General features: G+C 46.8%; 106 protein-coding genes, 16 pseudogenes and 1 riboswitch (2 of these 123 cut by a window edge). Of the genes and pseudogenes, 20 read left to right on the forward strand and 102 right to left on the reverse strand.

Going from position 1 to position 115,343, the window contains the following annotated elements:
- Positions 1–134, reverse strand: the beginning of a protein-coding gene (locus RE628_RS24385) for a nucleotidyltransferase-like protein (protein ID WP_309155727.1). Its footprint begins 697 nt before the window's first position; only the first 134 of its 831 coding nucleotides appear in the window; the start codon lies at positions 132–134; its stop codon lies beyond the left edge, outside the window.
- Positions 135–330: 196 nt separating this feature from the next.
- On the opposite strand from RE628_RS24385, the gene RE628_RS24390 reads away from it, so the two are divergent.
- On the forward strand, positions 331–708 hold the full coding sequence (locus RE628_RS24390) for a YgzB family protein (RefSeq protein ID WP_309155728.1): 378 nt from the start codon (positions 331–333) through the stop codon (positions 706–708).
- A 139-nt stretch (positions 709–847) separates the two neighbouring features.
- Here the strand turns inward: RE628_RS24390 and RE628_RS24395 are convergent, their stop codons facing one another.
- The 23 genes and pseudogenes from RE628_RS24395 to RE628_RS24505 form a co-directional block, all read right to left on the reverse strand.
- Positions 848–2,035: a glycosyl hydrolase family 18 protein gene (locus RE628_RS24395; RefSeq protein ID WP_309155730.1), complete on the reverse strand. Its 1,188-nt coding sequence runs from the start codon at positions 2,033–2,035 to the stop codon at positions 848–850.
- Positions 2,032–2,589: a copper amine oxidase N-terminal domain-containing protein gene (locus RE628_RS24400; protein ID WP_309155732.1), complete on the reverse strand. Its 558-nt coding sequence runs from the start codon at positions 2,587–2,589 to the stop codon at positions 2,032–2,034. Before RE628_RS24400 ends, RE628_RS24395 begins: the two co-directional genes overlap by 4 nt.
- Before the next feature lie 109 nt (positions 2,590–2,698).
- A complete protein-coding gene (gene perR, locus RE628_RS24405; protein WP_309155734.1) occupies positions 2,699–3,124 on the reverse strand; it encodes a peroxide-responsive transcriptional repressor PerR in 426 nt (141 codons plus the stop codon).
- Positions 3,125–3,487: 363 nt separating this feature from the next.
- Complete coding sequence (locus RE628_RS24410; protein ID WP_309155737.1) at positions 3,488–4,705, reverse strand: DUF4097 family beta strand repeat-containing protein; 1,218 nt, start codon at positions 4,703–4,705, stop codon at positions 3,488–3,490.
- The gene (locus tag RE628_RS24415; RefSeq protein WP_309155739.1) at positions 4,702–5,307 is read right to left on the reverse strand and encodes a hypothetical protein; all 606 of its coding nucleotides are present in this window, start codon (positions 5,305–5,307) and stop codon (positions 4,702–4,704) included. The genes RE628_RS24410 and RE628_RS24415 overlap by 4 nt, the downstream gene beginning before the upstream one ends.
- Positions 5,308–5,670: 363 nt before the next feature.
- Positions 5,671–6,150, reverse strand: a complete 480-nt coding sequence (locus tag RE628_RS24420; RefSeq protein WP_309155741.1) for a GNAT family N-acetyltransferase — start codon at positions 6,148–6,150, stop codon at positions 5,671–5,673.
- 54 nt (positions 6,151–6,204) lie between these two features.
- Positions 6,205–7,644: an Asp-tRNA(Asn)/Glu-tRNA(Gln) amidotransferase subunit GatB gene (gene gatB / locus RE628_RS24425; RefSeq protein ID WP_309155743.1), complete on the reverse strand. Its 1,440-nt coding sequence runs from the start codon at positions 7,642–7,644 to the stop codon at positions 6,205–6,207.
- Positions 7,645–7,762: 118 nt separating this feature from the next.
- Positions 7,763–9,217 (reverse strand): Asp-tRNA(Asn)/Glu-tRNA(Gln) amidotransferase subunit GatA, encoded by a 1,455-nt coding sequence (gene gatA / locus RE628_RS24430; protein ID WP_309155745.1) that lies wholly within the window; start codon positions 9,215–9,217, stop codon positions 7,763–7,765.
- A 94-nt stretch (positions 9,218–9,311) separates the two neighbouring features.
- Positions 9,312–9,599, reverse strand: a complete 288-nt coding sequence (gene gatC, locus RE628_RS24435) for an Asp-tRNA(Asn)/Glu-tRNA(Gln) amidotransferase subunit GatC (RefSeq protein ID WP_309155747.1) — start codon at positions 9,597–9,599, stop codon at positions 9,312–9,314.
- A gap of 167 nt (positions 9,600–9,766) precedes the next feature.
- Positions 9,767–10,150, reverse strand: a complete 384-nt coding sequence (locus RE628_RS24440) for an ATPase (RefSeq protein ID WP_309155749.1) — start codon at positions 10,148–10,150, stop codon at positions 9,767–9,769.
- Positions 10,151–10,278: 128 nt separating this feature from the next.
- Positions 10,279–10,944 (reverse strand): MgtC/SapB family protein, encoded by a 666-nt coding sequence (locus RE628_RS24445; RefSeq protein WP_375143003.1) that lies wholly within the window; start codon positions 10,942–10,944, stop codon positions 10,279–10,281.
- A 167-nt stretch (positions 10,945–11,111) separates the two neighbouring features.
- Positions 11,112–11,891, reverse strand: a complete 780-nt coding sequence (locus RE628_RS24450; protein WP_309155751.1) for an ABC transporter permease — start codon at positions 11,889–11,891, stop codon at positions 11,112–11,114.
- Positions 11,888–12,814, reverse strand: a complete 927-nt coding sequence (locus tag RE628_RS24455) for an ABC transporter ATP-binding protein (RefSeq protein ID WP_309155753.1) — start codon at positions 12,812–12,814, stop codon at positions 11,888–11,890. The genes RE628_RS24450 and RE628_RS24455 overlap by 4 nt, the downstream gene beginning before the upstream one ends.
- Positions 12,811–13,011, reverse strand: coding sequence for a PLDc N-terminal domain-containing protein (locus tag RE628_RS24460; RefSeq protein WP_309155755.1), 201 nt, complete (start codon positions 13,009–13,011; stop codon positions 12,811–12,813). The genes RE628_RS24455 and RE628_RS24460 overlap by 4 nt, the downstream gene beginning before the upstream one ends.
- A gap of 24 nt (positions 13,012–13,035) precedes the next feature.
- Positions 13,036–13,254, reverse strand: a complete 219-nt coding sequence (locus tag RE628_RS24465) for a hypothetical protein (RefSeq protein ID WP_309155757.1) — start codon at positions 13,252–13,254, stop codon at positions 13,036–13,038.
- Entirely contained in the window at positions 13,251–13,589 is a 339-nt protein-coding gene (locus RE628_RS24470; RefSeq protein ID WP_309155759.1) for a DUF5345 family protein, read from the reverse strand. Before RE628_RS24470 ends, RE628_RS24465 begins: the two co-directional genes overlap by 4 nt.
- The gene (sigY, locus tag RE628_RS24475; RefSeq protein WP_309155761.1) at positions 13,579–14,109 is read right to left on the reverse strand and encodes an RNA polymerase sigma factor SigY; all 531 of its coding nucleotides are present in this window, start codon (positions 14,107–14,109) and stop codon (positions 13,579–13,581) included. Before sigY ends, RE628_RS24470 begins: the two co-directional genes overlap by 11 nt.
- 362 nt (positions 14,110–14,471) lie before the next feature.
- The gene (locus RE628_RS24480) at positions 14,472–15,308 is read right to left on the reverse strand and encodes an IS3 family transposase (RefSeq protein ID WP_309159563.1); all 837 of its coding nucleotides are present in this window, start codon (positions 15,306–15,308) and stop codon (positions 14,472–14,474) included.
- A gap of 105 nt (positions 15,309–15,413) precedes the next feature.
- Positions 15,414–15,725 carry a transposase gene (locus tag RE628_RS24485; protein ID WP_309155764.1) on the reverse strand — a complete coding sequence of 104 codons (312 nt, stop codon included), beginning with the start codon at positions 15,723–15,725 and terminating at the stop codon, positions 15,414–15,416.
- Positions 15,726–16,030: 305 nt separating this feature from the next.
- On the reverse strand, positions 16,031–16,237 hold the full coding sequence (locus RE628_RS24490) for a hypothetical protein (RefSeq protein WP_309155765.1): 207 nt from the start codon (positions 16,235–16,237) through the stop codon (positions 16,031–16,033).
- 297 nt (positions 16,238–16,534) lie between these two features.
- Positions 16,535–17,160, reverse strand: a pseudogene (locus RE628_RS24495) (MBL fold metallo-hydrolase).
- Positions 17,154–17,677 (reverse strand): annotated as a pseudogene (locus RE628_RS24500) (thioredoxin family protein). The pseudogenes RE628_RS24495 and RE628_RS24500 overlap by 7 nt, the downstream one beginning before the upstream one ends.
- A 50-nt stretch (positions 17,678–17,727) precedes the next feature.
- Positions 17,728–18,345, reverse strand: coding sequence for an undecaprenyl phosphate transporter UptA (locus RE628_RS24505; protein ID WP_309155766.1), 618 nt, complete (start codon positions 18,343–18,345; stop codon positions 17,728–17,730).
- 138 nt (positions 18,346–18,483) lie between these two features.
- Here RE628_RS24505 and RE628_RS24510 point away from each other — a divergent pair, with 138 nt between their 5' ends.
- Positions 18,484–18,795: a dehydrogenase gene (locus RE628_RS24510; protein WP_309155768.1), complete on the forward strand. Its 312-nt coding sequence runs from the start codon at positions 18,484–18,486 to the stop codon at positions 18,793–18,795.
- Positions 18,796–18,872: 77 nt separating this feature from the next.
- On the opposite strand, the gene RE628_RS24515 is transcribed toward RE628_RS24510, so the two are convergent.
- From RE628_RS24515 to yyaC, 6 genes and pseudogenes are all read right to left on the reverse strand, one after another.
- Entirely contained in the window at positions 18,873–19,340 is a 468-nt protein-coding gene (locus RE628_RS24515) for a tetratricopeptide repeat protein (RefSeq protein WP_309155770.1), read from the reverse strand.
- 62 nt (positions 19,341–19,402) lie between these two features.
- Positions 19,403–21,220 carry an O-antigen ligase family protein gene (locus RE628_RS24520; RefSeq protein WP_309155772.1) on the reverse strand — a complete coding sequence of 606 codons (1,818 nt, stop codon included), beginning with the start codon at positions 21,218–21,220 and terminating at the stop codon, positions 19,403–19,405.
- Between the two features lie 198 nt (positions 21,221–21,418).
- Positions 21,419–22,611, reverse strand: a pseudogene (locus RE628_RS24525) (SAM-dependent methyltransferase).
- Between the two features lie 57 nt (positions 22,612–22,668).
- On the reverse strand, positions 22,669–23,313 hold the full coding sequence (locus RE628_RS24530) for a DUF6483 family protein (RefSeq protein ID WP_309155774.1): 645 nt from the start codon (positions 23,311–23,313) through the stop codon (positions 22,669–22,671).
- A 70-nt stretch (positions 23,314–23,383) separates the two neighbouring features.
- On the reverse strand, positions 23,384–24,172 hold the full coding sequence (locus RE628_RS24535; RefSeq protein ID WP_309155776.1) for an alpha/beta fold hydrolase: 789 nt from the start codon (positions 24,170–24,172) through the stop codon (positions 23,384–23,386).
- A 40-nt stretch (positions 24,173–24,212) separates the two neighbouring features.
- Positions 24,213–24,746 (reverse strand): spore protease YyaC, encoded by a 534-nt coding sequence (yyaC, locus tag RE628_RS24540; RefSeq protein ID WP_309155778.1) that lies wholly within the window; start codon positions 24,744–24,746, stop codon positions 24,213–24,215.
- A gap of 232 nt (positions 24,747–24,978) precedes the next feature.
- Here yyaC and RE628_RS24545 point away from each other — a divergent pair, with 232 nt between their 5' ends.
- Complete coding sequence (locus RE628_RS24545; RefSeq protein ID WP_309155780.1) at positions 24,979–25,203, forward strand: hypothetical protein; 225 nt, start codon at positions 24,979–24,981, stop codon at positions 25,201–25,203.
- 209 nt (positions 25,204–25,412) lie between these two features.
- On the opposite strand, the gene RE628_RS24550 is transcribed toward RE628_RS24545, so the two are convergent.
- The 4 genes from RE628_RS24550 to RE628_RS24565 all read right to left on the reverse strand — a co-directional run bounded on the left by RE628_RS24550 (position 25,413) and on the right by RE628_RS24565 (position 29,126).
- Positions 25,413–25,913, reverse strand: coding sequence for a DUF948 domain-containing protein (locus RE628_RS24550; protein ID WP_309155782.1), 501 nt, complete (start codon positions 25,911–25,913; stop codon positions 25,413–25,415).
- Between the two features lie 216 nt (positions 25,914–26,129).
- Positions 26,130–26,702: a hypothetical protein gene (locus RE628_RS24555; RefSeq protein WP_309155784.1), complete on the reverse strand. Its 573-nt coding sequence runs from the start codon at positions 26,700–26,702 to the stop codon at positions 26,130–26,132.
- A gap of 203 nt (positions 26,703–26,905) precedes the next feature.
- Positions 26,906–27,916, reverse strand: coding sequence for a C40 family peptidase (locus RE628_RS24560; RefSeq protein WP_309155785.1), 1,011 nt, complete (start codon positions 27,914–27,916; stop codon positions 26,906–26,908).
- Positions 27,917–28,223: 307 nt separating this feature from the next.
- Positions 28,224–29,126, reverse strand: coding sequence for a cation diffusion facilitator family transporter (locus RE628_RS24565; protein WP_309155786.1), 903 nt, complete (start codon positions 29,124–29,126; stop codon positions 28,224–28,226).
- A gap of 263 nt (positions 29,127–29,389) precedes the next feature.
- On the opposite strand from RE628_RS24565, the gene RE628_RS24570 reads away from it, so the two are divergent.
- Positions 29,390–29,575: a hypothetical protein gene (locus RE628_RS24570; RefSeq protein ID WP_309155787.1), complete on the forward strand. Its 186-nt coding sequence runs from the start codon at positions 29,390–29,392 to the stop codon at positions 29,573–29,575.
- A 124-nt stretch (positions 29,576–29,699) separates the two neighbouring features.
- On the opposite strand, the pseudogene RE628_RS24575 reads toward RE628_RS24570, so the two are convergent.
- A pseudogene (locus RE628_RS24575) lies at positions 29,700–31,324 on the reverse strand (ABC-F family ATP-binding cassette domain-containing protein).
- Between the two features lie 228 nt (positions 31,325–31,552).
- On the opposite strand from RE628_RS24575, the gene RE628_RS24580 reads away from it, so the two are divergent.
- Entirely contained in the window at positions 31,553–32,062 is a 510-nt protein-coding gene (locus RE628_RS24580; protein WP_309155788.1) for a hypothetical protein, read from the forward strand.
- Between the two features lie 7 nt (positions 32,063–32,069).
- On the opposite strand, the gene RE628_RS24585 is transcribed toward RE628_RS24580, so the two are convergent.
- The 8 genes and pseudogenes from RE628_RS24585 to RE628_RS24615 form a co-directional block, all read right to left on the reverse strand.
- Positions 32,070–33,020, reverse strand: coding sequence for an MBL fold metallo-hydrolase (locus tag RE628_RS24585; protein WP_309155789.1), 951 nt, complete (start codon positions 33,018–33,020; stop codon positions 32,070–32,072).
- A gap of 158 nt (positions 33,021–33,178) precedes the next feature.
- Positions 33,179–33,280, reverse strand: a complete 102-nt coding sequence (locus RE628_RS29855; protein ID WP_375143004.1) for a cytochrome bd oxidase small subunit CydS family protein — start codon at positions 33,278–33,280, stop codon at positions 33,179–33,181.
- Positions 33,281–33,286: 6 nt separating this feature from the next.
- Positions 33,287–34,318: a cytochrome d ubiquinol oxidase subunit II gene (locus RE628_RS24590; RefSeq protein ID WP_309155791.1), complete on the reverse strand. Its 1,032-nt coding sequence runs from the start codon at positions 34,316–34,318 to the stop codon at positions 33,287–33,289.
- Position 34,319: 1 nt separating this feature from the next.
- Positions 34,320–35,662: pseudogene (locus tag RE628_RS24595) on the reverse strand (cytochrome ubiquinol oxidase subunit I).
- Positions 35,663–36,069: 407 nt separating this feature from the next.
- Positions 36,070–37,023: an ABC transporter permease gene (locus tag RE628_RS24600; RefSeq protein WP_309155792.1), complete on the reverse strand. Its 954-nt coding sequence runs from the start codon at positions 37,021–37,023 to the stop codon at positions 36,070–36,072.
- Positions 37,007–38,083, reverse strand: coding sequence for an ABC transporter permease (locus RE628_RS24605; RefSeq protein ID WP_309155793.1), 1,077 nt, complete (start codon positions 38,081–38,083; stop codon positions 37,007–37,009). Before RE628_RS24605 ends, RE628_RS24600 begins: the two co-directional genes overlap by 17 nt.
- Entirely contained in the window at positions 38,076–39,608 is a 1,533-nt protein-coding gene (locus RE628_RS24610) for an ABC transporter ATP-binding protein (protein WP_309155794.1), read from the reverse strand. Before RE628_RS24610 ends, RE628_RS24605 begins: the two co-directional genes overlap by 8 nt.
- A gap of 439 nt (positions 39,609–40,047) precedes the next feature.
- A complete protein-coding gene (locus tag RE628_RS24615; RefSeq protein ID WP_309155796.1) occupies positions 40,048–41,151 on the reverse strand; it encodes a BMP family lipoprotein in 1,104 nt (367 codons plus the stop codon).
- A gap of 327 nt (positions 41,152–41,478) precedes the next feature.
- Here RE628_RS24615 and RE628_RS24620 point away from each other — a divergent pair, with 327 nt between their 5' ends.
- Positions 41,479–42,612 (forward strand): virulence factor, encoded by a 1,134-nt coding sequence (locus tag RE628_RS24620; RefSeq protein WP_309155798.1) that lies wholly within the window; start codon positions 41,479–41,481, stop codon positions 42,610–42,612.
- A gap of 281 nt (positions 42,613–42,893) precedes the next feature.
- A riboswitch (Lysine riboswitch) is annotated at positions 42,894–43,092 on the forward strand.
- 189 nt (positions 43,093–43,281) lie between these two features.
- Positions 43,282–44,754: an amino acid permease gene (locus RE628_RS24625; RefSeq protein ID WP_309155799.1), complete on the forward strand. Its 1,473-nt coding sequence runs from the start codon at positions 43,282–43,284 to the stop codon at positions 44,752–44,754.
- Between the two features lie 3 nt (positions 44,755–44,757).
- On the opposite strand, the gene RE628_RS24630 is transcribed toward RE628_RS24625, so the two are convergent.
- Together RE628_RS24630 and RE628_RS24635 are read right to left on the reverse strand one after the other, a co-directional pair.
- Positions 44,758–45,216 (reverse strand): hypothetical protein, encoded by a 459-nt coding sequence (locus tag RE628_RS24630; RefSeq protein WP_309155801.1) that lies wholly within the window; start codon positions 45,214–45,216, stop codon positions 44,758–44,760.
- Between the two features lie 5 nt (positions 45,217–45,221).
- Positions 45,222–45,878 carry a transglutaminase domain-containing protein gene (locus tag RE628_RS24635; protein ID WP_309155802.1) on the reverse strand — a complete coding sequence of 219 codons (657 nt, stop codon included), beginning with the start codon at positions 45,876–45,878 and terminating at the stop codon, positions 45,222–45,224.
- A gap of 283 nt (positions 45,879–46,161) precedes the next feature.
- Between RE628_RS24635 and RE628_RS24640 the strand changes: the two genes are divergently transcribed.
- Positions 46,162–46,359, forward strand: coding sequence for a hypothetical protein (locus RE628_RS24640; protein ID WP_309155803.1), 198 nt, complete (start codon positions 46,162–46,164; stop codon positions 46,357–46,359).
- A 266-nt stretch (positions 46,360–46,625) separates the two neighbouring features.
- On the opposite strand, the gene trxB is transcribed toward RE628_RS24640, so the two are convergent.
- The 25 genes and pseudogenes from trxB to RE628_RS24770 all read right to left on the reverse strand — a co-directional run bounded on the left by trxB (position 46,626) and on the right by RE628_RS24770 (position 67,941).
- A complete protein-coding gene (gene trxB, locus RE628_RS24645) occupies positions 46,626–47,576 on the reverse strand; it encodes a thioredoxin-disulfide reductase (protein WP_309155805.1) in 951 nt (316 codons plus the stop codon).
- A 196-nt stretch (positions 47,577–47,772) separates the two neighbouring features.
- Positions 47,773–49,709 (reverse strand): annotated as a pseudogene (locus RE628_RS24650) (heavy metal translocating P-type ATPase).
- Between the two features lie 334 nt (positions 49,710–50,043).
- Positions 50,044–50,808 carry an ABC transporter ATP-binding protein gene (locus tag RE628_RS24655; protein WP_309155806.1) on the reverse strand — a complete coding sequence of 255 codons (765 nt, stop codon included), beginning with the start codon at positions 50,806–50,808 and terminating at the stop codon, positions 50,044–50,046.
- Positions 50,809–50,810: 2 nt separating this feature from the next.
- Positions 50,811–52,231, reverse strand: a pseudogene (locus tag RE628_RS24665) (ATP-binding cassette domain-containing protein).
- Complete coding sequence (locus RE628_RS24670) at positions 52,137–53,300, reverse strand: ABC transporter permease (RefSeq protein ID WP_309155810.1); 1,164 nt, start codon at positions 53,298–53,300, stop codon at positions 52,137–52,139. Before RE628_RS24670 ends, RE628_RS24665 begins: the two are co-directional and overlap by 95 nt.
- 123 nt (positions 53,301–53,423) lie before the next feature.
- Positions 53,424–55,025, reverse strand: a complete 1,602-nt coding sequence (locus RE628_RS24675; RefSeq protein WP_309155811.1) for an ABC transporter substrate-binding protein — start codon at positions 55,023–55,025, stop codon at positions 53,424–53,426.
- Between the two features lie 66 nt (positions 55,026–55,091).
- A complete protein-coding gene (locus RE628_RS24680) occupies positions 55,092–55,697 on the reverse strand; it encodes a hypothetical protein (RefSeq protein WP_309155813.1) in 606 nt (201 codons plus the stop codon).
- Positions 55,694–56,347, reverse strand: a complete 654-nt coding sequence (locus tag RE628_RS24685) for a phosphate starvation-inducible protein PhoH (protein ID WP_309155814.1) — start codon at positions 56,345–56,347, stop codon at positions 55,694–55,696. Before RE628_RS24685 ends, RE628_RS24680 begins: the two co-directional genes overlap by 4 nt.
- A complete protein-coding gene (locus RE628_RS24690; protein WP_309155815.1) occupies positions 56,344–56,868 on the reverse strand; it encodes a hypothetical protein in 525 nt (174 codons plus the stop codon). Before RE628_RS24690 ends, RE628_RS24685 begins: the two co-directional genes overlap by 4 nt.
- 260 nt (positions 56,869–57,128) lie before the next feature.
- Positions 57,129–57,470 (reverse strand): cupin domain-containing protein, encoded by a 342-nt coding sequence (locus RE628_RS24695; RefSeq protein ID WP_309155817.1) that lies wholly within the window; start codon positions 57,468–57,470, stop codon positions 57,129–57,131.
- 220 nt (positions 57,471–57,690) lie between these two features.
- Entirely contained in the window at positions 57,691–58,983 is a 1,293-nt protein-coding gene (locus RE628_RS24700; RefSeq protein ID WP_309155818.1) for a homocysteine synthase, read from the reverse strand.
- Positions 58,984–59,165: 182 nt separating this feature from the next.
- Positions 59,166–59,378, reverse strand: a complete 213-nt coding sequence (locus RE628_RS24705) for a hypothetical protein (RefSeq protein ID WP_309155820.1) — start codon at positions 59,376–59,378, stop codon at positions 59,166–59,168.
- Complete coding sequence (locus RE628_RS24710; protein ID WP_309155822.1) at positions 59,368–59,898, reverse strand: ATP-binding cassette domain-containing protein; 531 nt, start codon at positions 59,896–59,898, stop codon at positions 59,368–59,370. The genes RE628_RS24705 and RE628_RS24710 overlap by 11 nt, the downstream gene beginning before the upstream one ends.
- Positions 59,899–59,910: 12 nt before the next feature.
- Positions 59,911–60,009 (reverse strand): annotated as a pseudogene (locus RE628_RS24715) (hypothetical protein); the annotation flags it as partial.
- A 3-nt stretch (positions 60,010–60,012) separates the two neighbouring features.
- Positions 60,013–60,252: a hypothetical protein gene (locus RE628_RS24720; protein WP_309155824.1), complete on the reverse strand. Its 240-nt coding sequence runs from the start codon at positions 60,250–60,252 to the stop codon at positions 60,013–60,015.
- 14 nt (positions 60,253–60,266) lie between these two features.
- Positions 60,267–60,875, reverse strand: coding sequence for a hypothetical protein (locus RE628_RS24725; protein ID WP_309155827.1), 609 nt, complete (start codon positions 60,873–60,875; stop codon positions 60,267–60,269).
- A complete protein-coding gene (locus RE628_RS24730; RefSeq protein WP_309155828.1) occupies positions 60,859–61,521 on the reverse strand; it encodes an RNA polymerase sigma factor in 663 nt (220 codons plus the stop codon). The genes RE628_RS24725 and RE628_RS24730 overlap by 17 nt, the downstream gene beginning before the upstream one ends.
- Complete coding sequence (locus RE628_RS24735) at positions 61,497–62,240, reverse strand: hypothetical protein (protein WP_309155829.1); 744 nt, start codon at positions 62,238–62,240, stop codon at positions 61,497–61,499. Before RE628_RS24735 ends, RE628_RS24730 begins: the two co-directional genes overlap by 25 nt.
- On the reverse strand, positions 62,216–64,363 hold the full coding sequence (locus tag RE628_RS24740) for an ABC transporter permease/M1 family aminopeptidase (protein ID WP_309155831.1): 2,148 nt from the start codon (positions 64,361–64,363) through the stop codon (positions 62,216–62,218). Before RE628_RS24740 ends, RE628_RS24735 begins: the two co-directional genes overlap by 25 nt.
- Positions 64,356–64,622 (reverse strand): hypothetical protein, encoded by a 267-nt coding sequence (locus RE628_RS24745; RefSeq protein WP_309155832.1) that lies wholly within the window; start codon positions 64,620–64,622, stop codon positions 64,356–64,358. Before RE628_RS24745 ends, RE628_RS24740 begins: the two co-directional genes overlap by 8 nt.
- Positions 64,589–65,308, reverse strand: coding sequence for an ABC transporter ATP-binding protein (locus RE628_RS24750; protein WP_309155834.1), 720 nt, complete (start codon positions 65,306–65,308; stop codon positions 64,589–64,591). Before RE628_RS24750 ends, RE628_RS24745 begins: the two co-directional genes overlap by 34 nt.
- Positions 65,309–65,604: 296 nt before the next feature.
- Complete coding sequence (gene def, locus RE628_RS24755) at positions 65,605–66,186, reverse strand: peptide deformylase (RefSeq protein WP_309155836.1); 582 nt, start codon at positions 66,184–66,186, stop codon at positions 65,605–65,607.
- Positions 66,187–66,309: 123 nt separating this feature from the next.
- Positions 66,310–66,471: a DUF3886 domain-containing protein gene (locus RE628_RS29860; protein WP_375143005.1), complete on the reverse strand. Its 162-nt coding sequence runs from the start codon at positions 66,469–66,471 to the stop codon at positions 66,310–66,312.
- 152 nt (positions 66,472–66,623) lie between these two features.
- The gene (locus tag RE628_RS24765) at positions 66,624–67,199 is read right to left on the reverse strand and encodes a TetR/AcrR family transcriptional regulator (RefSeq protein WP_309155838.1); all 576 of its coding nucleotides are present in this window, start codon (positions 67,197–67,199) and stop codon (positions 66,624–66,626) included.
- A gap of 1 nt (position 67,200) precedes the next feature.
- A complete protein-coding gene (locus RE628_RS24770) occupies positions 67,201–67,941 on the reverse strand; it encodes an MBL fold metallo-hydrolase (RefSeq protein ID WP_309155840.1) in 741 nt (246 codons plus the stop codon).
- A gap of 182 nt (positions 67,942–68,123) precedes the next feature.
- On the opposite strand from RE628_RS24770, the gene RE628_RS24775 reads away from it, so the two are divergent.
- From RE628_RS24775 to RE628_RS24785, 3 genes are all read left to right on the forward strand, one after another.
- Entirely contained in the window at positions 68,124–68,426 is a 303-nt protein-coding gene (locus RE628_RS24775; RefSeq protein ID WP_309155841.1) for a hypothetical protein, read from the forward strand.
- A 159-nt stretch (positions 68,427–68,585) separates the two neighbouring features.
- Entirely contained in the window at positions 68,586–69,713 is a 1,128-nt protein-coding gene (locus RE628_RS24780) for an MFS transporter (RefSeq protein ID WP_309155843.1), read from the forward strand.
- Positions 69,710–69,847, forward strand: coding sequence for a hypothetical protein (locus RE628_RS24785; RefSeq protein ID WP_309155845.1), 138 nt, complete (start codon positions 69,710–69,712; stop codon positions 69,845–69,847). The genes RE628_RS24780 and RE628_RS24785 overlap by 4 nt, the downstream gene beginning before the upstream one ends.
- 113 nt (positions 69,848–69,960) lie before the next feature.
- On the opposite strand, the gene RE628_RS24790 is transcribed toward RE628_RS24785, so the two are convergent.
- Positions 69,961–70,893 (reverse strand): manganese-dependent inorganic pyrophosphatase, encoded by a 933-nt coding sequence (locus tag RE628_RS24790; protein WP_309155847.1) that lies wholly within the window; start codon positions 70,891–70,893, stop codon positions 69,961–69,963.
- A gap of 309 nt (positions 70,894–71,202) precedes the next feature.
- On the opposite strand from RE628_RS24790, the gene RE628_RS24795 reads away from it, so the two are divergent.
- Together RE628_RS24795 and RE628_RS24800 are read left to right on the forward strand one after the other, a co-directional pair.
- Positions 71,203–71,889 (forward strand): response regulator transcription factor, encoded by a 687-nt coding sequence (locus RE628_RS24795; RefSeq protein WP_309155849.1) that lies wholly within the window; start codon positions 71,203–71,205, stop codon positions 71,887–71,889.
- Complete coding sequence (locus tag RE628_RS24800; RefSeq protein WP_309155851.1) at positions 71,873–73,441, forward strand: sensor histidine kinase; 1,569 nt, start codon at positions 71,873–71,875, stop codon at positions 73,439–73,441. The genes RE628_RS24795 and RE628_RS24800 overlap by 17 nt, the downstream gene beginning before the upstream one ends.
- A 71-nt stretch (positions 73,442–73,512) precedes the next feature.
- Here the strand turns inward: RE628_RS24800 and hflX are convergent, their stop codons facing one another.
- Positions 73,513–74,784, reverse strand: coding sequence for a GTPase HflX (hflX, locus tag RE628_RS24805; protein WP_375143135.1), 1,272 nt, complete (start codon positions 74,782–74,784; stop codon positions 73,513–73,515).
- A 461-nt stretch (positions 74,785–75,245) separates the two neighbouring features.
- On the opposite strand from hflX, the gene RE628_RS24810 reads away from it, so the two are divergent.
- Complete coding sequence (locus tag RE628_RS24810; protein ID WP_309155856.1) at positions 75,246–75,674, forward strand: DUF2500 domain-containing protein; 429 nt, start codon at positions 75,246–75,248, stop codon at positions 75,672–75,674.
- A gap of 120 nt (positions 75,675–75,794) precedes the next feature.
- Here the strand turns inward: RE628_RS24810 and RE628_RS24815 are convergent, their stop codons facing one another.
- The 6 genes from RE628_RS24815 to RE628_RS24840 form a co-directional block, all read right to left on the reverse strand.
- Positions 75,795–76,553, reverse strand: a complete 759-nt coding sequence (locus tag RE628_RS24815; RefSeq protein ID WP_309155858.1) for an SDR family oxidoreductase — start codon at positions 76,551–76,553, stop codon at positions 75,795–75,797.
- Between the two features lie 301 nt (positions 76,554–76,854).
- The gene (locus tag RE628_RS24820; protein ID WP_309155860.1) at positions 76,855–79,089 is read right to left on the reverse strand and encodes an ATP-dependent helicase; all 2,235 of its coding nucleotides are present in this window, start codon (positions 79,087–79,089) and stop codon (positions 76,855–76,857) included.
- Between the two features lie 17 nt (positions 79,090–79,106).
- Positions 79,107–79,511 carry a class I SAM-dependent methyltransferase gene (locus RE628_RS24825; RefSeq protein WP_309155861.1) on the reverse strand — a complete coding sequence of 135 codons (405 nt, stop codon included), beginning with the start codon at positions 79,509–79,511 and terminating at the stop codon, positions 79,107–79,109.
- A complete protein-coding gene (locus tag RE628_RS24830) occupies positions 79,493–79,987 on the reverse strand; it encodes a putative RNA methyltransferase (RefSeq protein WP_309155863.1) in 495 nt (164 codons plus the stop codon). The genes RE628_RS24825 and RE628_RS24830 overlap by 19 nt, the downstream gene beginning before the upstream one ends.
- 212 nt (positions 79,988–80,199) lie before the next feature.
- Positions 80,200–80,616, reverse strand: coding sequence for a rhodanese-like domain-containing protein (locus RE628_RS24835; RefSeq protein ID WP_309155864.1), 417 nt, complete (start codon positions 80,614–80,616; stop codon positions 80,200–80,202).
- A gap of 68 nt (positions 80,617–80,684) precedes the next feature.
- Positions 80,685–80,945: a rhodanese-like domain-containing protein gene (locus RE628_RS24840; RefSeq protein ID WP_375143006.1), complete on the reverse strand. Its 261-nt coding sequence runs from the start codon at positions 80,943–80,945 to the stop codon at positions 80,685–80,687.
- Between the two features lie 217 nt (positions 80,946–81,162).
- Between RE628_RS24840 and RE628_RS24845 the strand changes: the two are divergent.
- Positions 81,163–82,160, forward strand: a pseudogene (locus RE628_RS24845) (ketoacyl-ACP synthase III).
- 68 nt (positions 82,161–82,228) lie between these two features.
- Here RE628_RS24845 and RE628_RS24850 read toward each other — a convergent pair.
- Together RE628_RS24850 and RE628_RS24855 are read right to left on the reverse strand one after the other, a co-directional pair.
- Entirely contained in the window at positions 82,229–82,402 is a 174-nt protein-coding gene (locus RE628_RS24850) for a hypothetical protein (protein WP_309155867.1), read from the reverse strand.
- A 226-nt stretch (positions 82,403–82,628) separates the two neighbouring features.
- Complete coding sequence (locus tag RE628_RS24855) at positions 82,629–83,036, reverse strand: hypothetical protein (protein WP_309155868.1); 408 nt, start codon at positions 83,034–83,036, stop codon at positions 82,629–82,631.
- Positions 83,037–83,177: 141 nt separating this feature from the next.
- On the opposite strand from RE628_RS24855, the gene RE628_RS24860 reads away from it, so the two are divergent.
- On the forward strand, positions 83,178–83,654 hold the full coding sequence (locus tag RE628_RS24860) for a DsrE/DsrF/DrsH-like family protein (RefSeq protein ID WP_309155870.1): 477 nt from the start codon (positions 83,178–83,180) through the stop codon (positions 83,652–83,654).
- Positions 83,655–83,820: 166 nt separating this feature from the next.
- Positions 83,821–85,348: pseudogene (locus RE628_RS24865) on the forward strand (aminotransferase class V-fold PLP-dependent enzyme).
- 83 nt (positions 85,349–85,431) lie between these two features.
- Here the strand turns inward: RE628_RS24865 and RE628_RS24870 are convergent.
- The 3 genes and pseudogenes from RE628_RS24870 to RE628_RS24880 all read right to left on the reverse strand — a co-directional run bounded on the left by RE628_RS24870 (position 85,432) and on the right by RE628_RS24880 (position 88,032).
- Complete coding sequence (locus RE628_RS24870) at positions 85,432–86,265, reverse strand: class I SAM-dependent methyltransferase (protein ID WP_309155872.1); 834 nt, start codon at positions 86,263–86,265, stop codon at positions 85,432–85,434.
- 73 nt (positions 86,266–86,338) lie between these two features.
- Positions 86,339–87,260: pseudogene (locus RE628_RS24875) on the reverse strand (ketopantoate reductase family protein).
- Between the two features lie 352 nt (positions 87,261–87,612).
- On the reverse strand, positions 87,613–88,032 hold the full coding sequence (locus RE628_RS24880) for a MarR family winged helix-turn-helix transcriptional regulator (RefSeq protein ID WP_309155873.1): 420 nt from the start codon (positions 88,030–88,032) through the stop codon (positions 87,613–87,615).
- 156 nt (positions 88,033–88,188) lie between these two features.
- Between RE628_RS24880 and RE628_RS24885 the strand changes: the two genes are divergently transcribed.
- The gene (locus RE628_RS24885) at positions 88,189–89,667 is read left to right on the forward strand and encodes an MFS transporter (RefSeq protein WP_309155875.1); all 1,479 of its coding nucleotides are present in this window, start codon (positions 88,189–88,191) and stop codon (positions 89,665–89,667) included.
- 215 nt (positions 89,668–89,882) lie between these two features.
- Here RE628_RS24885 and RE628_RS24890 read toward each other — a convergent pair whose 3' ends face one another.
- The 4 genes from RE628_RS24890 to RE628_RS24900 form a co-directional block, all read right to left on the reverse strand.
- Positions 89,883–90,719 carry an IS3 family transposase gene (locus tag RE628_RS24890; protein ID WP_375143007.1) on the reverse strand — a complete coding sequence of 279 codons (837 nt, stop codon included), beginning with the start codon at positions 90,717–90,719 and terminating at the stop codon, positions 89,883–89,885.
- Positions 90,720–90,723: 4 nt separating this feature from the next.
- Positions 90,724–91,059, reverse strand: a complete 336-nt coding sequence (locus RE628_RS29865; RefSeq protein ID WP_375142944.1) for a transposase — start codon at positions 91,057–91,059, stop codon at positions 90,724–90,726.
- A 359-nt stretch (positions 91,060–91,418) separates the two neighbouring features.
- Entirely contained in the window at positions 91,419–93,194 is a 1,776-nt protein-coding gene (thrS, locus tag RE628_RS24895; protein ID WP_309155876.1) for a threonine--tRNA ligase, read from the reverse strand.
- Between the two features lie 979 nt (positions 93,195–94,173).
- Positions 94,174–94,488 carry a DUF3889 domain-containing protein gene (locus RE628_RS24900; protein WP_309159565.1) on the reverse strand — a complete coding sequence of 105 codons (315 nt, stop codon included), beginning with the start codon at positions 94,486–94,488 and terminating at the stop codon, positions 94,174–94,176.
- A 286-nt stretch (positions 94,489–94,774) separates the two neighbouring features.
- Here RE628_RS24900 and RE628_RS24905 point away from each other — a divergent pair, with 286 nt between their 5' ends.
- Together RE628_RS24905 and RE628_RS24910 are read left to right on the forward strand one after the other, a co-directional pair.
- Positions 94,775–95,422 carry a sigma-70 family RNA polymerase sigma factor gene (locus RE628_RS24905; protein ID WP_309155878.1) on the forward strand — a complete coding sequence of 216 codons (648 nt, stop codon included), beginning with the start codon at positions 94,775–94,777 and terminating at the stop codon, positions 95,420–95,422.
- Positions 95,415–96,704 carry a DUF4179 domain-containing protein gene (locus tag RE628_RS24910; protein ID WP_309155880.1) on the forward strand — a complete coding sequence of 430 codons (1,290 nt, stop codon included), beginning with the start codon at positions 95,415–95,417 and terminating at the stop codon, positions 96,702–96,704. Before RE628_RS24905 ends, RE628_RS24910 begins: the two co-directional genes overlap by 8 nt.
- Positions 96,705–96,713: 9 nt before the next feature.
- On the opposite strand, the pseudogene RE628_RS24920 reads toward RE628_RS24910, so the two are convergent.
- The 15 genes and pseudogenes from RE628_RS24920 to RE628_RS24990 form a co-directional block, all read right to left on the reverse strand.
- Positions 96,714–98,443: pseudogene (locus RE628_RS24920) on the reverse strand (ABC transporter ATP-binding protein).
- Positions 98,444–98,909: 466 nt separating this feature from the next.
- A pseudogene (locus RE628_RS24925) lies at positions 98,910–100,582 on the reverse strand (alpha-glucosidase).
- Between the two features lie 43 nt (positions 100,583–100,625).
- The gene (locus RE628_RS24930) at positions 100,626–101,453 is read right to left on the reverse strand and encodes a carbohydrate ABC transporter permease (protein ID WP_309155884.1); all 828 of its coding nucleotides are present in this window, start codon (positions 101,451–101,453) and stop codon (positions 100,626–100,628) included.
- Entirely contained in the window at positions 101,453–102,319 is an 867-nt protein-coding gene (locus tag RE628_RS24935; protein WP_309155886.1) for a carbohydrate ABC transporter permease, read from the reverse strand. Before RE628_RS24935 ends, RE628_RS24930 begins: the two co-directional genes overlap by 1 nt.
- 83 nt (positions 102,320–102,402) lie before the next feature.
- Entirely contained in the window at positions 102,403–103,659 is a 1,257-nt protein-coding gene (locus RE628_RS24940) for an ABC transporter substrate-binding protein (RefSeq protein ID WP_309155889.1), read from the reverse strand.
- Between the two features lie 229 nt (positions 103,660–103,888).
- Positions 103,889–104,089, reverse strand: a complete 201-nt coding sequence (locus tag RE628_RS24945; RefSeq protein WP_309155893.1) for a substrate-binding domain-containing protein — start codon at positions 104,087–104,089, stop codon at positions 103,889–103,891.
- Positions 104,080–104,895: a LacI family DNA-binding transcriptional regulator gene (locus tag RE628_RS24950; RefSeq protein ID WP_309155896.1), complete on the reverse strand. Its 816-nt coding sequence runs from the start codon at positions 104,893–104,895 to the stop codon at positions 104,080–104,082. The genes RE628_RS24945 and RE628_RS24950 overlap by 10 nt, the downstream gene beginning before the upstream one ends.
- Before the next feature lie 240 nt (positions 104,896–105,135).
- Positions 105,136–106,885: pseudogene (locus RE628_RS24955) on the reverse strand (fibronectin type III domain-containing protein).
- A gap of 899 nt (positions 106,886–107,784) precedes the next feature.
- Positions 107,785–109,532: pseudogene (locus RE628_RS24960) on the reverse strand (beta-galactosidase).
- 206 nt (positions 109,533–109,738) lie between these two features.
- Positions 109,739–111,013 (reverse strand): Gfo/Idh/MocA family protein, encoded by a 1,275-nt coding sequence (locus RE628_RS24965; RefSeq protein ID WP_309155899.1) that lies wholly within the window; start codon positions 111,011–111,013, stop codon positions 109,739–109,741.
- Between the two features lie 30 nt (positions 111,014–111,043).
- Positions 111,044–111,931 (reverse strand): annotated as a pseudogene (locus RE628_RS24970) (carbohydrate ABC transporter permease).
- Between the two features lie 16 nt (positions 111,932–111,947).
- Entirely contained in the window at positions 111,948–112,838 is an 891-nt protein-coding gene (locus RE628_RS24975) for an ABC transporter permease (RefSeq protein ID WP_309159568.1), read from the reverse strand.
- A gap of 81 nt (positions 112,839–112,919) precedes the next feature.
- Complete coding sequence (locus RE628_RS24980) at positions 112,920–113,783, reverse strand: type 2 periplasmic-binding domain-containing protein (protein WP_309155901.1); 864 nt, start codon at positions 113,781–113,783, stop codon at positions 112,920–112,922.
- Positions 113,784–113,794: 11 nt separating this feature from the next.
- On the reverse strand, positions 113,795–114,658 hold the full coding sequence (locus RE628_RS24985; protein ID WP_309155903.1) for an extracellular solute-binding protein: 864 nt from the start codon (positions 114,656–114,658) through the stop codon (positions 113,795–113,797).
- Between the two features lie 133 nt (positions 114,659–114,791).
- A protein-coding gene (locus tag RE628_RS24990; RefSeq protein ID WP_309155905.1) for a response regulator crosses the window boundary here: on the reverse strand, positions 114,792–115,343 show its final stretch. Its footprint extends 795 nt past the window's final position; only the last 552 of its 1,347 coding nucleotides appear in the window; the start codon falls outside the window, past its right edge; the stop codon is at positions 114,792–114,794.

Raw genomic sequence — 115,343 nt, forward strand, 5'->3', positions numbered from 1 at the left:
ATAAAATGCTCTATCCTGACGTCATCTTCCAGATCATTACAGACAGCTATGATTAACAAATCATAGTCATTAGGCAATGGAGAATGGCGTTCCCCGCTATGACGATAGCCTATAGCTCCGATTGCCCAGGGCAATGATCTGTATCCGGAAAAGAAAAAATAGTCGGCTCCACAGTATCCTCCTACCTTGGCGTATCCCTGCCAATTCGATATAATATAGTTCTACACCACATTCAAGTTTCCTTCTTGTGAGGTTGTTCAAAAAGTTCGCATCACTCAACTCTTTCATCTATATAATTCAAATTTAAAATAAGAATAGAGGTTGCTGCCTATGTTTTTCAAATCCAGTAAAATTAACGAATTCCGCTTATGGGGTCTACTTCTGACGATGATCGGAATGGGGCTTATGGTGCTAGGTACAGCTGGTATTGTCTTTTGGGGACAATCTGGCAAGATCATCGCTGGTATTGGCCTCGCCATCGGGCTGATCGCCATGCTGGCTAGTCTGGCGATTTATTTCTGGGCCGGAATGCTCTCAACCTCCGCTGTACAGTTAGAATGCCCAGAATGCCATAAATTAACGAAAATGCTTGGCAAGACTGACCGCTGCATGTTCTGCAAGACAATTCTAACCCGCGATCCTGAGCAGGCGACAATTACTGCTGAAGAACTGGAGCAGCAAGCAACCGTGTCCACCATGAATGAATAAGACACAACTAGAACATACATAATATTCACAAAAAAAGGACCATCATCTTCGCGCCTCAAGCGGAAGGGATGGTCCTTTTTCAATCTTGTTACATAACTTATGGCAGGAGTATTAGCCTTGGACTCGCCTCACTCCTGATTTATTTGGTCTGAGTTATTTCCTTCAACGCCTCCCAGGCCTTGTCCGATGCAAAGCTACGATTCCAGGAAGCAACTCCCCCCAGATTGAGAGACTGAATCAACTTCACCCTCGCCTGCAATGATACTTCATCCTCAAGCCATATCCGGTACCGTACTTGGTCTTCTGTATACTCTACATAGTTCTGTCCGGCTTCCTCCGAGAATACAGGCTTCAACTTCTTCTCCTCAATGATCTTCTGCGCCTTGGTCATGCCAATCGCCTTCGACTTCACTTCTACCTTGCCATCCTTTTCTGTCTCCGACCACACCCGAGTGTATAGTGGTACAGCAAGAATCAGCTTCTCAGGTGGCACATTATCCTCATCGAGAATCCGTCTAGCCGAAGACGCTGTCCACGATAACGAAGCCACAGAGCCTGCCACAGGACTGGCGGCCCAATGTTCGTCATATGCCATCAGAATCAGGTAATCTACAATCTCACCAAGCGATTTTCGATCCAGGAATGCGGACCACATCTCACTGTTCGATTTTGGTGTTACATCGATCGAGACAACAAGACCATATTCTTCGGCAAGAGGACGAAGTTCCCTCATAAATTGAGTCAGATTGTCCCCGTCCTTGGTATATACATTTTCATAATCAATGTTAATCCCATCAAGATCATACAATTTTGCATATTGCAGCATTTGCAGGATCGTCGTCATACGGTTCTCAAAGCTGGCTAGCGCCGCCGAGGTCACCTCGGGATCGAAGCTATTATTGAATAAGCCCCATACCTGCATGCCTCGCCCATGAGCCCATCTTACATAATTCATATCCGCCTTACTCTTTACATTGCCATCTCCATCGATCAGTGAGAACCATGTGGGGCTTACCACATTTACTCCTGGCATTTCTCCGATATTCGCCGGCTTAGGTGCAACTTCATATACCGCTTCCCAAGTCAGGTTCACCGGCTTAGATTTCCATTTCTGCTTGGCTGGCGACAGTTCTTCCACTACCTTCGGGATATCCACCGACTCACCAATCGCTACATGCTTGGCTTGTAAATAACCGGTATAGCCATTATCCAACTGTACATGATACCAGTTCTCCACGTCCTCCAATATACGAAATTTCGTACCTGGCTTCACGTCCGCCACGATCGGCTTATGAATGTTCGGTTCCTCACGCAGAGGGAATTTCAAGCTATCCTTTGACTTGGACGGGCCTGATACCTCACCCTTCTGGACATTCTCCCTGCTGTATACAGCAGGACGGCTCCGGAGGCCGCATCTTCATGAAGCTCTATGCCATACAGCTCCTTAAGCAAATGGACGGGCAAATACAACACTCCATCCTTCTCCACAGGTGAGAACTGCAATTTTATCGGTTTATTGTTGATCTTCGCCATCTTCTCGTCTGCCTTCAGAAAGACCAGCTTCTTAGGAGTCGTTAAAATAACTGATTTGCTCTCTTCCTCATAGCGAATATGTGGATCAACAATCTCTTGAATCACTGGTAAAGGAAGCATGAGTGCATCCTCTGAACCTAAAGCGGAATAATCCATAACTACTCCATCATAGAAGATAGGCTTTTCAAATTTCCCCTTCCAATCCAGGTCAACATGCTGACGATTCGGTAAAAATTGCGAAGAGACCAAATAAACGCCAACAACAATAAAAATGAGTCCAAATAGCCATTTTACGCCACGTCTTTTTCGCCTTCTACCTCCGTAATATGCGCTTCTTGTGCTCTTCAACTAATAGTACCTCCGTTAAGTTAATAGTACGTGTTCCAACCTCTAATAAAATAAAAACGTGGAGGATCCCCAAAGGAACCCTGCACGTTCTCTCAAACATCAGGTAAAATCAATGATTACGGCAATCCTTACATACGCCGTGTAGCTCCAATCGGTGCCCATGTACTTCAAAACCGGTCAATTCTTCGGCCTTACGCTCTACTTCTTCAAGCGAAGGGTAATTGAAGTCTTCGATTTTTCCACATTTCTCACAAACAATATGATAGTGATTCGAAACATCGGCATCAAAACGGCTTGAGCTATCGCCATACGTCAGCTCTCTGACCAAGCCAGCCTCAATGAACATTTTCAGGTTGTTATATACCGTCGCCACGCTCATATTCGGAAAACGCGGTTCCAGTGCTCGGTAAATCTCATCCGCGGTCGGATGTCCCATCGTATCGAGAAGATAACTAAGGATGGCATGACGTTGCGGCGTAATGCGGACACCGTTCAATTTCAGTTGTTCTAAAGCATGCTGAACGCGCGAAGCCATTATGTCCACCGCCTTTTTGATAGTGCAGAAGAACTAACCCTGCAATGTTATTGTACTTTTAGGTTAAAACGTTTGTCAACGCAACTTTAAGAGGTAGCTCAAAAAGTCCGCTTTTGATCACGAAGTAACACTGAGAGCTTATTCGGCATCGAACCTTGAATTCACCCGGACCTTCCGGTGCTCACGTACCAACTACGTACGCTCCGCTCCTCACGCCCTAGCTTCATCCAACCTTCTCGGTGCTGAAAACCGTACTTTTTGACCTTACAACTTTAAGAGGTAGCTCAAAAAGTCCGCTTTTGATCACGAAGTAAATCATGGAGCTTCTCGGCATCGAATGCAGATTATTGAAGACTTCCTAGTTTATCGTTTATTCACAATTAAATCACTGTTGCCTTCTACCTGGATCTCATGATCACCGCTGCCAGTAATGCCGTTAATCTCTTTACCATTTATAGTAAACGGCAGATTACTCGAAATATTCCCATATCCACTTGAACCCATGATCATATAATCTCCGGATTCAGGCAATGCGAGACTGATCTCTCCTACAGCGCTATATACATTCCAATCCCCGCCGACTACCGCCGAGGATATTTGAATTTTACCATTAAGCGATTCCGCTTTAAGTTCTTCCGGAACGGTATCAACCTGTAGATTCCCATTCTTGGTCGTAACATCAATATTCCCCTGCGAGTTCACAAGTGAAATATTGCCGACCAACGTAGATAACGCCACATCTCCGGCAATCCCTTTAGCTTTGATATTACCGCCTTGTGTATCCACGTGCGCGTTGCCGAATATCCGATACAACTCCGCACTGCCATTCAGGGTTCTGGCCGAAATATCGCCTACGACATCCCAGAACTTGAAGTTACCACCTCCGGTCTGCAGCTTGAATTGATTCATTGCCTGCAGACCGATTAATGTGATAGAGCCGCTGGTCGTACTGACATTGAGATCAAGGAAGCGGTTCTGCGGAACTACTAGTGTTATATTTACGCGTGGATGGCGTCTACCGCTCTCACCATAGGTATGATCCTTCACAGATAAATCTAAGGTCTTGCCTTCGCTGGCAACGACAGAAGTATCGTCAGCAATATCCCTCGCCTCTTCCTCAGAGATCTGATCGATCCATACCGTAGATTTAACGATGACTTCATTAATTTCCGCACTTTTGACATCGATATCTCCGTTCACACCGTTCACCACAATCTTGCTCGTGTCCAGGTCAATAGGAATCTCTACAGTCGGCTTATCTTTCCTATATCCTTCTTCCCTGCTGAACTCGGCGCCCGCCGAAGCAAGATCAAGACTAACCCGATTCCATAAATGCATATAATGATCCTGCTGCGTAATAGCGAAGATCGCGGCGCCAATGAACAACGACATGAACAGCCCTTTGAAGTCGACACGCAGTCTGCGGATGGGCTTGCACACCTTCCTCCGGTTCCAGAGCAATACCAGTATGAGCTCTATTCCGCCGAGCACAAGTAATAGAGGCCACCATGTAAGCAATAACAGCATATAATCTTGTCCACTTTTGACATCGATCCACATGAGAAGAGCAACAGCAATCAATAATGAAGAAGCTGTAACCGGCCTGCGCGAAATATATGGCGCCTTCCTTCCATAACAATCCAGCCAAGACCCGTTAGTATCATAGCTACCGATACTGCATAGCTGCCATAGTCCTGAATCAACCCCTCCAGCCAGAACGGCTTCATTCTCAAAATGAAGGCAACGATCCCGCCACTGATCAAAATGATTCCGGTTAATGCACCTACCTCTGAGCCCAATCCGTCCGTCGCCTCAACCTGCTCCGACGTTTCGCTCTCTTCGCCCCGCTTCAAGCTGGCATTCACATCATCCGTGGTCTGAAGAACATCATAAATGCTATAGAAATACACAACTGTTACTAACAAGCCGAGTACGAGTAACAGAGGTACATTAATCCTCATATGAGCCGATGAGAAGTACACGAGAAGAGCCAAATCAATCAGAAAAAAGTCTATAAATAGACTACCTTTTACGAATTTTCGCAAATATAAATGACCAAATCCTGGGAACAGCGCAGATAACAGACAAGCGATGAATTTTCTTTTGCGGCGCCTTGGCTTATAGCCTCTTGTCTGCGTCTGCTTAATCTCTTCCGGACTTATCAACGAATTTGAGGGTTCCATTTCCCCATCTCCTCCCCTCTAGGATTCATTGTAACCGATATACGTTCCCTTGTAATTTAGAATAATCTCTCTATATAAGAAATCCGCCTCATTTAAAAATAGCACCCCTATCCGCCTGACGGCGGACAAGTGTGCTATTTGCAGACTTTTTGACTACAGCTATAAGTGCGTGTTCAAAAAGTCCGATTTTCAGCACCGAGAAGGTTGAATGAAGCTAGGGACTGAGAAGCAGAGCGTAGGCAAAACCTACGTGAGCATCGGAAGGCCCCCGGCTGAATTCAAGATTCAATGTCGAATATGCTTTCAGTGTTACTTCGGGATCAAAAGCGGACTTTTTGAACTTCCTATATAAATCATCTGTAACTAGCGATTAAGATGGAATAGCGTCAGATCTACACCTGCCGTCGATCTTACCGTCTCTCCCGGCATGAAACCAAATTTACGGTACAACGCTACGGCCGGAGCATTGAGCGTTCCAGCCGTTACGGTGAAATGCCGAATATCATCGTAACGATCGAGAACATAACTAACCAAAGCAGCCCCGATGCCCTCACGCATATGCTCAGGATGTACCATTAACCGCGTGATGGACAGATGGACAGATGCTTCCGTTGAAATTGAGATCACTCCCAGCAGTTCCCTACCTTCAGCTTCTCCTCCCGACTCGTCCGATTTATACCCATAGAAATCTTCTCCGCTGCTTCTGATTGAATCGAACGTATCGCGCAGAGGCGGATACGTAGCAAGCCCTATCGCCAATGCCTCTAGACGGTAAGCCGTATGCTGCATGCTCCATATCTGCTCCACAACGTCCGGATCTTGAAGAGATAACAATCTGATCACACGGCTTCCCATCCTTTACGCAGCCCAAATCTAATAACTTCGACAGAGCCGAGTCTATTGCTTCAGCACTTCAACTAACAGCTTGTTCACAAGTCCCGGGTTAGCTTTACCCTTACTCTGTTTCATCACTTGTCCAACTAGGAAGCCTATCGCTTTGTCCTTGCCGGCTTGGTAATCCTGTACAGAAGCCGGATTATTTGCTACAACTTCCTGTACGATGGCCAGAATCGCGCCTTCATCGCTAATTTGTACAAGACCTTGCTCCTCAACAATTTGTTGTGGGAGCTTACCGCTCTGCAACATCTCTTTGAAGACCGTCTTGGCGATCTTGGAGCTGATTGTACCTTTCTCAATCAGGTTGACCATCTCGCCGAGCCCCTGACCAGTCAGCTTAACCTCCGCCAATTCCAGGCTATTGCTGTTCAAATAACCAAGCAACTCGCCCATTATCCAGTTGGATACCGATTTGGCATCAGAAGTATGCTCCAGACTGCTCTCGAACAGATCCGCGAGCGGTTTTGAAGACGTAATCACCCCGGCATCATAATCCGGCAAACCATAGTCCTTGGTATAACGCGCCTTGCGGGCATCTGGAAGCTCTGGAATCGACGAACGAATCCGCACCTTCCAGTCCTCATCGATATACAGTTTAACCAGGTCAGGGTCCGGGAAGTAGCGATAATCATGTGCTTCTTCCTTACCACGCATCGAGAATGTCTTACTCTGGGAATCATCCCAGCGGCGGGTCTCCTGTACAACTTCCCCACCCTCGTCCAAAATCTCAGCTTGACGATATTGCTCATATTCCAGACCGCGTTGAACACCGCGGAAGGAGTTCATATTCTTCAATTCGGCACGAGTCCCGAGTTCCTTCTGACCATGAGGACGAAGACTGATGTTCGCATCACAGCGCATCGAGCCTTCCTCCATTTTCACGTCGGAGACGTCGCAATACTGCATAATCGCCCGCATCTTCTCCAGATAAGCCTTCGCCTCTTCAGGTGTAGAAAGGTCCGGCTCGGATACGATTTCGACGAGTGGGGTACCGACACGGTTGAAGTCGACCAAGGAGGCATAACCGCCGTCCACATGCGTCAACTTACCTGCATCCTCTTCTAGATGCAGACGAGTAATGCCGATACGCTTCGTATATCCATCCACCTCAATGTCGATATAGCCGTTCAATCCGATCGGCTGGTCAAATTGAGAGATTTGATAAGCTTTTGGTGAGTCGGGATAGAAATAGTTCTTGCGATCAAACTTGCACACATCCCCGATCTCACAATTCAGCGCCATTGCCGCCTTCATGGCATAATCCACCGCCTGGCGGTTCAACACGGGCAACACTCCGGGATGTCCCAGACAGACCGGACAAGTATGGCTGTTAGGCGGTGCGCCAAATTCCGTAGAGCATCCGCAGAAAATCTTCGATTTCGTATGCAGCTCCACATGCACTTCCAGTCCGATCACTGTTTCATATTTAGATGTTGACATATCGATCCTCCTGCTAACTTTTGTACTACCTCATCGCGAGATGCGAAGGGCTGTCCCATCAACTTAAGCGTCTTACCAGATACCATCTCGTGATCAAAGGACGACTTTTAAAACTACCTTATAAGGATGGGCGTTGTTTATGATGATCCGTATGTGCCTCATAAGCATGAGCCACACGCAGAACAGTGCTTTCGTCAAATGCTTTGCCGATAATTTGCATACCGACAGGCATGCCGTCCGCGAAACCACAAGGTACGCTCATGGCTGGAACCCCTGCCAAACTTACCGGTATCGTCAAAATATCGTTGAGATACATCGTAAGCGGATCGTCTACCTGAGAACCGATCTGGAAAGCCGTCGTCGGAGCAGTAGGTCCAATAATGACATCATATTTCTCAAATGTCCGGTCAAAATCCTGTTTGATCAATGTACGAACCTTCTGAGCCTTCAAATAATAAGCATCGTAATAACCGGAGCTAAGTGCATAAGTTCCGAGCATAATCCGCCGCTTCACTTCCGCTCCAAAGCCCTGGCTGCGCGAATCCAGATACAGATCGAGCAGATTGCCGCCTTGCTCCGCACGTACGCCATAACGTACACCATCAAAGCGTGACAGGTTGGATGAGGCTTCCGAGGAGGCTAGCAAGTAATATGCAGCTACTGCATATTCCGTATGTGGCAGCGATACTTCTTCCCACTCTGCACCAAGGCCTTCCAATACCCGAAGAGCTTCAAGCACAGAAGCCTTGACCTGAGGGTCGATTCCGTCCAGATATTCCTTCGGTACTGCGATCTTAAGTCCAGAAATCTCGCCGGACAGCGCACTCACATAATCAGGAATGTCCACATTTGCTGAAGTGGAATCCTTCGCATCATGTCCTGCAATAGCTTGCAACACATAAGCGGCGTCCTCGACATTCTTCGTAATAGGTCCAATCTGATCCAAAGAGGATGCAAAAGCGACCAGACCGTACCGCGATACGAGTCCATAAGTCGGTTTCAATCCAACGACACCACAGTAAGATGCAGGTTGGCGAATCGATCCCCCGGTATCGGAACCGAGTGTAAAATAAGCCTCGCCTGCTGCAACGGCCGCAGCCGATCCACCGCTGGAACCACCGGGAACCCGGGTCAAATCCCATGGATTGCGTACCGGATGGAAGCTTGAATTTTCATTCGAACCCCCCATAGCGAACTCGTCCATATTCAGCTTACCGATTGTAACAGCTTCGGCCTGCTTCATCTTGGTTACTACCGTAGCATCATAAATCGGATTATAGTTGGATAGAAATTGGCTCGCACAAGTCGTCCTAAGCCCCTCCGTCACCATATTATCCTTAACACCTACCGGCAGACCGAATAGCAATCCTTTAGCCTCTTCGCTACCCAGCTTGTTGTCGAGACGAGCCGCTTCAGCGCGAGCCCCCTCTTCATTTAATGTCAAATAAGCGCCTACACGCTCATCATGCTCCTTAATCCTGGTGAACGCTTCCCCTACCAGATCCGTAACGGACAGCTCCTTCTTACTGAGCTGATTATGTAGTTCCTGCAAGCGCAAATCAAATAACGTCACTTCATCTTCCTCCTTCCAAAATTTTCGGGACTATCTACTTCTATTACGTGTTCAAAAGACGGCTTTTCAAAGTGAACTCTTTGAACTGCCTCTTCTATTCCAAGACGGCCGGTACTTTAAATTGTCCATCTTCCTCGTCAGGCGCATTACGGAATACTTGCTCCTGCGACAGGCTCTCATGCACCTTATCCTCCCGCATGACGTTGCTAAGCGGCAGAACATGTGTCGTCGGCTCCACATTTTCCGTATCGAGTTCATTCAATTTCTCAGCATATTGTAAAATCGCATTTAATTGTCCAGTGAACATTTCCCGCTCTTCATCATTTAATTTCAGACGTGCGAGTTTTGCAACATGCTCTACGTCTTGCACCTGGATACTCATAGTCGTCCTCCCTTTATTCGGATGAATAAAATTATATTGTAGAATGAGGTCCAATTCAATCCGTTAACGCGAAACCAAACAAAAGCCAACTGCCAGTCATAGAAAAAAGAGCCCGCCCCATAGGCCGGCTCTTTATCAAGCTTAGACAATCGCTTCTAATCTAGCACTTATATCCAAGCTCGCAAATTGACTTGCTTAATAAACTCCGCCTGCGATAAAGGTTCCTTGGCAGATTCCTCCAGCTCTTCAGCTTCTTCATCCTCGCCATTCATAATATGCATGAACAGCTTCTCATTATAAGTAGCCAGAGCATAATCGATCAGAGCTTCTCTTGTAGTGAACTCTACTTCTTGCTGGGTTAGCAGTTCTTCAGATTCGATATCACTCGAAGGGACGAAATAATTCCGTCCAGTCTTCGGAGACCGAACAAGATAATCAAAGGCATTGTCCGGATTACGGTCGTAAGCAATGACGTAACCATATTCCCCAACAGGAAGATTCTGCTCAAAAGCATCGCCGACGATTACAATTCTCTCTCCCAAAGGCAGCATCGTCTTACCTCCCTGATACATACTTAGAAATAATAGAGCACTTTAAGCGGGCTCTCCTTACTTTTATATAATCCTACTAAAAATTAATGAGAAGGGCAAGGCATCTCTATTGTGAAGATATATCCTCACTATTCCCCGATCTTCATCTTCTTGACAATGGTCTCTTCTTCCATAAATGATAATAATTTTCCGATATCTGAACCTGCTCTAAATTGCACTGTGAGACGTAGCACCATCTCCTCGTCCTTGCGTTCCGCTTCAAAGCCGATGACAGAAATGTGCCGCTCCGACAACCTATCCATGAATCCATGAATAATCTCTTCATCATTGTCAAGAGTAACCAACAGCTTCTCCGTCTTGGGAGATGCCAACCAGTTGAGACGACCATGCAGCACGATCTGCCCGATCACGATAATGATCATAACCCCGATTCCGATAAAATACATCCCTGCTCCAACCGCCATGCCAATACCAGCTGTTGCCCATATCCCTGCTGCCGTTGTGAGTCCGCGGACGGTATTCTTCTGCATGAAGATCATTCCAGCACCGAGAAAGCCAACACCGCTAACTACACCCGCGGCTACCCTTGACGGGTCTAAAGACAGATTACTCCAGCCGATCTGATCCTGAAATCCGTATTTAGACACAATGATCATCAAAGCCGCACCGACAGAGACGACAAAATGGGTACGAACCCCGGCTTCCTTCATCCGGTTCTTGCGTTCAAAACCGATTGTTACGCCACAGATCCCGGCGATAAGAACCCGCAACAGCAGTTCGAAATCCATATTCATATTCTCACCTTCCTGCTGACTAGTTACAATTAATCATCTGGAATTATAAGTATAACAAAGTGAAGAAACGTTGTGGAGACACTTGGGAAATAAAGGGGCAAAAAAACATCTATCCAGCAAGGGAACATCATTGCTGAATAGATGCCAGTTAGATCAATAATGAAAGTTTATGGCTGATCCTGTATAGCCTGATTGCGCATAATATAAGACGCTCCCGCAACACAGAAAAGAATAGTGAGCACTGTTACTAACAACGGCCCAATAAGATTCGTACTACCAGTTCCACTAAGCAAGCCCATTGCATCTGCCGCTAACCTGGCCGGACTCCAACTGAACCAAGAAGGAAGCAAGCTATAACTCATACTCAGCACGACTAATAAAAGGATAGAAGCAAGCGCAGCTGCTCCGCCCTTCAACACTGTGCTAAATAGTAAAACAATCGAGGCTGCCAGCAAAATCCAGCATAAAAAGATCGCACCAGCTTGAAGGGTCATCCCCCAAGCCAAGCTGCCCAGCATAACACTACTATAATACCATGCTGCCAAATAACTGAGTGCATACGAGATAACTATAAGTGTTATATGTCCTAACCACTTCGCAACGATGAACTGAGTAGAGGTTACTTTTCTAACTAGTATTAAGGCTGCTGTCCCGGAGTATCGTTCCCCAGCCACTATATTCATACCAGCAACCACGACAAGGAGAATACCCATCGTATTATATTGATTCAATACCTGGGCCATAACTTCAGATGCGCTAGGCACTGCTATAGTACTTGCTAGTTCAGCAGACACATCACCCGAAGCAGCTAGCAATTCAGGTAGATAGTACATCACAACCGGCTGCATAACACCAAGCAATATAAAAACGACGGGAACCCACAGTAATTTATAGCTCCGACTCATCTCCATCATTTCCTTGCCATATAGCAACAATGTATTCCTCATGACTGAACCACCTTCATAAACATTTCCTCCAGCGAGGATGAACCTGCCTCGAAACGCTGTAGAGGGATATGGTGTTCCGCTGCTTCAGATAATATGACCGCTCTGGCTTCCTTCATATTGTTAACCGTAATTGTCGCAACGCCACCATGCTGTTCATATTCCATCACAAATGGACGCTCACGTAGTGACTTCAGCCAATCTGCGGCACTCCGACTGCTATGATGCTCAAGCTGTAAATTTAATACCGGCAAGCTATACTTAGCGAGCAGGTCTGACAATTCACCGTTCTCGACAATCTTACCCTCTCTCATCATCATAACTCGATCACAAACTTCCTCGGCATCATGGAGCACATGAGTGGATAAGAGGATTGTCGTCTCTCCCTTCAGTTCCTGTAGCAGCTCCATTACCTCTCTACGGCCAACCGGATCGAGCGCCGAGACCGGTTCATCGAGCAGAAGCAGATCCGGGTGATGGACAAGCGCTTGGGCCAAGCCAAGGCGCTGCTTCATTCCACCAGAGTACCCGGAGATCCGACGCCGGGCCGCTGATTTCAATCCTACTCGTTCCAGGACAGCCTCCGCCTCGCTTCTTGCCTCACGCTTACTCATCCCGCTAAGTCTGGCCGCGTAAATGACAAACTCTATACCACTCATCCATTTATAGAAAGACGGATGCTGCGGCAAGTATCCTATCTGATGTTGGGAGGATAGCCGTCCATTACTATGATCCAAGCCTGACCTCGTTATCGTCCCGCTGCTGGGTGCAAGCAGCCCCGCCAGCATCCGCAAAGTAGTCGTCTTACCTGCCCCATTGGGACCAAGCAGCGCTGTGCAACTGCCCTTCTCTAACGCGAAGGATATTCCCTTCACTGTAGTGCGTTCTCCGAACTTTCTCGTTAACTGATTAACTTGAATGATCATGCCCCATAATCCTTTCTACCAGCGACGAAATATACAATGCTGCCGATGATACTTCCACATAGAATAATGATGACCCACAGCAACTTCGAACCACGTACCGTCTCCGCCTCCGCTCTGGCTAGCGATACGAGCGCAATGACGACCAGTATAAATTGCAGTAAAATAATAGGAGCTATCAGCTGCCACTGAATATCCATCAAGATCCCCTCACTTTTTTCACCTTATTTATCGCCCGAGCTTCTTCCTCTCCGTCTATCCAACCATATGACTGCAATCGAATATACCACTACCGGAAGCGGGAAGTTCATAAGTCCCCAGAGTCCCCACAGCCAGGCCCTTCTTCCTCTTCTGCGCGCATCTAGGAACATGAAGAGTCCCTGAGTAAACAAAGCCAAAAAGACCAGCAACCAGACCCAAATCGGCAAACTGTCAGTCTTCATTCCCGCCCCTCCTTCCAGAGCTTAGGCGTTGCCCACGCGATAATACCGAGCCCGATGACAGCGGTCATCACCTGAAGCATGACGAATAACAGTGGCTCACGGTACAGGAACCAGCCTCCGCCAAGAGACAGCATAAGGGCGACGACGACAAACAACACCGTCTCCCATTGCTTCCAGCGCCTACGCTCTCTTCGCTTATCGTGGACGATTCCCATCCAGGTCTCAGGAGTAAAGTTTTGACTCGGCGATACAACTTGGTCAATTTTCCTTAGATCTTCAAGTAGATCGGTAAGCAGTTGATCCTCATCCTTATCGGATATGTGTTTATGTCCCATTGTTTTTAAGCTCCTTTCGCAGCGCGCTAAGTCCATAGGAAACGCGGGATTTGACCGTTCCCGAAGAGATGTTCAATATATCTCCAATCTCGTCGTAGCTGTATCCGTAGTAATGCTTAAGCAATATAGCGATCCTCTGCTCCGAAGGCAACTGAGATAACAATTCCAATGCTTCCGACCATTCCTCCTGAACATGTGAGAACTGCCAGCGTAAGGAGCGCGCTTCTCCTTCCATCTTCAGCCATCGCCTTTCCGTCTTCCTGCGCCGGGTCCGGTCTATGAATAGACGCGAAGCAATCGTAATCAACCAAGATGAGAAGGCCGAGCTACCGTCATAATACTCGAGCCTCTCTATACACCGCAGCATCGTATCCTGCGTTAAATCCTCAGCCAGCTTCGTGTCCATCGTGACCTTTACCAAATATTTAAATACGAAGGAATAGTGCTCATGAATGAGCGAAGCCAGGGCAGCATCATCCCCGTTTTTCGCCTCAATTATCCGTTCCTTCATTTGCTCCATCCAAGCACCCCTCTTGTTTTACCGGTAAACATCTATATTACGATTTACTACTCTATTTCGTTCAATCCGTTGAAATAATTATTTTGTTCTCTATCTTCTATGATGGGAATCCGTAGTGGCAAGTACTCTTCGAACAACGTATTAGCACAAACCGCTGAGTAAAACTGCAAAATTACATCTTTTTATTAATTAAACCACCAGTATTCACAAAATAACTGCAAAAACGCAGTAATTTCAAGACAATTTATCCGATTCTTTATTATATCGACGAAAAAAACTGCATTTTCGGTTCGGCCCCCTAAATCTGGAGTCTGACCCGAGTAAAATACTGTATTCGTAGTCTAACGCTATATTTTAAAGTTTTACAAAGATCTATAGAACTGAGACCGATCTTCGAACTGCATAATCCAACTAGAAAATTGGAGTGGAGACATCCGTTTCAGACTGCCATGCATTCTTCGGTTGTTGTAGAAATCGATATAGTTATCTATCGATTCATAGGCGGCCTCCATCGTCTTGTATTCCATTTTGCTGAATAGATTTTTCTCCACAATACTGTGAAACGACTCAATATATGCGTTCATATTTGGAGTTTTAGGAGGGATTCTTTCGTGTGAAATGCCCCAATTTTCACACGTATCTCCAAATAAAGCACTGATAAATTGAGGTCCATTATCTGTTCGGATCGTGGGTAGCGATTCTCCTGGCTGGATCCGGGACTCTAGTGCCTTTCCCAGAACTTGAATTGCATGAGTAGCCTTACATTCAGAGCCTCGGTAATAGCTCACAATAGCGCGGTCGAATACATCAATGATACTGAGCAGGAAAAAGAAGCGGTCACGTCCTGCTACGTAACCATATTTAATATCCATTTGCCATAACTGATTCGGACCGGTGACTAGACGATTTCTAGGCAATCGACGAGGATGCTTCGTTCTTCTCTCTCGATACTTTTGGAGAATCCCCAATTCACGACACAAACGGTAAGCTTTCTTATTATTCAAAATGAGACGGTGATCCTTACGGAGGCACTCAGCAAGCAATTTATACCCATACTCGTTCTCTTCGCCTTCTGTAAGCTCTACGAACCACTCTTTAATCTGTTCGTCGCTTACTCTGGTACCGTTTTCCGTTAGGGAATAACCTGGGCATGGACGCCCTTTACGAATGCGTGTTACAGGCTCATCATGTTGGCCTATTCTTTTTTTCGTGCATAATAGCTTGACTCAGCCAACCCTAAGATTCGCAGTACCAGTGCTGCATAATATCCCTGCTTAATAAACTGGTCTGCTATTTCGAATCTTTCAGATAAGCAGGGTTCTTCTTTTTAAGAGTTCACGCAGGATTTCGATTTCTAATTCCTTTTCGCCTAGGATCTTTACAGCGGTTTGGTATTTCTCTTCGACTTCCTGCAATCTTTTTAATTCCTGTAGCTGTTCATCTGCAGCGGGTATCTCATGCTCTTCGATTTGATCTCGATACTCCCTGATCCAACTACGAATAGTCTCAGGATGAACTCCATACTTACGGGACAATACGGCTACCTTAATCCCTGCTAGTGCCTCACGGACCACCTGTAAACGAACTTCTTCATACGCTTTATTCTTTCGTTTCATTTCGAATCTCCCCTTTATAAATAGTCTAATTTATTGGAGGGTAAGACTCCACTTTTATTAGGGGGCCGTGAGGTTTTTGCAGGAATAACGCATTTTGAGCCGATTATCCTCTTAAAAAGATGCACTTTTGCAGGTATTCATCCATACGAGAGAGTTGTATAACATAGTCATTCTTATACGAAAAAAGACACGTTAGAATATCAGCGCCCTTCGCTGCTATTCTAACGTGTCCAGTTAGTCTTAACTATTTATGATATTTCTACTGGGTTCCTGCAACGCTTTATAACGAATCTAGCAAGTTGAGCTCAATACCTGATCCTCCGGTGCTCACAGAGCTTCTTATGCCAGGGCTGCCGAATTGTACCGGAACGGAGCACAAGACGATCCCATAAGAGCAACCGTCCTTTATCGTGTATGTACTTGTTTGAATCATCGGGACTGCGGCTCTGCCCTTTATCTTCCTGTGCCAAAGGCTGACTCGCATCTGTTATATGCGACAACCGGCTTTTCATTGATTTGCCTCCTTTTACCTCTCGAACGATCCGTTCACCGTATTTCAGAAGCTAAAAAAACCGCTATAGATGTTGTTCAAAAAATCCTCTCCTTGCTGAAGAACCGGACGTTTGAACACGCATTATAAACAAAAAAAGAACGCAAACCGGGAATACTCCTCAGCTTGCGTGCTTCGCAAAAGTTACAAATATTTAATGATTATATTTTAACAAGTGAATACACTTTTGTCCAGTATCTTTGTACTTTTTGTGTACGAATTTGTAGCAAAATTGCTGAAATAGTCGCCCTTGCCCAGCTTATGTCAAATATGGATTATTCTCACGCTCATAACCAATCGTCGTCTTAGGCCCATGCCCTGGGTAGACGATCACATCATCCGCGAAACGGAACAGCTTGCCGCGAATTGAATTATACAGATCTACCTCTCTCCCGCCAGGCAAATCAGTACGCCCTACGCCCATACGGAAAAGCACATCGCCTGAGAATAAATCCTTACCACATAAGAAACTTACACTACCCGGCGAATGTCCCGGCGTATGATATACCGTAAACTCATGGCCAATCAATCGTAACTTCTGACCTTCCGCAAGTTCATAATCGGCTGGTTCAAGCGCCATCGGACCGCCAATCTGTGGCCACATTAGTGACCCATTCAACTTAGGCGTCGTCAGCCAATCGCTCTCCAGAGCGTGCAAATAAACCGGGCAGTTCTTCAGCTTACGAATTTCATCTACACCACCAATATGATCGAAATGGGCATGTGTCAGCAATATTGCTTCAATCTCTAGCCCTTCGATCTTGCGCAAGAGTGGCCCAGGATTCATCCCTGGATCAATGATAATCGCCTTTTTCTCATCTTCTCCCGCAATAAATAAGCATTCGTCTGTAATGGTCCAAGGGAGAAAGTCTCTATTCTTAACATACGATTTTAAAACCGGAGATAAGTGCGCGTAGTTCGGATACGACCGACGCATTCACTCCGCCCCCTTCTATATATTTGTCAGCCATCTGCTGTCTCACTACACTAATCTTGTCTTGATAATCAGGTGCTTCCCGGTCCGGGTTCTCCTGCTTGAACTGAATCATCAGAGCCTGTACATGCTGAGGACGCGGCCCCCAGCTGCCAAGTACTTGCCCGCCCATGTCCGTAAAAATAACAATCGGTACGGAGCGTCCCCCATCGTCAGGAATTGATCCATCGTATCCTGATGCTGCTCAAGAATGAGCACTTCTGTCTCCAGACAGGATTCCTCAAGTGCACGGAATACCACTGGCACACTGCGGACAACATCGCCACACCAATCTGCCGCAAGGATCAACACCCGCAAGTCATCGCGTGAATTTAAGCTTGTGAAAAACTCACGGTCATCTTCATTCATCCAGTTAAAAGCATCGTATCCTGCCGCGAATTCCTCTTTATTCTTCTGCATTCCCTCCATAAACTGCTGAGGTGTAATGCCTTGTCCAAACTTATGTGCCAGATGGATACTCACTTTGCATCTCCTTTCTTTTTAGAAGATCCAAACCACTTAATAAGTAGATATACGATAAGTAGAGCGACCGCAACCAGCAGAATTGGCATAATGTATGGGCCCGCCTTCTCATCAACATGCTTCCATTGATCCCCAAGCAGCATTCCCAAGTATACGAACAAAATCGACCACGGGATGACTGCCAGGGTAGTCAGGGTAATAAATTTGCCGATCGGCATCTTGGCCATTCCAGCTGGAATCGAAATCGCATGTCTTGCCACCGGAATGAAGCGAGCGCTAAAAATGACTCCGGGGCCGTATTTCAAGAACCAGTTCTCAGCGACGTCGATATGCTTTTTATGGATAAAAATATATTTGCCATACTTCTCGAGAATAGGACGCCCACCGTACCGCCCGATCCAATAAATAAACAATTGCGCAATAACGCCACCCACAACACCGAAAACGACAGCTCCAAAAAAGTTGATCCGGCCAGTGTGTACCAGGTAACCTCCGTATGCCAATACGATTTCACTTGGAATTATCTCGATCATCAAGCCGAGCATTATACCGAAATATCCCAATTGCTGGACCCAATCCAACAGAGTACTGATCAAACTAGAAATCCATTCCACTGCACGTCCCTCTCCTAACATGTCCTTTTTTCTAATCTATTCTATCACAGCAGATGACATGCATTCTACTTGACGCCCCAGCTCCGGTGTCGCCCGTGACAAATCATGCATATGTTGTGGAAAAGGAGGCGCACAACTATGAAGGATTCTCCCGGCAAACATCGCACTCCCCTGCCGACACCGCGCAAAATACGCAGAGGATGTAGCAAGGAATTATACCGGACTGTTAAGAAGCTGGGCGTTTATATACCGCAGGACAAAGTCGCTGAAGGGGAGACGTTATACTACAAAAAGGTCATTGGCAACCTACTCTGGATCGCTGAAAATAGCAGCAACCGCAAGGCGCTCGCCGATTGGTGGGATGAAGCTGTCAGCGAAGATCTGGCAGAGCTGTGGCAAGTCGATCAAGACCATTTAAAAAGAGCATTTCGCAGCTCGTTCGGTGGGTGATGTTCATAGGCTGATGGGGCTATCACTTGTTATAAATCCTCTTCACTAGACGATGGAACATGCTGCTGAATATTACTTCAGTTCATTTCTGCAGAAAAAGCGTACAACTCCCGACCCCTGACTCTGGCTTCCAAAGTTAATCTGAACTTACGATCATTACGCCAAGCCGTATGCTGGGCAACTTGATTAGCTAACCGGGAGTAATCACGAAATAACCGGATTCCGGTTCTATTGGTGATCCTGGCCTCATTGTATCTTCCATCTGCCCTTAACCACCTGCTCAGAAGATTCATTTCCTGCAGTGCATTCGTCTGAACTGCAGTATTAAAGCGATCCAAAGCCAGGGCCTGTTGTAAAGACGGGAGCGCGCGAAGATCTCCACGCCGCACTGCAACCCTCCCCAGCGCGGCGAACAGTTCCGGGTTCTCCCGTTCATATCGCAGGCCTTGCTGCAAGAGTGGCATGGCCTCCTGCGGGAGAGAGCGGGCCGCCAAAGCTAGGCGGGCGGCCGTATTAGCTGGTGAAGCGGTAAGCGATCGCTGCAACAGCAGGGGTTGCTCTGGCCCTGCTGCTGCCTCGGCGCGAGCAAGCAGAAGCTGGCTGGCCGTTAGGCGCAGCCCAGCTGACTTGCCGCTAGCAGTGCAGCGGCAAGTACTCCTGTCGTCGCAAGACGCAAAGCGGATGCGGTCCCCTTGGTTGTAAGAACCGAGAATTTATAACCAAAATATAACGTGGGCACTCCGTAGAATATGCCCTTCAGGCGACGATCCAGAAGGTTAGACTGGCTGAATCTGACCTCTAGATGCTGCGGTGTAACTACCTCTTGTGAAGAAGCTTGAGGGACAAACGCTGCGGCGGCAAGCATAAATATCAGCACCCAGTACAAGCCATAGCTCATATCAAAATCGAACATGCTATGTAGTATTAATACGGTCAAAGAAGGCAATAAGCTGTTACGCGCCCTGTGTGATCGGAGCAACTGCCACACGATAGCTCCCAGCCAGATAAGTACGATGATAAGCCCAATCAAACCCAAATCAAGTGCAATATCAATGAGGCCACTATGGACCTCATTGCCGACATATGGACGGCTCTGAACGCTGCGGAATGAGAGCCGCCAGGTATCTCCGCCTCGACCAATCCAGGGCGAGCGCAGGAACAGCTTCCATGCATCGGCATACATATTCCAGCGCGCGGTGAGCGTTGCGAAGCGCAGTCCACGCGCAAGCAGCGGGGTGAACGCCAGGAGCAGGCAGAGGCCTGTCACCGATAGGGCCAGCGCTTTGATGCAGGCGTTCTTCCCCACGCCCCAAGCGGCCATGAACGGGCCGCTTGAATCCCGCGCCGCGGCGGCGCCATGCGCCCGCCCGCTGCGGTGGGCATGCCCGGACAGAGCAAGTGCAGCCGCCATTACGGCGGCAAGCAGCAGCAGTCCGGGCAGCGGGGACGGCGCCAGTTGCGCAGCGCTCAACTGGCGGGCAAGCAGCGCAGCGGCGGCGAGGAACACGCCGCTATGCCGCACAAACCTGCGGCGCTCAGCACCGCGCAACAGCATCCAGCCTGCTGCCCATCCAATAGCGCCGGCGATATACGCGCCGCGCGACTCCGTCAGCAGCAGGCAGAGCAGGAGCAACAGCACCTGTGCTCCGCCCAATTGTCCCTTCCATCCGGCGGAACGTGTGAAGTCAGAGCCGGGCCGGCGGACAAGAAGCAGCAACCGCTCCAATAGCAAGGCCGCTGCGACGGCTCCGAAAGTATTCGGATATTGCAGTAATCCGCCCAGCCTTGCCCCTATGAAGCTAACCTCACTATCCCCTGTGCGTAATATCGCATAAGGTACGGTAACAACGCCCAAAACAGATCCAACTGCAGACAAACTTAATAACCAAGCGGTCCAGGACAGACCTTGTTGGATAAACTTCCTCCCCCTCTCCCGATTGTCCATAACCAGCCTGTACATTGCTAACCCCAGCAGAGCATAGAACAACCACTCTAGCGTAGCAACCATCGTTGCATACGCCGATAAACGTACAGACAACACCACCATATGTAAGCTATACATCCCCGCAATAACGAATGGCGCGCTACAAATCCATACATGCAAGTAAGGAATTCGTTGGACGAGGGAAGGATTGGAAAGCGGAGGCACAATTTTTTTATTATAGTAGTTACCGATGATCCATTTCATCAGAAATCCGACAACAACAAGAAATGCGCTAACAAACCATAAACTCATCAGGGTCAAGGATGGAATACTGTCTGTGAAGAACATTCCACTATTCAGGCCAATAGCCAGAATAGTGATCCATACGAACCAGCCCAGCCCCCCGCCAGATACCAACGGATTGACCAGGATAATATAGGTGTCCAACAGCCGCCTGGTCGGTGTCATAGCCCTTTCTTTTTCAAAGATCATTCTCCACATTCTTACTTCCCCCTCTCCACGGTAAAGTCTATTAAGATCGAGCGAATACACCGAAGTGAGTAATAATTTATGTGCAGCTGTCCATACACAAATCTCACGGGGTAACAAGCACAAAAAGGCCAACACATATAGTGTTGACCTGAAATCACGACTGCAAACCGCTGATTCATGTTGAGTCCGCGCGGCTTTTTTCTATTCTTATTCTTCTGAGGGTAGAAGATCCCGGCAAGCTCTCTCCAAATAGGGTGAGGCGCCAAGAAAATCACGAAACGCTGTATATTCGCGCCACAACGAGGCGGTATTTCCAGCTGATGACTTCACCGCTCGGATCAGAATATTCTTTGGCGTATGCTCCATATCAATAAATTCAAGCAACTGCGTCTTGTATCCTAGAATATCCAGCAACTTAGCCCGAATTCCGTCTGTAGCCAGTGCGGAGAAACGCTCCTTCAGAATGCCATGGCTGAGTAGCGGCTCCATCACATCATTTCGGACCTGAGCGAACAATTCATGCTGACAGCAAGGCACAGATAAAATCACGGAAGCATCCCAGCGTACGGCCTTCTCCAGCGCGGCATCGGTTGCCGTATCACAAGCATGCAGCGTAACGACCATATCCACCTTGTTCAGTTCGTCATACTCAGCAATGTCGCCGACGAGAAAGCGCAAATTGTTATATTCCAGTTTCTCAGCCAGTGCACTGCAATGCTCGATTACATCCGCCTTCAGGTCGAGACCAACGACCTTGAGCTCCCTGCGCTGCTCGACCGACAAATAGTGATAGAGCGCAAAGGTCAGATAAGACTTGCCGCAGCCGAAATCCACGATTGTAAGCGGTCGGTCCTCAGGCAAATGAGGCATGACATCTTGAACCATTTCAAGGAAGCGGTTGATCTGCCGGAATTTATCGTATTTCTTCGCTAGTACCTTCCCATCTCGGTTCATAATACCGAGCTCAATTAGGAAAGGAACAGGCTTTCCATCCTCCAGAATGTATTCCTTACGACGGTTATGAAGCAAGGAACCCGGCTTCTTGCTCGGCGACTTTGTCAAAATCGACACTTTGTATTTCTTACTGATCAGCACCTGATAGTCGGCTGTCTCCGTACAGAGCAGTCCTTGCCGGAAAGTCTCTTCGAATTGATTCATTAGATGCATGACCAATTGTTCAGCGGGTATATTCTCATGCGTCACTTTTTTACTGTAATAATAAGTGAACTGATAATGCAGCTGCTGCTTCAACAGGGCAGGTTTAATAGTTACCTTGCTGTATTCCGTATCCCGGGCTTGCGCCGCTGGCTGAGCGTCGCAGTAATCAAACTGCCCTCCTGAGCAATTTGTTCTATAAGGTGTCTTAGTGCTTCCATGAATCTATAACAGCTCACTTTCATTCCAAATATACATATTGTTAAAGAGGTTGTTCAAAAAGCCCTCTTTTGATTACGCACTTATAGTTTCTCTACTTCCTCAAGGCCTTCACGGACTTCATTCAAGGGGAGTCCTCCTTCACGAAGCCGATCAGGTTCATACTGCAGCAGACGCTCATAGAAAGCTAGAGCCTGCTGCTTGGGGATCGCTTCGGCCTTTAGTAGACGATACAATACATTCTCAGCCTGATCGAACCTACTACGGGCCTCTTCATAATCGAGCATTAGAAGCTCAGTATCCACGGGTAGACGATAATCCTTGAGACGTGACTGTAGCTTGGCTATCTCTGCCTCTATGTTCCATATCGATTGATCGGCGCCATGCAGGTCAGCAGCCAGATAGAGATGGAGCGACTTCATAAGCCGGAACAGCCCCTCATCCCCACGTCCCTGGGCGATATAGATATCCCCCTCCTCCTGCAATAGCCTTGCCAAGCTCTGCAGCTTATCGGCCTCTACTTTCCCGCCGGTGCGGAATATTTCCACAAGATCACGGGCAGACAGAGAACCGATCATCTTCGAATTCAGCCTGAACTGCCCTTTATACAGATCGTCAAGCTTCCACAGCGCTTCTATCAGCTTGTTCTGCTGCTTCAATCCGAACACTTGACCGATGACGTCCAGCATTTCTTCGATCATGCGGACTAGATAATCCCTCCTCAGCATTATAACCAGTCCCTTCACCGAACTTTACATTCAGAAATAACGTACCCATGTGGCAGAATCCATCAGCATCCTATGCGAGATTCCTCATAAAATCACTAATAACAGCGGCGAGTTGGTCTGGAGCTTCATACATACCCATATGACCGGCACCTTTAATAACCGCCTTGAATACCCGGTCACCTTCAGCCGTAAATGTGCGCTCCAAAGGAATAACTCCATCGTTCTCCCCAGCAACGAGCAGGATTGGAAAATCGGACTGGGTCAGCACTTCGCGCCGATCCACGCGCTCACGCATAGCTAGAGCTGCACCTTGCGCTCCTTGCGGCGGAGTAAGATAACCGATCTCCCTAGCCCGGTTCACATCCTGCGCCATCGTCTGAAGATGTATCGGCGCGAACAATCCGGGTACCAGACCATCGACGAAAGCATTTATCCCCTCATTTTGTATTTTCTCCACCGCTTTAAGTCGCTTCACCTTCGCCTCTTCACTGTCCGGATAAGGGGTTGAATGAATCAATCCGAATCCGTTCAAGCGGGATGAATATCGTTCTACTAAAGACAAGGCAATGTAGCCTCCAAGGGAATGACCCAAAAGTGTATACTCCGAGACACCCAACTGCTCCATCAATGCGGCGATATCATCCGCCATCTGTTCAATCGTATAGGGACCCACTGGAGCATCGGATGCGCCATGTCCGCGTAGATCAGGCATAACAACGCGATATTCCTTGGATAATAGAGGGGCAAGCCTCTCCCAATAGGCCGAGCTACCACAGAAGCCGTGCAGCAATACGATCGTCGGCCCCTGTCCTTGCTCCTGATAGGCTACAGATATCCCATTTGCTAATATGCTTGTCATAATAAATCCCCTCTCTATCGCTTAATATTTCATAGAATCATCACTTGAATGTCGTGACGATCCCTCTCGTAATCTCTTCTGCCATCTGAATCACCTTATATAATGAGGTCATTTGCAACGTCCAATACGGCTTGGGACCCTTCACATTAACGACTGCAGCCACGCTATAATGCCCTGCCGCCGGCAGCGGGTATCCTACCGATTGCGCCGGGAACAAAGGCTGGGCAGACACCAGATAACAGCCTACAGAAGCGGGGGCGCCCAAGCTGGCGTCGATGGCCACGATAATATGATCATCAGGGATAGCCGCCAATCGCAGCTCCAAATTATCCGCATCACAAGGATGCTGCAATGTACCAACCACATTGACGAAGCCCTGCTCCTCAAGCCGGGAGCCGACGAGTGGACCCAGCGCGTCGCCAGTAGAGCGGTCTGTCCCAATACATAAGAAGGTCATCTTCTCTCCTTCGTGCTGCTTACGAATTTCCCGGAAGAAGCCTGCCAGCTCGCTGCCAGCAATTCTTCTTCGCTCTGTTTCCAAGACAGACATTTCCCATGAATCATTGCTTCCCATGCTTCGCCTCCCCCTGCCAACTTACCATGATTGTACATTACGAATACCTGATCCGCAAAATGCAGAGGTTCGCTAACCTCTTTTACATCACTAAAGTATAGTACTTTGTTTCCATCATAGCTATACAGGCTTTACAGGATCATGATTTCACCAATTGGGGAATAATGAGTGTGCGCTTGGGACAGAAAGATAGATAGAGAGCAGAAATGATTCAGAGAAGGAGCGGTGCAACATGAGTAGCAAAACCCCCGAAGAATGGCAAGGGGAATATGTCATGGAACAGATCAACAATGCACTGGAAGGAGAATATCCCGAACATAAACCTATTGAAGAAGCCGAGAACGGCTCGATGGTCAATGATATGGAGGATTTGATCCAACTCGGAGAGGATATGGAGCAGATGAAGACGCAGCAAGAGGATGAAGAACAAGGCCTTAGACAGGATCCTGAACAGTAGCTTGATAGAGGCTGTTCAAAAAGTCCACTTTTGACCACGAAGTGAATCAGGAATCTATTGGACATCGAACCTTCTCGGTGCTAAAAGCGGCCTTTTGAACACACACTAGTAGTTTCTTTGCTACTCCTAATTTTAATAAAAACAGCTCCGAGACCTATCCTTAAATAGGCCCGGAGCTGTTTTATTATCACAGAGATTTCGTTATTCGTTCAGGAACGATATTTCTGCCATACACTAGCAGCAACATCTACCCATTTGACCCAACCCGGCGGCTTATTCTCCGGACCCACAGGTAGAGCGGACGGAGCTTCCTGAACTGGCGGGGCAACAGGTTCCTGGGGCGTCTCTCGTTCAGCACGACGTGCTCGCTTGGCAGCCCGGGGCGAATTTTTCACCCTGTCGATCAGAGCGGTTGATACCTGCTTGGTAGCCAGGGTAACCTCATTCAGAACCTCTCCAACATTTTTAACGGACTCCAGCACGGGATCGATCTGCTCCATCTTATGCTGTAAATCCCCCGTAATATCATTAGCTTGTCTAACGACACCTTTAATTTCCGTACTTAGTTCACTAACTGTTTCTTTAATTTCCTGCAATGTTTCCGTAGTCTGATTCAATGATTTTTGCGCCGACTGCAGCGTTCTGACCAGGAAGACGACCAGAACTACAAAGGCAAGTGCGATAAGCGCGACGCTAATTTGCCAGATCATCTCTCAACCTCGCTTTCTGACTATGTACTTTTGTTCCAAGAACACCATTTCACAAACATCTCTCATATAACACTATACAATATTTTACTATGTAAGAGTGAGCCTTCTCATGTTAAACTGCCATTTATATTTTCTACTCCAGAAAATCTGCAGGCGATATAATGCAACAGGCCCGCTGGATGAAACCCAGACGAGCCTGCTCTAAAATGTAAAATGCTATGCGGACCGAAGATAATTAATAAGCTCCAGCCAATCTACTGAAAATTTGATACGTACTAATTTACCCGGAAAGTCAACTTCATCGATGGTAATGAGCTTGGGAATATATGAAGCGACATTGATATCCAGCGGCTCCAGCCCGAACTGTTCAGGAGGAATGGATATGTGGCGTATCTTTACCGATTCTGGCCGCAAAGAGAGGATTCCCTTAGAGTAATCGATCCGGTACTGGACCTTGGCTCCCACATCAAGGAATTTCCAGCTTCCGTTGAGATTCGCAATAACCTCGTTTCCATTCAGCCTGAATTCAGCCCCCTTAACCTGGATAGGCAAGTCATGATTAGCCATATAATCAATGATCCCCTGCTTCGCCAGATTGTTCACATCACTCTCTGAGAGGATCAGTTCTGTGTTCCGATTCTCTGCCATCTGAATCAGCTTACCCTTCCAATCAACTTCCGAATAATTCATGTCTAACGTGCGTGACGGCCTGACATACAGCACAGCCGCAACGATAACTACAATAAGAAAAATCAAAATGCCACCTATGATTAATCTGCCTTTACGCATAATAATGCTCCTCTTTTAATGTTGAATTTATTGATCCCGTGATCTCACCATCAAGCTCTTCTTCATAATGCCTATAAAATATGGTCAGTTCAATTCACCTCTATAGAGTTTATTACATGAATAGCAGGATTTCAAAAAAATAACCACAGCACATAAAAAGCCGCCGAGAATATTCCCGGCAGCTGACTCTTATAAAATGCCATTTATTTCAGAACACTTCCTCCAAATAGGAAGCGGTTTTTCCACGAACCATCCAGTTGGTCAATTCGAACGCCGCCTGAGTCCTTAGAGTAAGTATGGATCATTTTCCCGTTCCCCATATACATAGCTACATGTGTAATCGTCTCTTTACTCTTGTCCACATTAGCATACGCCGATGCAGAGGAGCCCTTATAACTCATAAAGAAAATTAGATCTCCAGCCTTTAAGCTGCTAATACTTGATACTGCTGTTCCGTTATCCTTAATCCATGCTCCCTGCTTGCGAGAATCAGCCGGAAGAACGATTCCGAGCGCTTCCTTATAGGCATTCCTTACAAATGCGGAGCAATCGAACGTTTTCGTTGAATTACGGTCCGATCCAAATTCATAAGGAGTACCTAAATATTTTTGCCCAACGCTAAGCACTTGATTGATTTTTGCCTGATTAGATGACGACTGATCTTCGTTTGAAACTGGCGCATCACCATCAAGCTCTAAATACTTGCTAGAAGTGCTAACATATCCGACTTGTCCATTGGATGTTTTAACTTTATAGAAGCTATCATTGCTCTTCTCCAGAATGGTGATTACAGTTCCCTTCTTCAGCATTGTGATCACACTGCCGGAAGTGGTTGATGGAGCGGTGCGCAAATTCACACCATAGATAACTGTAGCGCTTGTCTGTTGTTCAGGTGCTGCACTTCCGCCACCAACTTCGATGTATTTATTAGATGAACTAATATAGCCTGTTTGTCCGTCTGCTGTCTTTACCTTATAAAAATAACTGTTGCTAGTCTCCAAAATAGTAACTGTCGTCCCCTTCTTCACCATTCCGATGATCTTGCCGGAAGTCGAAGGTTTGTCACGAAGATTCACACCGCTTACAATTTGCCCCTTGATCAATGTCTGCGCCGTAGCCGTAGCCGTTGCTGCCACTGCCCGATCCTGTACAGCCGTGTAAGAGGTAGTTAGTAGAATTGCGCTTAATATCAGGATAGTCGTGCTGCGTTTCATAGATGCCTCCTCATGGATGATATTGGTCCATTTAGACGATTGTTATACAACTCACCTTTCTTTGGACTCGTCCCCATTATATCCCTTATCGAAAATTGTCTAAATGCGTCGATTTTCGTGTTATGTATCGATTTCACGACAAAATACCTAGACCATATTTTAAAATGAAGGACATATTACCCATATATCCATTAATTACCAATGGGATCTTGCATATTTTGCTCAACTATAACTAATAAAGTCTACATCCATAAAAGAAGTCGGCAGAGTTCTCTCTGCCGACTTCTTTTATGTGCAATCTAATATTCTAGAAATTATGGGAATTCAAAGTTTCTTGCCCTTCCTCTTCCCGAGGCTCTACATGTACATGGACATGCATAACATTTTTGATTCGGCTCATCCGTTCTTCCACCGTATCACAAATGTTATGACCCTCAAGCACCGTTAAATTCGGATCAACCTCGATCACTACATCTACGAGAACATGGTTGCCATGGACACGCGCCTTCAGATCCTTAATCCTCTCTACCCCGGGAATACGCGAGACCGTCCCACGCAAATCTCCAAGTTGTTCCTCATCAAAGCCGTCCGTTAACCGATATGTCGAATCTCTGAATATGTCCCATGCGGTCTTACATATCAACACGCCTACCGCTAAAGCAGCTACAGTATCAAGCCACGGTAATCCGAACTGCGCTCCGATAATTCCTACTGCAGCTCCTATGCTGACCAAGGCATCAGAGAAGTTGTCCTTAGCTGCAGCCATCAGGGCCTGATTATTAATCTGCTCGGCTAATCTGCGATTAAATAAATATACGCCACCCATTACCACCGCACAAATAATTGCTATCCCCGCTGACCATAGATCAGGTTTCGTCTCATTCCCCTCAAATAAGGAGCGAATCGCCCCAATGATTACCTGAATCCCAACCATCGCCATAATGAAAGAAGCTATAAGCGCGGCCACCGTCTCCGCACGAAAATGCCCGTACGCATGATCGGAGTCCGGCGGTTTCTGCGAAATCCGCAAACCGATCAATACGGCGAGCGAAGCGACAATATCCGTTAAGTTGTTGAATCCGTCTGCGAGCAATGCGCTCGAAGCAAATAAATAACCGCTAATCAGCTTAAAGGTAGACAATATCACGTAGGCCGCGATGCTTACCCAAGCCCCGCGTTCACCTTTGCGTATATCCTCGTATACATTCAAGCCCCACACCTCCACACTTGCCTTGCAATAAATACTATTAGTGATTTTCAACCTCTATCAAAAGAGGGTTACTACATAGTACCAGATGCAATTCGTGTGGGTCTAGAGAAACAGTGTTGCACAAAGTAAAAGTAAGCCGAAACCACCTGAACCACCCCCATTTTTCGTACTTTTCAATTTAAGTCATCATTCCCGTTGTTCCTCTTTTTAAAAACGTATACAATAAGGTCATGCTTGTTCTTGATCTAGAGGAGATGATATCGATGACCGAAAATAATGAGCCGAAAAAAATCGACTTGGCCGAGGCTATGCGCCAGAAGCTTCAACAAAAAAAGGAGCAACAGCTGGCAAATAAGTCAGGGGCAAAAAATGCCAATCAAATAAAAACACTCAAGACCCAAAATAACAAAAAGCCGAACAACCAACGCCGCCGTACTGGGGGATCCTGAGTAGCATCCCAGTGAGAACAAATCAAAAAGAGCCGTGAAACCGTCTATGCAGACAGTTCCCGGCTCTTTTGATTTTTACGACTATATATTCCAATATTCTAGCGGCATACCGCAAGATTCATTATTATACTTCTTCAGGGTACATACTCTTGCGTAGAGCTTGAATCTCTTCGCTCTCCAAATACTCATCGTAGCTCATCACGCGATCGATAATTCCGTTAGGTGTAATCTCGATAATGCGGTTGGCAATCGTCTGAATGAATTGATGGTCATGCGATGTGAATAGAATCGTACCATCAAAATCAATCAGTCCGTTATTCAACGCAGTGATGGATTCCAAATCAAGGTGGTTGGTAGGCTCATCAAACAACAGAACGTTAGCGCCGTTCAGCATCATTTTTGCCAACATGCAGCGAACCTTCTCGCCCCGGACAATACAGAAGCCTTCTTGAGCGCCTCTTCACCAGAGAACAGCATGCGTCCAAGGAAGCCGCGCAGGAATGTCTCATCCTGGTCATTAGAATATTCGCGCAGCCAATCGACCAGATTCATTTCCACGCCATCGAAATAACTAGAGTTGTCCTTAGGGAAATATGCTTGAGACGTTGTTACCCCCCAGGTATACTCACCAACTTCAGCTTCAATCTCACCCATAAGCACCTGGAACATAGTTGTCTTCGGCAAGCTGTTAGGACCGACAAAAGCAATCTTGTCGCCTTTATTCACAACAAAGCTAGCATTGTCTAGTACCTTCTCACCCTCAACCGTCTTCGTAATGCCATCAACTGTAAGTAGCTGCTTGCCTGCCTCACGTTCAGACTTGAAGTGTAGGAATGGATATTTCCGGTTCGAAGGGCGAATATCGTCAAGCGTAATTTTGTCGAGCTGCTTCTTACGCGAGGTCGCTTGCTTCGATTTCGAAGCATTCGCCGAGAATCTTTGGATAAAGGCTTGCAGTTCTTTAATTTTCTCTTCTTTCTTCTTGTTCGCGTCCCGTTGCAATTGCAGCGCGAGTTGGCTGGATTCATACCAGAAGTCATAGTTGCCGACATACATCTGAATTTTACCAAAGTCAATATCCGCAATATGCGTACATACTTTGTTCAGGAAGTGGCGGTCATGGGATACCACGATTACGGTACCTTCATAATCCATTAAGAAATTCTCAAGCCATTGAATAGATTCCAAGTCCAAATGGTTGGTAGGCTCGTCAAGCAGCAGATTGTTCGGGCGTCCGAACAAAGCCTGCGCCAAGAGGACACGGACTTTCTCATTACCACTGAGTTCAGCCATCTTCTTATCGTGCAATTCACGCGGAATACCGAGGCCTATGAGCAATGCGGCCGCATCCGGTTCAGCATCCCAACCGTTCAATTCGGCAAATTCGCCTTCCAACTCACCAGCGCGCATTCCGTCTTCCTCGGAGAAATCCGCCTTGGCATACAGGGCATCCTTCTCTTTCATAATCGAGTACAAGCGCTCATGCCCCATAATTACAGTCTCCAATGCAGGGAACTCATCATATTCATAATGGTTCTGCTTGAGGACAGCCATTCGCTCATTCGGCGTCATAAACACTTCGCCCTGATTCGGTTCAATTTCGCCGGACAGGATCTTGAGGAACGTCGATTTCCCTGCCCCGTTAGCTCCGATCAGGCCATAGCAGTTGCCTGCCGTAAATTTTATATTTACATCCTCAAAAAGTGGTCGTTTTCCATAACGGAGCGTTACACCGCTAGTACTTATCATTTAGGCATTACCATCCTTTTTAAATAATGACACTACTGGCTCAATATTATAACATAGTTCAATGTATAAGTTGAGTGATATTCCTGGGAACAGATGCTGCACTACTTTTATGTTTATAGAGGTTGTTCAAAAAGTCCGCTTTTGATCACGAAGTAACACTGAGAGCTTATTCGACATCGAATCTTGAATTCACAATTATACTATTAATTGACAGAAAAAGGTGAAGCTATGCTATTTACTTTGCTAATATTGGCCTCAGCTCTAGGCCTTATCATTGGACAAAGGCTCTATAGACAAGTAAGAACAAAAGTCGAAGCAACTCCGCAACTCTCCCGGCTCGCGCAGCCTCTTGTCGGAAGCCTGACTCTATTTGTTGGAAACATGACGATTTCCGCTCTCATCTGGGGGCTTCTCTTAGTGTTGACCTATGTATCCATCCCTTATATTCACATGCTCCTGCCTGTATTAGGCGTTACTCTCAGCATCGTCTTCTGGCAATTCTTTCGTACCAGTTGGCAGGGACTCGGTAAGCGCCGGATTGGGATGGCTCTCGTCGGGAATTCCTTCTACCTCTTACTGTTCTTATACGCCGTCATTCAATTTATTACGATTAAGCCTGCTTTTGAAGGTGATGATACCTTTATGCGCGCCTTTGGAATGATGTTGCTCGGCTTCATCGCCCTGGTCGCTTATATCATTTCATTAATTCTGACTTTGAGACCCCAAAAAATAAGGTGACCGTTACTTACGGCCACCTTAATGTCTCTCCATGTTGAAGTACGCGAATCTTCTCTTCCCCTATCCCGCGGCGAATTCGATCCGCTTCAAGCCGGTCCAGCGCCTCGCGCGCCGTGTCATCCGCTAGCCGGAACGTACCGTAATGCATCGGCACCATTAGCTTTGCCCTGACGTCCTCGAACGCCTGCAGCGCCTCCTCCGGAGTCGTATGCTGAGAGGTCATGAACCATTCCGGTTCATAAGCTCCGATCGGTAGCAGGGCGATATCAATCTCAAATCGTTGCCCGATCTCCGTAAACCCCTTGAAATACCCGCTATCGCCCGCAAAATACACGATAGGATGCTTCTGCTGTCTTGGTTCCTCTGTCTCACCGTACAATTCAAGTACGAATCCGCCCCAATGTGATGTATTTGTATCCCATGGAGTTCGGCGCGTCCAGTGCTGGGTAGGTACAAATGTGATCTTCACCCCACCGAGTTGTAGATCCTCCCACCAACCGAGCTCATAGGTTCGCTCGAAGCCTTTGCGAACCATTTTACGTTTTAAGCCGCTAGGAACGACTAGCATCGTCTTGCTCCCGTATAATTTGCGAATCGAAGCTAAATGCATATGATCATAATGAGAATGAGATATCAGAATAACGTCAATCTCCGGAATGTCTTGCAGTGGTATTCCCGGAGTGCCTAACCTCCGCTGGAATCCCATCCGTTTAGCCCAGACCGGGTCGGTAATCAGATTAAGACCTGCATACTGAATCAGAAAGGTTGCATGCCCAATCCATGTAACGGATATATCTGAGCGGTTCTCCTTCAGAAAGGCCATATCCGTGGGGTAATTAGGAATGACGTACGAGTAATCCTTGCGCTTTCTACGACGTTCATCTCGCCACTGCTTAAACTGCTTCAGCGTCCTGTCAGTCCCTATATTGTCCAAATTGCTGTAACGCTTCCTTGCCATCTTGTATAGGCTCCTCCTTCCAGTCCCCTTCATCCTATGAGAGACATTTTGGTTCTGCCTGTATGTCTTACCCCCATTGTAAAACAACTATTCCGGCTTTCCAAATATTAAGATCACATCTAACGAGGCCATTTAAGGATGAGCGATCGCGACTAAGATCAATCGGAGGGGTCCTTGTAACGGAACGAATAGAGGAACAGAAAAGCAACGGCGATGACGATTACCAGCTCTGGAGCTACGAAAACAATAAATTTCTCCATGCTCTCCTATCCTTTCTTCGGCGAATTGCCACGTATATATTTAGCATCGAACAAGAACAATCGGAGCAGTATGATCAGCGAAGGAATGAGCACGAACAGCCCGGCGATAAATACGGTAATTAAGGCCACGGCCATCGTCTCATTGGTGAAGCTCTCGTGGATACTAACCTGCTTATACAAAATATACGGCAGATGAGAGTGTCCATAGCCATACCAAGCGAACCCGAACTGCAGCATGACGAGCATGAAGGTCCAGCCGAGGTTCCTCCGTTTCCACACCAGATAAACAGCAATCAAGAAGCAGATCAGAGAGAGTATGAACACCCAAGCGATGTTAAGCATATTGCGAAAATGCTCGGGATTCTGCCGATTAATCTGAAAGAAAGCAAACACACAGGCTAGGATAGTCGGTCCGCTCCACCAGAGTGCATAGCCCCGCAGCACTTCAAAGGCTACACGATCCCCGGCTTTGTCCGCATAATAAGTTAGGAACATCGCAGAGATATAGAGTACGGATACGAGCGCCAAGATTATTACCGACCAAGTATAGGGATTACTGAAGAATAAGCCCCAATTCAGATTTACCTTGCCATTTACCTCAGTAATGATGCCCCCTTCAGAAATGGCAAGAATCGTAGAAAGAGCCGCTGGGATTAACAGACCGGTCGCGCCATAGATCGCCATATATATTTTGTTGTCTTCTTTGCTACTACCGTAAGTATTATAGGCATAGTAGGCTCCCCGGAGTGCGAGTAGCACCGTGACTAGACTGCCAGGAACAAGCAGAGCAGTGCCATAATAATAAGCGGAGTCGGGAAAGAAGCCAACAAGACCTACGACGAAGAAGATCAGAAATACGTTGGTGACTTCCCATACTGGGGACAAGTAGCGCTGAATAATGCTATGCACCTTGTTCTCATGCCCCGTTATTACGCTGTAATAGCTGAAAAATCCCGCTCCGAAATCGACGGAGGCGACGATTAAATACCCAAACAGAAACGTCCACAATACCGTGATACCGACCAATTCATAGCTCATGTTACCGTCCCTCCTTCACGCCGAGCTCGCGCATTTCTTCAACAATGTCTTTGCTACGGAACAATCTGGCTAATACAATGACGCATGAGCCACACAGCACGATATATAGCACCGCAAACATCAAGAGCATAGAGCCTACGTTATTGGAAGTAGTCGCCCCTTCAGCCACCTTCATATACCCGCGTACGATCCATGGCTGACGGCCGAACTCAGCAAACAGCCAACCTAATTCGATTGCTACGACTGCCAGCGGTCCCAATAACAAAATCCCGAGCAATAGCCATTTCGGGTAGCCGCCCTGTCGGTTCCCCGGCAGTAGACGTCTGATAAGGTAAAGGAACGGAATCAGAACGAGCAGCATACCGATCGCCACCTTCAAATCGAACATATAGTGAATGAATAGAGGTGGCCGTTCATCCTCCGGGAATTCATTCAGCCCGATCACTTTCGTATCCGGCTTATTTCCGGCTAGAATACTGAGTGCATAAGGAATCTCAAGCCCGTACCTGATATTATTGTTCTTATCCAGTATGCCGCCAAAGACTAATGGCGCCTCTCGTCTCGTCTCAAAATGCCACTCCGCTGCGGCCAACTTCTCCGGCTGATACTTGGCTAGGAACTTGCCGAGAAATCTCCGATGATCGCTGTGGACAAGGCGAATATAAAAGCGGACGTCACGGTTAGCTTCAATGCCTTCTTGAAATAGACTTCCTTACGTCCGATCAGCAAACTGTACGCGGCGATCCCAGCTAGTAGACAGGCACTCACTGTATAGGAGGACGCGAGTACGTGAGATACCTTGGTCGGTGTCGCCGGATTGAACATGGCGATGAGCGGATGCACATCGGTAAATACGCCGTTCTTGAGTGTGAAGCCCTGTGGCGTGTTCATAAAGGCATTCAAGGTCGTAATAAAAAAGGCAGAGGTGGATGAGCCGATCGCCACAGGAACTAATAAAAGTAAATGCAGCATCGGACGCTTGAAGCGGTCCCAGGTATACAAATAAATTCCGAGGAAGATCGCTTCAATGAAGAAGGCGAACGTCTCCATAAAGAGCGGCAAAGCGATAGCATGTCCGGCCACGCGCATAAAGGTAGGCCAGAGTAAGCTAAGTTGAAGCCCTATGGATGTCCCGGTAACGACTCCGACCGCAACGGAGATCACGAAGCCGCGTGCCCACCTTCGGGCCAGCAGGGAATAATGAGGATCCCTGGTCTGAATCCCCCTCCACTCCGCCAGCGCGATCATTAAGGGTATACCAACGCCAAGTGAAGCAAACACGATATGCACGAACAGGGTAAGTCCGGTAAGAATACGACTGAGCGTGACCGGATCATAAGACATGACGATCTTCCTCTCTAAGTTAGCATAGTATCTAATGTGCACTTCAAGGGACCGTAGTCCATCTCTTAAATGCAGCCTTGTGATGAACTCCTTACCTTTTGAACAACCTCTAATAGTTCAAGAATCTAACTAAGCTCTTGATAAAGGCATACAGCATAATGATAGCGATCGCGAAACTTACCAAGGCCAGCATTTTTTCCTGTCTATTAGAGCCCATGCCCCCGCCTCCTTAAATTTCCACATGCTTATTGTGTCGCTCACCTTTCCTTTTTATTCCTGATATCTTTGCTCCTCTTTGGTGAAACGCTGGTAGAATGCAAAAAAATCCCCCATACGGGTTCTACCTTCAAGGGTAGAACAACGTAAAGGGGATTTTTATTATCATACTATTTATTCGTGAGGATCAATTACCGTTTCCCGGAATCAAATGGTTCACCCGCAGCTTTTGGCGCGTTGGACGACTTCGAGAAGATAATCAAGGCGATCAGCGTCACCACGTAAGGGAAAATCTTCAGAATAACCGGCGGGAATACCGCCAGCGACGGAATAACTTGCGATACGTTAGCAACGGTACTCGCAAAGCCGAAGAAGAACGTTGCCAGTAAGATGCCAAGTGGCTTCCACTGACCAAAGATGAGCGAAGCCAAGGCAAGGAAACCGAGTCCTGCTACATTCCCCGTAAATTCTCCGGAGTAAGTCAACAGAATAATCGCGCCACCCAGACCGGAGAATGCCCCGGAAATCATGACCCCGATATAACGTACTTTTCTTACGCGGATACCGGCTGCTTCAGCTGCATGTGGATGCTCGCCACAAGAGCGGAGACGCAAGCCAAATGGCGTTCTATACAACAAAAATGCACTGAACAAGAGAATTGCTATGACCAACAATGTCGTCGCGTACATTTTTGTGAAAAACAAGTCCCCGATAATCGGAATCTTGGATAGCAAAGGGAAATCAAATGGCCTGAAGCCTTGTGTGATCCGAATATTTCCGCTACCGGTAATGTTGCGCGCCAAGAAGATGGTTATTGCGCCAGCAATCATATTGATCGCTGTACCACTAATGATCTGGTTGGCACTTAGATTGATACTTGCGAATGCGTGCAGCAGAGAGAACAGGGCGCTTGCAACCGCCGCAGCCAGTAATCCCACCCACAGGACCCACCACGAGCCTAAATAATGTTCCTGAAGTTTTGATACCACAAAGGCACCGATAAAGGAACCGAAAATCATTAACCCGTCGAGACCGATATTCACGACCCCGCTTCGTTCACTAAACAATGCTCCTAAGGCGGTAATCAAAAGCGGGATAGTGAACACGATAGCATACGGAAAAATCTGTTCAAGCGTTGTCCACATGGTCTTTAACCCCCTGCTTTTTATTTGCCGTACGACGCACAATTAGCTTACGGATGAGACGCTCAATCAGAATACTTGTCGCCGCAAAATAAATGATGATAGCGATAATAGAATCGGCGATCTCCGGCGGGATTTCGGTCATGGCGTTCATGAACCCTCTGCCAGAATATAACAAGCCGAAGAACAAAGCTGACAAGAATACACCTAACGGCGCATTTGCACCGAGCAGCGAGACGGCGATACCATCAAAGCCCTGGCTTGGCAAAATACCGATCTCCATGCTGGACGCATTCCCCGTATATTGGGCCACGCCCGCCAAACCAGCAATACCACCGGAAATGAACATAGACAGAACAATACTACGTTTTACGGCAATGCCTGCATATTCTGCCGCATGACGGTTGAAACCGACCGCCTTCAGCTCATAACCGAGCGTCGTCTTGTTAATCAGGAAGGCAACGACCAACACGGCGATAACCGCGATAAAGAAGCCCAAATTGATGTAGGAGCCCTGAAACATATCGCTCAGCCACTGCTGATGCAGCATGGCCCCTGAAGGCAGCTGACGAGACTCAGTCTCCAGGCTTGTCCCTTTGAAATAAGCAGGAATGATATAATACACTGTCCAATAGGCAATCCAGTTCATCATGATTGTTGACACGACCTCATGCACGTTAAACCTGGCCTTCAAAAAGCCCGGGATGACTGCCCATAGAGCACCACCAACAAATCCGATAAGCACCATTAGAGGGATGAGAATCACGCTTGGCAAGTCCAGCGAGAGACCTACGGCCGTCGCACAGAAGCCTCCGAAGAGCATTTGCCCGGCTGCCCCGATATTAAATAAGCCCGTACGAAACGCAAACGCAACCGACAGTCCCGTCAGAATGAGCGGAGTTGCTGTAGCAAGCGTATTGCCGATCCTTTCCGGATTCTTGAGTCCGCCCTGGATCAGATACATATATCCTTCTATCGGATTATGTCCTGTCAACAACATAAGCAATGCCCCTGCGATGAGTCCGAACAGAACGGCTAGCAACGATTTTACGCTGTTATTCATGCGATGCTTCCTCCTTCTGATACCCGGCCATCATCAATCCAAGCTCTCTTTCATTCGTCTCAGAGGCTTTGACGATCCCTACCAACTCGCCATTGTTCACCACCGCGATGCGGTCTGACAAATTCATTATTTCATCCAATTCAAGCGACACGAGCAGAACAGCCTTGCCCTTATCCCGTTGTTCGATCAGACGCTTGTGAATATATTCAATCGAACCCACATCGAGTCCCCGAGTTGGCTGAACCGCGATCAGAAGATCAGGGTCACGCTCCACTTCACGACCGATAATCGCCTTCTGCTGGTTACCACCAGACATCGAGCGGACAATGGAACGTCCACCGGTTCCCGACCGTACATCAAAGCTCTGTATGATATGCTCAGCATGCTTGCTGATCGCCGCAGGCTGGAGCAGACCTTTCTTAGAATACGGCTGCCGGTTGTAAACCTCGAGAATCAGATTCTCTTCGATCGTGTAGTCAAGCACAAGTCCCCGTTTCTGACGGTCCTCGGGAATGTGGCCGATCCCGCTGTCATTACGCTGGCGTATAGACAGGTTGTTCAAGACCTTTCCATCCAAGTTAATCGTTCCGCCCTCTGTTGGGCGGAGACCCGTAATGGCTTCTATAAGCTCGGATTGCCCGTTTCCATCCACCCCAGCGATACCTAATATCTCACCGGCATGGACATTCAGACTAAAGGATTTAACCGCATCGATTTTTTTGCTGTTCTTGACCGTTAACGACTGAATCTCAAGCACGGCCCTACCTGGAACGCTTTCCTGCTTGTCCACCTTGAAGGAGACACTGCGCCCTACCATCATTTCGGCCATCTCTTCACGACTGGTATCGACCACATCCACGGTTCCAATCGTTTTGCCGCGGCGGATGACGGTGCAGCGATCTGCCACCGCTTTGATCTCTTTCAACTTATGAGTAATTAGAATAATGGACTTACCTTCGTTCACCAAGTTTCTCATAATATCTTGAAGATCGCTGATCTCCTGCGGAGTTAACACGGCAGTTGGCTCATCGAAGATAAGCACTTCTGCGTCGCGGTACAACATCTTTAGAATCTCAACCCTCTGTTGCATTCCTACCGAAATATCCTCGATTTTAGCATAAGGATCCACGTTAAGGCCGTATTTCTTAGACAGTTCCTCTACCCGCTTGGCAGCGGTCCTTACATCCAGACCAAAACCGAATTTTCGCGTCTCACTACCCAGAATGATATTCTCGGTAACGGTAAAAGGCTCAACCAGCTTAAAATGCTGATGCACCATTCCTATGCCAAGCTTATTCGCCACATTTGGATTCGAAATTCGAACTTCCTGGCCGTTCACCTTGATCGTTCCACGCTCAGGCTGATACATACCGAACAGGATGCTCATTAGTGTCGATTTTCCTGCCCCGTTTTCACCAAGCAAGGCATGAATCTCACCCTTTTTCAGCCTGATCGTAATATCATCGTTGGCCACGATGCCCGGAAATTCCTTGCGGATGCCCACCATCTCGACAACATAGTCCATGGTTTTGGGATCTCTCCTTCTTAATATAGTAATAGAGGTTGTTCAAAAAGTCCGCTATTGATCACGAAGTGAATCAGGAAGCTATTCGACATCGAATCTTGAATTCAGCCGGGCCTTCCGGTGCTCACGTACCAACTACGTACGCTCCGCTCCTCAGTCCCTAGCTTCATCCAACCTTCTCGATGCTAAAAACCGTACTTTTTGAACACGCACTTATATATGAGTGTTTCAGAGGTTCACCAGAAAACAGCAATCGACGCACGAGAAACACGACATGTAGTCAATATGCTTACGATATCAGGATGTTAAACTCATGCAGCCAGATTCCTTCTACTACCTTAAAAAGACGGAGCTAGCTCCGTCTTTTTAAGTAAATGCCAATATCGCTACTTCCACGATTACGCCAAATATGTTAAATCTATGTGATCCGTGAGATCAATTACTTGATCAAGTCGCCTTGCTCTCCGGCTACAGTAATTTCTCCGGACTTGATTTTGCCAAATACTTCATCTACTTTTTTGATGATGTCATCGCTCAGATTCGGGTTCTTCTCAGGAAGACCTACACCATCGCTCTTAGCATCCAATGTAAGAGTTTGACCACCTGGGAACTTACCTTCAATTTCCGCCTTGATCATATCGTAAGCAGCTTGGTCAACCTTCTTAACAGCAGAAGTCAAAATAACCGACTTGTCTCCGTCATATACACCGTCTTGGTATTGGTCAGAGTCAACACCAACGATCCATACGTCGGAACCGTTTTGAACGCGGGTCTTCGTTTCATTAATTGCACCTACACCTACGCCACCTGCAGCTGCGAAAATTACGTTTACGCCGCGGTCGTACATCTGTGCAGCAAGTTGGCTTCCTGCCGCAGCGTTATCAAAGGAACCTTGATATACTACGTTATCTTTGTTAATCACAAGATTCGTCCCAAGGTTCTCATTTGCATACTTCACACCTTGCTGGAATCCCCAGTTGAACTTCTGTACCGGAGGAATTTCCATGCCGCCGATAAAGCCTGCTTGACCGTCCTTCACGTGTAGAGCCGCAGCTACACCAGCCAGGAATCCGGCTTCATGCTCCGCGAAGAAAATGGAAACAGTGTTTTCTTTTACAACTGGCTCTGCGTTCGGCGATCCGTCATTTGGCGTTCCGTCAATAATGACGAATTTAGCATCTTTATACTTATCTTGCGCTTTAAAAATGGAAGTCTCAAACTTGAAACCAGGTGTTACGATGAACTTGTAACCAGCATCATACAGGTTACCTACTTCTTTGGTATAATCGGCTTCCGTCGTGCCTGCTGGCTTCAGGTATTTATAATCCATCTTAAAGTCCTTGTTGGCCTTCACGATGCCTTCATAAGTACCTTGGTTAAACGACTTATCATCGATTGTACCTGAGTCTGTAACCATACCGACCTTGAAGTTCGCTTTAGGCGTGTCCCCGCCTGCGCCGTTAGATGTTGATTTACTTCCGCATCCCGCCAGCATAGTAATAGATAATGCCAAACTGACTAAAGTAATGACCCCTTTTTTCATTAAGGATAACCCTCCTGTGAATGTATGCACGAATCATAGATTCGTACTCTATTTACAATATATTAATAAAGTAACCCGTTTTCAACATATATTTGGGCCGTTCTATCAAACTGCATCAATACCGCGGTAAATCAATCAAGTTGTTATGAATTGTTATCAATAGAAATTATGTAAAAAAACCAATGAACGAATGCTCACAATATTTATATTACCAATCCATTTAGAAGGCTTGGGATTAGCGGTTGCTTAAGGTAAAATAATTAATAAATCGTGAGAATTCAAAAAGTCAGATTTTGAATTACCTCTGAAGGGAGATGTGTACAAATTATGAAAATTGTATTTATCGAACCGACTCCTAGCCCTAACTCGATGAAGCTTCATCTGGACGAGACATTAGAGCCGGGCATTCGTAGAACATACACGTTAGACAATGAACGCTCCGCCCCAACCTGGATCAGACAAATGCTGAGCATTCCCGGTGTGAAGAGCGTCTTTCATACGGCGGATTTCGTAGCATTGGATCGCAAGGGCAGCGCAGACTGGGCTGCGATTCTAGCAGCGGTACAGGAGCAATTCGGCTTAGATCATGTGGAATCCGCTTGGAATCCTGAGGACGGCGAAGCTCACAGCTTCGGCGAGGCGCAGGTATTCGTACAGTTCTTCCGCGGTATACCGATGCAGATCCGTGTTAAATCTGGCAATATGGAGGAGCGTATTGGCCTATCCGACCGCTTCGTTGCAGCCGTAACCGAGGTTGCCAGTGCCACATTGATCAAGGAGCGCAAGTTGGTCGACTATGGTGTACGCTATGGCGAACTGGCTGAGATCGCCCGCGAAGTAGAGCAAGAGCTTGAAGCGGCTTATCCGGCTGAACGATTGCAAGAAATCGTGAGTCAGGCGATCGCCCACGGCCAAAAAGAGGTAGAATTCGTCGAGCACCGTCGCGTGCTCAGCTTGGCTGAGGTAGAGAAGCAAATGCAAGATAGTGATTGGCATGTGCGATATTCCGGACTTGAAGCACTGCAACAGCCTGGGCCGGAGGCGATGACGTTGGTTGCAGAAGCACTGCGTGACAAGCAAATGCAGATTCGCCGACTAGCGGTCGTCTACCTTGGCGACATCCGTACGCCGGAAGCGATGGAGCTGCTCTACGAGGCGCTGCGCGATTCTTCCGCTGCCGTTCGACGTACAGCAGGCGACACACTATCCGACATTGGCGATCCTGCTGCGACAGGGCCGATGCTCGAAGCGCTGCAGGACAAGAGCAAGCTTGTCCGCTGGCGGGCGGCACGCTTCCTGTACGAAGCTGGCACCGACGATGCGCTTGAAGCATTGCGCGCCGCAGCGGGCGATCCTGAATTTGAGGTCGGCCTCCAGGCCAGAATGGCCGTGGAACGAATCGAATCTGGAGAGCAGGCTGCCGGCACCGTCTGGCAGCAAATGGCGAAGCGCGAGCGCTAAAGATAGTTAATTTTTAGTGGTTGCCCTGCCGGATGGCATACGATATACTTGCTAATGTTATAAGGCAACTTATAATCCAAGTTCAAAAATCCAGTTTTCAGCACCGAGAAGGTTGGATAAAGCTAGGGACTGAGGAGCGGAGCATACGTAGTTTGTATGTGAGCACCGGAAGGCTCGGCTGAATTCAAGATTCAATGTCGAATAACTTCATGTTTCACTTCGTGATCAAAAGTGGACTTTTTGAACATCATCTAAATTAAATATTTTAACCTCATCATTACAGGTGAGGTAGAGGTCGCAACTGTGAAGAGTATACCGGAGGAGGCGTATGAAGCCGCCTATGAATCTGGAAGAAAGGCACTGTTGCCGAAGCGTTCAATCAGCTTCAATCCGATTGAGCCGCTGGGGCTGTCGTCGAAAGAGACAGAACTGTCACAATTTCTTATACCATGTGAGAAATTGTGTTGAGCTATCTTCATGAAGGAATGGTGCGGAAATTACGTGTATGTATTACATGTCCATAACAGGACCGCGGATATTCTTCCGTGGTCCTTTTCTATTTTTTCAATAGCTGCGGCCTCTGAGAGTGGGTTCATAAAGAAGAAGTTTCTTTGAACCCGAATGTAAAACACCGTTTTATGGAACATTCATCTTAAGGAGTGCTGTTCAATGAGTAATCAACATCACGAGACGAACTCATCGTCTCTAAAACCGGGACTCAAAGCCAGACATATGACAATGATCGCCCTTGGCGGCTCAATCGGAACGGGCCTATTCCTCGCCAGCGGCGGCGCAATTGCCTCCGCTGGTCCCGGCGGGGCACTGCTGGCCTATGCAGCAGTCGGCATCATGGTCTATTTTCTCATGACGAGCCTTGGAGAACTGGCTACTTATATACCGGACTCCGGGTCTTTCGAGACCTATGCCTCCCGCTTTGTTGACCCGTCGCTCGGTTTCGCAATGGGCTGGAACTTCTGGTACAACTGGGCGATTACCATCGCGGCCGAGTTGTCCGCAGCCACACTTATCATGAAATATTGGTTCCCAGACAGCTCCTCTTTTCTCTGGAGCTTCCTATTCCTAGCCCTGATCTTCGGGCTGAACGTATTGTCTGTTAAAGGCTACGGGGAGTCGGAATATTGGTTCGCCATCATTAAGATCGTCGTCGTCATCGTGTTCCTAATCGTAGGTGTCGCCATGATCTTTGGCATACTAGGTGGCGAAGCTGTCGGCTTCAAGAACTTCACGATCGGGGATGCGCCATTCCACGGCGGGTTCTTTACCTTCCTTGGCGTATTTATGGCCGCAGGCTTCTCCTTCCAAGGCACCGAGATGATTGGGGTCGCCGCTGGAGAGAGTCATAACCCGCGAGAGCATGTCCCACGGGCGATTCGTCAAGTATTCTGGCGTATCCTGCTGTTCTATATTTTTGCAATCCTTGTGATCGGACTCTTGATTCCATACACAAGTCCGAACCTGCTCAAGAGTGGGATCGACAGTATCGGCGTCAGTCCATTCACTCTAGTCTTCGAACGGGCAGGTCTGGCCTTCGCCGCTTCTGCGATGAATGCGGTAATCTTAACTTCGGTGCTATCTGCCGGCAACTCGGGAATGTACGCCTCTTCGCGGGTCCTCTATTCCCTGGCCAAGCGTGGCAAAGCTCCTCAATTCCTAGGCAAGCTGAACCGCCACGGCATACCGATGAATGCTCTCTTGCTGACAACAGCGGTCGGCATGATCGCTTTCCTAGCTTCGCTCTTCGGCGATGGTGTCGTCTACACCTGGCTGCTGAACGCATCCGGAATGTGCGGATTCATCACTTGGCTTGGCATCGCCATAAGCCATTATCGGTTCCGCCGTGCCTTCATCGCTCAAGGTCATGATCTGAATGAACTGCCGTATAGAGCAAAATGGTTCCCATTCGGCCCGGTCTTTGCCTTCATTCTGTGTCTGGTTGTTATTCTCGGACAGAGCATGTCCCTAATCACGGAGCACGGATTCGATTGGCAAGGGATAATCGCCGCTTATATTACGATCCCTGTCTTCCTGATCGTCTGGCTGAGCTATAAATGGAAGCATCACATCAAGCTTATCCCACTCAAGGAATGTGATCTCTCCTCTCCTACTCGCGGTAAGCAGTAAGAGCTACTCCCAATGAATCTCCACCTGGAGATCATTGGTCCCGTAAAGCGGGGAAGCCAAATAACTGATATTATTGATCGACAAATCATATAAACTGACCAGATCCTGAAGCAACTGTCTCTCAGAGCCGTCATAACGCACCGTAACGGTCGTTTTCCCGGCTTTGAGGCTTTGCTTCACTTTTTTTTGCATAGCAGTTGCATCGGTAACCGCCGCATTTGGGTAATACAAGTTATAGCCGAATTGCTCCTCAAGAGTACGGTATACGTTCTTCTTATCTCCGCTTTGCATGGCTAGAACGTGCAAGCTGTTCCTATATAGCGTCGAAGCCGTAGGATATGGCTTGGTCCACTGGTGATCTTGTCTCATCTGTTCATCGGTGAGCAAATAATAGTTGTATCTAACTCGTTCCGGATTATCTGGCGATGGATCATCCCAGGTTGTATCCAGGTGGTACCACAAGTTATCTAGACGAACAAGATTCCATGCATGCAGTTGTCCCCGGCAGTGCCTTCTACGATCTGATTATTGAATCCCGCATCTTTTAATAGTTGATAGGTAAGCAGTGAATATCCCTGACATACCGCCTTCCCTGTGCGAAGGCCTTCATAAGCTGTATATTTCTGCAAGTCACGATCATATTTAAGGTGCAGCACGACATAATCATGAATGGCCTTTACCTTCTGGTGGTCATTCATTCCGGGCTTCAGGATCTCCCGCAGAATCTCCTGCACACGCTGCTTTACATAAGCCGATTGCTCCGCCGTCTCCCGGTAGCTTACCTGCAGATTTATTTTCGCGTAGCCGGACGTTCCTTTCCAGGAATATGTGTACCGATCTACAATATATTTAGTGTATGGGTCGCTGTCTAGCGCCGCATTTACCGCATTCTTGAGCAATTGCTCAAGTTCATTGGTCGGCCCTTTATACTTTAAGGTGATAGAGGCTTCTCTTGCTCCTAATCCTTCGGCAAGCTTCAACTGCAAGTCCGTAGACGATGTAATATAGACCGAATCTGAAGCTGCGTGTACATGCGGAACTCCCCAATGGGGCGGTATTACACCTAGCATCGCTGCACCTAACAGTCCTGCTACCAGCCAGCGTCTAACCATGCTTCGTCTCATGCCTCTAAAAGCCTCCTTCACAAAAAGTTAATGACACAAGTGTTGGCCAACCCTTATGTAAGCCCATTGTAACATAGCCCTTACTGCAAAGGTTTTCTAGTTTTGTCGAGCAATAACGAATAGAAGAATTGATCATTCTAGCAATAATTTCAATAATATGACATGAATTTTACGGAATATTATACCTAATCTACCTGAAGTTTTGATATAATAAAAAAAATTAGCCTATGTGATATATGTCACTGCAATTATGCGTGCATTAGAATGGAGAGACACTCTAACTATGACCATCGTGGACCTTTCGGATATATCCGTCGAAATGTTCGTCACCGTCATGCTCTTTCTGCTTTTCATTGCTCCCCTTGTCAGTCTAGGGATTTTGCGTCTATTTCAGGGCAAGAAGAAGGTTGGATTCAGTCTGCTCGGCGGCGGAGTTGTTGTCTACTTAGTATTTCAGCTCATCATGTTATTACTTAATTGATACTCATATGGAGGATGTTAGTTCAACTTACTGAACAGCATCTTCTTTTATTTCAATCTATATACGTAATAAAAGGGAATTCTTGCTCAAAAAATAGCAGAATTTGCGCGAAAGAACAATTGATATTCCAGTTATGGTCAGCTTCTATCGACTAAATCTCGTATCTCAAGGAAATAGCGAAGCATTTGAATTCTATTAATTAGCTAAAAGAGGACGGATCAATAATGATCCGTCCTCTCCTATTGCCATTTACCTGCTCATATCTATTACTTCGCAGCAAGTTCCTTCTGTTCATGCTCCAGAGCTTCGATATACTTCTCGCAATCAAGCGCCGCCATACAGCCGCTACCAGCTGCGGTAATCGCTTGACGATAGCGCGTATCTTGTACGTCACCACACGCGAACACGCCTGGGATATTCGTCTCGGAGGTGCCTGGTTTGACGATGATATATCCATTCTCATCGGTGTCGATTTGACCGCCCAAGAAGCTAGTATTCGGCGTATGTCCAATCGCTACGAATACACCAGTTGCACTGATAACTTCTTCTTCACCAGTTGTATTGTTGCGGACCTTCAGTCCCGTTACACCCATGTCATTCGTAAGCACTTCAAGCGGAGTACGATTCAGCGCCCACTCTACCTTCTCATTTAAGCGAACACGATCTTGCATAATCTTCGAGGCGCGCAGTTCATCACGGCGATGAACGACTGTCACTTTGGAAGCAAAGCGGGTAAGGAAGCCAGCTTCTTCAAGCGCGGAGTCTCCGCCTCCGATGACAATGATCTCCCTATTGCGGAAGAAGAATCCGTCGCAGGTAGCGCAGGTGCTGACGCCACGGCCAACATTATCCTGCTCGCCTGGAATACCAAGATATTTCGCCGATGCACCTGTCGATAGCACTAACGTCTCAGCCTCCAATTCACCCAATCCATCGACATCAAGCTTGAATGGACGGCGGCTCGTATCAACGCTATTCACCCAACCGGTGCGGAATTCTGCGCCGAAGCGTTCCGCTTGCTTACGCATATTTTCCATCAATACCGGTCCCATTATTCCTTCCGGAAATCCTGGAAAGTTCTCTACATCTGTCGTCGTTGTCAATTGGCCGCCTGGTTGAGGGCCTTCTATTACCAATGGCTTCATATTCGCTCTGGCCAAATAAATAGCTGCAGTCAGCCCCGCAGGACCTGTACCGATAATAATAGTCTTATACATAAATAATTCCTCCTTGATTACGAGATACACACGACTCCATCTAACCTACTAAAAGTCAACTTATTAACTCTCACTACTATATATTCATCATTATCTTATTAAAGGTTAGGGAAAGTCAATGTTCGTAGCATCAAGGTTCGGTGAAGTTTAAATGAAGGAATGATGAATAGCTTCTATCCTCTCCTTCCCTCCTCATTTAACGCAGCAGCCGCAATCCGTTCAGAATAACCAATATAGTACTTCCCTCATGACCAACAACACCCAGCGGTAGGGCAATGCCTTGCACAAAATTGCTAACTACAAGAGTGGTAATGACACATGCCGCGAAGATAAGATTTTGTCTGACAATTCGTTTGGTTCGGCGAGCTAATGAGAATGTATCAGCAATGCGCTCAAGATTATCGTTCATCAGCACGATATCGGCGATTTCCAGCGCCGCACCACTGCCTCCTCCTCCCATCGCTACCCCAACAGTAGCTGCTGCCAGTGCCGGAGCATCATTAACACCGTCACCGACCATCACAACATGACCGTATTTATTCTTGAGCTCCGATACATGCGATACTTTATCCTCAGGTAGCAAATCTCCAAATACAAAATCGACTCCCGCTTCATTGGCGATCGCTTGTGCTGTACGGCTGCGATCCCCGGTCAGCATCGCCGTTGCAATGCCCAGCTCACGCAGACGGCGGATAGTATCCTTCGCCTGCGGGCGAATGTTGTCACGAAGTGCAATCAGCCCAACATATTCGTCGTCACATTGAATTAATGAGACTGAATTCCCCTTCTCCATTAATTCCTGCAGCCGGTCAATCAATTCAGACGGAAGACCAGGATCATTTTCGTGAGCTTTACCGATCCGCCATTTCCGACCATCGATCATAGCCTCAATCCCCCACCCAGGCAAATCTTGAAGCTCGTCAGCCGCTCTTAATGTTAGACCTTCATCCATTGCTTTACGAACGATAGCGCGGGCAAGCGGATGCTGGGACAAGCTTTCTGCCGCCGCACATGCTCCTAGAACCGTAAGACGATCATAGCCTTCCAGCACGACCAGTTCCGTCACGACCTGGCGAACCGGAAGTTAACGTCCCCGTCTTGTCAAAAGCGACTACCTTCGCTTCGCTTAACAGATCCATGTGGGCAGCACCCTTGAACAGTACACCTTTTCTGGCGCTCTTGGACATAGCTGATAGCGTGGCCAGGCATAACCGAAGCAACAATCGCACACGGCGACGCAACAACAAGGAATACCATCGCTTTATAAAAAGTGTAGGACCAGGACCAGCCAAGTACAAACGGGGCGAACAAAATCAGTAACACCGTAATACCTACGACAGACTTGGCATAACCACCCTCAAGTTTTTTAATAAAACGCTGGGACACAGGAGTTTCATTCTGCGCTTGTTCCACCATTTTAATAATCTTCGAAAAAATAGTACCTTCGGCTGGACTTGTTACTTCGATATATAATGCTCCTTGGCCATTTAACGTACCGGCATATACTTCATCGCCTATACCTTTATCAACCGGGATCGACTCGCCGGTAATCGTCGACTGGTTCACCGCGGAGCCGCCGCTTTGTACCAAACCATCGGCTGGAATAACCTCTCCCGGCTTAACAAGCACCAAATCCCCAATGACAAGCTCTTTTACCCCTACCTTAGCGATGCTATCTCCATTGACCTTAAGCGCTGTTTCCGGTTTTAAGGCAATCAACGAGGAAATATCCTTCATACTTCGCTCGCTCGCAAACGACTCCAGCGCGCCGCTAAGCGCAAAGATGAATATAAGCATCGCTCCCTCATTCCAATAACCGATAGAAGCGGCGCCAAGTGCAGCCGCAATCATCAGCAGATTCACGTCAAGGTCACGTTCTTTAATGAGCGTCTCAATACCTTCACGTGCTTTAGCGAAGCCTCCAATGGCATATGCGGCAATATATACGATGATCGACAGCATATGCGACCAGTTTCCAATTCCCCAAGCGGCTAGCGTTAACACCCCACTGCCAAGGGCAAAACTCATTTCCTTGTGTTTAAGCAAACTTACGAAATTCATACGCGGCTTTTGCTGCGGAGCAGGCTGATTAATCAAACTTACAATAGACTTTGTTTTTTGGATTGCTTGCATAAATAACTCCTCCTTTGTGAGCTAATTGAGAATGAATATTATTGTTAATACCCTTAAAATGGCACATGCTGCTCCGGGAAGATCCCGGAGCAGCATGTAATTGAGAATGATAATCATTTTTGCAGTTATACAAATATTTTTCCTTAGTGAAACTTTGCTTTAATTTTAAATCATTCTCAAATATTTGTAAATACGATATTTCAATATTTCCCAAGTGATTTATGCCAAAGTAATAAACTAAATGAATTGAACCTATACCCTATCTTAAGAAGAATGACCAGGAAGCTGGGTGAACCAAAAAATCCGGTCCTCTCATGGACCGGATTTCCGTTCGTTATACATAAAAACATGCTTCAATCAAAGCTCTGGTATAGGAACATCGCGGGGCGCTGAGAACCTGCTCAACTGCCCCCTCCTCAACAATGGCTCCTGCCTGCATCACGGCCATTCGATCCGCGAAGCCCCTTATGGTCTCCAGCCGATGGGTAATATACAGGATCGTCATATGATGTTCTTTTTTTAAAGACCGCAGCAGATTAAGAATCTCATCTTCGGTAGAAGGATCGAGCGCAGATGTAATCTCATCTGCAATAAGCAAACTTGGCGCCATCGTTAAAGCCCTTGCGATCGCGATCCGTTGTTTCTGTCCGCCGGAGCATTCGGAAGGGTTTCTCTCCATCAGAGATGACGGAAGCTTAACCCGTTCCAATAGATCAGCGGCTATCTTCCCTGCCTCTGCTCGGGAGACCTGGTGAAGTATGAGCGGCTCGCTGACGATATCTTTCACCTTCCAATAGGGATTCAATGAGCGATCGGGATTCTGAAAGATCATCTGCACTTTCCCAGGGGGCATCATCCCCTTGAGTCTTCTCCGCTTCTGTCCCGATTCAAGACCAGATTCCTCATGCCAAGCTACCGAACCACTAGTTGGCTGCTGCAGACCAATCATAATTTCCGCCAGCGTGGATTTGCCAGATCCACTCTCTCCCACCAGGGCAAAAATCTCATCCCTTTGCAATGTCAGTGAGACCTCCTGTACCGCTGTCTTGGCTCGCCCTCCAAGGCCAAATTGCTTGCTGACCTGCACAAGCTCCAGCATCTTTACCACTCCTTTGCCAGTACAGGCCGCTCTTGTCCCGATGGTTTATTAGACTGTCCATACCGCTTTAAATACTGAAGCTTCTTCCCTTCATCCTCGATCCGGCCCTCCCTTAAAAGGATAATCTCGTCCGCCATATGAAGGGCCGCGGAAATATCATGCGTAATGAACAATAGGGTCATCCGATGCTCTCGTACTTTCCGGGACAACAGGCCCAGCACTTCATGCTTGGTAATCGGATCAAGCGCTCCCGTAGGTTCATCGGCGATCAACACCTTCGGGTGATTCACCAGAGCCAGCGCAATTAAAGCACGACTTAGCATACCTCCGCTTAATTCATGCGGATATTGCCTCAGAACCTGCTCATCCAGATGAACTTCACTCAAAGCTTTTGCTGCTGATTCTCTTTTTCTTCCATCGTCTTGTGCAGCAGCATCGCTTCATAAAATTGAGTACCGATGGTTAGCAGCGGATCGAAGCTAGACCTTGGGTCCTGAAATATAAATGCGGCATCCAGCCAGCGCTGCAATGAGGCCCCTTCTTCTCCGTGATATACAGGTTTGCCGGCAACGACAGCTTCTCCTGCCACTGCTTCCGCGGGCATTAATCCATATAAGGTACGGGCCAACGTGGTTTTACCGGATCCGGACTCACCGATCAAAGCCGTGATTTTCCCTGACGGGACCTCAAAGGAAATCGGATAGATCACGGTACGTTCACCATAGCAGACGCTCAAATTTTTAGCAGAAATAGCTGTGCTTCCTTCTACAGCATCGCCATCAGTTCCCCGGATCTCCAAGGCTGTTGGAACAATGCTTTTCTTCTTGCGTAACGATACCTCCGGCGCTCCCGACCCAACTATGCTGGCTTCTCCAAGCAAAGCGAGCGCAATAGTAACTACTAAAATGGCCAACGTCGGAGGAAGAACCGTCCACTGCCATGAAGCAGACATAAATGTCTCACTTTGCGAAAAGGCATTCTGCAGCATTTTTCCCCATGAAGGAACATTCGGATTACCGATTCCCAGAAAAGATAGGCTGGCCTCCATCGCTACCGCCGTTTTGAAAGACACGATCATCTTGGTCCGAATAAGCGGCCAAATAAATGGCAGCAAATGCTTGCGTATGACATATAATCTTCCCGCTTGATAGAGCTGCGCCGCCTTTACGAATTCACGTTCCTTAAGTGACAAGACGGAAGCTCTTATAAGCTTCATATATCCCGGCCAGGTCAACAGGCCCAATGTGAAAATCAACTGCCATGTTCCTCCACCCGTAAAGGAAGCCACAATCAAAATCAACAGTAAGGAAGGAAGCACCATAAGCATATTAGCAACGGCATTTAGAACGGTATCCATCCGGGAAGAGTAACCCGCGAGCAACCCTAAAATAGTGCTTAGAAACGTACTGATCAAGGTTACCATCGTACCAATAAACAAGGTCGTCCTTGCTCCATATACAAATTGGGTAAACAGATCCTGTCCGATGGTATTGGTCCCAAGCCAATGCGCGGCGGAAGGGGCCATCAATCTTTCCCCGTCTATAGAGAAGGGCGAATCGTGGGCAATCATCGGCCCGAATATTGCTGTCAGAATAAACAAGCCTAGACAACATAGGCCAAACTTTTGCGCTAATCTCATGAAGGCTCCCCCTATGTGCCACACGGATACGTGGATCGAGATAAGGATAGATCAGCTCGGCAAGCAAATTTAGCAACAGTACAAACACAGTCAGCATTAAAAATAAGCCATGCAATAACGGATAGTCCCGTGCCAAAATAGCCTCCTGAAGCAGCTTACCAATGCCCGGATAAGAGAATACCGTCTCAACGAGTACCGATCCAGCAAGCAAACTGCCTATCCGTATAGCAATCATAGTCAACAGAGGGAGAGCGCTATTGCGAGCGATGTGACGCATCAATACAGCACGTCCGCCGATCCCTTTGGCCGCTGCAAACTCGACGAACGCTTCATTGCGTATACGTATGGCTTCATTGCGCATAAGCAGATACATACTGGCGAGACTACTTAGCGTAAGAGTAATCACCGGCAGAATCATATGCCTGACAAGATCCCATACGTGATCAAACCACTGTTCCGACCTCAAAAAAGCAGTCTCCGCCCCGCCTAGAGGAAACCATTTGAAGTTTACCGCGAGTAAAATCAGCAATACCATTCCAATAATAAATTCCGGAATTGCGCTGACTCCCAGCATGGATAGAAATAAACCGCGATCTATTTTGCCTGGATACCGCCAGGCAGAGATCAAACCAAAGATCATCCCAAGTACAATCGAAAGTAAGGTTGCCGCCCCGACAATCCCCAGCGTCCATGGTAAACGGACAAGGATCACGTCAAATACAGGCGCCTTATACGTGATAGATAAGCCAAAATCCAGTGTAGCAATGCCTTTTATATAAGAAAGAAATTGCTCCCATAATGAATCGTTCAAGTGATAATAATTAAGCATCGCTTCTCTTTGTACTTCCGACACAAATATCGAACCGTCCTCGGAGCCTCCAGTCAGGAAATCAGCCGGTCCCCCGGCAGCAGCCGAGGGAGCCAGAAATTAAGCAAAAGCACAAACACAAGCACTCCAAGGTAGGTGTAGAGATGTTTACTTGTTGACATTGATCAAGAACACCTTATTGTCCCATAGCGGAATTCCGTCAGCGATGCCTCCGTACGTGTTAGACCAACCGTTATATACTTTTGGATTATACATATAGTAGAACGGGCGATGATACAACACTAGAGTAGGCAGTTCATCCGCCAATATATCCTGCATTCTTGCGACCAGCTCTTTTCGTTTATCGGTATCAAGCTCCTGCATTTGCTCGACGGCCAGCTTCTGGAATTCGGCATTGTTCCAGGTTTTACCGCGTGCCGCGTAGGCATTGCTTGCTTCTCCTAGGAACCATAGCCGTAAATAATCAGGATCTCCGCTAAGTCCAATATGCCCCGTAATCGCCATATCATATTTATTCTCACCCATAGCGGCCGTGAAGGCGGCTGGATCAACCTGCTGGATATTGAGCTGAATTCCAACCTTTTTGAGCATCTCCTGCATAATCAACGCTTCCTGCGAGGTGGAGGATACCATGACATTCAGCTTCAGCGACTCTCGGATTCCCGAAGAATTTTTGGAATAGCCTAGTTCATCGAGCATCTGGTTCGCTTTGTCTGGATTGAATTCATATTGCTTCACAGACGGATTATACCAAGGCGAATCAGGAGGGATAATTCCCGCATTTCCTACTATAGGATCGCCGCCAGTCAGCTTGCTGGCCATCTCTGAGCGGTTCAAGGCATAAGCGATAGCTTGACGGAGACGTTTATCGCTAAGCTGTGGATGCTCCAGATTAAACGTGATGCGCAGCGCGCTTCCAGTCGGCTCACTCTTGATTGATTCAAAGCCTTGCTTCTGCAAATCTTCAACTTCCGGATAACTCATCGTAAGGCCACCGTCAATTTCATTATTTTGCAAGGCTAGTGCTTTGTTGGCCACGTTCAAGTATTGAATCTCATTTATTTTTACCTTGCCCTTGAAATAATCGGGATTGGCCTCAAACAAATATTGCCCGGACTTCTCGTCATATTGCTTCAAAGTGTAAGGACCTGTTCCTACCAACGCATCAGGAGCACGGTATTCAATGGGCTTGTCCACATGCTCCCATACATGTTTTGGAATGATAGGCACAATCCCTACCAGGTCGCTTAAGAATGGCGCGTACTTATTTTTCAGCTTGAAGATGACGGTATCATCTCCCGTTTGTGTAACAGATTCGATTTGTCCAATGTCTCCCGTCCAGTTGAATGGGTGGGTCTTGTAATAATTGAAGCTGAATGCTACGTCTTCAGCGGTAAATGGTTGTCCATCATGCCATTTCACGCCTTGCTCCAGCTTAAACGTATAGGTAAGTCCGTCTTCGGACACGCTCCAGGACTTGGCAAGCCATGGAATAATCCCGGACGCATCCTTCCAGGTTAATGTATCAAACAGAAAAGAATTGTGAAGAAACCCGCCAGGGCCCGTTGAAGAGAAGGCAAACGGGGACGGATATCCACTATCGCTCCAGGCGATGCGAACAAGCTCCGTCTGATCCGTAGCCAAATCTGGTTTGGAAGCCGTAGTCTGAGGCGTAGAGCTTCCCTTTCTCCTGAAGATACAGAGGTATTGTTGCTGCTGCCGCAAGCTGATAATAAAAATGCAAAACATAATATGGTTAAGATGACCGGGATCTTGATACGAGATAACATTCTGTGATTTCCCCAAATGATTTTATTAGATTTTCCCTTCCGTCAGCCAGGGCAAAAACCCATTCAAAAACCGCTCCGTTGCCGGCATGAAATACGATCCATAGTGATATTCAGGATCTAAAGTGGTCATAATGAGCGTCCCCGCCGTACTTACTTTATCGATATAAAATATCGCCCCATCATTCTCAACGGCAATTAACGTCTCGGCGCCTTGAGGCGGAAAAAAAACGCCATGGTAATGCCATGTTGCGTCCTCCAGGCTGATGTACCGAAACAGATCATGATCCGGCTTCGTCATCATAAGACCGCTTCTTGCATCCCGCTCCAGCCACCACCAGAAGTTAGTCGGCCTGAATTCCCAATGATGATTGGGGAACCAATCTTGCGACTGGGCCCCTAAAGCAACAACCGTGCCCCCGTCGTCCAGAAATTTTGTAATATGTTCGAGTGATTCTGTCACCTGCGTCTGGTTAAGCTGCGAAGGGACGATCAGAACATCGATCCCTTCGAGTGAGGTTTGCAGCAATTCAGGCAAATAAATCACTTGATGTATAAACCGGCTAAACTCAGATGATTTAAATGTGCGGTATTGGTGAGAATTCCCGCTGTATAGCACCGCTATTTTCCTCATATCCCTGAACTCCTTGTTATCATTTGCTCATACTCTTCATATAGCCAACTTAATAATTGAGCGCCTATCCTACCGGATGTATTCCTCGAGTGTGAATAACCAAGCAAATTATTACCAGAATGAACTAGTATCGTTCCTTTCGTGCTGTTCCGATCAATATAAGTGATAGGTTCACCGCCTGGTAATGTCAGCAACACTTCCGCATGCGGCGGAAGTGGATGATGTCCACGGGCAAAAAATCCGGATACTCCTTTGTTATAGGTCAAATCATCCGGGTCTACCCCTGCAAAAATGGAATGCGGCTTGACTACAGTGACGGTATAATCGCGATGATTCCGAATCGTCTTGGGAACAAATTGCGAGCCTCCCGGAAGCCACGAGGAAAATAAATTCCCGCTGAACACTAATATTTTCCCTTGATCGAGGAATTCCCTGACCTGAGCGCTTTGCCAGCTCATTAACTCCTGGTCCACATAATTATCGATAACCAGAAATTTATGAATGGATAAGTCATAATCCGGCAAACGATACATATCCAACACAGAAATACCAAGGTCCTGCTGGAGCGCAGTCGCGGTCTGGGTACTAAAATAAGTTCCAGAATTCAGTAGTAGTAGATCAGCTGGATGTTTCAAATGGTTATCGTTCATTGGAGCCTCCTTATGTACAGCAGCTCATGCAGAGGCAACTCCAGCGCACGCTTGCAGCATTTTTCTTTTAAAAGTTTATTTGCCTCATGTTCGGATTCTGTCATCGAACCTTCGCGCCCCTTCTTCAAATACTCATAAAAAATGGGTGGAAGAAAATCTTCCTTAAGCGTGACTTCGACAGCAGCCCCCTCCTGATTTGAAATCACAAAAGAGTATGATTGGGAACGATATGGATCGTACTGGCCCCGCGGATAATTTGTGTCCACCTTGTAGGCTTGGCGAGTCACTGCCCGGGTAACGAACTCATATACATCGCGAAATCCTGGTCCGCCATGCCCCGATAAGATGAATATATCCTTTCGATCTGGAATTCCATCCCGGTATAATTCAGCAAAAGCAACTTGCAAAACTCTAAAGCCAACAGCCAAAGCCATCAAAGCAGCACTGCCATGATATTTGCGAACTTCTGAAAAATGAATCTCTATCATTTCATTATGATCACGAATCTGAATGACTGACATAGAAGCGCTCCCCTTCTCAGCAATATATTTAAAATCATAACTATCATAATTTAATTGAGAATGATTATCAATATCAATATATTTAGTTCACATATCTGTCAATTTTCACTTACTGTGCCTTTTGAATGCTATTGGGATCGCGTATATTGTGGGATAGACCTATGTACTGCGATTAACAAAAAACGGAGATGCTCACAGCATCCCCGTTTTCATGGTTATATCGTATATACATAGACTAAGACTTATCCTAACCTCTTACATCATATTTCTTGGGCGTATCTTTCGTCTGGAATCGAGTTAAGCAAGACGTAAAGACTTGTAGGCTTGGACCCTGTGCAGCGGAAGGAAAAGACTTCATCCCCCTCGCAGCGGACGACATCGCCTTCCGAGACAGCCGTATCCTGTCCGTCTGTCGTGACAATACCCTCTCCTTGCAGAACCGTCAAATACACGACCGCTCCCGGATGACGATGGGCAGGAAGCTGCTGTCCAGGCATAAAGTTCAGCATAAATATAAGGCTTTGCTGATCCTTGAATACGATCCTTTTCGTAAATTTCTCATTGTTATATTCAATACGTTCTTTTAACGCGATTTTTTCCATACTCGTTCACTCCTGTCCAGATGTGTATAAGAGATCTTCTCCTCTCTATCGTAGGCCGCAAACAAAGCAAAGATTGTGATTCCATACACATCTTTTTTGACATATATGTAACAAGTCAGGAGTTTCACGATATAAAGTTATCCATGCTGAGAATATAAAACAAGCCGCTACCTGAGAATCCGATAGCGGCTTTGTTTTATTTTATAGAAATTATATAAGATTAGTTCTGACTTGCGGCAATCGCCTGCTCCAAATCATAAAGAATATCGTCAATGGATTCGGTACCAATCGATACGCGAATAAGCCCTGGAGTAACGCCGGCACCCGCCTGCTCTTCCTCTGTCAGCTGCTGATGCGTCGTACTGGCCGGATGGATAATCAAGGACTTAGAATCGCCGACATTAGCCAAGTGGGAGAACAGCTTCACACTATCGATCAATTTCTTACCAGCTTCCACGCCACCCTTGATTCCGAAAGTCATGATCGCGCCCTGCCCCTTAGGCAGATACTTCTGTGCCAGTTCATAGGATTCATGACTAGGCAGGCCAGGATAGCTGACCCATTCTACTTGTTCATGGGCTTCGAGGAACTGTGCTACCTTCAGCGCATTCTGACTGTGGCGCTCTACGCGCAGGTGCAGCGTCTCCAATCCTTGCAGCAGCAGCCACGCATTAAATGGTGATAAGGATGCGCCGAGATCGCGCAGCAATTGTACACGAGCCTTGGTAATATATGCAACTGGTCCGAGCGCTTCAGCATAAACAATGCCGTGGTAGCTTGGGTCTGGCTCGGTCAGGCCTGGGAACTTGCCGCTCGCTTTCCAGTCGAATTTACCACTGTCTACGATAACTCCGCCAATTGAAGTACCATGGCCACCGATAAATTTCGTAGCCGAATGTACGACAATGTCCGCGCCGAAATCGATAGGACGAAGCAGATACGGACTTGGGAAAGTGTTATCCACGATCAATGGAATCCCATTCTCATGAGCGATTGCAGCTACAGCTTCGATATCTAGCACATCACATTTCGGATTGCCAAGAGTCTCGGCATACAGTGCCTTGGTCTTATCCGTAATCGCCGCGCGGAAGTTCTCCGGATTGGAAGCATCGACGAACTTCACTTTGATACCCAGCTTGGCTAGCGTGGTAGAGAACAGATTATAGGTACCACCATATAGAGTCGTAGACGATACAATTTCATCTCCAGCACCTGCGATGTTCAAGATCGAGAATGTAATCGCCGCTTGACCCGATGCCGTAGACAATGCGCCAACGCCGCCCTCTAGCTCAGCTACACGCTTCTCGAATACATCATTCGTCGGGTTCATAATACGGGTATAGATATTGCCGAATTCCTTCAGACCGAACAGATTCGCAGCGTGCTCCGTATCACGGAACCCGTAGGAAGTAGTTTGGTACAGAGGTACTGCCCGGGAATAAGTTGTTGGATCAAGTTCTTGCCCGGCATGAATCGCCAGAGTTTCAGGTGCAAATTTACGCTCATCAGACATGGAAATTCCTCCTTTTTTAAGTACGAGATTAAAAACAATCGCATAAAATGTTTTTCATATTTTCTCACATAATGCCTCATTTGAAAACTATAAATCCGATAATTTTTATCTGAATTATTAAAAAGGCTGCCGATTACCGGCAGCCCTTGTTATTAAGACAAAAATTAAACTGGATTCTGTTCTCACTTACTTCGAGTAAATTTGCGAATGAAATAAGCATCCTCCATCGTTGGTGGAACCTCATCCCAGCCGTAAAACGGCGCTTCTGCGGCTACAATCCGCAAGGTCATCATCCCGTCACCTAGCTCGCGGAACTCTATAATGCTGCGGTCTGTCGTGAAATATAACTGGAACTGTTCCTTTGTTATCCGGCCCTGCCATACTTTAAATGGCAAATTGGATAACCAACTCTCTCGATTCCCGTAAAATCCAGCCTGACCGTGATCCAGCCAGAGTCAGCCGGTCGGCGGCCGCTTCCCATTCACCAAGCTCATGAACCGCAGCTATTATTGTCCGTCCCTCTGCGTATTTATTCAAATAAGCAATGGCAAGCTTGCGCTCTGCGGAATCCATGCCATTCAGCGGTTCATCCAGAAAGAGAAATTGCGGTGAGGCCAGCAAAGATTGGGCGATAGCAATCCGTCGTTGTACTCCTGCGGACAAGCGCTTGATGCGCGTATTACGAAATGTAGACAATCGGAAATCCTCAATTAAAGCTTCTATCTGTTCAAGGTGGTACATTCCCTTAAGCTCTCCCAAGTACTTGAGTAGCTTGTATACCGTCATATCTTGATACAGTTCGATATCGGTAGGGACATAGCCAATTTGACTACGTAACAGAGGAAGGGTCTCCTTGGCGGAACGTCCATCGTATTGAATATTACCACCTCGTGGTAGCTGCACCGTCGCCAGCAATTCCAGTAGCGTCGATTTACCTGCTCCATTCGCCCCAACGAGTAAGGTAATCCCCCGGGTAATCCGTAATTCATGAATGCGAAGAGAGAAATCCCGACCTGCTGATCTAATCTCTCAATCGTAATCATAGGTACCATAACTCCCGCTTGCTCCAGACTGGATGATTCTACTACGGTAATAGGAACGAACTAATAATATCAACCCTATGAGTAGCATTAACCCGTCAAGCGCAGCCCCATATTCCATTCTGAAATGGTGGCCATAGACATTCTCATTGAATATGAACCAGATCACGTAGACCGAACTAGCGCAAATGACCCCCATCTTAATCCCTCTACGAAATAACACATACATGGCAATCCCGCCGATCAGCAGGGAAATTCCAAGCCACTGCAGTAAAAACGGAATAAACGGGATATAATACTCCCGACCACAGAAATACGGATACCCACAATCGCTGAACTAATCAGAGCCCAGCTTAGGATGAGCCCCATGACCATCAGCATCCTGCTATACAGTACCAAAGCCGGTGGATATGGGGTTATGCTCTCTACGGCTCGCATCCCTGGGTTCCAGGAACGGTAGCTGAACAGCATGCAGGCGATAAGTAGAAGCGGTGTAATCACAGGAAACAGACTGGTTGGCATAAGATCACCAAGAATAAAGTTACTCAGAGGACGCTTTGGGTCCACCAGTAGAATTAGCATCAGAAATACGGCTGATCCTGTTAGTACAAGCGTCTTCCAGTTCATCAGGAACTGGCTGCGCAACAGTCTCCATAGGGAGGGCTCTTCTACTTGCGTATTGAACTGCAGGGACTTGGCCTGACTAGCTCTCAGTGCATCGAATTCCGGCTGCAGGGCAGCAATCAGGGCCGCTGTCTCTGCTAGGGAAGGCGCCGGCATAACCGCTTGGCGTAGCGGCTCAGACAGCTCCTGCTCCAATTGCTTCAATTCCTGGTCAATGGAAGATCTCATGCTGAAGCACCTCTCTTTCTTGTTTCTTCTCAGGTTCTCTAAATTCCGATATATGAATCTCATCACGCTTGGCAAGCACTCGCTTTAATTTGCGCAGCGCACCGTATAGATGCGATTTGACAATGCTGAGCGGAATGTCCAGCAACTCAGCAATCTCCTGCAACTTGAGGTCATGAAAGAAACGCATGCGAACAACCTCTTGTTGGATCTCAGGTAACCATTCCAACGATTCGACAACAACCTTGGCCTGTTCCTGCTTCTCTAAAAGCTCATCAGCCCCAGGAGAAGGGTCAGCCTCCTCCCGCATCTCTATAGTAGCCGTCTGCTCAGATCGGTAAGAAGCGGTACGCCAGTAGTCCCGGCATAAATTAAGAGCTACCTTGTATAGCCAGGGACGCAGTTGCTCCACCTCGCCATATCTCTGTAAATGCCGGATTAAGCGAATGAACGTCTCTTGGACGATATCTTCCGCCTTATTTCGATCCTTAAGCTGCTGTGCAACATAGCTAAGCAGCGGGCCATGATATCGTGTCACCAGCAGCTCGAATGCTTCCTGATCTCCTTCGGCCATTTGCTGTGCCAATTGTTGATCGGATATCATTTCTTTCCCCTCTTCTTCCTCTACTCTTCTTCTCTCCCGATCCATCTCTCCCGATAACCGATGAGCCAAATTGCTATACCCAGCAACAGAGCTGAGACAAGCAGCAGGACCGACCGATTGGTCGGAAAGGAAGCCTCTTGCGGCAAGTAAGCTGTGTACAGCGTGAATGATGATAACAGCCGACCGCCGCTAATCGTATCTAATATCCAAAGTGCAAAGCCAGCAATTAACCCTCCATATATGCTGCGAAAGACGATAATCCCCGCCAGAGTCAACGTGGTCAGCAGCAGGTAGGCAGGTAGAACTTGCATCAACAGTTCCGGCATGCTTACCGTGCGGAATGCATCTTTTGTTCCGCTCCAATAATACATTCTCGTGCTTATCTCTCCATACTTGAATAGATAGACTATCATCCACAGCAGACTGGCCAGCACGGATAGCAGTACCGCATTCAACCATTTACGCACGGCAATAAGCCGTAGTGATACGGGATAAGTGGAGATTATCTCCATTCCCCCGCCGCCAATTTCATGCTGGAACATTAGGATCGTAAACATGATCGTGAGCGGGAACATTCCCATCTCAGCAATGTAATTTACCGCCCGTGGCTTATCGGGCTGACCGGTTACAATCCCTAACAAATAGGAAATCAACAGAAAAATCGATAATAAGGCGACAGGCTGTTTTTGCAGCCTCCAGTCAAAACGGGAACCGCGACAGAAGTATTTAAGCGCCATTCTCATTCGCCTATCACCTTCTTCCACTGATCCTCCCATGCCGAATAAGGGATCGGGCGGTTACGTTCCACCGCGGAATCTTCTTGGTCCAATTCAGGAATCTCCAGTCCCTGGTCATAGAAGTGTTTCAGCAATCTTTTGACCTGATCGTTCTTCCCCGCCTTCAGTGCTTCATCTACCTGTTTGCGCATGTGTACCCCAATTTGATTCTTATCATTGGACCAGTCATTTGCATATAACTCGGATAACATGTACCCGTTAATATTGCCGTTATTGAATAACCCATTCTCGTAATAATACACATACCATATGAGCGCCCGAAGCTGGAGACGTATGTCATTCTGGACATTTTCGATCAGATAACTACCCTGCCTTGTACCAAGCAACATCTTGTTCATTAATATCTCTGACATATAGTTCTGGTCCACACTAATATAGTTCAGCACAACAGCGTTATTCTCAATATCACTATTAATAGCGAAATTCTGATTCGGGATATAGAGCAATTGCTTTACCTTCTGTGCATCAGTAGGCAGCCATGATCTAAAGTATTGGTCCAGTTCATTGATCTTCTGTACGGTCTGCTCTGTCCATAATTTGTTGTACGGAGTATACACGACATGCAGTGGGGTTGCATTGGGTTCCAGCTCCTCCAATCCGCCTCCAAATAAGGTAACGCCATCATGGACTTCACCGGAATAAATCTGCTCACCAGCTTCACGTGTTACTTCCTTCAGACTCGTATAGATGGGCGCCTCGAATCCACTGACGGTCAGTTTGAAATCCGCACTAGGGAAGCCTATATTCGTATATACCGCTCCCAGCTCAATACTTTTATTATCCCTTAAATAAATCGGCTGATCCTCGGGTAGTGGGTACCACGCGAGATAACCGGGTAGAAAAACATTTTCTCCCTTAACAAAAGCATAGTATCTTCCCGTGCCACGGAAGGTCTTCGAATAATCCATGACCTTCCCTGAATAGTCCATCTCGACCGTGAGCGGACCTGTCACTACTTGGGACAATTCAAGACTTAGCTTCTCCCCTTGCCGCTTGGTTGCCACTTCCTGACCGTTAACACTAACATGGTTAATCTTGAACATACGGTTCAGTGTCAAAGATATCTCTGTTTTTCCGATCAGATCATCGGCTGGTATGTTCATGGTTACTTCAGCCTGCAAGGTATCATCCTTTAGCTTCTGCAAATAAATGTTATAGGTCTTGATTCCATATATCTTAGGTTGTCTATCGTATTGAATATCTTCTATCTTATACAAAGAAGGGTCCGCTAATCTCTTCTTATCCATCGTATATCGTTCTTGCCAGATCATCGCATAAGGGATAAATGCTGCTGCTGCCAGCATAACCGAGCAAATACCTAATCCCCATGTTCGTCTACGGTGCTTGCTTGGGCGCAGCTGTTGCAGCACGGTTACTCCGATAACGAGCATCAATACCGTGAAGGCAAGGACGAACAAGTGGGAACTTCGCAGCTCGTCCTTTGTTAGAACAAGTCCCCATGTATCCGCATAATTCCCACTGCTTACGAATAATTGGCTTAAGTGAAAAGTACGTAGTATATCCAGACTGTACCGCTCCAAAATAAACATTTCCATGAAGAAGGTGCCGAACATCCATGCACAGAAGCCAATTAAATAGACGATTCGGTTGGGAATGCAAATCGCCAGCAGCATGGCAAGTGCTAAGGTTACCGCATAAGACATTTCAAAGCTCGTGGTGAAGAACATCGTAGATTGCATCGTGATCTCAGCTGTAACACGCTGGGTAGAGAGCCAGAAATAGATCCCACTGGCCAGAACGGTAAAGCTTGTAAAATAGAGCAATCCGGCCATATATTTTGCTGAGATAATCGTTCCATAGGATACTGGTAATCCGGCACTCCATTCATAGGAAGATCGCCTTACATCCCTACGGATCGTCAGAATCCCAATTAGCATGACAAGCCCCAGGGACATGGTATGGATCAGCGAATAGTAGTTGTAGGAGTCGGAGAAGAAATGATCCGCAGGCTTGATTCTGCTTAGGCTCCACCAGAGAAGTGCACCAAATAGAAAAGGCATGGCAAGTATAGGTGGACGGCGCAGAATCATGCCTAACTCAAAGCGGAATTGACGCAGCCATTTATGCATCAGTAAATACCCCTCTCCGCCCCAAAGCCTCATCACGGAGCAAAGCTAAGTACCCATCCTCCAATGTCGGGTTAACCAGCTTCATATTGGAATTCACGTTAGGCATATCAGCAATAATCTTACACAGCATTCCTTCCTCCGTCCGGCGCGTTGAGACTACGGACAATGGGTCTAGCATCGCGTAATCCTGTTCGGTCAATACACCTTCCCATACCTTGCCTTGTCCTAAGGACTGCAAATCGGCCAATTCACCCGACATACGTACTCTCCCTGGTCTAGCACGGCGATCTGGCGGCAATTACTCTCAATATCTGCAACGATATGTGTGGACAGCAGTACGACACGTCCCAGGCTAAACCTAGTAAGCAAATTACGGAATCGCACCCGCTCTTCCGGGTCAAGACCAGCCGTCGGCTCGTCAACGATAAGCACCTGTGGTGAACCTATCAAGGCCTGGGCGATACCGAGCCTGCGCTTCATCCCACCGGAATAAGTGCGTATCTTCTTGCGTGCCTTATCCTGAAGATTCACTTGCTCCATTAGCTTATCAATCTCCATCTTACGCTGTTTCTTGTCACTGATCCCCTTCATTGCTGCGACATAATCCAGAAATTCCGTGCCAGTCAGTTGGGGATAAACTTGGAATTGCTGCGGCAAATAACCAATCATCCTGCGAATATCCTCTGCTTTATGTAGCGGCACACCCTTGATCATTACTTCTCCGGATGTTGGTGTAGATAGTGTAGCTAGAATTCTCATCAGGGTTGACTTGCCCGCCCCATTCGGACCAAGCAATCCAACCATCCCTTCTGTAATCGTCAAATTCACATCATGCAGCGCCCAATTTCCACGGTTATATACTTGGGCCCCATCCTTTATATTCATATCGCGCGGTGCTCTCCTGCTTCCGCCATATTTTTTGGATAAGTGATTGATTTGTATCATGAATTCATCCTCATTTTTTACGTTATTGGCGTGTGTTCAAATAGGCCGGTTTTCAGCACCAGGAAGGTTGAATGAAGCTAGGGACTGAGGAGCGGACTTTTTGAACTACCTCTATTGGACAGACCCGCGCGGTGTATCCATCGTTCTTATATATGTAACGAAACTACGATTCAAAAGGTTTGAGTCATCTCATTTATCGTTTAATTGTCTTATTTTACTTAATTACATCCCAAATCAAAAAAACCTGCAAAAATGCAGGTTTTAGCGGCTTAATATACGTTTCAATGAACAACCTCTTAGTACAGGCTATCGATCGGTACGCCTTCCGGCAGCTTGAACGGGTTCTCTTTGTTGATATGATCGTAGAACATAATGCCATTCAGATGGTCTATTTCATGCTGCATCACAATCGCATCAAAACCTCTGAAGCGCAGCTTTACCTCTTTTCCTTCCGCATTATAGGCTCTTACCGTAACTTTCTCGTATCTTGGTACGAAGCCCTGAACAGCCCGATCTACCGATAAGCATCCTTCGCTCTCCGGCAAATAGACCATCGATACTGAGGTGCTCACGATTTTGGGATTGAAAAGAGCGATCTCACGGTCATTTCCTTGATCATCCGTAAGCAGGGCCGCAAACATCCGTTTGTTCAAACCGATCTGGTTCGCAGACAGCCCTACACCTGGCCGCAACTTATATTTCTTCGACAGTTCCGGATCCTGACTGTTCTTCAGGAACAGCATCATCGACGCCATCTCTTCGCGATCTTCCTGCGTTGGCGGGACGCTGACAGGTTCAGTTACCGTTCTAAGGATGGGATCACCCTCGCGAATGATGTCATCCATCATAATAATATAGTCGCTAGTAAATTTACTCATCTTGTCCTCTTGTCCTCCTCGACTTCTTGTAACAGTTTGAAAAGGCACCTCGCGGTGCCTCTCATTATGAAAGACCATTTCACGCCTACTACCCTACTCCATAATATGGTCCTATTTTATTTTTTATTTGTACTTCTGCCAGTCCATATCACTCTTATTCAGTAAATATTCAAAATTATTTTCTAACTTCTTACGTTCAGCCCGCTTCGCTTCCTCGACCTGAATCCGCTCTTCCTCTTTGCGTTGCTCTTCTTCCCGCTTCAATTCTGAAGCTTGCGCCTTCAATTTGGAGAGAATCTCATCGTTCAGCAGGTCCTTTAGTGTCAGCCGGTTTATCTTGTGTTCTGGCTGCCCGCTGTTGCTGTGCCTTCTTCTTCGCCATCATTGATCACCTCTGTTTCAAGCCTACGGTAGCATATAGTCAAAACACAAGTCAACTAACCTTTATTAACTTGTGCCTCTAATCCGGCGAACAATAAATGAAGATTATATTCGAAGCTATCCTTAACCTCCAATGGTATACCAAAGCCAGAAGCCCGCTCCAGAGAAATAAATCCGTGAATCAGGCTCCTTAGCCCCCGCACAACATGAATACCCTGTTCCTCCGGCAGATGATATGGACCGAGCATCTCAAGACTGAGATGAACGATCTGTTCACTAGCTTGCTCAAGCTCCGTTCCTCGTGGATTAGGCAGAATCTGCGCTGTCTCATACAGCCCCGGATGTTCTCTGGCATAGCTCATGAAGCCATGCGAGAAAGCCAGAACAGCATCTTTTCCCGATAATCCATGAATCTTCTCAGCCAACTTCGTATACAAATCCTGCAGCGTGTGTACGGCCACCATGGTCCGCAGCTCATCCAGACTGCCGATATGATTGTACAGCGATGGCGGCTTGATCCCTAGCGCTTTGGATACGGCGGCGATCGTTACCGCCTCGCTGCCCTCAGCATCAGCAATTTGAATCGCGGCCGCCAGTACCGCTTCGCGGGTAATTCTCGCTCGGCGCGCCATGCTACATCCGCTCCTTTGCGGATGAGTTGGCCGAGCGCGAGATCGAGCGCTCGGCTTCGGCAATGGCCCGCGCGATGGAATTCGCGGGCTCAACCATCATTCGGCCATGTCCGACCGCCAGCAGCGCTGGCTTCAAGCTGGCAACCTTGCGCGCGCTGGCGAGCGCACTCTCCTTATGCCAGGTCGCCATGGCCGGGAAAGGGAACAGCGGTACCAGCGTACCGCTGACCGCAAAACCGCCGCGTGCTTGAAAAGCGTCGCCGGCGATCAGAGCCCCGCTGCGCGTATCTAGCAGCGAGATCGAGCCTGGTGTGTGCCCGGGAGTCAAGACGACCTGCAGTGAACCAATGCGATTGCCTTCTTCGAGCAGCACATCCGGAACCGTCTTGATCCCCTTCGGCACGCTTCCACGGATCTTGAATTGTGGTTCCTCCGGCTCAAGAGAAATATCACCGCGTAGCAGCTTTGCGTCACGCGCAGATATACATACTCTCGCATCCGGGTAGAGTTCCTTTAATCCGTCCAAAGCACCTATATGATCTCCGTGCGCATGGGTCAGTACGATGTTAGTCAATGGTCGGCCAAACTCGCCAACCACCCGGCTTATCTCCTTCACACTGTATGGCAAAGCAGCATCGATCAGCGTGAGTCCGTCCTGTTCCTCCACCAAATAACAATTCACCGGAAATATCCGCGGCATGAAAGATAGCTGTATCAAATGATCTATACGAGTCGTTTTCATCAAAATACCTCCCCAATAAACTAATACCATTAGTCATAATATAAACTAATACCATTAGTTTATGCAAGTATTACTTTTTTGTGCTATGAATTGACCGTTGATTTTCTCCACTCTCGTCCGTATGATATAATATTTCGTCAGAATCAAGCTTATAAAGACCAGATGAAAGTTAGGTGATATACATGGCTTTTGGAGTACGCAGGGAAGAACTGGATGCATGGAAGAAGCTTGTCTCTCAAGGCGAGATCGCCTATCTCACACACTATTGGCTGGACGCCAGATTCCCGGGTATCACCACGGTGACGAAAGTCGGTTGCAATGACCCTGATAAGCTCGTTGCCTGGTGTGTAAAGCACGGGCTTGATCCCCGGTATATTCACAATCGGTCCCCTTTCCCCCATTTTGATCTGATCGGACCCAAGCAGCGGGAAATTCTGGAGGAAGAACAGTTGTGGGATCAGTTGCAGCGCTTCAGGCTCATATAACTTCATAAAACCTCCTCTCCCTATATCTACATTAACAAATACATTTAATTTATATTTAAATTTTCCCTTCCCATATGATTAGAAATACCTTATCCTTGAAGCTGTGTATTTATCTGTAGATGTAGAGAAGAAGAGAAAACCATATTGGAGGAAATAATCATGTCAAATGAGGCCCACGCTTCGCCCGCCGCTTCCGAGAGCTTATTCAAGAATCGGTTCTACCAGACCGTACTCATCTCGAATATCTTCTTGCAAATCGGTATCTGGGTCAGAAACTTCGCCATCCTGATGTTCGTAACCGAGAAAACCAATAGCGATCCCTTAGCGATCTCATTGATCTCAGTTGTCGAATTTGCCCCTATCTTCGTCTTTGGATTTATTGGTGGCGCCTTTGCTGATCGCTGGAAGCCGAAGCGAACGATGATCTGGTGCGACTTCTTATCCGCGTTGTCTGTGTTCGCCGTCTTAATTACGTTACAGTTCGAATCCTGGGAGACGGTATACTTAGCAACCTTCGTATCCGCGATTCTATCGCAGTTCTCTCAGCCTTCGGTTATGAAGATGTTCAAGCAGCATATTCATCCTGAAAAGGTGCAGCAGGGAATGGCCTTGTTCCAGTCCTTAATGGCCATCTTTATGGTTCTTGGACCGTCGCTCGGAATTTTCGCCTATCAGCATTTTGGTATCTATATCTCCATCGGAGTAATGGGCGTGGCTTTCCTAATCTCGGCTGTCGTTCTGTTCCGCCTTCCACCAGATATGGAGGAGGAAAAGAAGGGAAAACGCGAGACAAAAATTATGCAAGAACTGGCGGATGGATTCCGCTATGTATGGAATAGCACCACTTTGCGAGTACTCGGGATTACTTTTGCTATCGCCGGTTTCTCCGTAGGTATTATTCAGACGCTTGGCTTGTTCGTTGTTACTGAACGCTTAGGCCAGCCGAAGGAGTTTCTGCAGTTCTTGCTTATGGTAAGTGGTATTGCCATGCTTGTAGGTGGCGCGTTAGTCATGGTGATTGCGAAAAAAGTAGCACCGCAAATCCTGCTCGCCTTCGGCATGCTCGTCAGTGCATTTTGTATTCTCGGCATCGGCTGGTCAACCAGCATCCCTCTCACCTTGACCTTGCAGTTCCTCAATGGACTGACCCTGCCTTGCATTCAGATCGGTATCAATACGATGATCTTGAAATGGACTGAGCAATCCTTCGTGGGACGGGTTAATGGAGTGCTTAGCCCACTGTTCACCGGAATGATGGTCATTATGATGTCCACAGCCGCGTATTGAAGAAGCTGTTCCCGCTCACGGGAATTTACTCAATCTCCGCGATTGTCATGCTGCTCGGTGCAATTATTCTCGTGCCTATATTCAAGCACAAACCTAAGGAAGAGAATGTGGCAGCTGCTCCAGAGACCCCATAATACTTGACTTCGTATATATAACTATAAAGAGCCCTGATGCGGCCGGTAATCCGGACTGCCATCAGGGCTCCTTTTAATATATAAGGTGCTTAGTCAGCTTGCTTCTTGTTTTATTAACGTTTGTTGAAAATATCTGTGAGTACAGGAACAATCTGTGATTTACGAGATACGACACCTTTGAGCAAGGCAGTATTGTTCTCGAGCTTCACATTGTATGCTTGTTCAACCGCATCAGCCGCTTTACCAAGAGCAAGACCTACGGAATCATTATTCAAGATATCCGTTACGACGAACAGGAACAAATCAAGACCCTTACGTTCTATAATCGCACCAAGCTCAGCTTCCACTTCAGCTTGACGGGATAGCACATCATTAACGTCCACTGCATTAACTTGTGCGATCTCCACTTTAGATCCACCCATATCGAATTCCTTAGCGTCGAGTGTAATCAATTGCTGGATGCTCTTATCGCTTAGGTCTGCGCCTGCTTTGAGCATTTCCAGGCCATATTCCTCTGGATTAACACCGGCGATTTCCGCCAGTTCACGCGCTGCAGCTACATCCTGCTCAGTGCAGGTAGGAGATTTGAACAGAAGCGAGTCAGAGATAATCGCCGACAGCATAAGTCCAGCAATGTTCGCAGGAACGGAAATCCCGTTCTCCTTGTACATTTTGTTCAGGATCGTCGCCGTACAACCTACTGGTTCACAACGGTAGTACAGAGGTCCGCTTGTCTCAAAATTAGCGATCCGGTGATGGTCAATAACCTCAGCCACACGAACCTCCGTGATATCGGAAGCACTTTGCTGACGTTCATTATGGTCAACCAGAATTACATCCTTCACTTCGCTAGCAACGGTCTCGACAATACGAGGCGCTTTGAAGCCAAAACGATCCAGCGCATATTGCGTCTCCCCATTTGGAGCACCGAGAGCAACTGCTTCGACATCCCAGCCAAGCTTCGATTTCAGATCCGCATAAGCAATCGCCGAGCAGATTGTATCCGTATCCGGATTCTTATGTCCGAAAATCAATACTTTTTCCATTTGTTAACTCCCCTTTTCGTCATTCGCTTAGAAAAGTATATCCCAGAAACTGATCGACAATCAAGGGCGAGCTTGTGCAACTAAATGAACACTTTTTACGCTAAACAGGGAATATAACTGCAGTTATACAACTATTCGGATAAAATGAGGAAATAAGTGTATTTTTGCAACTATTTATGGAGAGTGTAATGGAACTGTTATCTTGTAAATTTACAATTATTTAAGTCGAATTTCAGGGAAAATTCAGCCTCATCATAGATAATAGAAAATAAAATTAGTAGTCTTACTTCTTATACAGGGGGAGCGTTCATGAAAAATCTCAAAGGCATTAAAATACTGCTGGTCGATGACGAACCGCATATTATTCAATTCCTCGAGCTTGGGCTCAGCAATGAAGGATTCGAGATTCGTACCGCCCATGATGGAATGACAGCCGTCCATTTGGCTAGTACCTTCCGTCCCCATATCGTCGTGCTTGACGTTATGATGCCCGGGATGGATGGATGGGAAGTCTGCCGTTTATTAAGAAGGGAGCTTAGCAATGTCTCCATTATTATGCTGACTGCGAAAGATGAAATAGATGATCGCGTCAAAGGACTAACGATCGGCGCCGATGATTATGTTGTTAAGCCTTTTAGCTTCGAGGAACTGCTGGCCCGAATCGGCGCGCGCCTGCGCAATCAATTTCCGGCACTATTTGGTGAAGTGTCCTACGGTCCGTTCCGCATCGATGACCGCCGGAAGGAAATCATCTATCAGGAACAGGTGCTGGATCTGTCGCCTACCGAGCATGAGCTGCTTAAATATTTACTTATCAATCACGGTATCGTGCTTAGTAAGACGACGATTCTTGATCAGGTGTGGGGATATGATTTCGGCGGTGAAGAGAATATCGTAGAGGTCTATATCCGCTCCTTGCGAGAGAAGTTGAATGATAAAGAGCACCGCCTAATCCGCACACTCCGCGGCGCCGGTTATCGTGTCGATCTGCCATGAGGATGAGTGCCCTTCGCCGATTAAAGACCTTGGTATCCCCCGTTCCCTGCGTTCTCAGCTCTTATCACGTTCCTTGTTCATTCTCGCCGCACTGCTGATACTTATAGGAGGACTGCAGTACGTTCTGATGATCGATTTCCTATATAAAAATCAGGCCGAATCGATGGGCGCGCAAATTCTCCGTATCCCTAGAGAGATCCTTGAGCAAATAGAGCTCTATCCGAATTATCCTACTGGGCCTGCAAATCCGAACAGCTCAACGAATTCAACGAGCCCGATGAATCCGATGAATCCGGGCAACTCGGATCCCAATTCACCCTTCGGAAAGAATAAGCACGGAGCGTTCCTGTTCCTGCCCGACACTTCGCTTGCGATTATCAAGTCGGACGGCGGATTCCTTAACCGCTCTGAGCAATCAGGATTACCGGCTCCGCAATTATCCTCAGAACAATATGGGTCAATTCGCGATAATCTTAGGGAGGAGCGATCCGGTAAGTACAGGATCGTCAAGGACGATAACGGAAATGAACAATTGGTCGTATTCCGTCCGCTCTCAGGACCAGGAGACTGGAATGACATTGTCCAGTTGGGAGTATTAGCGGCTCCGCTGAAGTCCATGGCACTACGCCAGTTATCTATATTTATCTCCTTGGCGATATTGGCCATGATTGGCGGCCTCATGCTCTATCTCCCTGTACTCAAGCGTACCTTGAAGCCGCTTGATCAGATGGTGAAGACCGTGGAGGAGATCAACGCAGGAAACCTCGATCATCGCTTCCCTGCCTCACTGGGACAGACGGAGATTGACCGTTTGGCTTCATCCTTCAACGGCATGCTGGAACGCCTTGAGTGTTCCTTCAAATCGGAGAGAGAGGCCAAAGAACAGATGAGGCGCTTTATTGCCGACGCTTCCCACGAGCTTAGAACTCCGCTAACCTCGATTCATGGCTTCCTGGAAGTGTTGCTGCGCGGCGCAGCCGAAAGGCCCGATCAGCTATATCCTGCCCTGAACAGTATGCTGGGCGAGTCGAAACGGATGAAGAAGCTGGTTGAGGATCTGCTGATGCTGGCCAAGCTGGATCGGACCCCGGTCGTCCAACGATCTGATGTGTCATTGGATGCCCTAATCTCCGAGATGGAGCCTCATCTGCACATACTTGCCGGAGAACGGACCGTCAGCTTCCAGATCGAACCGCATCTCCACGCGATGTGCGACAGCGATAAGATCAAACAGGTTGTTCTCAATCTCTTCCATAATGCCGTCCAACATACAGACCCGGTCAGCGGTACGATCAGCATTACTCTGTCCAGTCAGAACAAATATGCAGTCATCGCTGTCAAGGATAATGGAGCAGGGATTGGCGGTGATCATCTGCCCCATATCTTCGAGCGTTTCTATCGTAGTGACACTTCCCGCGCACGTACGCATGGCGGATTCGGACTAGGGCTATCGATTACGCAATCGATCATCTCCGCACATGGCGGGGATATCCGCGTAACAAGCCTGAAGGGTCATGGCTCGACCTTCGAAGTCTACCTTCCTTCCTTATAAGAAATAAAGGCCGGGGGCGTTAAGCATCATCATTGAATGCTTAACGCTCCCGGCCTTCTATATCTTGGTTGTTACTCCATTCCTCCAATAACAAACTGCTTATACTTGCCGTAATCACTCAATCGGCATTCCAAATATATCTTTGTCCCTTCTTCTTCATAGGAGGTCTCGAGAATGCTGGCATGCTCGTTCAAATATGATACGACAGTGCCCTGATCATACGGGATTAGCATATAGCAGCAGATATAATCTTTGAAGACCTGCCGGCGAATTTGCTCTACTAGTTCGGAGATCCCAACTCTGCTCTTAGCGGCCATGTACACCTTATCCCCTATTACCTCAGGGATGCTGTGATCCGTCAAATCCGATTTATTATAAGCGTAGATTGTCGGAATATCTGTTACACCGATCTCCTTCAGCGTATCATTTGTAATCTGGATTAGCCGTTCAAATTCCGGATTAGCATAATCCACAACATGAATGAGCAGATCCGCCTCTGCTACTTCCTCCAATGTAGAACGGAACGCCTTCACCAGATGATGAGGCAGCTTGCTGACGAAGCCTACCGTATCCGTGAGCAAGAACGATTTGTTATCCTGCAACGGAATACTGCGTACCGATGTCTCCAGCGTAGCGAACAGCATATCCTTCTCGAACACCTGCTTCTCTTGAGACGGATTATAGGCCTCCAGCATAGCATTCATAATCGTCGATTTACCTGCATTCGTATATCCAACAAGCGAGACAACCGGAACATCGTTCTTCTTGCGCTGCTTGCGCTGGATCTGACGATGGGCAACCAACACTTCCAGTTCCTTGCTCAGCATCGTAATCTTCTCTTCAATTCGTCTGCGGTCCAGCTCAAGCTTTGTCTCCCCTACACCGCGGTTCTTCGTACCAACCCCGCCACCCTGACGTCCCAGTGATTCGCGCAGGCCAACCAGGCGTGGCAGCATATATTTCAATTGCGCCACCTCAACCTGAAGCTGAGCCTCCCTCGTCTTGGCCCGCCTTGCAAAGATATCAAGAATGAGTATCGTCCGATCAATAACTTTGCATTTCAGTTCGGATTCAAGATTGCGTATTTGCGACGGAGACAACTCATCATTGAAAATAACGAGATTGCCTTCATTCCCCTCAAGCAGCGCGGTGACCTCCAGAATCTTCCCCGTCCCAATGTAGTGGGACGGATTCACCTTAGGCAGATTTTGCGATAATGTTCCCACAACCTCTACCTCACATGCCTCCGTCAAGTTCGCCAATTCCTCCATCGAATAGGCGAAATCATCCTGATTATTCAGATTGACACCGACCAGAACCGCCCTCTGTTCCAACTGCACCAATTGTTCCATATATCGTATTCCTCCTTATTTTACATCAAATAAAAAAACACAGACCTCTGGCTGTGCTATGGTACAAACGGTGCAGCAAACAAGAAGACACCTGCAGACCTATCACTGCAAGTGAATCTCAAAGCGGCATATTCTATTATAAAGGTTCCCTTTATGATAGCACACCTATCCCGTTCGCCCTGCACAGGACAGAGCCTTTGAGCAGTATTCAATTAGCCGCGCAAAGTAGTAAGACGGAATTTAATGTACAACACTAGGAACCCTCCGTTCATGTAAATTATATACATATTACCATACTTTAAAACTCTGTACAATGACACCCTCCGGTAAAGACGATTATAATCATGTTGATGAAATGTAAATTTTTTACTGTTATTGTTTTTTTATTTTAAGTATCCTATGAGCAATTCAATCATTAAAAATTCACTACAGAAGATTGGAGGAACCTAGGTATGGTATCTGGTTTCGATGGCTTCGGGTCCTCGCCCTTTGGCGGAATAGACAACTTCATGTTTACCGGTATTCCCATCTTTATCGGAATCATATTTGTCATCGTCATCATTATGTTTATTGTCAACGGAGCGAAGTACGTTAAGAACGCCACCTCAACCCGTGAATCCACATTTGTCAGAATCGTATCCAAACGGATGGATGTACGTCACAGCTCGAATATGAATGACCATAATTCCTTCTCCTCTTCTCACACTTATTATTACATTACTCTGGAATTTGAGAACGGGGAACGCAAAGAATATTTAGATGTGAAAAATCTATACGGTCTCGTCGCCGAAGGAGATGAAGGCTACGCGGCTATTCAAGGCGATTGGATCGTCGCATTTGAACGGAGTATCCCACAACAGGAGCGCTCCTCCCGATACTAATAACAGCTCATGGGATTTGGTTATACCATATAACTAAAAAGCCGAGAGAATTCAGTCCTCTATGACCCAATTCTCCCGGCGTACTCTACTTTATTTCGTTTCCTTCACTCAGACTTAACCTCAATAAGCTATCCAACCACCATCAGCTGCGATGACCGTACCATTGACGAAACTGGAGTCATCTGATGCAAGGAAGAGAGCCACCTTAGCAATTTCCTCTGATTCTCCTACTCTTGGATTTATGTTCATACCCACCATCGCTCTTTGCATCCCGAATTCATTCGGCTGATTGATCGTAGTCGATATATTCGTATTAACGGCGCCCGGCGCTATCGCATTACAGCGAATGCCCTTCTGAGCATATTGGAATCCGACGTTCTTCGTCAAACCGACTACGGCGTGCTTAGCTGCGGTATAAGCGGCTCCTGCTCTTGAGCCCATCAGTCCGCCAGCAGAGGCAACATTAATGATAACCCCGTTCCCTTTCTCAAGGAAAATCGGCAAAGCCTTTCTGATCGCGCGCATAGGGCCTGTAGTATTAACTGCAAATACTCTATCCCATAGCTCATCCGTCAAGTCAGCAGCAGGAACAAAATTATCCATAATGCCCGCGTTGTTGACTAGAATGTCCAGAGTACCATAAGTACTTACTACCGTATCGATCAAATTCTGAATATCCGCTTCCTGAGCCACATTCGCAACAACTGCGATTGCTTCGCCACCACTTGCTACGATGTCTTCAACCGTTGCGTTCGCCGCCTCCAGATTCAAATCCGATACAATGACCTTCGCGCCTTCCGCTGCATATAGCTTAGCAATCGCCTTGCCCATACCGGATGCTGCACCTGTAACTACCGCTACCTTGCCTTGAAGTTTCATTGAATATGCCTCCTTCTGATTTTTACATTACACATTTTAATTATACAATTGTTAATTTTTATATTATATAAATATCGCAATTTTATACTCGTTTATTTGCTAGAAAAGTGACAGAACAGAGAATCTTACCCTAAAAAAACTCCACAAAGGAATCAGGAGTAGGAATGCAGACCGTGCGCTCATCTAATGCTGTACTGAACAAGAAGAACCTTCAAAGTACCCCTGAAATTTCGGGAGTATTCTGAAGGTTCTTTATCATGGAAAATGAAACTATCGTGCCTGATATAATCAGTTGTCTTTACTAAGCGGTTTCTACAGGCTCAAGCAACCCCATCTCTAGGCATGCCTGAATCGAGAGCACCTTGTCACCTGCAGCAAATTGGATCTCAATCCGGTCCTCATATACTTTCGAGATGACCCCTTCGTCAAAGCGTGAATGCCTAACCTTCTTGCCGACGATAAAGTCATTCGCACTATGGATCGCGTTCGGGCGATAGACGACCTCCGGCTTCTTCAGCTTCACTGTAGATTTCTCCCCCTGCACTATCCGTGGAGCTGTCGGATTCACAATCCTCCGGATGTCATTCACAAAGCGAGACTCCACGGCCTTCTTGCCCTCCCGCTCCTGATAGGTTACCAAATTCAGCGTGCGCTTTGCCCGTGTCATACCTACATAGAACAGACGGGTCGCTTCCTCCATCTGGGCAAGATCCTCAGATTGATCCTTCAAATCCTCGTAGGATGGCAAAATTCCATCAACCAAATCGATCATATAGACTCGGTCGAACTCCAACCCTTTAGCACTGTGTAACGTCGACAAGGTTACGACATTCTGACCCCTCCGTCGCTTCGCTGTCTTCTGAAGTGACTCCAAATATTTGAGCCGGGCGGCGAACTCTTCCATCGTTGATAGAGGAGCTGCGATTTGCTCTAGTGTGTTCAGAATACCAATGAGTGTCTCTTGACGGAAACCGAGGCGTTCACACATCTTCTCCAACGCCTTCTCATAACCGAGACGACCACGGATAATCTGAATGGCAGGCTTCGGCGACATTCCACGCATCTGCTGGAACGTCTCCTTGCTCTCTTGCAGCAGCTTCACTTGATATTCCTGCAATGGTACATGGTTCAGCAGGTTGTCGAAGACCGATTCCTGATTGTGAATCAGCTTGACCTCCTGCATCTGCCTTTTACTGATATAACCATTGAACTTCATGTGAATCTTCTCAAAGACATTGATTCGTTTATCGGTATACGTAAGCCGCATGAAGTTCAGCACATCCTCAACGACCCAGTGGGAGAAGAAGCGTAAGTCGGAGTCCTTCAGATAGAAGGGGATTCCGGCCAGATCAAGTGCATTCATTAATCCGACAGAGGAAGAATTGTTACGATACAGAATCGCGATCTCCGCCAGATTCTCCTCCCTTGCGATCTCACGTACTAAATAGTCGCCCTGCCCAATATCATCAGTCAGACTGGTGAAACGGATGGGCTCATGCGGAGGGTTATGGGTGAACATATTTTTATTGTATCGATGTTTGTTGCGCTTGATAAAGCGGTTTGCGGCGTGAACCACGTCTCTGGATGAACGATAATTCTGCTCCATATATAAGATTTGCGCCTTGGGAAATACTTGTTTGAAATCGAGTAAATAAGATGGTTCAGCGCCCCGCCAGCTATAGATCGACTGATCATCATCAGCAACGACACACAGATTGTGATGGCGCTGCACAAGCTTCTCGATAATAGCATGCTGCACAAGCGAGGTATCCTGGCTCTCATCGGTTAGCACATAATCATACCTCTGCTGGTACTTCCTCAGCAACGAGGCATCCTCTTCCAATGCTCTATTTGCGAGCGTCAGCATATCATCGAAGTCAAGCAGCAGCCTTGAGCTGTCCCGGCATTTGAACTCTTCATAAGCCCGGAAGATCTGTTCCGCCTTGGGAACATCAACTTTAACCTCTGACCATTGCTCGGCAGGCAGCATCTTGTTCTTAATATAGCTAATATAGGTCGTCAACTCGTCCATCTGATCATCCGTGATGTTATCTGAGTGAAGAGATTGATAGATTTGCCGCAAAATAATTCTCTTGTGCAGCGGCAGCTGCTCCGCTTCGGCCCCATCTTCATCCTCCGGATCGATATGCCCTTCGATGATCTGAAAGTCGATACGACACTTCCGCAAATAATCTCTGACCACTTCAAAGGCAAAACTGTGAATCGTAGAAAATTGTACGGGAGCCAGTTCCGGGAAAAAGGAGCTGAACCGTGATTTCATATCCTGAGCAGCAGCCCTACTGAACGTTACCGCCTTAATGCGCGCAGGGTGTACCCCCTTCTCCGCAATCAAATAGCCGATGCGCATAATCATCGTCGTTGTCTTGCCTGATCCGGGCGAAGCTAGCAGTAACAACGGTCCTTCGGTAAGAAGAACCGCCTCCCGCTGTACCTCATTCAATTGAATACTAAGCTCAGCCTGTTTACGATCTATAAATTGGTTAGGTCTTTCTTGATTTATTGAGCGATTATACATAAAGCACCTTTACTATTTTATCTTTTGTTGCCGATCATAACGGTAAGATCGACTGTAATCTCTGTTGGAGGATGAGCTGCGAAGTGGTTCAGCTTGCTATCTTCAGCCCGCCATACCAAAGGGGTCATAGCAAGCAAGGGTTGAACCTGCCCCGACTCCAGAGGATAAGTATAACTCACCCGCTGAACCTCAATAGGTTCAAAATGCTCCTTGAATAGCTGTATTGTCCTGTCATTGCTGAAGCTTCGCCCACTCCCTTCCCAGAGTGCCTCGCGTAGCTCACGCAGATAATAGCGATTAGGAATTACTTTGATTACGATGCCGCCTTCACACAGCAATCTATGAAAAGCATCATAATTCGCAGGAGATAGGATGTTAAGAATGACGTTAAACTGTTGGCTTACTAGTGGTGGATTGGCCAAATCGCCAACGCACCATAGAAGCTCCTTATAGCTCTTTGCCGCGGAGGCAACACCCTCTTAGCCAGGTCGATCCCGATCCCAAGCGTCGGCAGCGCCGCATTTCGACAGACCAACGAATGGATCCGCTCTAAATGCGAACCTTCTCCGCAGCCTGCGTCCAGAATTTTAAGCGTGTCATGCTCTGCCCTGGGTTCCAGCCCCTTCACAATCCTGGTGGCAATCGCTTCAGCCAGGGGCTCAAACAAACCGGACTGGCTGAGCATCTGTCTGGCTGCAAACATGGATTTATCGTACTTAGTCGCCGCAGACTGCAAGCACAAATGGATATATCCGTGCTTAGATAGATCAAAACGATGCCCATGGGGACATACTAGACTTCTTTCATCTACGAACAGTTCACGGTGGTGACAAACCGGACAATTAAAAATATGAGTATGCTGTGAAAGTAAATTAACGGCATGATTATTTTTGGACACAAAAAAACACCCCATTCATTCGTGTTTGCTGAATGAAAAAGGCACAGTCAAATAAACCTAGTCGACTTCTCATTTTTGAGAAAATAACCAAGTTCAATGTCTGTACCTCTCATTAGCGAAAACGAATGAATTGGATGATCATCCTGCAGCTCTCCTTACCATTAACAATAAACATTCACTATTATAGCATATCTCCTATGAATCAGATCAAATCACGCACATGGACTATTGCATTTGCACCTTCGGGAGATCAACTCCTGGAAGCAAGGAATCGACATCAACTCGTCGCTGACCAGTGTCAGATGACTATATCCAGATTGTCTCATAATTCTCGCTGCCTTCTTACCATGAGCCTTCGTATCAGAGATAATGATAATTTCATCATCAAAATATAAGTCATTTTTCCGAACATACCGCAATCTGCCCACCGAGATATTGAGCGCTCCCGGAACATGTGCCTCATAATAATCCACCTGGTCCCGGACATCAAGCAGCTTGAAGCTGTGCTGCTTTTCCTTTAACAGCTTGCAAAACTGCTCATCGTTGATATATCTCAGCCCCCGGACCGGTCTAATCCGCCAGGCGATAACCGCAATGACCATGCATACAATATAGTAATAGATCGTCAAGATTGCGACCTCCCGTTTATTTTACTCAATATCTCCTGACCAAGCGGACATGCCGCCGACCATATTTATTACATGATAGCCGTGTGAAGACAAATATTCGCAAGCCCTTGTGCTGCGCCCCCGCCCTGACAGACGACTATCGTCTCCTGCTGCGGGTCAAACAGATTTAAAGCACCAGGGATACTACCAAGCGGGATGTTCTTTGCATCCGGGATATGCCCTTCGGCAAACTCATCCGGCTCACGGACGTCCACAATAACAATGTGATCCCTCCGCTGCAGCCGTTCATTAACTTCATATGGAAAAATTTCTTGATATGGATTGCTCATCTCTTTTCCCTCCTAAGTATGATTCAACTTTATAATTACCAACATCCGTTTCTATATACCTATAGGGGTATAATAATAAGTTATAATTTTTTGCTCTCTGCGTCAACCGGAATATCATATGTAACCAATTTTGATGAATAAAAAAATGGATTTCCACATAATTTAGTACCAGATACTAATACTTGGTGTTATAATGAACAAAAAAAGAGGTGATCCTATGAAAGCTCAGTTCTCTCAAGCACGTATTACGGCAATTGGTACTCATGTTCCCGAACAGCGTCTAACGAATGATGATTTATCTAAGCTGGTGGACACAAATGATGAATGGATCGTACAAAGAACCGGAATGAAGGAGCGTCGGATCGCCGCTGAGCACGAATTCACCTCGGATCTCTGCATTAAGGCGGTGCAGAACCTGACAGAGCGCTATAACAAAAGCCTAGATGATGTCGACATGATTATAGTGGCAACAACAACCCCGGACTATCCATTTCCGAGTGTAGCCTGTAAAATTCAGGATCATTTCGGGATAAGCAGTACCGGTGCATTCGATTTGAACGCAACCTGTGCGGGCTTCGTATATGGTCTACATCTCGCCAACGGATTAATTTCCGCCGGCCTTCACAAGAAAATACTTGTTGTCGCCGGTGAAACGCTATCCAAGGTGACCGACTATAGTGACCGCTCCACCTGCATTCTGTTCGGGACGGGGCCGGTGCCGTTCTTGTTGAATACGATGAATCCCATCCTGGGTTCATCTCCTCAGTACTAGGAAGTAACGGGGAAGGCGGTATTCATGTATATCGCTCAGGCTTGTCCCATACTTTCAAAGGTACAGAGTTAGCCGGTAACGGAAAAATGGTACAGAACGGACGGGAAGTGTATAAATGGGCAGTGCAGACCGTATCCGCGGGAGTTAAGCAGCTCTTAAAGCAAGCGAATATGAATGTGGATGACATCGACTGGTTCGTTCCCCATAGTGCGAATCTGCGCATGATTGATTCCATCTGTGAGAAATCGGGCCTTCCGCTCGAACGGACGCTGTACAGCATGGAGTACTTTGGCAATACCTCCGCTGCTACCATCCCACTGGCGCTCGACCTCGGGGTACAACAAGGAAGTCTGAAATATGGCGATACGCTACTACTCTATGGCTTTGGGGGCGGTCTTACCCATAGCGGCCAGATCATTAAGTGGGGAGTACCCCACGTGTAATGAATCGAAAAAAACCCGGTGAAGTGGGCTTCACCGGGTTAATTATTCATCTCATGATATATCTACACCTATGGGGTATCTGCATTCTTCAAAGCATGTTCCCAACTTGGAAAATAGAACAATGCGCTTCTCATTAACTCAGGATCATGTTGCTTCACTTGCTTCTTGCTGATAGGCTCTCCATTGCTCTGAAGCTGCTTGATGCGGCTAATAACCTCATCGGCGCCCATTGAAATTTCCATCCTAATCCTCCTTTCCAAGAAGCCGTTTCTTCTATTTTCCACAATAATCCAATGGATTATTCACCTTGAAGAATATTTGTCTATCGCCTGCGTCTTCTTATGCATAGATAGCAACAGATGATTCCTAAAGTAACTACAGCAATAACGGCCCCACACACGATATAAGATCTATTTGCATCAACCAACAAGCCTCTCGCTGTACCAATATCCTCATGATCGGTAAGCTTCACTTCTCTATTATCGAGAAAGGCGGATTCATCGCTAGTAAGAGCGGTAACCTTCTTCGTTGGTGCACATAGCGGATTCTCCCAACCTTGCCCCTCTTTGTAAGTAAGAAAGAACAGATACTCTTCATGAGGAACGCTTGGTCCCGATAGAGCCCCCAGGTTTTATCCTCAACAATCACCAATTTCTCTTCCGTAATCCCCTTAAAGCTTCTCTTGATTGACAACTTGACCTGGTTGTTCTCCCTCTTCTCCTTGACGCTCTCCACCTGTCCGATGACTACACCATCGTACTTTCGATAGGCTTCGGGGATGCTGTACATAACAGCGCATGATAAGGCCAATGTCTGCTGTGTATATAACGGATTAATAAGCAACAGTATGAATAGAACTAACCCTATCTTCTTCATCGTAGCCCTCCTTTTATGGTTAGGACGCATTAAATCTAGGGAAAGGTTGCAGGTTCTAAATAACAAATAATAAATAGGGCATAGATGTCAGATCTTCATCTCATAATATGAACATTCCAATCGAAGAAGGTGTGCATCACGATGAGCAAGAAGATGAGTCTGCTCATGTTCAGCGGAGAGTATGATAAAGCGATGGCCGGGCTGATTCTGGCCAATTCGGCGCAAGATATGGATATTGAAGTGACGATGTTCTTTAGCTTCTGGGGGCTGTTCCTCATTAGAGATCCTGATAAGATGACCTTGGAGGATAAATCGCTCTATGAAAAAATTATGAGCCTAGCAACGCCCAAAGGTCCTGAGCAGCTGCCGTTATCCAAAATGAACTTCAGCGGGCTAGGCAAATGGATGCTTGAAGAAATGATAGAGGATCAAGAGGCCCCTAAGCTCGTTCATTTCTTAAAGGGTGCACGCAAGAAGAACATTAAGTTCTCCGCCTGCAAGCTATCCGTAGAAATAATGGGCTTAAAGCCTGAAGAATTCCTATCCGGAGTAGAAATCGTCGACGCCCAGAGCTACTTAAGAGATGCCCTGGAGTCTGACATTCAACTGTTTATTTAGAGGTAGTTCAAAAAGTTACACAGCAATAGATAAAGCGATATTCCCGCAACCCGGGTATATCGCTTTTTTTCTTGGAAAATACAAAAAATCGAGTCTGGGCATTCGCCCCTAGCACTACCTCCGGCATATACTGAGTCATCAATGAAGTGAGCGAGGAACGAATGCTATGTTGAAAAATGCAACTCATGCATCTGATGTAATCAGCGTCAATAATCCCGAGGCCCTTGAAGCGCATTTTCTTCCTTTTCGACTCAGAACGATCGGAATCCAGCAGACCTATCCCACTCCCTATGGTAAGCAAAAGATGATCTATGCCGATTGGACAGCAAGCGGACGATTGTACGGACCGATTGAAGCGGCGATTACTGAACAGTTCGGCCTTATATGGCCAATACTCATAGCGAGTCTAGTCTAACGGGCCAGACGATATCCCAGGCCTACAAAATGGCTCGTCAAATCATCAAGCAGCATGTTAACGCCGGTCCTGACGACATCTTGATGTTGACTGGTTCGGGAATGACCTCGGGCATTAATAAACTGCAGCGTTTGCTTGGTCTTAAGGTGCCTGAATGGCAGACCGCTTCACTTGGATTTACGGAAAGAGATCGTCCCGTCATCTTTGTCAGCCATATGGAGCATCATTCCAACCATATCTCTTGGGCTGAGACGATTGGAGATGTCATCATGCTTGAGCCCGGGGAGGATGGAGAAGTAAGCCCCGCCCAATTGGAGCGATCGCTGAACCTTTACAAGCACCGCTATTTTAAGATTGGTGCTTTCACTGCCTGCTCCAATGTAACCGGAAGAACGACCCCTATCATCAGTTAGCTAAGGTCATGCATCAGCATAGAGGAATATGTATCGTCGATTTTGCCGCATCCGCTCCGTATGTGCCCATCGATATGCATCCTGCGCAGCCTCTAGAACAGCTGGACGGCATCCTCTTCTCACCGCATAAATTTCTTGGTGGCCCTGGTACAGCTGGTGTTTTGATCGTACGCAACTCCCTATGTGGCCATCGAATTCCCGATCATGTCGGTGGCGGTACCGTCGATTGGGTGAACCCTTGGGGCACAAAGCATTATGTCCGTGATATGGAGAGCCGTGAGGATGGCGGCACCCCTCCGATCATACAGACGATCAAGACCGCACTATGTATGAAGTTAAAGGATAAAATGAGACCGGAGCTGATATTAGCTCGCGAGCATCAACTGACTGGCCGTTTGCTCCGTGGGCTTGAGCAGATTCCTGGCGTTGATGTATTGGATGCGAACTCCGAGGATCGTCTGGGCATCGTCTCATGGATTATCCAGGGGTACCACTACAATCTTGTCGTGAAGCTGCTGAGTGACCGCTTTGGCATTCAGGCACGAGGCGGCTGTTCCTGTGCCTGCCCTTATGGCCACTACTTACTTGGTATTACCCCCGAGCTCTCTCACTTTATTGAGCAGAGTGTCATTAATGGAGATTATTCCCTAAAGCCCGGCTGGATACGTACATCACTTCATCCGATTATGACGTTACAGGAAGTTGACGATATCATCCACGCGGTAACAGAAATAGCCCGTCATATCGAGACCTGGCAGCATGATTATATTTATAATCCGCTCACCAATGACTGGTCTCATATGCACGGGCAATTCATACCGGACGTCGCAGCCATATATGAAAATTCGCTTTTGATCACGAAGTGAACCAAGAAGTAACTCGGCATCAAATCTTGAATTCACCCGGGCCTTCCGGTGCTGGATATCGACTTTTTTTGAACCTAGTAGATCTATTTTATGCCGAGACGCATTCTGTAGCTGAATATAATTTCCTTCATATGACCGTTAAAATATTTATCCGTCTGTTCTCGGAAAGAAGCTATATCGCCATCAAGCTCTGTGCTGCCGAGCTTTAGCACGCTCTGCAGACCGCCCTGGCTTAGTGCCAGTCCGACATAACGCTCGGCATTGCACAGTTCGCGATGGTGAAATACAAACTCCCTCGTATATCTGAAGGCTCCGCTAGCCTGTAGATTTTGTAAATGCTCGTTCTTGTTCCGTTTGACGGCTTTCGATTCCTCGACCATCTCTCTTTCCAGAATCTTATCGCATTTATCATACAAGTCCATGTATTGCTTCTCCAATTCCCAACTTAGCATCGGCGGCCAGTCGCAATCGTAGGCAGCAAAAACGCCTCCATCGCGTAGAACACGGTGTACCTCGCGTAATGTACTTACCGGCTCCATCCAATGAAATGACTGCGAACAGGTAATAATGTCAACCGATTCCGACTCCACATTGAGCTGATTGGAATAACCAGGAACAAAAGCGATATCGGAGGCCCCCTCCGAGAAGTGTCTTAGCTTAGCTGAGGCAACGCTTCGCATGTCATCATTAGGCTCTACTCCTATGATCCGCGCCGCCTGCTTATTCCAGATTAGAGTAGACAATCCTGTGCCACAACCTAAATCCATCACGAGTTCTGGCTCTCTCTGCAGGTATCGGGTCAATATCTCAGTAACCATCTCAGGGGCCTCGGGACGATAAGCATCGTACACGTCCGCAAACCCTGAGAACCTCTCAACATTGCTCTGCAAATTTCCTTTTGGGATCTCTGGAACCATTCGATCGCCTCCATGATTTATTTTTTGACAATGGGTTAGATGCTAGCTCTATGTGATTTCGCTAGAACTTGAACTACAACTGCTGCTGCATAATCTCATAGACTTGTAGATTACGATAAATCACCTCAAGCAGCGGGGCTTCAATCTGAAGCTCCTTAGCCAAATCGAGTAAATGACCGTGCAGATGACGTCCCTCGATCGATAGCCCCTTCTCCATATCTCTTAGCATAGATGCTTTCATGGTATAGTCCGTCTTCTCCATCGTGATCATATGCCGAGCAACAATCTCCGAATCCAGTGGCGCCCATGCGCTAACATGATCGTCGCACCCTCTTGGAACACACCACGGATGAACTCATATCCATTCTCGCTATCCCGAATGGGACCTAACGGAGCTCGCATCAAAGTCGTTACACCAGCAATAGTAGCAATATACAAATATTTATGCCAAATATCCTGCTCAATATGAGAACTTCGCACGAACGAAGCCTTCGTTCCGCTCAAGACTTCTTCAATCACACGGATTCTCTCTGTCTCTTTGTTCCCGAACTCTCCGAATCGGACATAGTGCCCCTTGCTCGTCTGAATGATATGACCCTGCTCACTCAAAGTAGTCTCGATGAAGCATAGTCCACCGATCACCTTGTCCAACCCGAACTCCTGCTGCAATAGTGAGATATGAGCCACACCATTCAACAGCGGAAGAATCACCGTCTTCTCTCCTACGAACGACTTCAGATCCTGCATGGCCCCCTCTAAATGGTAAGCCTTTGTTGAGAACAGGATTAAATCAAAAGGTTCCGCTGACTCCTGCGCTGTAATAAGCCGCGGCTTCAATGTGAGATCGCCGTTCACACTGCGGATCACCAATCCCTCCTGCTCAAGCTGATGCTTGCGGTGTTCCCTTACGAGAAAGGTAACATCTTCCCCTTCTCAACTAAACGGCCGCCAAAATAACCGCCGACTCCTCCGGCCCCTAGCACTAATATCCGCATCGATTACTTCATCTCCTGACATAGATATTTTAGAGGTTGTTTAAAAAGTCCAATTTTGATCACGAAGTAACACTGAAAGCTTATTCGACATCGAATCTTGAATTCAGCCGGGCCTTCCGGTGCTCACGTACCCAAAACGTACGCCTCGCTCCTCAGTCCCTAGCTTCATCCAACCTTCTCGGTGCTGAAAACCGGCCTTTTTGAACATGCACTTTCAACAAAATTATACTAGATAAAAGAAAAAGCGAATCCGCCCTTCTTCAAAGAGTGAAATCCGCCTATGCATGACTGCAAAAATTTTGAGTATATTACTTAGCGTGCGTGTTCAAAAACGGACTTTTTGAACTACCTCTTAACGTGCATTGTAGTTGTCATAGACCTTCTGCAGCAATGTTCTAAGCTGCTCCTTCTCTTCCTCGGACAAGCAGCAGGCAAGACTCTGGTTGGATTCATCCAGAATCGAGACCAGTACAGGCTCGAATTCCTTGGCCTCGGTGGTTGGATATAACCGATAGGATCTACGGTCGTTATCGTCTACGATCCTCTCGACATAGCCCGCATCCTCCAATTGCTTGATACAACGGGTCGTAGTAGCCTTATCAAACTTCACTTCACAAGTAAGCTGATCCTGATTCAAACCGGGATTCATCAGAATCGTCTTCAAGTAGCTGTGGTGTCCGCCACCACCTATATTATAATCTCTCAATTTGTTGGCTAGTTCCTTCTGATGGATTCGGTTGATAAATGATATCAGCTTGCCGATTGAGTTCATGACTATCCTTGCCCTTCTATATCAGAAATTTGTACATATCTAAAATTTTATCGCACTTTAGTTGCAGCTGCAACTAAAGTGGAGTACACTTTGAATGTGCCATTTAGTTGTATATGCAACAAATTTATATTGCAATGATAAAGTGAGGTCATCAACATGAGTTCAAATCCAGAAATGGTCAGAAAAACGTATCAGGATGATCCTGCCGTACAGAAAAAACGCTGGTTAATTCTGATTGTCATTAATCTGTTCACCTTCATGTCCACACTGGACGGAAGCATCGTCAATATCGCCCTGCCCGTGATATCGAAGCAGCTTGATTTGCCGGTAGCTCAGACACAATGGGTAGTCACCAGCTACTTAATGATGATCTGTGCAGCGATCCTGTTCTTCGGCAAGCTTGGAGATATCGTCGGCAAAATAAAAATATTCAAGCTAGGCATGATCATCTTCACGATCGGGTCACTGTTCTGCGGATTAAGCCATAGCTTGACCACCTTGATTGCCTCGCGTCTCATACAGGCCCTAGGTGCCTCAATGACGATGGCGAATAATCAGGGGATTGTAACAGATATTTTCCCGCCCCAGGAACGTGGCAAGGCGCTCGGGTTCATCGGAACCTTCGTATCGCTTGGTAGCATCGCCGGCCCAAGTCTTGGCGGCATTATCATTTCCAGCCTAGGTTGGGAATATATATTCTGGGTGAATGTCCCGATCGGGATCATCGCCTTTATCGTTGGTGCCAAGACGTTACCACAGGATATTACGAAGCTGCGAGTGAAGATCGACAGGTCAGGTAACCTGTTGTTCACCCTGTTTATACTTGCCCTATTCTCCGGTCTATTACTTGGACAACAAGTTGGCTATGGAGATTACCGTATCATAACCGCATTAGTCGTGTCAGTAGTTGTGTTTATCGCCTTTTTGTGGGTGCAAATGCACAAGCAGGAGCCGCTGCTTCAGCTATCGCTCTTTAAGAATCCGTTGTTCACGTTAAGTATTCTGTGCGGATTTCTCGTGTTCGTTGCGAACTTCTGCTACAACATTATCGCACCATTCTATGCACAGAGCATTCTTAATCTGTCTCCGTCTCAAGCCGGATTCCTGCTGATGATCTTCCCGATTGTCATGGTCATCATCGCCCCGCTTAGCGGTTCTCTGTCGGATAAGATTGGCTCAGAGCTGTTAACCTTCATCGGCCTGATCGTGATGGTTATCGCTCAATTCGGTCTAGCTTCACTGCACGGCGGCAGCCATATTGCTCTCGTCGCGGTATGGATTGCTATGCTCGGGCTTGGCAGCGGGATATTCCAATCCCCGAACAATTCGCTTGTCATGTCCAAGGTACCGCGGACACAGCTTGGGATTGCTGGTAGCATCAACGGCCTGATCCGCAATATTGGAATGGTCGTGGGGATCACGGTAGCAACCACTACCTTATTCAGTGTGATGAGCCACAAAGCAGGTTACCGTGTTACCGGTTTGATTCCAGACCGCCCAGACATCTTCCTGAGCGGAATGCATGTCGTCTTCCAGACATCGGCGACGATCTGCCTTGTAGCCGCTCTGTTGACCGGCTGGCGGCTCTGGTCTTCGAGACGGTCGCTGCGAAATGAACCTGTCCGGTCGAATTAACGGTACGGTTAGCCCCATATGTGGATTGAGCTGGCTTGCGGATAGTGGTGTGTGAACTCGGTAGATTGATCCTCGTTTTTCGCATATTACGCCTGACAAATATAAATACCTGCAAAAATGCAGTTATTTCACCTGGAATAAGCCCGATTTCAAAAAAACATAGAAAAAACCTGCATTTTTGGTCATACCCCTGTCAAGTAGACATATAAAAAAAGCTAAGCTGCTAGCGCGCACCGGTACTCAATCGGTGCGCGTTGTTTCAATTTGGCTTGAAAACGGTGATAGTTGTAGAAATAAATATAATCTTCTACTGCTTGCTGAATTTCTGCTCCTGATCTACACTGTTTAATATACAGCTTCTCTGTTTTGAGATGCGAAAAGAAGGATTCGATGCATGCGTTATCCAGGCAGGTTGCTTTGCGAGAGTGGCTGCCTTTAACGCCGAGTGCTTCTAATTGCGTGTTGTATGCCTGAGACGTGTATTGGAAGCCCTGATCCGAATGGAGCACGGCTTCCGAAACGTCTCTTTTCTTTGCCCATTCTTTTACTGTATCTAGTACGAGTTCAACATCGTTACGTTCTGACAAATTCCAGGCGACAATCTCGTTGTTAAATAAATCTTGGATGACGGATAAATAATAAAATTTCTTTCCGTCGGAAATATAGGTAATGTCAGTGACCATTTTTTGCTGCGGTGCTGTAGCATGGAATTGGCGCTTTAAGCGATTGGGATAGACAACAGAAGGCGTATAATTGGACTGTTTTCGCTTTCTCCGTATCACCGATTGGATCGATAATTCACTCATGATCCTCGATACTTTTTTATGATTCACCTTGTAACCGGCTTCCCATAAGGCGGTCATCATGCGCGGGTAGCCAAACTCTGGGTGTGCAAAATGGATAGCCATCATATGTTCTTTAATTCCATGATCCTTGTCTCGCCTTGCCTCACGCTCAGGGTTTGTGGCTCGCCATTTGTAATAACTGGCTCTTGGTATTCCTGCAATGGTTAGCAAACGTGTAATGCCGTGAGAGCCGCGTAGTTCTTCCACTATTTTATAGTTCTCTTGCTGGCTGGGGCTTCTCCTTTACTAGATTTGGATACCGCTTTTTTAAATAATCTACCTGTGCTTTCAGGTAATCTCGCTCTTCTTCGACACTTCCAAACGACGTACGTGGACGTCCCTTCAGTGGATTTACTTCACCTTTACTCTTACCAAGTGACTCACCGTTTTTCCACTTCTTCACCCAAACCTTTAGCTGCGAACAATTACGAATTCCCTCTCGTTCGGCCACTACCTTGTAACTTGCAGAGCCTTTCAAATAAGCTTGGACTGCCTTTAATTTGAATTCTTCAGTATATGTGTTGAATGTTTGTCCCTTTCTAGCCATAAAATATCCCCTCCAAGTGTCACTCCAACCTCCATCTTAACATGGAGGTTTTTTTGAGTGTCTACTTGAAGGGGATAATACCATTTTGCAGGTTTTTTCTTTAAATCAGCGTTCTATGGCCTAAAAAGATGCACTTTTGCAGTTTCCGTTGCCTGACACTAATCTCTAGCCTCATTTTCTGCCCTCGATCTATGACATCAAACTCTAGCCCCATTTTCTGACCTCGACTATAATCTCAGGCTCTGGCAACTCAGCACGCCACACTTCCCACCTAGCCTAACTTCTCCACTATACTCTTGTATCACGTAACCCAATTCCACCTTCACCTTACTCCTCATCCAAGCTAACAGGGATGTGAATTACTGAGCACGCTCATTTATTTTTCCTTTCATCATTGAAATGAAAGCATACAATTCATACTGCTCCTGCTCCTTCTGGCCGTATGCACGAACCTGCACGTTCCCTGCGGCAATCTCCGCATCGCCAACGATGAGCATATAAGGAATTTTCTGCAGCTGTGCCTCTCGGATTCTATAACCCAGCTTCTCATCGCGCGAGTCCACATCGACCCGAATTCCAGCATCTTTCAAGCGTTCACGCAATTCGTTGGCGTAAGCGGCATGAACCTCGGCTACAGGAATAACTACTGCTTGCACAGGTGCCAGCCAAATCGGAAAGGCCCCTGCATAATGCTCAATCAATATACCGAGAAAACGGTCGATAGAGCCGTAAATCGCGCGATGCACGACGACTGGAGTCTGCTTATTATTCTGCTCATCCACATAGGAGAGCCCGAACTTCTCCGGCATTTGAAAATCCAGTTGGATTGTGCCACACTGGTGGCTGCGATTGAGAGCATCCTTGATATGAAAATCAATCTTCGGCCCGTAGAAGGCCCCGTCCTCCGGATTCAAACTATATTTCAGTCCCGATACTTCAAGCACCTTCAGTAGCGCCGCTTCCGCTGCCTCCCACTGTTCATCGCTGCCCATTGAATCTAGAGGCCTAGTCGACAGTTCTAACGAATACTCGAAACCGAAAATTCCGTAGATCTCCTTGATCAGATCGATCGTATGCATAATCTCCGCCTCAATCTGTTCCGGCGCCACAAAGATATGAGCATCGTCCTGACAGAAAGTCCTTACCCGGAACAGGCCATTTAGCGCCCCGCTAAACTCATGACGATGAACTTGACCGAACTCGGCATAACGGATCGGCAGATCTCTATAAGAATGCAGGCTGTTCTTGAACATCAGCATATGCCCTGGGCAGTTCATCGGCTTAACAGCAAAATGATGATGATCTAGTTCAGAGAAATACATATTGTCGCGATAGTGATCCCAATGCCCGGATTGCTCCCACATATGGCGGTCCATCATGAACGGTGTACGAACCTCCTCATATCCATACTTCAGCAAGAACTCCCGTGACAAGCTCTCTAGTTCATTGCGCAGAACAGTACCCTTGGGCAGATAGAACGGCATGCCGGGAGCCTCATCCGCGAACATAAACAATTGAAGCTGCTTGCCGAGCTTACGGTGATCCCGTTTCTGAGCCTCTTCCTGCCACTTCAGATATTCATCTAGCTCCCGTTTACTTGCAAATGCTACCCCATAAATGCGCTGCAGCATCGGCTTCTGGCTATCCCCCTGCCAATAAGCCCCGGACACATTCAATAGCTTGAAGAATGGCTTGGATCGGAGCAAATCCCGTGCAACACTCTGGGCTAATTCCTCACCATGCTCACCCGAGTCCGCTGCACAGCCTCCTGGAAGAATATCCATATAGCCTCCCTGCTCAAAAATAACAACAGGCTCATCTATAGCTCCTTCTTTGAGCCACTCTACCTTCCAATGCTCTCCCTTCGCCTCGAACAGTTGAATCGCCTCGACACGGGAGCAATGGCGACAATTCGCAGGTTCTTCCTGAGCAACAATCTGCTTCATGCCTTGTTCAATCTCTGCTACATCCTCCTCAGTAATTGGGCTCGCAGCGTCAAAATCATAGTAGAAACCTTGTGGAGTATCCGCGAACATCCCCAGTCTTACACCTTGAATCCTGTGCTGTACGGCTCTCGCCATCAGCATTGCAGCATATCTTCTTCCTAATACCTGCTTCGAAATTGGACTACACATTTCAATATCACTCCTAAAAATTTATTGTTATATGAACAAAAGAGCCCGCTGTCCGCATAGGGACGAGCGCGCTCGTGGTTCCACCCATATTCAATCCGCTAACAGCTTACCTTTAGCGAATCCTTATGATTTCTGTAACGGGAATTCCCGGCAATCCTTACACTCATACTGCTGTTTTGCACCGGCACTCTGCTTCCAATACAAGAGTTGCATTGGGTTATGTTGCTCGGTCGATCGCAAGCATGATTTCAAAATCGCAGCTACAAGGCGGTAAATTCTTACTTCCTCCATAGGGGCTTTCAGCCTGGACCCCATTCTCTGGCATGGTATCTATAAGCACTCTTGTCCTTGATCATCGCTTATATGAAAATAAAAAGCGCTCTGTCCGCAAAGGGACGAGCGCGCTCGTGGTTCCACCCAAGTTCAATCCGCTAACAGCTTACCTTTAGCGAATCCTTATGATTTCTGTAACGGGAATTCCCGGCAATCCTTAAACTCATGCTGCTTCAGTCAATCCGATCGCAAGCATGATTTCAAAATTGCAGCTACAAGGCGGTAAATTCTACTTCCTCCATAGGGGCTTCCAGCCTAGGCCCCATTCTCTGACATGGTATCTATAAGCATTCTTGTCCTTGATCATCGCTTGTATGAAAATAAAAAAGCGCTCTGTCCGCAAAGGGACGAGCGCGCTCGTGGTTCCACCCAAGTTCAATCCGCTAACAGCTTACCTTTAGCGAATCCTTATGATTTCTGTAACGGGAATTCCCGGCAATCCTTACACTCATGCCACTTCAGTCGATCGACCTCATGCATGATTTCAAAATCGCAGCTACAAGGCGGTAAATTCTTACTTCCTCCATAGGGGCTTTCAGCCGGGACCCCATTCTCTGACATGGTATCTATAAGCATTCTTGTCCTTGATTCAAGCTTTTGTGATACAACAATACTAAGCAACACAGCCGGAAATGTCAACAGCTACTTAGCCTATCTTTTCATAACGAATAGCATACGTCGTATCATTAGCAGGATTGAATTGAATATACACATTCACTCCAAACTCGTTGCCATCTTTTGTTCTGATCCACAGTTTGAATTTCTCTTCGACCTTGTCGGATGCCAAATATGAACGGCCTACATGCAAATAATCTATAATATCCGCCTGATAGTGACGCTGAGTCTCTTTGACAGCGATTGTCCCCCATTTAGCGTATTCCGGAACTGCCGCGCTCACTGGGGTAAGAAGAGAAAACAACAAGGCGATCGAAGCTAACATAGTCCCAGTTAATCTTACCATTGGTCTCAAACTAGCATCTCCCCTTTATCATTTATGATTCCTAGTTTTAGAGTGCCTTAACTCCTGTAGCGTTATTCCCACAAAAATGATCGTAGCTGGAACGCACAGCCTGTCATAACGGACAACACGGACGCTTAGAAGGGGAATTTCGAAAATTATGAAATCTTCCGGACATGTTTGCATTAACGCACCTATTTTCTTAGGATACTATATTGGATAAAAATTCTTCTGAATAAAATGAACTTTTTCCGCCCCTGATGACTCTTATAAGTAGAGAGGTGAAGGCATGAATGTGGCTCGATTGGTGAAAAGAGCAAAAAAGAACAATAAAGAAGCACTAATGCAATTAATTATGGCAGAACGAGATGCCTATTACCGGCTTGCTCTCACCTATATGGGAAATGACCATGATGCGATGGATGCCATGGAGGATATGATCGTTGCTGTATACGAGAAAATTGACCAACTCAAGAAGGAAGAAGCCTTCTATAGCTGGAGTAAGACGATTCTGGCCAATTGCTGTAAAGGGTTGCTACATAAGCGAAATAAAGTAGTACTGATAGACGATTGGGATAGAGGTCATGCTCATAGGAACGAAAACGAGCCCATTTATACGAAAGATGCTCCAGATACTTCCAAGGCAGATCCTTCCCCATTGAGTAGTCTTGCCTTGCTGGGAGCGCGCGCTTCGATAGGCGGTCTGGCTCCAGCCGATGATCCTTACCGTCACAGCGATCAACAAATGGACATCAATACAATGCTGCTCAACTTAAATGAGCAACAGAAAGAAGCCATACAGTTAAAATATTTACATGATCTTGACTACCAGATGATCGCTGACATCACGCATGTATCGATCGGTACTGTTAAATCAAGAATCTTTCAGGGATTGAAGAAGCTGAGAGAGCACTTCGGAGGTGATGTTAATGAATAACATAGAGAAGCAGCTTGCTGAAGAAAAGATGCGTATGGAGTCCATTACAGCACCAGAAGAATTAGAGACGAGATTGAGGACCGCGCTGAATGCCGTCCCGCCGAAAAGAACAAAACGAATCTCCCCGGTCTGGAAAATCGCAGCAGTTGTTGTGCTGGTAATAGCGATATGTGGAAATAACTATAATGCGTTTGCCTATTATGGTAAGCAGCTATTCGGATTCGACGAGCTGATGGAGGATAATCTGAAACAGCTCAATGACAAAGGCATGGGACAAATCATTGAGAAGAAGACTACTCTGATCGACGGTACGGAGTTTGTGATCGATGGCATAATGACAGATGCTACCCAACTGATCATGTATTACACCTTATCCAATCCGCACGGATTTGATCAGAATGACGATCCGATCAGACTATATCGAATCAGCGGCTTCTGGACCAACTCCTTTGCGGCAAGCGGAACATCAATCATGAATGAGAAGCATACTGAGATTAAGGGTACGATGACCTTTGACAGTGTGAGTCCGTTCGCCAAGAAATTAACTTTGCATTATAGCCAACCAGTTTCTTCAAATGGCCAAATGTCGGATGACATGATTTCTTTTCCATACAATCCGAATCAAGCGCTTCAAACGCAACTCAGGCAATCGATCAACAAGACGCTTAAAGTCGATAAAGGCTCTCTGACATTCCAGTCGATTACCGCTACGCCTACGCAAACCGTTATCAAAGGAACGATGCAGGTGGACAATTATGATCGGGTCTCTAACGTACTGGACGGAATCGAGCTAAGAGCCAATGGAATTGTAATTCCGATCAAAGGCTACGGGTCAGGTTCTTCATTAGGAGGTAAGAAATTTGATCTTCGCTATGATGCGTTGCCGGAAAAGGTGCAAACCTTAGAACTGGTGATGAAGCAATTTGTAGGGTATCAATCTCTGGACAAGAAGCTGTCTCTTGAGACGATAAGTGCTGAACCGTTCAAAATGGACGGCAAGGACTTGTGGATTAAGGACGTATCCATCACCGCCGAGAATGTCGAGATTACAATTGCCACAGAAGATGATGTCATGCTGGATGGTGTATCTATTGAGACTCAAGGCGAAAATACGCCATTACAAACGACGGTTAGGCAAGATCTCATTAAGCAGGCCGATGGAACGATTCTAAAGGAACGTACCCTGCTCTTTGATACGAAGAATAAGCCCGAATACCTGCTAATCAAAGGAATGCACTATATGAAAACCTACAATAAAGTGATTAAGATCCCTGTTAAATAAACGATATAGCTAATTAAATAGTAGAGCGAGCCGATGAATCGGCCCGCTCTTTTGTATCCCTTCATTTAGCCTAACCAAGTAATACAGCCTGCTCTCCCTCTTCTCCCGATCCCACAGCTCTTGAAAATATAGACTATGTTGGAGCAAGTATTCGAAGGTGCCATCATCTACAACGGCACCGTCCCTTACTAACAGAATCCGGTCCACATGCCTTACAAAATCAAGCCGATGGGCAATAATGAGCAGCGTCTTCTCCTTGAACATATCCAGAATTGTATCCATAATCTTATGTTCGGTAATATTATCAAGAGCCGAGACGGGCTCATCGAGTATGACTAACTCTCTTTGTTGGGCCATGATTCTGGCAAAGGCGAGGCGCTGTCTTTCCCCACCGGATAGCTTGATTCCTTTTTCACCGACCATCGTATTAAGCCGTTCCGGAAGACTGAGTACTTTGTCTTTCAGAAACACCTGATCCAGCAACTCGTAAATCTGCTCATCAGACATTTCCTGATCGAATGCGATATTGCCGCGGATCGTCGTATCGAAGATCGGTGCATCCTGAGGAATGTACGATACATGATCATATAAACTGTTCAGCTTGATCCGGTCGATATCCAGCCCGTCGACGAGTATGCTGCCCGACTTCTTCTTAGTAGCCCCAGCATTAATTTGACGAGCGTAGATTTGCCGCTGCCGCTTAAACCGACGATGGCGACGGAAGTTCCTTGCCGTATATTAAATGTGACCTGATCCAGCAACCTCGTATTTCCGTAATCGAAAGACACATCCTTGAACTCAATCTGCGCGGATAACTTTCCTACTTCCACACCGTAATTTAAATTAATATCTTCTGGCGCATTTATGAACTGCTCGAGGCGTGTATACGCCACCCGATTCAGCTTGTAATCCACGTAAACCACGTTAAATATCGCAACGGGTGTATACACTTGATCGATGAACATGATCAATGCAACAATTACCCCGATAGAAGTACTGCCGGCCAAAATTTGCTTGAACCCGAACACTAAAACTGCTATTTTCAGTAAATTGACGATAATTGCAAATATAGTAAAAAACGCCTCATGAATCATTCTGATCCGGCAGTTCTTGGCCACAATATCCCCAGCCGTAACGGTCAGTCTCTCAATTTCCTTGTCATAGCGTTTATTCAACCGAAATACGACCAACTCCATAAACCCGCGGACCGAATACTTGGCCATCTTCTCCTGGCTTTCCAGTAGCGAGGACTTAATCCGATACAACATTCGCAGCAATAAATTGGTCACCAGGAAGATAACGATATAGCCCACTGCAATAACCAACATGATTTTCACATTATAAAAACTAATGAACAGCAGGCTGAATAAAATCGTCGGCAGTAGATTATGAAATATTTCTAGGTAAAAAGAATAAATAATGCTACTCCCGGCGGAGGCACCGTTCTCGATCACCTTAATCATTTGCCCAGTTCCTATGTTCTGATAGGCGGTGTAATCCATTTTCGAGACCTTCGTAAGGGCCATGATCTTCAGCTTCTCAAATATGCCGTTAGACAAATACACCTGCGGATATTCGATCAGATAATTCAAGACAGTTACGCTTAGTAAAATGCAGCCATACAGTAAAATTAACCGCAGTACTTCATTCAAACTATGGAATAGAACCGCTTGGTCGATCAGTTCTTGAAATAATCGGATTCCATAGGCATTCAGAAATTGGACCAAACACCCCATCATGATATATATCAATATCGTCCGTTTAAATAGAGAAAAACACTTTTTTAACAACTTAACCTACCTCCAATGAGTCCAAAAAAGCCAAGGAAACCAGCTTCAGCAAGCAGAAGAAGGTAAGCAATGTCTACTGACATCCCTTTACCCGTTCCATTCACTATAGCTATGGTGTCCTTGGCTTAATTTAAAAGTATGACAATCTAAAGACACCGTTCAAAGTTTCTAGTCTTCATGGGATCAAAAGGGCGCAGAACCCCCTTGATAGCTGGTACGCGTGTTACCCAGCCCGAGAACTAGTTACTTCGAACGATACGGGTTGCCATCTCTTCACCTCATTTTTGTAGATTAATCTTATTATATCTGTTCCTTCCAGCTCCTACAACAATGCTATTCCCGACCCTACTGCCCTTTTAATCAAATAAAAAAGAACGGCCGAAGCCGTTCCTCCAATCTTACTGATCCTTATGAGTTAGCTTAATCTCAATACCTGAGCCTCGTATGGGCGAAGCTCCATCTGCTCAAGCCGCGTCCCCTCAGGCAATTCATAGTTGCCGAGCAGCCGCTCGTAAGAACGGTAACCCACTGATGCAGGTAGCTCGAAAGTCACAGGATCGGCGAAGAAGTTAAGAATCACCAGCAAGCGTTCTTCTCCCAAAGTGCGAGTGTATGCATAAATATGCTCGTTATCCTCCAACAGAAGCTCATATTTACCATAGACGATGACTTCATTCTGTTTGCGCAACTCAATCAGGCGACGATAGTAATGGAAAATAGAATCCGGGTCGGCCACAGCCTCCTCGGTATTGATCTGTTTATAATTCGGATTGACGACAAGCCAAGGTGTCCCGGTAGTAAAGCCGCCATGCTCTGTTGTATCCCATTGCATCGGTGTACGGGCATTATCGCGTCCTTTGCTATAGACGGAAGCCATAATATCTTCAACCGAGCGGCCTGCTTCGCGATGTTCATTGAACATATTATGCGTCTCGATATCCTGGTACTCTTCAATCGTTGCAAACTTCACATTAGTCATGCCAAGCTCTTCACCCTGATAGATAAACGGTGTGCCCTGCATCGTATGAAGCAATGTACCGAGCATTTTAGCTGATTCCTTGCGGTATTGGCCGTCATCACCGAAGCGGGATACCATTCGCGGCTGGTCATGATTATTTAGGAACAGGCTGTTCCAGCCCTTCCCTTCAAGGTCAGTCTGCCACTTGCTCATAATGCGCTTGAAGTCGAGTAGCTTCCACGGCGTTACAAACCATTTGCCGCCTGGGCCTGAGTCAATGTCCATCGATTCGAACTGGAACACCATGCTCAGCTCGCCCCGATCCTCACCTACATAGAGCGCCGCTTCCTCTGGCGATACTCCCGGCGTCTCGCCAACGGTCATCACATCATACTTCGACAGTACTTCCTGATTCATCTCCTGCAGGAATTCATGGATACGCGGTCCATTCATGAAGTATTTGCCGCCGTCCTTGTATTTGCTTTCTCCTTCTCCATCCGGTAAGCCTTCGACTTTGCTGATCATATTGATGACATCCATCCGGAAGCCGTCAATACCTTTATCTAGCCACCAGGTCATCAAATCATACACCTCACGACGTACCTTCTCATTCTCCCAGTTCAAATCCGGCTGTTTCTTGGAGAAGAGGTGCAGATAATACTGATCTGTCTTCTCATCGTATTTCCAGGCCGAACCACTGAAGATAGAAGCCCAGTTGTTCGGCTCCTTGCCGTCCTTACCATCACGCCAAATATAATAATCACGATAAGGATTATCCTTAGACTTGCGAGACTCAACGAACCAGGCATGCTCGTCCGAGGTATGGTTTACTACCAAATCCATAATCAGCTTCATTCCGCGGCTATGCAGGCCGTCAAGCAGACGCTCCCAATCTTCTATCGTACCGAACTCATCCATAATTCCCCGATAGTTGCTAATGTCATAGCCGTTATCGTCGTTCGGCGACTCGTAGACCGGACATAGCCAGATCACATCTACTCCCAGCTTCTGCAAATAATCCAGTCTTGAAATAATCCCGGAATATCGCCGATTCCATCCCCGTTGCTGTCCTGGAAGCTGCGCGGATATATCTGATAAACTACGCTTTCCTTCCACCATGTCTTCTTCATAAATGAAAACTCCTATCCATTTATTTATCTATATTCATGATGCTTATGATTTTACAGCCCCTTGAGTGATTCCGTTAATAATCCATTTCTGTGCAAAGACATATACGATCACCATCGGTGCCAGCGCCAATAAGTAAGAGGCAAAGGCTAGGTTGAAATCCGTACTGAATTGGCCTTGAAATACATACTGCACCAGAGGTAGCGTATACGATTCCGGTTTGCTTAGAATAATGAGCGGAAGCATGAAGTCATTCCATGTTGACAAACAGCTCAGAATAGCGACTGTTGCATTAATCGGTGCAAGCAGCGGGAAGATGATCCGCCAGAAGGTTCCATACGTCGTTGCACCGTCAACCGTTGCTGCTTCCTCCAGCTCTAACGGGATAGAGCGGATATAACCGACATAGACGAAAATATTAAAGGCAAGTCCATAGACGATATACAGAATGATCAAGCCAGGAATGTTGTTCATTCTCAGATCGGTCGTCAGCTTCACTACCGGCAGCATAATGATCTGGAACGGAATGAACATCGCGCTAATGAAGTAGAAATATAAGCCTTTGAAGAACTTATGGTTCATATTACGCGCTACGGCATACGACACTAGCGAGTTAGTTAAGAGTACAAAGCTCACCGAGAAGAGCGTAATGACGAAGCTATTCTTAAACGCCGAGAAGAAATTCGTTGCTTCGATCGCACGGGTGAAGTTATCGAAGTGCAATCCCGTCGGTAGAGCGAAGATCGATTGTGCCATTTCTTCTGGATTTTTCAATGCAATAGATACGGTCATATACAGCGGAAATAGAATAACGATCGAACCGAGGGTAATCAGGGCTGTTACGAGCCAATTGGTGGAGTTTCTGGTTTTCATTAGGCATCCAACTCCCTCTTCTGTAAAAAGTTAAGCTGTACCACAGAGATGATTACGATCACGATGAAGTAAATGACTGCGTTCGCCGATTGATAAGCGAATTCTCCGCCCTGGAAGCCACCTTGATAGATCAGCATGGCGATCGATTGTGTCGAACGTCCAGGACCGCCGCCGGTAAGAGCTACGATCTGGTCAAATACCATGAGCGAGTTCTTCATCGCTAGCACCATGTTAATCGTAAAGAACGAAGCCAGCATTGGAAACGTCATCGACCAGAATGTGCTCCAAGGACCTGCACCATCAATATCCGCCGCTTCGTAAATATCACGTGGAATGGTCTGCAGACCAGCCAGGTACAAAATCGTATTAAAGGCAATCCCTTGCCATACCGCTACGATGACGATACCAATCCAGGCCCACTTTTCACTACCGAGAATGTTAATCGCCAGCATCTCGCTGCCCAGCTTCTCGCCAATCATTGGAACAGCATTAGCAAAGATGTAGTTAAAGATATAGCCGACAATTAATACGCCGAGAACGTTAGGTAGGAAGTAAATACCGCGGAAGAAATTGCGGAATTTGATGCGCGAATTCAGCCCCAAGGCAATAAGCAAGCTGATGACATTAATAAATATAGTAACGACGATCGCGTATTTGAAAGTAAACAGATAAGCGTTCAGAACATTACTATCTGTGAATAAGGATGCAAAGTTCTTAAAGCCTACAAAATCATAGCTGTCGCTATATCCGTCATAGTTCGTGAACGAATAAAATATCCCTTGCAGCGTTGGAAAGGTATGAAATAGGAAAAACAGGAGCAAGGCCGGTATTGTCATTGTATAGAACGCGGCTTTCCTTTTGGCCATCGTAATCCTCCTTCTTTAAATGGAGAAGAGCGCACGATCAGCGCACTCTTCTCCTCTCACTAAGGGCTTAAGGTTCAAGCTTATTATTTACGGTTTGCAACCTTGTCCCACTCTGTATCAAACTGCTTCACATAAGCGTCTACATCTTTCTTTTGCAGGAAGCCTTGAATAATCGTGTCAGCTTTCACTGCACTTGGAATGAAGTGGTCGGAGAAGTCCTCGATCGCACCGCTCTCGAAAGCCGCATTGAAGCCTTCTACGCTTGGATCAGATTGCGTTACGCCTTTAACCGCAGAGAATGCTTTTTGTTGATCGATGAAGAATTGAATATTGTCGGGTTGCAACATGAAATCAATGAATTTCTTAGCTTCCTCAGAATGCTTCGTATTCTTGGAGATCGCTAGCAGAGTGTCGACCCCGGAAATTACTTTGTTCTTCGCTTCATCATTTGTTGCAGGGAATGGGAATACACCCAGCTCTACATTTGGATTTGACTTCAGAATTTCAGGGATAGCCCATACGCCTTGAATGTACATAGCAGCTTCTCCTCTGGCAAATGCAGCATTACCATCGTTGTAGCCTTTGCCGAACAGATCCTTCTGACCGAAGTCGAGCAGTTTCAATTGCTTCTCGGCAACTTCACGGAACTCAGGGCTATCGAATTTGATAGTTCCCTCGGTACGTTTGCCATAGAAGTCGATGCCGACAATATCACTGGACAGAGAGTTGAACGGAACTAGTGTTGTCCAGGAATCCTTTAACGTCTGATAAATTGCTGTCTTGCCAGCGTTCTTCGCTTTTTGAGCTACATTTATAAATTCATCCCAAGTCTTAGGAACTTCAACTCCAAGCTCGGAGAAGATCGCTTTGTTATAAATCACACCGCTTGCATTTGCCGTAAACGGAATGGCATAAGCGCTTTCAGAACCGATAAGCTTGTTCAACATATTCAGATAAGCTGGTTGAATATTATTAAGTAGAGCATCTCCGGTAAGATCAGCGAAGATTCCGCTCTTTGCTAATTGGGAATAAGTATCTGTGGCACCGAGACCGATAATATCAGGAACGTCTTTTTTCGCTACGCGGGTTTTAAGGACAGTCTCAGCATCCGGCGGGTTCACTTGCTGAACATGAATATTCGGATTCGCCTCATTGAATTTCTTAATAAGAGCATCGAATGAATCCTTGGCTTCTGTCTTGTTCTGGAAGAACTCCAGCTCTACCTTCTTGGCCGATGGCGTATTGCCACTGGACTCATTTGAATTTTTCGAGCTGCCGCAGCCAGCCAACGCCATCAAAAATAATGCACTCACAAGAACTAAGGATATTGTCTTTTTCATATTTACTGACCCTCCATACTGTTTGTTTTTGCCGTGTAGAATAACCAATATCGAGTAAACGTATACTTCTAGTTTAAAGAAACGCCCTGTCTTCTCTTTCCCGGCAACCACCTCCCTCAAGTCAATTATCTATTAACTCTCTCTGTAACCCGTCTATGAACAATTGATAGAAATAGACTAGGAAAAGAGTAAACGTTTACTTAATTGTGAAAAAAACTTGCCTTGTTGTTCAAGGCATTTGGCGAACCGTTTGTCTCTCTATTAATTGATGGCTAACGATGCTACTGGATACCTGATCGGTACCCTCGATTAATTGAATCAGCATCTCAGATGCCATACGCCCCATCATCGGCAAAGGCTGGTGAATCGTCGTTAATGGAGGAAAGACCATTCTCGAGAAGACCAGATCATCATAACCGATTATCGACATATCCTCCGGGATTTTAAGTCCTCGTTCCAAGGCTTCCCCATTGCGCCGATTGCCATCTCATCACTGGCAGCAAACAGAGCCGTGAACGGTGGTGCCTCATCCAGTAGCTTCTTCATCGCTTCACGCCCCATATCCAGACGGAAGTTTCCGTAGCCAACTCTCGAATCCATATATTCCAGACCATTATCCTTAAGTGCCTGACGATACCCCTCCAGACGAGGAACGCCAGCAATGGTATCTGTAATCGTACCGCAGATCATAGCGATATCACAATGTCCTTTGCGGATAAGATACTCTGTAGCGTGATAGGAAGCCTGTCGATCATCTACCTTCACATAAGGAATAGCATGCTTATGGGATAGTGTGTTAACCATTACGACCGGAACCCTCATTTGCTTAAGCAGCTTGTAATACTCATCCTCCAAAGATCCACTTGTGAATATCACTCCATCCACCTGCTTCTCTCCAAGCACCTGAAGGTACTTCAGCGTACGCTTTCCGTCTTCATCTGTATTGCACATAATGACGCTGAATCCCTTATCATTGGCTACCTGCTCTATCCCGTGCAGAATTTCTGACGAGAAGCTGCTCGATACGTCGGGAACGAGGACACCGATCGTCTGCGTTCGCTTGTTGATTAGACCTCTGGCAATTGCGTTAGGCTGGTAGCCGAGCTCTTCAACCGCTTTCAAAACCTTCTGCTTCGTCTTGTCAGAATAGCCTGAAAGATTGTGAAGCACTCTAGAGACTGTAGCAACCGATACCCCTGATGCCTTGGCAACATCCTTAATTGTTGGAGGGTTCATATTCCCATCACGATCGCAACCTTCTTTACATATTCATAACCATTATTATTTACTTAAAAACTTTGAGTAAACGTTTAACTTGGTTACAGTATACTTTTCTGTTTTTCCTTTGTCAACGCTTTTATGAATCGCTTTCACAATTTTAGGTCAAATGATCTTGCAATAAATTAAGCCCTTTCCTGCTTGCCTGGCCACCCGCCCCCATCGATTGAAGAGCGGGCTGCCAGCTGCTGTAAACCATTATGGTAACGTCAATAAGAGAGGTTTAACCGTATTGGCAAAAGAATAATTTGTGGTCTTATCCCAGTTGATCGACCATGTCATCGCGCCGCGGAAATCCGGATACTTCGCTACTGGCTTGTACGTCCCGCAATCCGTGCCATTCGTCAGGCATTTCAACGCATTGTTAACGACCGTTGGAGAGACATATCCTCCTCCAGCCGCACCCGAAGTGGCAGGTACTCCGATTCCTAATTGAGAAGGCTGTACCCATTGCAGCGTCAGATCGGACAACGCCGTAAGGAAATCAATCGTTCCCTGTGAGTAGCATTTCCCGTCACGGCCCAACATACACCCTGAATTATAATATTGTACATTCATGACGGTAGTGATGTCTTTAAGATTGTTGTATAACTGCATGTACGTTGTATTTGGGCTTTGCATATCAATCGTCTGCGGAGCCATCGTTAGAATAAATCCAGGGCCGACTTTGGTCTGCAATTGGCGTACCGCAGTCGTCAGGTTCGTTACGTTCATGCCGTTCTCCAAATCAATGTCGATCCCATCAAGCCCGAACTGTGTGATCAGACCGTACATGCTGTCCACGAAATTCGTGACATTCGGAGATGCGCTGTTCAAATTAATGTTCCCTTTTTCGCCTCCGACGGAAAGAATAACCTTTTTGCCTTGGGCACGCTTGGCCTGGATATCATTAATCAGGTCGGCGTTAGTGTAGCCACCCAGTGCGTTGGACAGCGGTCCATCTACGTTAAAGGTAACGCCGCCCGGCTTGGCCGGATCCATATCCGCAAACGATAGCACGATAATGTCGTATTGGCTAGGAACATCGCTTAGCTTAATATTAGAGGAACCGTTAATGAAATTATGCCAATAGCCAGTCAGCGTATGTTTCGGCAACTGCCCGCCGCCTCCGCCGCCTCCTGTCGTCGTTGCGCTAACACCTGTGCTTAGTGGGGATACATTCCCTGCAGCATCCTTAGCCGCTACTTTGAAAGTATATGTCGTACCCGCGGAGAGCCCTGAGACCGTAGCGCTTGTTCCTGTAACGGACATCGCCAGGCTTGTGCCTTGGTATACATCATCAGCCGGTGACTCCGACATTATCGGTGGAGGCCGTCCAGGATAGCGATACCGATGATGAAGTTACACCTGTGACTGTAACATTGGTAGGTGTCGAAGGAGCTTGAGTATCTGGGCCATTAACGGCACTCGTCTTCACGCTGATCGTATTGCTGGAAGGAGATATATTACCGGCTGCATCTTTTGCCTTGACTGAATAAGAATAAGTCGTATCCGGAGTAAGTCCGGTATGCGTAAATGACAGCGTAGTCCCGGAGACACTGCCGACGGATGCCGTGCCTTGATAGATCACGTATTCCGTTACGCCGACATTATCGGTAGAGGCTGTCCACTGCAAAGTAATACTGGTAGTTGTCACGTTAGAGGCACTCAAATTACCTGGAGCGGTAGGTGGCTGAGTATCGGCCGTCCCGCCTTGCGTTTTCTGCCATAATGCAGGCACATTTGGTGGTTCCCAGCCGACAAGCGACGTATGCGCTTGAACAGCTTTATAAGTATCGCCTCCATACGTAACGGTATCATTTGCTTGATAAGCAACATTCGGTGCCCACGCACCGCGATCTGCGGCAAATGCTAGCGATGGCAGCAGTGCCACTAATAACGCGATAATCAGTAAGACAGGTATTCCGCGCTTGATCCCTTTGCTCGTCTGTTGCGGCATTTTTCTCATCGAAATTCCTCCTTAACGTATCAGCTAGCTACTTCCATCTCCCTTGAAACCTTGAGACTCCTCCTTTCTTCTATCTCTATGAAAATAAACTATGCACCGTACATCGATAGAGCAGCCATTGGTAGCATAGATATTTAAGTAAGACATACTTACCAAGAAGAATATCCATCACAAAATAGGCCCATTGACTATATGGACTTTGAGGAGAACTACACTACTTACCAGATTGAAGAACCGATAGATTGGAATAGTTGAAATTGAAAAATTGATGCTTAAAAGAGGAATCACATCAACGACTGGACTAGCATTACAGGATTATGGATAAGAGGAATTACATACTTCAGGAAAACCGAGGTTAACTTTATTAATTTATCTTCATTGTAAATAAATGTAATTCTATTGTCTATATCTGATTCTATAAAAAATATCAAATTTTAAATTTAGTCAAAATAGTTCACGCTTACTGGCATAAAAAGTCAGATCTATTAATCTCCTAAATCATTCACAAAGTAAAATAATAACTTCTTCTTAACCTGATTAAATCTAACGCTACTCGGCGTATTTTCGAGCATACTTCTCCTCTCTTCTGCCCCAAAGTTACCGTATCGAAAAAAAACTGCAAATCTGCATCTTTCCGCGAACATTAAATGTCCATTTCAGGAGAAAGATGCAAATCTGCAGGCTTTTAGAACTCATTTTCTTTAAACTAGCTGATTCCTAGGAAAAAAGATGATTCTTGCATCAATTACCCAAATAGAGTGATTTCCGCGATAAAAAGATGCATTTATGCAGGTATTTCAGCTCCGTAGTCTGCCATAGACCGTTCACCTGAGCTTCCCACCTCACTTCGGAGTATCAGTGACTTCCTAATACCTAATCACATCCCAATCTATAAGTGCTTATCCCAAATCAGGCTCGGCGACAAAACGTACCCGCGGTGCCGCAGCGCCATGCAACTCAAACATAATAATCTCATTGCTTCCCTCTCGCAGCAGTGGTCCCGGCACATACATCGTTCTCTGAGGCCCGACATTCCAATAACGGCCCAGGTTGAAGCCGTTCACGAAGACGACACCCTTGATCCAGCCATCCAGACTGAGGAATGTATCGGCGATATCCTTTACCGTAAATTCGCCACGGTAGAAGGATGGTTCCGCATGACCTGATAACGGTTCGAACTCAAGACCAGACAGATCACTCAGCGGCAACGGATGGATCGTCCAATCCGACAGGAACTGCATGCCATGCCGAACTCCAACCGTGATTCCCTTGAGGTCCTTAATATATGGCCCGTAATTGACCCGTCCCATATTCTCCACAAGTATGCTAAGATGAGCACCGCCTTCCGGCACTTCGAACTCTATGATGGCCCCTGGCTGGCTGCGATCCAGAGTTCCAAGAACCCGTCCGTCCAGGAACACCAGCGCCCGATCATGCAATTCCTGAATATTTAGCGCTTGCTTCGGTCTAGGACCAGAAATAAATGTACTATATTGAATGAATCCATAATCCTGCCCAGCTTCTCCATCGGTTCAGGGTAGGCGGATTGGACTGGGCGGGAAATCTGCGGTAAATTTTGCGACAATGGAGCTTGACCAGTCATGACGACTTCACCGTAGGCCTGCTTCACTATAGGCTGCGGAAGTTCTAGAGTGGCAAGCTTCCGATGCTTGGCAATCACATCGCGAACGGCATAATACTTATTCGTCGGTTCGCCGCTCTCATTTAATAGAACGTCATAGTCATAGCTTGTAATCGTAGGCTCATAACTGTCCTCTGTATGTCCATTCGCCCCGTTATAGAAGCCGAAGTTCGTACCGCCGTGGAACATATAGAAATTGACCGAGGCACCCATGCTTAACATCTCATCCAGAACCTCAGCCACATCCTGGGCTGGACGAGTATGATGCCCTTCCCGCCAATGATCAAACCAGCCATTCCAGAACTCCATACACATGATCGGTGCATCCGGTTGGTACTTGCGGAGCTTGTCGAAGGCCTCAGCAGGTCGAGACCCAAAATTCACTGTGGCTAGCACACCGTCAACCATACCGCCCTGCAGCATATAATCCTCCGGACCATCCGAAGTGAACAGCAACACATCGATCCCGCACTTGATCATCGAATCCTTCAAATAGTTCAAATAAGGCTTATCATTGCCGTAACTTCCGAACTCATTCTCAATCTGCATCGCGATAATTGGTCCGCCTTGTGTACATAACAGTGGCCGCAGCTTAGGCAGTAGTACGTCATAATAAGCATCAACATACTCCAAGAACGGCTTATAATAGCAACGCAGCCGCATATCCGGTTCCGCCAGTAGCCAGGCTGGAAATCCGCCGAACTCCCATTCCGCACATATATAAGGAGATGGTCTTACGATTACATGCAGGCCAATACTCCCTGCTATCTCAATAAAGCGTACAAGATCCGCGATGCCCTCGAAGTTGAACTGCCCTTTCTGTGGCTCATGCAAATTCCAGGCCACATACGTCTCGACTGTATTGAAGCCGCAGGCCTTCAACTTAATCAGCCGGTCCTCCCAATATTCCGGTAATACACGGAAGTGATGAATCGCCCCGGAGATAATCTGAATTGGCTCATTATTGTAATAGAACGAAGATCCCGAATAATGAAAAGTAGACATAATTCCCTCCAAAGAATTATTTTCAGTCCAGCACCTTTTTATTGTTGAACCTAACGGAAATATGTTCCGCTATTGGCTTGCTAACCGCGCAATTTCATTGCAATTCTTTGTAATAGGGGCGCTCATTTCCGTTAGATTTTCTAAAGTCGCTTTTTCACCTCAATAACGCCCCTCACATCCGTTAGACCTGAGCTCAGATTCAATTGCTATTTCTTCTGTTCCTGAACGACGAAGCTATCCGCGAACTCCTGCATACCGATGGTTCGGCCCTCTACTCGGGACTCCTCAGCTGCAAAGGCCATCAGGTGGCTCTGTACGGAATGATTTGCCGAGGTCAATCCCTGGCTCTTGCCGTCAGCCCTTACCAAGTTCAGAAAATCCTTCACAAGCTTCATATCGCCGCCGCCATGTCCAACATGACCGCCCATATCCTCGAAGCTGATCCGCTCAACTTTGCCGTTGAAATGGATTACTTCAATCTCATTTTTCTCCATGGCACCACGAATTTCTCCGGTTGTCCCCATTAGCTTGATCGTGCGGCTAATATCCCGTGTGAATGCGCTCATGGTGAAAGCCGCAGTAACGTTGTTGGCAAATTCAAGATTGACGACCTGATGATCAACCACATCATTGTCGCAATGATATACACAGCGGCCATAAGGCCCTTCCTGGAGCGCCTTATAACGAGCCTCATAGCTCATATCATTGCTGATTGCCGAAGTCGGCCAGTCCGTATTGTCCGTTAAATACAGGTTTGGCGCATAATACAAGCACTGATCCGCAGCCGGACAGCCGTCCAGACAGCGAAGCGGAGCGCCTTCTGGTGCCTCCGACGCTTTGAAGTGGCTAAGCGAGCCAAAGGAAGCGACTTGAGTACAATCCGCACCGGCCAACCAGAGTAGAATATCAAGGTCATGGCAGGACTTGGCCAGAATCATCGGACTGGAATCCTCCTTGCGCCGCCAATTGCCGCGCACGAAGCTATGTGCCTGATGCCAATAGCCAACATTCTCATTATGCTGAATTGACATCAGCTGCCCGATCGCCCCACGGTTCAGAAGGTCCTTCAACGTCGAGAAGAATGGTGCATATCTCAGCACGTGGCAGATGGAGAATACAAGTCCTGATTTAGCTGCCATTTCCCCCATTTGAATGCACTCCAGAGGATCAGGCGACATCGGCTTCTCCAACAGAACATGATAGCCCAATTGCAATGCCTTCATCGTCGGTTCAAAATGCTGCTTATCCTGAGTACAGATCAATACGGCATCGGCCAGCTTGGGCCCTGCGAACAATTCATTCCAATGCTCAAAGCATAGCTCGTCGGGGATCCCGTGCCGCGCCTGAAAGCTCTCTCTCCGTTCCCGCACAGGCTCTGCAACCGCCACGACCTCAAGCTCATGCGGATGCTGTAAGGCGTATTCCAAATAGTTGATTCCACGTAATCCTGCTCCGACTAATGCTACCTTAACCCTCTTCATGCCACCATCGTCTCCCTTTCTGCCGTGTATCTATTCTTTGACACTCCCAACGGTCATCCCTTTAACAAAATATTTCTGTAAGAAAGGATATACAACCATAATCGGTAGTGCACCCATAAATATTTGTGCCGTTTGTAGTGTTTTCTCGCTTAGATTCTCCATCGCCTTAAGCTGTTCAAGCGAGATCGAGGACATTTGTGAGTTAATCGACATGATTAGGGTCGACAAATAGGTCTGCAACGGATATTTCAGCCGGTGAATTCAGGTACAATATCCCGTCAAACCAGGCGTTCCAATGCCCAACGATCGTGAACAGCCCGATAGTTGCAATCGACGGCAGCGAGATCGGTAAATAAATACGCCATAAAACTCGCCATTGTCCAGCGCCATCGATCGTAGCCGCCTCGTCGAGCTCCCGCGGTATTCCGCGGAAGAAATTGAGCATCAACACCATGTTCCAGACATTCAGCGCACCGGGTAGAATCAATGCCCAGATTGTATCGATCACCCCTGTGTTCTTAACGATAATATAGGTTGGAATCAAGCCCCCACCGAAGAACATCGTAATGGCGAAGAACCATGCATACACCGTTCTGAATTTAAACTGCTCATTTGTTTTCGATAATGGAAAAGCGGTAATAAACACGAGCACCATATTGATCACTGTCCCCAGCATAACCCGTTCGACAGAGACGCCGAGCGATCTGAAGAACTCGACTTCTCGCCTAGGTACCTGTAGGCATCTAAATTGAACCCGACTGGCCACAGCTTCACTTCGCCGGCCATAGCTGCTGTATTCGAACTAAGGGAAATCGCTAGCAAATGGATAAAAGGAATTATACCAAGCAAGGTAATGGCGCTGAGCAGCAGTGCATTGCCGATTACAAAAATTTTTCTGCTGATGGTCGATTTGTGCATCTCTCTTACCTCCTGGCTAAAAGATCCGATAATTGTTATATTTATAGGCCGCGTAATAGGTGGTCGATACCATGATCAGGGAGACAACCGATTTGAACAGTCCGACGGCTGCAGCCGGGCCAAACTGTTGACTGAACATCCCAAGCCGGTATACAAACGTATCGATGATATCGCCGCCTTGATAGACGGTCGGATTGTACATAATTAAGATCTGCTCGAAGCCTGCATTGAGAATACCGCCCAAGCTAAGCACTCCAAGTAGGATCAGAATTGGCATCATGCCAGGCAGAGTAATATTCAACATCTGCTTCCATCTTCCGGCTCCATCCACTTCAGCCGCTTCATATAACGTTGCGTTGATTCCGGTAATCGCGGCTAACATAACGATCATGTTGTAGCCCATCCCTTTCCAGATATCAGACCCAATGACAATTCCACGGAACCAGCCGTTATTAAGCATGAACATGATCGGCTCCATGCCTAACGCCTGGAGTATTCCGTTCACAGGTCCACTCAACGAGAACAATTCGATAATAACCCCACCAAGAACGGTCCAGGAGAGGAAGAATGGTAGAAATATAGCGGATTGGATCACACGCGAGAACCATCTCTTCGTGATTTCATTAAGCAGCAATGCCAGAATCAAAGGTACGAGCAGGAATAAGACCATTTTACATACCGCAATAAGAATGGTGTTCCATAGTACCTGCGTGAAATCTGGTAGCGCAAACACATATTTAAAGTTGTCAAAGCCTACGAATTCAGATTTGAAGAACCCGGACAACGGCTCAAACTGCTGGAAAGCCATTACCAGACCAGCCATAGGGCCGTATGCATATATCAACGTAATAATGACGCCGGGCAGCAGCATTAAATGGAGTATATATTCCTTCTTTAGTGTTTTCACAAGCGAGACCTCCATGTTAAATGTAAAACGGGAGGAATTGCCGACTGCTTCAGGCGGATCCTCCCGTTCCAGCATCACGATTTATTTCACAGCTTCCTTGCTGTACCAGTCATTCACCTCTTGGGTGATCTTGTCGCCACCAAGGGTCTTCCAGCTGTCAACGAACTTGTCAAATTCATCAAGTGGGGCGCCCATAATGATCTTAGTGAACGACTCCTGCATCAGCTTATCAAGCTGCATGCCTTTCTCTACCTGCGTCGCTGTAGGCAGAGCATAGAATTCGTTGTTCACATAAGCCCCTTTCTCTTTAATCATGCGAGTTGTTCCCCAGCCACCGTCCTTAGCTGCACGGCTGAAGTATTGTCCCCAGTTGACGCCTTTGGTGTACTCAGTCGTATCTCCTGCAAGGTAATAATTCGCTGCCTTGAATACTTCCGCTACAGGTTTGTAGTTTTCATCTTCAAGCGTAATTTCCGTCTGCTTGCCGTCGAGAGCTTTATTGACTTCCGTGTAAACCGTCTCGATCTCCGTAGGATTATAGATCCGTGGGTTGAACCAGTTATAGACAAACCCATTCTCAGGCTTATTCTCTTCCATATATTTCTTGTTGCCCACTTCAATAAAGTAATTGATCAGTTTTATAGCAGCTTCGGGATTCTTCATGTTCTTGTTCACACCATACAACCTGTTGCTGCGCATCTTTGGCACTAAGGACTTGCCAGGGCCGTCTAATCCCGGAATTTGCAGGGCAATCCAATCTGCCTTCGGATCTTTATCGACGTTCATATTTAGAGGCCAGTTCGGATACCACCATTCCCCATAAGAAATTCCGACCTTGCCTGCCGTAATGTCTTCAACTGCCTTGTTCTCGTCCTTCAAGGCAAATTCCTTATCCAGCACGCCCTCCTTGTACCATTCCTGCAGCTTGCCCAGCGCCGTCTTCATCTCTGGCTGAATCAGACCTGGGACCAGCTTGCCCTCGTCACCCTTAATCCACGCCGTCTGATTGTCCCGACCGATGGATAAGCATTATAGCCATTGAAGAAGCCGCGGAGATCAAAGCCCCAGAAGAATAGGTTCTTCTGCATGGAGATTCCGTAAGTATCGTTCTTGCCATTCTGATCCGGATCGTCCTTAACGAATGCCAAGGCTACCTTATCTAGCTCTTCCATCGTTGTAGGAACCGGCAGTTTTAAATTGTCGAGCCAATCCTTACGAATCCACAATATTTGGGTTGACATGAACGGATCCTGGAATGACGGGATAGCCAGCAGCTTGCCGTCAGAAGTGAAGGTGCTCATTGCGAATCCACCGTCAGACTCCATATATTTCTTAAGAGCCGGCGAAGCATAATTGTTATAGGCATCCGTCAGATCTGCCAGCATATCCTGCTTCTTCAATTTCTCGAAGTTCTTCTGATCGAGCTCAATAATGTCTGGCAGATCGCCCGAAGCCATGGCTAGCGAAAATTTCTGCTCGAATTGGCTTTGCGGAACCGTCCATTTGTATTTAACTTCGATGTTCATCATTTCTTTTAAATTCTTGAGATAAGCGTTCTCCTCCGGTGTAATCCCCTTCGGTATTCTCGAATCCTCTGGAGGATTATAGCCGAGCACTTCCGTAACGGTTACCGTCTCCGGATATTTGCCTAGTGGATCAGGAGGTGTATTACTGTTGGCACTGGTATTGGTTTTATTGTCAGCTCCTTGCGAAGAATCAGAAGCTGCCCCATCCTTACTTTCTTGATTTCCACACGCTGTAAATACCAAGAGCATCGACATAACTAGAACGAGCATTTTCCACGGTTTAAAGCTCTTCATTGAACTGCCTTCCCCTTTTGTATGCTGTAATAACTCTTGCTTACACCTTCATTATGGAGCCGATGGAAAGCGCTATCAATTTTTAGTTTTTTACTTCGCTATCACTTTATTTACTTGTTCCCAGATTGCTGGGTTACGCCTGTGTATTCCGATATTCCTGAGGGGAGACCCCCATCTTCTTCTTGAAAAAGGTCGTAAAATAAGAAGGAGAATCAAACCCCACCCGGGTAGCAATCTCATTCAATTTCAGATTCGTGTCCTGCATCAGACGAATAGCTCCTTCCAGCCTCTTCGTCTGGATGTATTCCAACAAATTATGGCCTGCCGCCTGCTTATAGAAACGCGAGAGATATGACGGATTGAAATGAACTTCCTCTGCGATCGCTGTCAACGATACATCTCCAGATAAATGCTCGTTCACATATCGCTGAATCTGGTCGACGACGAATAGCTTCATCTCATCCTGCTCCATCCGGCCATACTCGTACATATTCTCCTCGTATGGGTTGACTCTGCCCAGATCTACGATGATCATCGTTTGGCCTAATGCGGCGCGTGCCTTAAGTAGAGAATGCAACTTCTCATACTGCTGCCCGGCTATATCCCAACTTCCTTCCAGATTATCCGATATACCGAAGGAGACAGCTACGCCTAGCAGCTCTTCACACTCATTTTGCACCAGCTC

It is taken from the genome of Paenibacillus sp. D2_2 (assembly GCF_031199965.1).
GTDB lineage: Bacteria > Bacillota > Bacilli > Paenibacillales > Paenibacillaceae > Fontibacillus.

Bases quoted from the DNA above. Each gene is read 5' to 3' on its own strand.
- RE628_RS24775 (WP_309155841.1), top strand. From the start codon at position 68,124: ATGGCTTTTGGAGTACGCAGGGAAGAACTGGATGCATGGAAGAAGCTT.
- RE628_RS24935 (WP_309155886.1), bottom strand. From the start codon at position 102,319: ATGGCCAAAAGGAAAGCCGCGTTCTATACAATGACAATACCGGCCTTG.
- RE628_RS24945 (WP_309155893.1), bottom strand. From the start codon at position 104,089: ATGTCGATAATCGGTTATGATGATCTGGTCTTCTCGAGAATGGTCTTT.
- RE628_RS24780 (WP_309155843.1), top strand. From the start codon at position 68,586: ATGTCAAATGAGGCCCACGCTTCGCCCGCCGCTTCCGAGAGCTTATTC.
- RE628_RS24590 (WP_309155791.1), bottom strand. From the start codon at position 34,318: ATGAGCTATGAATTGGTCGGTATCACGGTATTGTGGACGTTTCTGTTT.
- RE628_RS24450 (WP_309155751.1), bottom strand. From the start codon at position 11,891: ATGAGGAATACATTGTTGCTATATGGCAAGGAAATGATGGAGATGAGT.
- RE628_RS24440 (WP_309155749.1), bottom strand. From the start codon at position 10,150: ATGCTGCCTTTGGGAGAGAGAATTGTAATCGTCGGCGATGCTTTTGAG.
- RE628_RS24635 (WP_309155802.1), bottom strand. From the start codon at position 45,878: ATGAGACGAAGCATGGTTAGACGCTGGCTGGTAGCAGGACTGTTAGGT.
- RE628_RS24860 (WP_309155870.1), top strand. From the start codon at position 83,178: ATGAGCAAGAAGATGAGTCTGCTCATGTTCAGCGGAGAGTATGATAAA.
- RE628_RS24905 (WP_309155878.1), top strand. From the start codon at position 94,775: ATGAATGTGGCTCGATTGGTGAAAAGAGCAAAAAAGAACAATAAAGAA.
- RE628_RS24535 (WP_309155776.1), bottom strand. From the start codon at position 24,172: ATGACAAGCATATTAGCAAATGGGATATCTGTAGCCTATCAGGAGCAA.
- RE628_RS24580 (WP_309155788.1), top strand. From the start codon at position 31,553: ATGCTATTTACTTTGCTAATATTGGCCTCAGCTCTAGGCCTTATCATT.
- RE628_RS24880 (WP_309155873.1), bottom strand. From the start codon at position 88,032: ATGAACTCAATCGGCAAGCTGATATCATTTATCAACCGAATCCATCAG.
- RE628_RS29855 (WP_375143004.1), bottom strand. From the start codon at position 33,280: ATGGAGAAATTTATTGTTTTCGTAGCTCCAGAGCTGGTAATCGTCATC.
- RE628_RS24790 (WP_309155847.1), bottom strand. From the start codon at position 70,893: ATGGAAAAAGTATTGATTTTCGGACATAAGAATCCGGATACGGATACA.
- RE628_RS24690 (WP_309155815.1), bottom strand. From the start codon at position 56,868: ATGTCAGTCATTCAGATTCGTGATCATAATGAAATGATAGAGATTCAT.
- RE628_RS24545 (WP_309155780.1), top strand. From the start codon at position 24,979: ATGAGTAGCAAAACCCCCGAAGAATGGCAAGGGGAATATGTCATGGAA.
- RE628_RS24770 (WP_309155840.1), bottom strand. From the start codon at position 67,941: ATGAAAACGACTCGTATAGATCATTTGATACAGCTATCTTTCATGCCG.
- RE628_RS24740 (WP_309155831.1), bottom strand. From the start codon at position 64,363: ATGCATAAATGGCTGCGTCAATTCCGCTTTGAGTTAGGCATGATTCTG.
- RE628_RS24605 (WP_309155793.1), bottom strand. From the start codon at position 38,083: ATGAATAACAGCGTAAAATCGTTGCTAGCCGTTCTGTTCGGACTCATC.
- RE628_RS24530 (WP_309155774.1), bottom strand. From the start codon at position 23,313: ATGCTGAGGAGGGATTATCTAGTCCGCATGATCGAAGAAATGCTGGAC.
- RE628_RS24840 (WP_375143006.1), bottom strand. From the start codon at position 80,945: ATGAGCAATCCATATCAAGAAATTTTTCCATATGAAGTTAATGAACGG.
- yyaC (WP_309155778.1), bottom strand. From the start codon at position 24,746: ATGGGAAGCAATGATTCATGGGAAATGTCTGTCTTGGAAACAGAGCGA.
- RE628_RS24985 (WP_309155903.1), bottom strand. From the start codon at position 114,658: ATGAAGAGCTTTAAACCGTGGAAAATGCTCGTTCTAGTTATGTCGATG.
- RE628_RS24930 (WP_309155884.1), bottom strand. From the start codon at position 101,453: ATGAAAACCAGAAACTCCACCAATTGGCTCGTAACAGCCCTGATTACC.
- RE628_RS24850 (WP_309155867.1), bottom strand. From the start codon at position 82,402: ATGGAAATTTCAATGGGCGCCGATGAGGTTATTAGCCGCATCAAGCAG.
- RE628_RS24950 (WP_309155896.1), bottom strand. From the start codon at position 104,895: ATGAACCCTCCAACAATTAAGGATGTTGCCAAGGCATCAGGGGTATCG.
- RE628_RS29865 (WP_375142944.1), bottom strand. From the start codon at position 91,059: ATGGCTAGAAAGGGACAAACATTCAACACATATACTGAAGAATTCAAA.
- RE628_RS24510 (WP_309155768.1), top strand. From the start codon at position 18,484: ATGAAGGATTCTCCCGGCAAACATCGCACTCCCCTGCCGACACCGCGC.
- RE628_RS24810 (WP_309155856.1), top strand. From the start codon at position 75,246: ATGGTATCTGGTTTCGATGGCTTCGGGTCCTCGCCCTTTGGCGGAATA.
- RE628_RS24470 (WP_309155759.1), bottom strand. From the start codon at position 13,589: ATGGGACATAAACACATATCCGATAAGGATGAGGATCAACTGCTTACC.
- RE628_RS24720 (WP_309155824.1), bottom strand. From the start codon at position 60,252: ATGTATGTGTTATTTCGTAGAGGGATTAAGATGGGGGTCATTTGCGCT.
- RE628_RS24885 (WP_309155875.1), top strand. From the start codon at position 88,189: ATGAGTTCAAATCCAGAAATGGTCAGAAAAACGTATCAGGATGATCCT.
- RE628_RS24980 (WP_309155901.1), bottom strand. From the start codon at position 113,783: ATGAAGACGGCGCTGGGCAAGCTGCAGGAATGGTACAAGGAGGGCGTG.
- def (WP_309155836.1), bottom strand. From the start codon at position 66,186: ATGAGTAAATTTACTAGCGACTATATTATTATGATGGATGACATCATT.
- gatC (WP_309155747.1), bottom strand. From the start codon at position 9,599: ATGAGTATCCAGGTGCAAGACGTAGAGCATGTTGCAAAACTCGCACGT.
- trxB (WP_309155805.1), bottom strand. From the start codon at position 47,576: ATGTATAAGACTATTATTATCGGTACAGGTCCTGCGGGGCTGACTGCA.
- RE628_RS24820 (WP_309155860.1), bottom strand. From the start codon at position 79,089: ATGTATAATCGCTCAATAAATCAAGAAAGACCTAACCAATTTATAGAT.
- RE628_RS24625 (WP_309155799.1), top strand. From the start codon at position 43,282: ATGAGTAATCAACATCACGAGACGAACTCATCGTCTCTAAAACCGGGA.
- RE628_RS24460 (WP_309155755.1), bottom strand. From the start codon at position 13,011: ATGGATATTCAGTGGCAGCTGATAGCTCCTATTATTTTACTGCAATTT.
- RE628_RS24555 (WP_309155784.1), bottom strand. From the start codon at position 26,702: ATGCGTAAAGGCAGATTAATCATAGGTGGCATTTTGATTTTTCTTATT.
- RE628_RS24640 (WP_309155803.1), top strand. From the start codon at position 46,162: ATGACCATCGTGGACCTTTCGGATATATCCGTCGAAATGTTCGTCACC.
- RE628_RS24620 (WP_309155798.1), top strand. From the start codon at position 41,479: ATGAAAATTGTATTTATCGAACCGACTCCTAGCCCTAACTCGATGAAG.
- RE628_RS24655 (WP_309155806.1), bottom strand. From the start codon at position 50,808: ATGCTGGAGCTTGTGCAGGTCAGCAAGCAATTTGGCCTTGGAGGGCGA.
- RE628_RS24765 (WP_309155838.1), bottom strand. From the start codon at position 67,199: ATGGCGCGCCGAGCGAGAATTACCCGCGAAGCGGTACTGGCGGCCGCG.
- RE628_RS24680 (WP_309155813.1), bottom strand. From the start codon at position 55,697: ATGAGGAAAATAGCGGTGCTATACAGCGGGAATTCTCACCAATACCGC.
- RE628_RS24600 (WP_309155792.1), bottom strand. From the start codon at position 37,023: ATGTGGACAACGCTTGAACAGATTTTTCCGTATGCTATCGTGTTCACT.
- RE628_RS24560 (WP_309155785.1), bottom strand. From the start codon at position 27,916: ATGAAACGCAGCACGACTATCCTGATATTAAGCGCAATTCTACTAACT.
- RE628_RS24570 (WP_309155787.1), top strand. From the start codon at position 29,390: ATGACCGAAAATAATGAGCCGAAAAAAATCGACTTGGCCGAGGCTATG.
- RE628_RS24695 (WP_309155817.1), bottom strand. From the start codon at position 57,470: ATGGAAAAAATCGCGTTAAAAGAACGTATTGAATATAACAATGAGAAA.
- RE628_RS24815 (WP_309155858.1), bottom strand. From the start codon at position 76,553: ATGAAACTTCAAGGCAAGGTAGCGGTAGTTACAGGTGCAGCATCCGGT.
- RE628_RS24550 (WP_309155782.1), bottom strand. From the start codon at position 25,913: ATGATCTGGCAAATTAGCGTCGCGCTTATCGCACTTGCCTTTGTAGTT.
- RE628_RS24965 (WP_309155899.1), bottom strand. From the start codon at position 111,013: ATGAAGAGGGTTAAGGTAGCATTAGTCGGAGCAGGATTACGTGGAATC.
- RE628_RS24610 (WP_309155794.1), bottom strand. From the start codon at position 39,608: ATGGACTATGTTGTCGAGATGGTGGGCATCCGCAAGGAATTTCCGGGC.
- RE628_RS24745 (WP_309155832.1), bottom strand. From the start codon at position 64,622: ATGTCGGGTGAATTGGCCGATTTGCAGTCCTTAGGACAAGGCAAGGTA.
- RE628_RS24685 (WP_309155814.1), bottom strand. From the start codon at position 56,347: ATGAACGATAACCATTTGAAACATCCAGCTGATCTACTACTACTGAAT.
- RE628_RS24940 (WP_309155889.1), bottom strand. From the start codon at position 103,659: ATGAAAAAGACAATATCCTTAGTTCTTGTGAGTGCATTATTTTTGATG.
- RE628_RS24910 (WP_309155880.1), top strand. From the start codon at position 95,415: ATGAATAACATAGAGAAGCAGCTTGCTGAAGAAAAGATGCGTATGGAG.
- RE628_RS24465 (WP_309155757.1), bottom strand. From the start codon at position 13,254: ATGAAGACTGACAGTTTGCCGATTTGGGTCTGGTTGCTGGTCTTTTTG.
- RE628_RS24900 (WP_309159565.1), bottom strand. From the start codon at position 94,488: ATGGTAAGATTAACTGGGACTATGTTAGCTTCGATCGCCTTGTTGTTT.
- RE628_RS24455 (WP_309155753.1), bottom strand. From the start codon at position 12,814: ATGATCATTCAAGTTAATCAGTTAACGAGAAAGTTCGGAGAACGCACT.
- RE628_RS24520 (WP_309155772.1), bottom strand. From the start codon at position 21,220: ATGTGGAGAATGATCTTTGAAAAAGAAAGGGCTATGACACCGACCAGG.
- thrS (WP_309155876.1), bottom strand. From the start codon at position 93,194: ATGTGTAGTCCAATTTCGAAGCAGGTATTAGGAAGAAGATATGCTGCA.
- RE628_RS24485 (WP_309155764.1), bottom strand. From the start codon at position 15,725: ATGAAACGAAAGAATAAAGCGTATGAAGAAGTTCGTTTACAGGTGGTC.
- RE628_RS24675 (WP_309155811.1), bottom strand. From the start codon at position 55,025: ATGTTTTGCATTTTTATTATCAGCTTGCGGCAGCAGCAACAATACCTC.
- RE628_RS24750 (WP_309155834.1), bottom strand. From the start codon at position 65,308: ATGATACAAATCAATCACTTATCCAAAAAATATGGCGGAAGCAGGAGA.
- RE628_RS24585 (WP_309155789.1), bottom strand. From the start codon at position 33,020: ATGGCAAGGAAGCGTTACAGCAATTTGGACAATATAGGGACTGACAGG.
- RE628_RS24725 (WP_309155827.1), bottom strand. From the start codon at position 60,875: ATGAGATCTTCCATTGACCAGGAATTGAAGCAATTGGAGCAGGAGCTG.
- sigY (WP_309155761.1), bottom strand. From the start codon at position 14,109: ATGGAGCAAATGAAGGAACGGATAATTGAGGCGAAAAACGGGGATGAT.
- RE628_RS24490 (WP_309155765.1), bottom strand. From the start codon at position 16,237: ATGAAAAGCCGGTTGTCGCATATAACAGATGCGAGTCAGCCTTTGGCA.
- RE628_RS24795 (WP_309155849.1), top strand. From the start codon at position 71,203: ATGAAAAATCTCAAAGGCATTAAAATACTGCTGGTCGATGACGAACCG.
- RE628_RS24700 (WP_309155818.1), bottom strand. From the start codon at position 58,983: ATGTCTGATGAGCGTAAATTTGCACCTGAAACTCTGGCGATTCATGCC.
- RE628_RS24390 (WP_309155728.1), top strand. From the start codon at position 331: ATGTTTTTCAAATCCAGTAAAATTAACGAATTCCGCTTATGGGGTCTA.
- RE628_RS24445 (WP_375143003.1), bottom strand. From the start codon at position 10,944: ATGAATATGGATTTCGAACTGCTGTTGCGGGTTCTTATCGCCGGGATC.
- perR (WP_309155734.1), bottom strand. From the start codon at position 3,124: ATGGCTTCGCGCGTTCAGCATGCTTTAGAACAACTGAAATTGAACGGT.
- gatB (WP_309155743.1), bottom strand. From the start codon at position 7,644: ATGTCAACATCTAAATATGAAACAGTGATCGGACTGGAAGTGCATGTG.
- RE628_RS24730 (WP_309155828.1), bottom strand. From the start codon at position 61,521: ATGGATCGGGAGAGAAGAAGAGTAGAGGAAGAAGAGGGGAAAGAAATG.
- RE628_RS24870 (WP_309155872.1), bottom strand. From the start codon at position 86,265: ATGGTTCCAGAGATCCCAAAAGGAAATTTGCAGAGCAATGTTGAGAGG.
- RE628_RS24615 (WP_309155796.1), bottom strand. From the start codon at position 41,151: ATGAAAAAAGGGGTCATTACTTTAGTCAGTTTGGCATTATCTATTACT.
- RE628_RS24855 (WP_309155868.1), bottom strand. From the start codon at position 83,036: ATGAAGAAGATAGGGTTAGTTCTATTCATACTGTTGCTTATTAATCCG.
- RE628_RS24415 (WP_309155739.1), bottom strand. From the start codon at position 5,307: ATGGAACCCTCAAATTCGTTGATAAGTCCGGAAGAGATTAAGCAGACG.